The 106,607-nt window shown below is 54.8% G+C and carries 105 protein-coding genes and 2 pseudogenes; 32 read left to right on the top strand and 75 right to left on the bottom strand.

Going from position 1 to position 106,607, the window contains the following annotated elements; translation table 11 throughout:
- The first annotated feature begins 177 nt into the window (after window positions 1–177).
- A complete protein-coding gene (locus JFT66_RS25755) occupies window positions 178–1,446 on the top strand; it encodes a DUF2254 domain-containing protein (protein WP_198860391.1) in 1,269 nt (422 codons plus the stop codon).
- Window positions 1,447–1,475: 29 nt separating this feature from the next.
- Here the strand turns inward: JFT66_RS25755 and JFT66_RS25750 are convergent, their stop codons facing one another.
- Entirely contained in the window at window positions 1,476–2,714 is a 1,239-nt protein-coding gene (locus tag JFT66_RS25750; RefSeq protein ID WP_198860390.1) for a cation:proton antiporter, read from the bottom strand.
- A gap of 262 nt (window positions 2,715–2,976) precedes the next feature.
- On the opposite strand from JFT66_RS25750, the gene JFT66_RS25745 reads away from it, so the two are divergent.
- Together JFT66_RS25745 and JFT66_RS25740 are read left to right on the top strand one after the other, a co-directional pair.
- Window positions 2,977–4,860 (top strand): DUF294 nucleotidyltransferase-like domain-containing protein, encoded by a 1,884-nt coding sequence (locus JFT66_RS25745; protein WP_198860389.1) that lies wholly within the window; start codon window positions 2,977–2,979, stop codon window positions 4,858–4,860.
- Window positions 4,857–5,576, top strand: a complete 720-nt coding sequence (locus JFT66_RS25740; protein ID WP_198860388.1) for a 3'-5' exonuclease — start codon at window positions 4,857–4,859, stop codon at window positions 5,574–5,576. The genes JFT66_RS25745 and JFT66_RS25740 overlap by 4 nt, the downstream gene beginning before the upstream one ends.
- Window positions 5,577–5,601: 25 nt before the next feature.
- Here the strand turns inward: JFT66_RS25740 and JFT66_RS25735 are convergent, their stop codons facing one another.
- The 5 genes from JFT66_RS25735 to JFT66_RS25715 form a co-directional block, all read right to left on the bottom strand.
- Window positions 5,602–6,750 carry a mechanosensitive ion channel family protein gene (locus tag JFT66_RS25735; RefSeq protein WP_198860387.1) on the bottom strand — a complete coding sequence of 383 codons (1,149 nt, stop codon included), beginning with the start codon at window positions 6,748–6,750 and terminating at the stop codon, window positions 5,602–5,604.
- A gap of 90 nt (window positions 6,751–6,840) precedes the next feature.
- On the bottom strand, window positions 6,841–8,508 hold the full coding sequence (locus JFT66_RS25730; protein ID WP_198860386.1) for a BCCT family transporter: 1,668 nt from the start codon (window positions 8,506–8,508) through the stop codon (window positions 6,841–6,843).
- Window positions 8,509–8,775: 267 nt separating this feature from the next.
- A complete protein-coding gene (locus JFT66_RS25725; RefSeq protein WP_332875124.1) occupies window positions 8,776–9,963 on the bottom strand; it encodes a D-alanyl-D-alanine carboxypeptidase family protein in 1,188 nt (395 codons plus the stop codon).
- 85 nt (window positions 9,964–10,048) lie between these two features.
- Window positions 10,049–11,449, bottom strand: coding sequence for a sensor histidine kinase (locus JFT66_RS25720; RefSeq protein WP_198860385.1), 1,401 nt, complete (start codon window positions 11,447–11,449; stop codon window positions 10,049–10,051).
- On the bottom strand, window positions 11,427–12,104 hold the full coding sequence (locus tag JFT66_RS25715) for a response regulator transcription factor (protein ID WP_198860384.1): 678 nt from the start codon (window positions 12,102–12,104) through the stop codon (window positions 11,427–11,429). The genes JFT66_RS25720 and JFT66_RS25715 overlap by 23 nt, the downstream gene beginning before the upstream one ends.
- 157 nt (window positions 12,105–12,261) lie before the next feature.
- Here JFT66_RS25715 and JFT66_RS25710 point away from each other — a divergent pair, with 157 nt between their 5' ends.
- From JFT66_RS25710 to JFT66_RS25695, 4 genes are all read left to right on the top strand, one after another.
- Complete coding sequence (locus tag JFT66_RS25710; RefSeq protein WP_198860383.1) at window positions 12,262–13,050, top strand: substrate-binding domain-containing protein; 789 nt, start codon at window positions 12,262–12,264, stop codon at window positions 13,048–13,050.
- Between the two features lie 1,010 nt (window positions 13,051–14,060).
- Window positions 14,061–15,347, top strand: coding sequence for a ParA family protein (locus tag JFT66_RS25705; protein ID WP_198860382.1), 1,287 nt, complete (start codon window positions 14,061–14,063; stop codon window positions 15,345–15,347).
- 2 nt (window positions 15,348–15,349) lie between these two features.
- Window positions 15,350–16,222 (top strand): SIR2 family protein, encoded by an 873-nt coding sequence (locus JFT66_RS25700; RefSeq protein ID WP_198860381.1) that lies wholly within the window; start codon window positions 15,350–15,352, stop codon window positions 16,220–16,222.
- A gap of 4 nt (window positions 16,223–16,226) precedes the next feature.
- Window positions 16,227–17,366: a DNA methyltransferase gene (locus JFT66_RS25695; RefSeq protein WP_198860380.1), complete on the top strand. Its 1,140-nt coding sequence runs from the start codon at window positions 16,227–16,229 to the stop codon at window positions 17,364–17,366.
- Between the two features lie 109 nt (window positions 17,367–17,475).
- Here the strand turns inward: JFT66_RS25695 and JFT66_RS25690 are convergent, their stop codons facing one another.
- Window positions 17,476–18,438, bottom strand: coding sequence for a tyrosine-type recombinase/integrase (locus JFT66_RS25690; protein ID WP_198860392.1), 963 nt, complete (start codon window positions 18,436–18,438; stop codon window positions 17,476–17,478).
- A 310-nt stretch (window positions 18,439–18,748) separates the two neighbouring features.
- Here JFT66_RS25690 and JFT66_RS25685 point away from each other — a divergent pair, with 310 nt between their 5' ends.
- Complete coding sequence (locus tag JFT66_RS25685; protein WP_060406113.1) at window positions 18,749–19,210, top strand: DUF411 domain-containing protein; 462 nt, start codon at window positions 18,749–18,751, stop codon at window positions 19,208–19,210.
- A gap of 292 nt (window positions 19,211–19,502) precedes the next feature.
- Window positions 19,503–19,829 carry a four-helix bundle copper-binding protein gene (locus JFT66_RS25680; protein WP_058432273.1) on the top strand — a complete coding sequence of 109 codons (327 nt, stop codon included), beginning with the start codon at window positions 19,503–19,505 and terminating at the stop codon, window positions 19,827–19,829.
- A gap of 60 nt (window positions 19,830–19,889) precedes the next feature.
- Here the strand turns inward: JFT66_RS25680 and JFT66_RS25675 are convergent, their stop codons facing one another.
- From JFT66_RS25675 to JFT66_RS25575, 21 genes and pseudogenes are all read right to left on the bottom strand, one after another.
- Window positions 19,890–21,251, bottom strand: a complete 1,362-nt coding sequence (locus JFT66_RS25675; RefSeq protein WP_060406112.1) for a heavy metal sensor histidine kinase — start codon at window positions 21,249–21,251, stop codon at window positions 19,890–19,892.
- Complete coding sequence (locus tag JFT66_RS25670; RefSeq protein ID WP_005782521.1) at window positions 21,248–21,934, bottom strand: heavy metal response regulator transcription factor; 687 nt, start codon at window positions 21,932–21,934, stop codon at window positions 21,248–21,250. Before JFT66_RS25670 ends, JFT66_RS25675 begins: the two co-directional genes overlap by 4 nt.
- Before the next feature lie 55 nt (window positions 21,935–21,989).
- On the bottom strand, window positions 21,990–22,922 hold the full coding sequence (gene copD / locus JFT66_RS25665; protein ID WP_060406111.1) for a copper homeostasis membrane protein CopD: 933 nt from the start codon (window positions 22,920–22,922) through the stop codon (window positions 21,990–21,992).
- A 2-nt stretch (window positions 22,923–22,924) separates the two neighbouring features.
- A complete protein-coding gene (gene copC, locus JFT66_RS25660) occupies window positions 22,925–23,305 on the bottom strand; it encodes a copper resistance system chaperone CopC (protein ID WP_080433820.1) in 381 nt (126 codons plus the stop codon).
- A gap of 62 nt (window positions 23,306–23,367) precedes the next feature.
- On the bottom strand, window positions 23,368–24,354 hold the full coding sequence (locus tag JFT66_RS25655) for a copper resistance protein B (protein WP_080433819.1): 987 nt from the start codon (window positions 24,352–24,354) through the stop codon (window positions 23,368–23,370).
- A 5-nt stretch (window positions 24,355–24,359) separates the two neighbouring features.
- A complete protein-coding gene (locus JFT66_RS25650) occupies window positions 24,360–26,189 on the bottom strand; it encodes a copper resistance system multicopper oxidase (protein WP_198860379.1) in 1,830 nt (609 codons plus the stop codon).
- A 127-nt stretch (window positions 26,190–26,316) separates the two neighbouring features.
- Window positions 26,317–26,508, bottom strand: a complete 192-nt coding sequence (locus tag JFT66_RS25645; RefSeq protein ID WP_060406109.1) for a co-regulatory protein PtrA N-terminal domain-containing protein — start codon at window positions 26,506–26,508, stop codon at window positions 26,317–26,319.
- A 131-nt stretch (window positions 26,509–26,639) separates the two neighbouring features.
- Window positions 26,640–27,602 (bottom strand): tyrosine-type recombinase/integrase, encoded by a 963-nt coding sequence (locus JFT66_RS25640; protein WP_060406108.1) that lies wholly within the window; start codon window positions 27,600–27,602, stop codon window positions 26,640–26,642.
- Window positions 27,603–27,892: 290 nt separating this feature from the next.
- The gene (locus JFT66_RS25635) at window positions 27,893–28,501 is read right to left on the bottom strand and encodes a DsbA family protein (RefSeq protein ID WP_232104071.1); all 609 of its coding nucleotides are present in this window, start codon (window positions 28,499–28,501) and stop codon (window positions 27,893–27,895) included.
- A 53-nt stretch (window positions 28,502–28,554) separates the two neighbouring features.
- Complete coding sequence (locus JFT66_RS25630) at window positions 28,555–28,851, bottom strand: hypothetical protein (protein WP_032877928.1); 297 nt, start codon at window positions 28,849–28,851, stop codon at window positions 28,555–28,557.
- Entirely contained in the window at window positions 28,848–31,811 is a 2,964-nt protein-coding gene (locus JFT66_RS25625) for a conjugative transfer ATPase (protein ID WP_057710724.1), read from the bottom strand. The genes JFT66_RS25630 and JFT66_RS25625 overlap by 4 nt, the downstream gene beginning before the upstream one ends.
- On the bottom strand, window positions 31,811–32,239 hold the full coding sequence (locus tag JFT66_RS25620; protein ID WP_057710725.1) for a TIGR03751 family conjugal transfer lipoprotein: 429 nt from the start codon (window positions 32,237–32,239) through the stop codon (window positions 31,811–31,813). Before JFT66_RS25620 ends, JFT66_RS25625 begins: the two co-directional genes overlap by 1 nt.
- Window positions 32,217–33,707, bottom strand: coding sequence for a TIGR03752 family integrating conjugative element protein (locus JFT66_RS25615; protein ID WP_057710726.1), 1,491 nt, complete (start codon window positions 33,705–33,707; stop codon window positions 32,217–32,219). The genes JFT66_RS25620 and JFT66_RS25615 overlap by 23 nt, the downstream gene beginning before the upstream one ends.
- Complete coding sequence (locus JFT66_RS25610; RefSeq protein ID WP_057710727.1) at window positions 33,697–34,599, bottom strand: TIGR03749 family integrating conjugative element protein; 903 nt, start codon at window positions 34,597–34,599, stop codon at window positions 33,697–33,699. Before JFT66_RS25610 ends, JFT66_RS25615 begins: the two co-directional genes overlap by 11 nt.
- A complete protein-coding gene (locus JFT66_RS25605) occupies window positions 34,599–35,252 on the bottom strand; it encodes a PFL_4703 family integrating conjugative element protein (protein WP_057710728.1) in 654 nt (217 codons plus the stop codon). The genes JFT66_RS25610 and JFT66_RS25605 overlap by 1 nt, the downstream gene beginning before the upstream one ends.
- Window positions 35,249–35,629, bottom strand: a complete 381-nt coding sequence (locus tag JFT66_RS25600; RefSeq protein ID WP_008437403.1) for a TIGR03750 family conjugal transfer protein — start codon at window positions 35,627–35,629, stop codon at window positions 35,249–35,251. The genes JFT66_RS25605 and JFT66_RS25600 overlap by 4 nt, the downstream gene beginning before the upstream one ends.
- Before the next feature lie 13 nt (window positions 35,630–35,642).
- Window positions 35,643–35,981 (bottom strand): TIGR03745 family integrating conjugative element membrane protein, encoded by a 339-nt coding sequence (locus tag JFT66_RS25595; RefSeq protein WP_008437401.1) that lies wholly within the window; start codon window positions 35,979–35,981, stop codon window positions 35,643–35,645.
- A gap of 18 nt (window positions 35,982–35,999) precedes the next feature.
- The gene (locus tag JFT66_RS25590; protein WP_032877922.1) at window positions 36,000–36,239 is read right to left on the bottom strand and encodes a TIGR03758 family integrating conjugative element protein; all 240 of its coding nucleotides are present in this window, start codon (window positions 36,237–36,239) and stop codon (window positions 36,000–36,002) included.
- The gene (locus tag JFT66_RS25585) at window positions 36,236–36,544 is read right to left on the bottom strand and encodes an integrative conjugative element protein, RAQPRD family (RefSeq protein WP_153839004.1); all 309 of its coding nucleotides are present in this window, start codon (window positions 36,542–36,544) and stop codon (window positions 36,236–36,238) included. Before JFT66_RS25585 ends, JFT66_RS25590 begins: the two co-directional genes overlap by 4 nt.
- Window positions 36,545–36,701: 157 nt before the next feature.
- Complete coding sequence (locus JFT66_RS25580; RefSeq protein ID WP_057710729.1) at window positions 36,702–37,013, bottom strand: hypothetical protein; 312 nt, start codon at window positions 37,011–37,013, stop codon at window positions 36,702–36,704.
- 75 nt (window positions 37,014–37,088) lie between these two features.
- Window positions 37,089–37,967 (bottom strand): annotated as a pseudogene (locus JFT66_RS25575) (3'-5' exonuclease); the annotation flags it as partial.
- Between the two features lie 925 nt (window positions 37,968–38,892).
- Here JFT66_RS25575 and JFT66_RS25570 point away from each other — a divergent pair.
- From JFT66_RS25570 to JFT66_RS25495, 16 genes are all read left to right on the top strand, one after another.
- Window positions 38,893–39,891, top strand: a complete 999-nt coding sequence (locus JFT66_RS25570; protein WP_057710730.1) for an ATP-grasp domain-containing protein — start codon at window positions 38,893–38,895, stop codon at window positions 39,889–39,891.
- Between the two features lie 78 nt (window positions 39,892–39,969).
- On the top strand, window positions 39,970–41,109 hold the full coding sequence (locus JFT66_RS25565; RefSeq protein ID WP_057710731.1) for a trypsin-like peptidase domain-containing protein: 1,140 nt from the start codon (window positions 39,970–39,972) through the stop codon (window positions 41,107–41,109).
- Window positions 41,110–41,182: 73 nt separating this feature from the next.
- A complete protein-coding gene (locus JFT66_RS25560; protein ID WP_057710732.1) occupies window positions 41,183–42,310 on the top strand; it encodes a phosphoribosyltransferase domain-containing protein in 1,128 nt (375 codons plus the stop codon).
- On the top strand, window positions 42,300–43,058 hold the full coding sequence (locus tag JFT66_RS25555) for a hypothetical protein (protein ID WP_057710733.1): 759 nt from the start codon (window positions 42,300–42,302) through the stop codon (window positions 43,056–43,058). The genes JFT66_RS25560 and JFT66_RS25555 overlap by 11 nt, the downstream gene beginning before the upstream one ends.
- Complete coding sequence (locus JFT66_RS25550; protein WP_057710734.1) at window positions 43,051–44,145, top strand: cysteine protease StiP domain-containing protein; 1,095 nt, start codon at window positions 43,051–43,053, stop codon at window positions 44,143–44,145. Before JFT66_RS25555 ends, JFT66_RS25550 begins: the two co-directional genes overlap by 8 nt.
- A complete protein-coding gene (locus JFT66_RS25545; RefSeq protein ID WP_057710735.1) occupies window positions 44,145–45,095 on the top strand; it encodes an HpcH/HpaI aldolase/citrate lyase family protein in 951 nt (316 codons plus the stop codon). Before JFT66_RS25550 ends, JFT66_RS25545 begins: the two co-directional genes overlap by 1 nt.
- On the top strand, window positions 45,092–45,850 hold the full coding sequence (locus JFT66_RS25540) for an HAD family hydrolase (protein ID WP_057710736.1): 759 nt from the start codon (window positions 45,092–45,094) through the stop codon (window positions 45,848–45,850). The genes JFT66_RS25545 and JFT66_RS25540 overlap by 4 nt, the downstream gene beginning before the upstream one ends.
- A gap of 2 nt (window positions 45,851–45,852) precedes the next feature.
- Entirely contained in the window at window positions 45,853–46,440 is a 588-nt protein-coding gene (locus tag JFT66_RS25535; protein ID WP_057710737.1) for a TerD family protein, read from the top strand.
- Complete coding sequence (locus tag JFT66_RS25530) at window positions 46,440–47,609, top strand: TerD family protein (protein ID WP_057710738.1); 1,170 nt, start codon at window positions 46,440–46,442, stop codon at window positions 47,607–47,609. The genes JFT66_RS25535 and JFT66_RS25530 overlap by 1 nt, the downstream gene beginning before the upstream one ends.
- Window positions 47,610–47,654: 45 nt before the next feature.
- Window positions 47,655–48,104 carry a tellurite resistance TerB family protein gene (locus JFT66_RS25525; RefSeq protein ID WP_057710739.1) on the top strand — a complete coding sequence of 150 codons (450 nt, stop codon included), beginning with the start codon at window positions 47,655–47,657 and terminating at the stop codon, window positions 48,102–48,104.
- Between the two features lie 44 nt (window positions 48,105–48,148).
- A complete protein-coding gene (locus tag JFT66_RS25520; protein ID WP_057710783.1) occupies window positions 48,149–49,150 on the top strand; it encodes a TerC/Alx family metal homeostasis membrane protein in 1,002 nt (333 codons plus the stop codon).
- Between the two features lie 27 nt (window positions 49,151–49,177).
- The gene (locus tag JFT66_RS25515) at window positions 49,178–49,753 is read left to right on the top strand and encodes a TerD family protein (RefSeq protein WP_046071045.1); all 576 of its coding nucleotides are present in this window, start codon (window positions 49,178–49,180) and stop codon (window positions 49,751–49,753) included.
- A gap of 82 nt (window positions 49,754–49,835) precedes the next feature.
- Window positions 49,836–50,414 carry a TerD family protein gene (locus tag JFT66_RS25510; protein ID WP_046071046.1) on the top strand — a complete coding sequence of 193 codons (579 nt, stop codon included), beginning with the start codon at window positions 49,836–49,838 and terminating at the stop codon, window positions 50,412–50,414.
- 164 nt (window positions 50,415–50,578) lie between these two features.
- On the top strand, window positions 50,579–51,580 hold the full coding sequence (locus tag JFT66_RS25505; RefSeq protein WP_057710740.1) for a hypothetical protein: 1,002 nt from the start codon (window positions 50,579–50,581) through the stop codon (window positions 51,578–51,580).
- 83 nt (window positions 51,581–51,663) lie between these two features.
- Entirely contained in the window at window positions 51,664–52,638 is a 975-nt protein-coding gene (locus tag JFT66_RS25500; RefSeq protein WP_057710741.1) for a lysozyme inhibitor LprI family protein, read from the top strand.
- A gap of 137 nt (window positions 52,639–52,775) precedes the next feature.
- The gene (locus JFT66_RS25495; RefSeq protein WP_082628817.1) at window positions 52,776–53,969 is read left to right on the top strand and encodes a DUF4236 domain-containing protein; all 1,194 of its coding nucleotides are present in this window, start codon (window positions 52,776–52,778) and stop codon (window positions 53,967–53,969) included.
- 51 nt (window positions 53,970–54,020) lie between these two features.
- On the opposite strand, the gene JFT66_RS25490 is transcribed toward JFT66_RS25495, so the two are convergent.
- Together JFT66_RS25490 and JFT66_RS25485 are read right to left on the bottom strand one after the other, a co-directional pair.
- Entirely contained in the window at window positions 54,021–55,265 is a 1,245-nt protein-coding gene (locus JFT66_RS25490) for a VWA domain-containing protein (RefSeq protein ID WP_057710742.1), read from the bottom strand.
- A 329-nt stretch (window positions 55,266–55,594) separates the two neighbouring features.
- Entirely contained in the window at window positions 55,595–56,848 is a 1,254-nt protein-coding gene (locus tag JFT66_RS25485; protein ID WP_057710743.1) for a TerD family protein, read from the bottom strand.
- Window positions 56,849–57,266: 418 nt separating this feature from the next.
- Here JFT66_RS25485 and JFT66_RS25480 point away from each other — a divergent pair, with 418 nt between their 5' ends.
- From JFT66_RS25480 to JFT66_RS25455, 6 genes are all read left to right on the top strand, one after another.
- On the top strand, window positions 57,267–58,526 hold the full coding sequence (locus JFT66_RS25480) for a hypothetical protein (protein ID WP_057710744.1): 1,260 nt from the start codon (window positions 57,267–57,269) through the stop codon (window positions 58,524–58,526).
- A gap of 22 nt (window positions 58,527–58,548) precedes the next feature.
- The gene (locus JFT66_RS25475; RefSeq protein WP_046071053.1) at window positions 58,549–59,406 is read left to right on the top strand and encodes an SH3 domain-containing protein; all 858 of its coding nucleotides are present in this window, start codon (window positions 58,549–58,551) and stop codon (window positions 59,404–59,406) included.
- A gap of 9 nt (window positions 59,407–59,415) precedes the next feature.
- Window positions 59,416–61,380, top strand: coding sequence for a hypothetical protein (locus JFT66_RS25470; RefSeq protein WP_057710745.1), 1,965 nt, complete (start codon window positions 59,416–59,418; stop codon window positions 61,378–61,380).
- Between the two features lie 11 nt (window positions 61,381–61,391).
- A complete protein-coding gene (locus JFT66_RS25465; RefSeq protein ID WP_057710746.1) occupies window positions 61,392–62,603 on the top strand; it encodes a hypothetical protein in 1,212 nt (403 codons plus the stop codon).
- Window positions 62,604–62,686: 83 nt separating this feature from the next.
- A complete protein-coding gene (locus JFT66_RS25460) occupies window positions 62,687–63,163 on the top strand; it encodes a hypothetical protein (protein WP_229999811.1) in 477 nt (158 codons plus the stop codon).
- Window positions 63,164–63,247: 84 nt separating this feature from the next.
- Window positions 63,248–63,673, top strand: a complete 426-nt coding sequence (locus tag JFT66_RS25455; protein WP_057710748.1) for a hypothetical protein — start codon at window positions 63,248–63,250, stop codon at window positions 63,671–63,673.
- A 128-nt stretch (window positions 63,674–63,801) separates the two neighbouring features.
- Here JFT66_RS25455 and JFT66_RS25450 read toward each other — a convergent pair whose 3' ends face one another.
- Window positions 63,802–64,344, bottom strand: coding sequence for a DUF1523 family protein (locus tag JFT66_RS25450; RefSeq protein ID WP_057710749.1), 543 nt, complete (start codon window positions 64,342–64,344; stop codon window positions 63,802–63,804).
- A gap of 199 nt (window positions 64,345–64,543) precedes the next feature.
- Window positions 64,544–65,713 carry a hypothetical protein gene (locus JFT66_RS25445; RefSeq protein WP_169878783.1) on the bottom strand — a complete coding sequence of 390 codons (1,170 nt, stop codon included), beginning with the start codon at window positions 65,711–65,713 and terminating at the stop codon, window positions 64,544–64,546.
- A 378-nt stretch (window positions 65,714–66,091) separates the two neighbouring features.
- Between JFT66_RS25445 and JFT66_RS25440 the strand changes: the two genes are divergently transcribed.
- Window positions 66,092–66,400 (top strand): antitoxin Xre/MbcA/ParS toxin-binding domain-containing protein, encoded by a 309-nt coding sequence (locus JFT66_RS25440; protein ID WP_229999808.1) that lies wholly within the window; start codon window positions 66,092–66,094, stop codon window positions 66,398–66,400.
- 705 nt (window positions 66,401–67,105) lie between these two features.
- On the opposite strand, the gene JFT66_RS25435 is transcribed toward JFT66_RS25440, so the two are convergent.
- From JFT66_RS25435 to JFT66_RS29930, 43 genes and pseudogenes are all read right to left on the bottom strand, one after another.
- Window positions 67,106–67,861, bottom strand: a complete 756-nt coding sequence (locus JFT66_RS25435; protein WP_057710750.1) for a TIGR03747 family integrating conjugative element membrane protein — start codon at window positions 67,859–67,861, stop codon at window positions 67,106–67,108.
- Between the two features lie 18 nt (window positions 67,862–67,879).
- Entirely contained in the window at window positions 67,880–70,096 is a 2,217-nt protein-coding gene (traD, locus tag JFT66_RS25430; RefSeq protein WP_057710751.1) for a type IV conjugative transfer system coupling protein TraD, read from the bottom strand.
- A gap of 3 nt (window positions 70,097–70,099) precedes the next feature.
- On the bottom strand, window positions 70,100–70,510 hold the full coding sequence (locus JFT66_RS25425; protein ID WP_057710752.1) for an HNH endonuclease: 411 nt from the start codon (window positions 70,508–70,510) through the stop codon (window positions 70,100–70,102).
- Complete coding sequence (locus tag JFT66_RS25420; protein ID WP_124376261.1) at window positions 70,470–70,754, bottom strand: hypothetical protein; 285 nt, start codon at window positions 70,752–70,754, stop codon at window positions 70,470–70,472. Before JFT66_RS25420 ends, JFT66_RS25425 begins: the two co-directional genes overlap by 41 nt.
- Before the next feature lie 7 nt (window positions 70,755–70,761).
- Window positions 70,762–71,265 carry an integrating conjugative element protein gene (locus JFT66_RS25415; RefSeq protein ID WP_057710753.1) on the bottom strand — a complete coding sequence of 168 codons (504 nt, stop codon included), beginning with the start codon at window positions 71,263–71,265 and terminating at the stop codon, window positions 70,762–70,764.
- Complete coding sequence (locus JFT66_RS25410) at window positions 71,262–71,819, bottom strand: lytic transglycosylase (protein ID WP_032877907.1); 558 nt, start codon at window positions 71,817–71,819, stop codon at window positions 71,262–71,264. The genes JFT66_RS25415 and JFT66_RS25410 overlap by 4 nt, the downstream gene beginning before the upstream one ends.
- The gene (locus JFT66_RS25405) at window positions 71,804–72,556 is read right to left on the bottom strand and encodes a TIGR03759 family integrating conjugative element protein (protein WP_082628823.1); all 753 of its coding nucleotides are present in this window, start codon (window positions 72,554–72,556) and stop codon (window positions 71,804–71,806) included. The genes JFT66_RS25410 and JFT66_RS25405 overlap by 16 nt, the downstream gene beginning before the upstream one ends.
- Before the next feature lie 40 nt (window positions 72,557–72,596).
- Window positions 72,597–73,313 (bottom strand): hypothetical protein, encoded by a 717-nt coding sequence (locus tag JFT66_RS25400; RefSeq protein WP_057710756.1) that lies wholly within the window; start codon window positions 73,311–73,313, stop codon window positions 72,597–72,599.
- A gap of 456 nt (window positions 73,314–73,769) precedes the next feature.
- Complete coding sequence (locus tag JFT66_RS25395; protein ID WP_057710757.1) at window positions 73,770–74,597, bottom strand: Fic family protein; 828 nt, start codon at window positions 74,595–74,597, stop codon at window positions 73,770–73,772.
- Between the two features lie 4 nt (window positions 74,598–74,601).
- Window positions 74,602–75,114 (bottom strand): hypothetical protein, encoded by a 513-nt coding sequence (locus tag JFT66_RS25390; RefSeq protein ID WP_057710758.1) that lies wholly within the window; start codon window positions 75,112–75,114, stop codon window positions 74,602–74,604.
- Between the two features lie 19 nt (window positions 75,115–75,133).
- A complete protein-coding gene (locus tag JFT66_RS25385; protein ID WP_082628818.1) occupies window positions 75,134–75,919 on the bottom strand; it encodes a pesticin C-terminus-like muramidase in 786 nt (261 codons plus the stop codon).
- A gap of 11 nt (window positions 75,920–75,930) precedes the next feature.
- On the bottom strand, window positions 75,931–76,347 hold the full coding sequence (locus JFT66_RS30320) for a cysteine peptidase family C39 domain-containing protein (protein ID WP_354003908.1): 417 nt from the start codon (window positions 76,345–76,347) through the stop codon (window positions 75,931–75,933).
- Between the two features lie 234 nt (window positions 76,348–76,581).
- On the bottom strand, window positions 76,582–78,822 hold the full coding sequence (locus JFT66_RS25375; protein ID WP_057710759.1) for a DEAD/DEAH box helicase: 2,241 nt from the start codon (window positions 78,820–78,822) through the stop codon (window positions 76,582–76,584).
- A 104-nt stretch (window positions 78,823–78,926) separates the two neighbouring features.
- A complete protein-coding gene (locus tag JFT66_RS25370) occupies window positions 78,927–80,393 on the bottom strand; it encodes a DUF6094 domain-containing protein (RefSeq protein ID WP_032877898.1) in 1,467 nt (488 codons plus the stop codon).
- Between the two features lie 15 nt (window positions 80,394–80,408).
- A complete protein-coding gene (locus tag JFT66_RS25365) occupies window positions 80,409–81,014 on the bottom strand; it encodes a hypothetical protein (RefSeq protein WP_057710760.1) in 606 nt (201 codons plus the stop codon).
- Window positions 81,015–81,086: 72 nt separating this feature from the next.
- Entirely contained in the window at window positions 81,087–81,368 is a 282-nt protein-coding gene (locus tag JFT66_RS25360; protein WP_032877894.1) for a hypothetical protein, read from the bottom strand.
- A gap of 84 nt (window positions 81,369–81,452) precedes the next feature.
- Window positions 81,453–82,058, bottom strand: a complete 606-nt coding sequence (locus JFT66_RS25355; RefSeq protein WP_032877891.1) for a DUF3275 family protein — start codon at window positions 82,056–82,058, stop codon at window positions 81,453–81,455.
- A gap of 77 nt (window positions 82,059–82,135) precedes the next feature.
- Window positions 82,136–82,471 (bottom strand): hypothetical protein, encoded by a 336-nt coding sequence (locus JFT66_RS25350; RefSeq protein ID WP_032877890.1) that lies wholly within the window; start codon window positions 82,469–82,471, stop codon window positions 82,136–82,138.
- Between the two features lie 286 nt (window positions 82,472–82,757).
- Entirely contained in the window at window positions 82,758–83,075 is a 318-nt protein-coding gene (locus tag JFT66_RS25345) for a hypothetical protein (protein ID WP_032877888.1), read from the bottom strand.
- 96 nt (window positions 83,076–83,171) lie between these two features.
- Window positions 83,172–83,675, bottom strand: coding sequence for an STY4534 family ICE replication protein (locus tag JFT66_RS25340; RefSeq protein ID WP_008437365.1), 504 nt, complete (start codon window positions 83,673–83,675; stop codon window positions 83,172–83,174).
- A 95-nt stretch (window positions 83,676–83,770) separates the two neighbouring features.
- Entirely contained in the window at window positions 83,771–84,022 is a 252-nt protein-coding gene (locus JFT66_RS25335) for a hypothetical protein (RefSeq protein ID WP_008437363.1), read from the bottom strand.
- Between the two features lie 304 nt (window positions 84,023–84,326).
- The gene (locus JFT66_RS25330) at window positions 84,327–84,626 is read right to left on the bottom strand and encodes a hypothetical protein (RefSeq protein WP_073451708.1); all 300 of its coding nucleotides are present in this window, start codon (window positions 84,624–84,626) and stop codon (window positions 84,327–84,329) included.
- 931 nt (window positions 84,627–85,557) lie between these two features.
- Window positions 85,558–85,998 carry a type IV pilus biogenesis protein PilM gene (pilM, locus tag JFT66_RS25325; protein ID WP_019818097.1) on the bottom strand — a complete coding sequence of 147 codons (441 nt, stop codon included), beginning with the start codon at window positions 85,996–85,998 and terminating at the stop codon, window positions 85,558–85,560.
- Window positions 85,999–86,055: 57 nt separating this feature from the next.
- A complete protein-coding gene (locus JFT66_RS25320) occupies window positions 86,056–86,493 on the bottom strand; it encodes a hypothetical protein (protein WP_124356003.1) in 438 nt (145 codons plus the stop codon).
- Window positions 86,426–87,742 carry a shufflon system plasmid conjugative transfer pilus tip adhesin PilV gene (pilV, locus tag JFT66_RS25315; protein ID WP_019818096.1) on the bottom strand — a complete coding sequence of 439 codons (1,317 nt, stop codon included), beginning with the start codon at window positions 87,740–87,742 and terminating at the stop codon, window positions 86,426–86,428. Before pilV ends, JFT66_RS25320 begins: the two co-directional genes overlap by 68 nt.
- On the bottom strand, window positions 87,732–88,673 hold the full coding sequence (locus JFT66_RS25310) for an ATPase, T2SS/T4P/T4SS family (protein WP_008437359.1): 942 nt from the start codon (window positions 88,671–88,673) through the stop codon (window positions 87,732–87,734). Before JFT66_RS25310 ends, pilV begins: the two co-directional genes overlap by 11 nt.
- Before the next feature lie 10 nt (window positions 88,674–88,683).
- The gene (locus JFT66_RS25305; protein WP_019818095.1) at window positions 88,684–89,199 is read right to left on the bottom strand and encodes a type 4 pilus major pilin; all 516 of its coding nucleotides are present in this window, start codon (window positions 89,197–89,199) and stop codon (window positions 88,684–88,686) included.
- Window positions 89,200–89,224: 25 nt separating this feature from the next.
- Complete coding sequence (locus JFT66_RS25300) at window positions 89,225–90,364, bottom strand: type II secretion system F family protein (RefSeq protein WP_019818094.1); 1,140 nt, start codon at window positions 90,362–90,364, stop codon at window positions 89,225–89,227.
- Window positions 90,354–91,913, bottom strand: coding sequence for a GspE/PulE family protein (locus JFT66_RS25295; protein ID WP_019818093.1), 1,560 nt, complete (start codon window positions 91,911–91,913; stop codon window positions 90,354–90,356). Before JFT66_RS25295 ends, JFT66_RS25300 begins: the two co-directional genes overlap by 11 nt.
- 12 nt (window positions 91,914–91,925) lie before the next feature.
- Window positions 91,926–92,498 carry a type IV pilus biogenesis protein PilP gene (gene pilP / locus JFT66_RS25290; RefSeq protein WP_008437355.1) on the bottom strand — a complete coding sequence of 191 codons (573 nt, stop codon included), beginning with the start codon at window positions 92,496–92,498 and terminating at the stop codon, window positions 91,926–91,928.
- The gene (pilO2, locus tag JFT66_RS25285; RefSeq protein ID WP_198860378.1) at window positions 92,488–93,819 is read right to left on the bottom strand and encodes a type 4b pilus protein PilO2; all 1,332 of its coding nucleotides are present in this window, start codon (window positions 93,817–93,819) and stop codon (window positions 92,488–92,490) included. The genes pilP and pilO2 overlap by 11 nt, the downstream gene beginning before the upstream one ends.
- 3 nt (window positions 93,820–93,822) lie before the next feature.
- Window positions 93,823–95,640: a PilN family type IVB pilus formation outer membrane protein gene (gene pilN / locus JFT66_RS25280; RefSeq protein ID WP_057710767.1), complete on the bottom strand. Its 1,818-nt coding sequence runs from the start codon at window positions 95,638–95,640 to the stop codon at window positions 93,823–93,825.
- Window positions 95,640–96,797, bottom strand: coding sequence for a PFGI-1 class ICE element type IV pilus protein PilL2 (gene pilL2, locus JFT66_RS25275; RefSeq protein WP_057710768.1), 1,158 nt, complete (start codon window positions 96,795–96,797; stop codon window positions 95,640–95,642). The genes pilN and pilL2 overlap by 1 nt, the downstream gene beginning before the upstream one ends.
- Before the next feature lie 127 nt (window positions 96,798–96,924).
- Window positions 96,925–97,443, bottom strand: a complete 519-nt coding sequence (locus JFT66_RS25270) for a hypothetical protein (protein ID WP_197882846.1) — start codon at window positions 97,441–97,443, stop codon at window positions 96,925–96,927.
- Window positions 97,444–97,611: 168 nt separating this feature from the next.
- Window positions 97,612–99,567, bottom strand: coding sequence for a DEAD/DEAH box helicase (locus tag JFT66_RS25265; protein ID WP_197882857.1), 1,956 nt, complete (start codon window positions 99,565–99,567; stop codon window positions 97,612–97,614).
- Window positions 99,564–101,444: a hypothetical protein gene (locus JFT66_RS25260; protein ID WP_162524918.1), complete on the bottom strand. Its 1,881-nt coding sequence runs from the start codon at window positions 101,442–101,444 to the stop codon at window positions 99,564–99,566. Before JFT66_RS25260 ends, JFT66_RS25265 begins: the two co-directional genes overlap by 4 nt.
- 110 nt (window positions 101,445–101,554) lie before the next feature.
- The gene (topA, locus tag JFT66_RS25255; RefSeq protein ID WP_162524917.1) at window positions 101,555–103,459 is read right to left on the bottom strand and encodes a type I DNA topoisomerase; all 1,905 of its coding nucleotides are present in this window, start codon (window positions 103,457–103,459) and stop codon (window positions 101,555–101,557) included.
- A 99-nt stretch (window positions 103,460–103,558) separates the two neighbouring features.
- Complete coding sequence (locus tag JFT66_RS25250; RefSeq protein WP_153838938.1) at window positions 103,559–103,756, bottom strand: CrpP family ICE-associated protein; 198 nt, start codon at window positions 103,754–103,756, stop codon at window positions 103,559–103,561.
- Window positions 103,757–103,934: 178 nt separating this feature from the next.
- Window positions 103,935–104,357: a hypothetical protein gene (locus JFT66_RS25245; RefSeq protein ID WP_153838937.1), complete on the bottom strand. Its 423-nt coding sequence runs from the start codon at window positions 104,355–104,357 to the stop codon at window positions 103,935–103,937.
- Between the two features lie 110 nt (window positions 104,358–104,467).
- Window positions 104,468–104,932, bottom strand: a complete 465-nt coding sequence (locus JFT66_RS25240; RefSeq protein WP_153838936.1) for a single-stranded DNA-binding protein — start codon at window positions 104,930–104,932, stop codon at window positions 104,468–104,470.
- Between the two features lie 15 nt (window positions 104,933–104,947).
- Window positions 104,948–105,487: a DUF3158 family protein gene (locus JFT66_RS25235; RefSeq protein ID WP_153838935.1), complete on the bottom strand. Its 540-nt coding sequence runs from the start codon at window positions 105,485–105,487 to the stop codon at window positions 104,948–104,950.
- A 4-nt stretch (window positions 105,488–105,491) separates the two neighbouring features.
- A complete protein-coding gene (locus JFT66_RS25230; RefSeq protein WP_153838934.1) occupies window positions 105,492–106,217 on the bottom strand; it encodes a PFL_4669 family integrating conjugative element protein in 726 nt (241 codons plus the stop codon).
- Window positions 106,210–106,607: pseudogene (locus JFT66_RS29930) on the bottom strand (hypothetical protein); the annotation flags it as partial. The pseudogene JFT66_RS29930 and the gene JFT66_RS25230, both read right to left, overlap by 8 nt.

Here is a 106,607-nt window from a genome sequence, read left to right as displayed (position 1 = left end):
GGGGTCCGGGTGGCGAAAACGTAAGAAATACTCGTCGAATTGATTGTTTTTTGATCATTTGGCGAGTTTAAAAGTTGCGCTAGGTGGTATGCCGGGGAAATACATGGCTACTTCAGACCATCCTTAGTTGGTGCAGATATCATCCAACTTACCCTCACGTAACAGCGGAGTTTCGCAATGGTTGCTCGGTGGCAATGGCTATTGATTCGCACGACCAGACGTCTGTGGTTCAGAGCGGGACTGTTTTCCCTATTGGGCGTTGTCACGGCGTTGCTGGCTGTCGTTCTCAGAGACCACATTCCTATAGACCTGCCTGGCAAGATAGGCGCCGATGCCGTCGACAAGATTCTGGGCATCATCGCGTCCAGCATGCTGGCCGTGACGACGTTTTCTCTAAGTACCATGGTCACGGCCTATGGAGCAGCCAGCACGGGCACCACCCCGCGCGCCACAACACTGGTCATGGAGGACTCGACCACTCAGAACGCGCTGTCGACCTTTATTGGCTCCTTTCTGTTTAGCCTGGTCGGCATCATCGCTCTAAGCACGGGTGCGTATGGCGCTCAGGGCCGGGTTATCTTGTTCGCGGTCACACTCGCCGTGGTGGTACTGATCGTCTACACCTTGCTGCGATGGATCGACCATCTGTCCAGGCTTGGCCGGGTAGGTGAGACGATCGACCGAGTCGAGGCCGCCACCATCAGTGCGCTCACGGAACGCCGCCAACTGCCTTACCTAGGCGGATGCGCCTACCCGGAGCCTCCGGGTCAGGTGCTGCCACTGCTCCCGATCCGCAGTCGAGAGGTGGGCTACGTGCAGCACATCGACGTGCCTGCGCTGGACGCTTTCGCACAGAAACATGCTGCGCTTATTTATCTTGAGATACTGCCGGGCAGCTTCATAAACGAGGGCGAGCTGCTGGCACAGGTAATGAGAACGAGCACAGAACCGCTGGATGAACCTCACGTGAGGCAAATCCTGTCCGCTATCTCCCTTGGCGTTCGTAGAACCTTCGAGCATGACCCTCGCTTTGGTTTGTCCGTATTGTCGGAGATCGCATCAAGGGCGCTTTCGCCCGCCGTAAATGACCCGGGCACGGCAATCGATGTCATTGGCAGGGGAATTCGCGCGTTCAATGCACAGGCCAGGTCTGGGACGCTGGAAAAGCCTGAAGCACAGTGCAGTTGCGTGCATGTGCGCGGGCTTTCAATAGAGGATATGTTCGATGATTTCTTCTCACCGATTGCGCGTGACGGCTCAGCGCTCATTGAGGTGAACGTTCGTCTCGTCAAAGCGCTCGCAAGCCTGGCGCACGCCAGTCCGGTGTTATATGCCGCCGTGTGCGCACGTCACATCGGGGTCATCCTGGAACGGGCGGAGGCGGCGATGACGCTTGATAGTGACAAGGCGCGGTTGCGCGCGTGCATTGCCGCTGCGCTCCCGTGATATCCGCCCTCGGCCCTGGTGACCCGCGCTCATTTCCTGCACGGGATCACGCGCTTCACCAATGTTCCAATACTCATGCCCTGAACCAGGATGGAGAACACCACGACCATGTAGGTCAGCGATACGACCACGTCCCGGGCAGGACCCGGAGGAAGCGACAGCGCCAGCGCTACTGATATACCTCCCCTTAATCCGCCCCAGGTCATCACGCTCCAGGCGCCGGCAGGCAGCTTAAAGCGTCTGCCCAGCGCTGCGACGGGAGCACCAACCGTCAGCAGCCTGGCGAGCAATGTCAGCACGATAACGGCCAGACCTGTGACAGCAAGCGAGCTTGAGAAGTGAATCAGCACCACTTCCAGGCCAATGAGCACAAAAAGAACCGCATTGAGTATTTCGTCAATCAACTGCCAGAACATGTCAATGTTTCTCTCGGTTTCTTCCGACATTGCATAGGAGCGGCCTTGATTACCGACAATCAGGCCCATTACCACCATCGCCAGCGGACCTGAGACGTGCAGATGAGTCGCGAGGGCGTAGCCGCCAAGGACTGCGGCCAGGGTGATGAGCACCTCTTCCTGATAGCTGTCGATGCTTTTGAGCATTCGGTAGGTGATGTAGCCCAGCACTGCACCGACCAGTGCGCCGCCGCCGGCCTCCTCGACCAGCAGTTGTGAGGCGCCAAGTACCGAGGGCGCGTCACCACTGACAATCATCGCCAGGATGAGCGAAAACAGAACGACGCTGACGCCGTCGTTGAACAGCGATTCGCCCGAGATCACCAGCTCGACGCTTGCGGGTGCACCTGCTGACTTCAAAATGCCCATTACCGCGATGGGGTCCGTTGGAGAGATGAGCGCACCGAATACCAGGCAGTATGAAAGGGGCAGAGCCAGGTCAGTAAGGGAGAGCAGCGCCCACAGCGCAAAACCAATGAACAGTGTCGAAACCGTCGTTCCAACGACCGCCAGTGATGCAACTTGCCATCGGTAGGCACGCAGCTGTGATAAGTCTACGTGTAGTGCGCCAGCGAACAGCAGCAGCGATAACATGCCTTGCATCAACAGCTCTGAAAAGTCGATGGACTCCACCAGTGAGGTTTCGAATGTATGCAACGCTTCAAAGCCCAGTCCACTGAGCGCCATGTTCACGAGCGAAAGCGCCAGCGCAATGCTCATTACGCCAATGGCGGGCGGCAAACCCACATACCGTCTGTTGAGAAACGCTAGCACCGCGGTGATGCTGAGAAATACTGCGACCGTGTCCAGCATCGTTTACAAGCTCCATGTATGAAGAGGATAAGGGCGTTGCGGTGAAGTGCGACGCATCCGATATGAGGGGCAAGCTGCGCAGCAAAGGTTCAACGTTAACATGGGCAAATCACATCCCACGCTAGGTTAGGCATTTCAGTTCCCTTGAGTGTCAGACTTGTCGCTCGCAAAAAGATCTGATCCCTTGGCAATGATGTTATGCAGCTTCAGCATCTTTGATGAGGCAAAGCTCTAGCCTTGGTCCCGCTCGATATGAGGTTTCATGCAAGTTGAATTAGAAGAGATCAGCAACCATCTTTGCCGCTTCGCCCCCTTCGACGCCCTGCCAAGGGAAGTGATCGACACCATTGCGCGGCGGACTGAAGTCAGCTACTTCAAAGCCGGCAGCGAGATTCTTGAGGCCGGGGCGACCATTCAGGACCTGCACTACGTTCGCAGCGGTGCGGTTGAGATCTACCGCCGCAACGGCGAGTTGTATAACCGGCTGGTCGAGGGCGACATTTTCGGCCAGGCGGGGCTGCTGCGAAGTAACAAAGTGCGCTTTCCAGCGAGAGCGCTCGAAGACAGCCTCATCTATTTCATTCCGGCAGATGTATTCGCCGAACTGTGCGGGCATCACGATGCGTTCGCGGATTTTGTCGAGGCCGAGGGCCACTCCAGGCTCAAGTCGGCTGTGGAGGCCCAGGGGCGTGCCAGCGAATTGATTCAACTTCGATGTCGCGCGTTGCTGTCGAGATCACTGGTTTGGGTCGCCTCTGACGCCTGTGTGAGGGATGCTGCCAGAATCATGGCTGAGCAAAGCGTGGCGTGTGTGGTGGTGATGACGACGCCTGCCGAGCAGGAAACCCCAGAAATCTGCGGCATTGTGACTGACCGGGACCTGCGTACGCGGGTCGTGGCAGCCGGGCTCGACGGCGAGCAAACTTCCGTCAGCGACATCATGACAAAGGACCCTGTGTCGATCGATGCTGACGAGTCGGTTTTCGAGGCCATGCTGGTGATGCTGCGGCGTAACATTCACCACTTGCCTGTGCTGAGGGATGGCCGGCCGGCGGGGCTGATCAATCTGTCGGACATCATCCGCTACGAGTCTCATAGCAGCTTGTATCTGGTCAGCAGGATATCCAACCAGACCTCCGTACAAGGCCTGCAATCTCTGCTGACGGACCTGAGAGGTACCTACATTCGTATGGTCCGCGATGGCGCTACGGCTCACATGATCGGCAGCGCGATCTCTGGAATCGGCAGGGCATTTACCCAGCGCCTGCTTGAACTGGCCGAAAAGAAATACGGCCCGCCGCCAGTGCCTTACTGTTTTATGGTGCTGGGTTCGATGGCTCGAGACGAGCAACTGCTGGTGACGGATCAGGACAATGCGCTCGTCCTGGACGATAGCTACGACGCGACCCTGCACGACGCCTATTTTCGCAGCCTGGCGACCTTCGTCAGCGATGGGCTGGCCGCATGCGGCTACACCTATTGCAAGGGCGGCATCATGGCGACCAATGAGCAATGGCGCCAACCCCTCAGTGTGTGGCGAAATTACTTTCGGCAGTGGATGGAAAAACCGAGCCCCTCGGCCCTATTGCACAGTTGCATCTTTTTTGATTTAGACGGGGTTTACGGGAAGCTCGACCTTATTCACGAACTCAAGTTACTGTGCGCCGGCAAATCCTTGTCCAGCCCTGGATTTCTGAGCGCACTGGCAAGGATTGCGCTCAACCGTACCCCGCCTTTGGGTTTCTTTCGCACGTTTGTCGTCGAAACGGACGGCGAGCAAAAACGCATCATCAACCTCAAAGGTCGGGGAACAGCGCCGCTGACCGATCTTATCCGTATCCACGCACTGGCCTGCGGCAGCCTGGCGCAGAACTCCTTTGATCGCCTGGACGCTATTGCTGCTGCCGGCGTGATGCAACCCGATGCCGTGAAACACTTGAGGTATGCCCTTGAGTTCCTGTCCATGGTACGCATCCGGCATCAGGCAGATGCGTTGGAGCACGGCATGACGCCTGACAACTACATCGAGCCCGAGCGTTTCACTCACAGTGAACGGCACAATCTCAAAGAAGCGTTCCAAGTGCTTAGCAACGGTCAGAACTTCCTGCGCTTTCGGTATCCGCCCAAGGGACGATTGCCAAAATGACAATAGCCCACCCCAGCGCTGATGCCGTTCTGGACTGGCCGGCCAGGTTCGACGAGTTGTCACAGCAAGCGAGCCATCCCGCGCTGCAGCGCTTTTATCGGGCGGGTGTGGTGGCTGCACACACGCCTGTAGAAGACGTGCATTTTCTGGCACTGGACGTGGAAACCACAGGCCTTGATGCGCAATCACACAGCATTATCAGCATCGGTATGCTGCCGTTTACCCTCCGGCGTATTCAGTGCCAGCATGCGCACTACCAGGTCATACAGCCCGTTTCAGAACTGAGCGGAAAATCCGTCACGTTCCACCACATCACCCACGCAGAAGTTGCCAACGCGCCAACATTCGGGGCGGTCTACGAGACGCTTCTGAACGCGATGACCGGGAAGGTGATAGTCGTCCATTACCGCAACATCGAACGTGCATTCCTCAATCAGGCATTTCTGGAATATCTGGGCGAAGGGCTACAATTCCCGGTTATCGACACGATGCAACTTGAGGCCCGACTGCACAGACAGAAGCCCGGCTGGCTGGGGCGGCTGTTGCGCCGTCCTCAACTGTCCATCCGCCTGGCCGACAGCCGGGCCCGGTACAACCTGCCGATGTACCACGCCCACCATGCCCTCACCGATGCACTGGCGGCGGCCGAACTATTGCAGGCTCAGGTCGCGACGCACCACGGCCCCTCAACGCCTCTCGGATCGCTTTGGAGCTAAGCGGCGCAGCGGACGTCTTGATCGGTCAATGGTCAGTCCTGTCAGGACGGTTAGCAGTCTGCTCACGAGCCCCGGTCGCGTAACTGTCCAGCGTCTCCCTGGCCGGGACGCTTTCGATGAACACCGTGCGGGAAGGGTGGGCAAAGGTCACGCCCAATTCGGCAAAGGCGTCGACAATGGCCAGGTTAATGGCTTGTTGGACGTCCATGTACACGTTGTAGCTAGGGTCGAGCACGATGTAGACCGTTTCAAATTCCAGAGCACTGCTACCGAAGTTGCGGAAATGGCAGCGGTCAAAGCGTGCGAGTTTTTGCTGCCGGATAATGCCTTCGATACGTTGCGGGACCTCGCGAATCTGTTGAGCTGAACAGCCGTAGGTCAGCGCCAGCTCGAACACAATTCGGCGCTCCTGCAGACGCTTGTAGTTCTGAATCGTGCTCCCGATCATCTCGGCATTCGCCATGACAATCTGCTCACCTCCCAGGCTGCGGATGCGCGTGGTCTTCAGGCCGACATGCTCGACGGTTCCTGAGAGCGAGCCGACTACAATGAAATCACCCACCTCGAACGGCTTGTCGACTGCGATGGACAACGAGGCGAAGACGTCAGCCAGGATGTTCTGCACCGCCAGTGCAACCGCGATACCTCCCACACCCAGGCTGGCAACAAAGGCGGTGATGTTAACGCCGACGTTGGACAGCATCGCCAACACGACAACCACCCATAGGAAAACCTTGGCGCCCCACAAACTCAAGGTTGCCAGCGCGCTTCCCTGATAGGTATCTGCAGTGCTGTGCCTGCGAAAGTAGCGGGCAAGTGCCAGTGCCAGGGCTCGATTGACCCACAACCCGACTTGCAAAGCCGCGACCACGAACCAGAGGCTGCTGACACGCCCCAGCCAGCGCTCGGGTAAATCCAGAACCCCGACTCCGATGAGGATCGAGGCCAGCAACAGCAACGTATTACTGGTGCCCGACAACACCTCGACAGCGATGCGACTCAGGTGCGCGTTCGGCTGGGCCGACTGCTGCCTGAGTCGTCTCAGGAAGAAGCCGATTACCGTCCTTGCCAGCACAAAGCTGACGACGATCAACGACCCCGCAAAAATCCAGTTGGCTAATGAGATGCCCAGAAATGTGTAATTGACGAAAAAGCTGACTACGTCTTGAAACATGCGGTCCTCTGTCTGATGCACGAGCGCACCCTGGATGGGATGCGCTTGTGCGGTTGAGCGTGGGGGGAAGGGAAGGAATCAACGGCGTCGCTATCGAGGTTCGGACATGAGTCCTTTCACCAGAGAGATACAACCAATCATCAGCACGATGGCGAACGGCAACCCGGTTGACACCGCCATAGCCTGCAGCGCGACCAGACCGCCACCCAAGAGCAGTGCGATCGCGATGACGCCTTCGATCACGGCCCAAAAGACACGCTGAGGGACAGGCGCGTCGACCTTGCCGCCCGCAGTGATGGTGTCAATTACCAACGACCCGGAGTCCGACGAAGTGATGAAGAACACGATGACCAGCACGATGCCCAGAAACGACGTGATCTCTTTGAGTGGCAGGCCTTCGAGCATCGCAAAGAGCTTCAATTCCAGAACAGCGTCCTTGACGCCAACGAGCCCCTGCACGGTGGCCTGGTCGATGGCCGTACCACCGAAGGTGGTCATCCACAGCACCGATACCACTGAAGGGACGAGCAGTACCGAAATCAGAAACTCCCTGACCGTACGGCCGCGACTGACACGGGCGATGAACATGCCGACAAATGGCGACCAGCTGATCCACCAGGCCCAGTAAAACGCAGTCCAGCCTTGCGTGAACTCGGTGTCGGTGCGTCCGAAGGGATTGGACAACGCAGGCAGATACTCCACGTATGTCACCAGGTTTTTGAAGAAACCGGTGAAGATCGCCAGTGTGGGCCCGACCACGATGATGAACACCAACAGCAGCAAAGCCAGGCCCATGTTGATCTGTGAGAGCATTTTCACACCCTTGTCCAGACCGGAAAGCACTGACCAGAGCGCAACCAGCGTGATCCCTACGATCAACATGACCTTGCTGAGGTTCGTGGACTGAATGCCAAACAGGTATTCGAGGCCGGCGGCGGCTTGCTCTGCGCCAATCCCAAGGGAAGTTGCCAGGCCGAACAGGGTCGCGAAAACGGCGAGAATATCGACGATATGTCCCGGCCAACCCCACACGCGTTCCCCGAGCAGTGGGTAAAAAACCGATCTGATCGAGAGTGGCAAGCCCTTGTTATACGAGAACAAGGCCAGCGACAGCGCGACGATTGCGTAGATGGCCCATGGGTGCAGACCCCAGTGGAAAATCGTGGCGGCCATTGCCAGATCTGCCGATGCTTTGGCATCGCCTGCGGCTCCGCCCAATGGCGCCCAGTCCGTGCGGGCTCCGCTGGCATCAACCGTGACACCCCCCATAGACGCTGCGAAATGGGACATTGGCTCGGCAACCCCGTAGAACATCAGGCCGATACCCATGCCGGCAGCGAAGAGCATCGAAAACCAGCCGACATAGCTGTGATCCGGTTTGGCGTCTCTTCCCCCCAGTCTGACCTTGCCCAAAGGCGAAACGATGAGGACCAGGCACAGCACTACAAAGATATTGGCGATGCTCATAAAGAGCCACGCAAGATGCCCGGTCAACCAATTACGAATGGCACTGAATAGAGGCTCCACTTCGTTCTGCAATGCCAGCGTCAAGACGACGAAAAGCAGGATTGCAGTGGCAGAAATGATGAACACTTTGCCGTGGATATCGAGGGAGAAAGAGAACTCGCCCTTGATGTTGTCTTGCCCGATAACATAATCGGTATCAATAAGGTTGGCAGCTCCGCTAGGGGCTGGGATGCCGTCATCACTGGCGGAATGACCTTTAATGGTCGGATCATCCACAGGTTCTTTACCCATGAGGGGCTCCTTGTTCGAAAACGCTGATGCGTGATGGTCGTTTGTCACCTTGTAAAGTGGCATAACCGGAGGGGTGAACTTCCATCGTAACAAAAGGCAACTGCCGGTGCCTGGAACGCCTGACCATTACCTTCAGCCAATTCCTCTCTGAGAGAAACAGTGAGGTCACACTGTCAAAAACTACGCTCCGCATGTACCCAGATCGTAACTATTCAAAGCCTCAGTTAGGGTGAGGCCTGCCGGCCCATTGAGGGGTGGGGCTGCGAGTTATTTGTAGGTAAAGTTGTCACTCCCAAGCATGTTCAGAAAGAATAGATGCAGTGCGTCCCAAGCACGTTTCCACCACCCTCCCGCCGGGGCTTCTTCCAACGAGATAAGAGGCCTTGTGGTCAGTTTCTCTTCGCCGTCGTAAATGTCCAGACTGCCCACGATTGTACCCATCGCGAGAGGGGCGACGAGCGGATGGTCGATTTTGACGCGAACATCGACTTTACGACTCCGATCCTTTGGCAGGGTCAGGGATATATCATCCAGCGACCCTACTGGCAGCGTACGACTTATGCCTTTCCAGAGAATAGGCTCCGAGAGGACTTGACCGGCCTTCACATACGTTTGGGTGTCAAAGAAGCGAAAACCGTAGCTCAACAACTTCTCAGCGTCATTGGCGCGATTTTTCATAGAGGTGGAGCCAAACACCGCGGTGATCAATCGATGACCGTCACGCATGGCAGAGGTGACCATGCAGTAACCCGCTGCCTCCGTGTGGCCTGTCTTCAGACCGTCCACGGATTCGTCCCGCCACAGCAGCAAATTTCGATTGGGTTGGCGTATGCCATTCCAGGTGAAATGTTTCTGCTTATAGAGCGAATAGTAGGCCGACTCATCGTTGATGATCGCGCGTGCAAGCTTCGCCATGTCCAGCGCTGAAGAATAATGTTCTGGCGCAGGAAGACCGGTAGGGTTCATGAAGTGCGTGTCGCGGAGTCCTAGCCGATTCGCGGTGACGTTCATCAACCCGGCGAAGCTGTTTTGATCGCCGGCAATGTGCTCGGCGAGTGCGACGCTGGCATCATTGCCCGAGTCGATGACAATCCCGCGCAACAGGTCATGAATGGCAACCTTACTTTGCGGATCGAGGAACATTCGCGACCCCTCGGTGTGCCAAGCGTTTTCACTGATGGTGACTTCATCATCGGATCGCAATCGGCCGCCCTGTATCTCATTGGTCGCGACGTACACAGTCATCAACTTGGTCAGGCTGGCAGGGGGCAGGTGTTCATTTTCATCATGGCTAGTGAGCACGTCCCCAGTAGCAGCATCCATAAGCACCCAAGACTTTGCGTGCAGTTGCGGGGCCGAAGGCGTCATAGGGCCTGCTGGAACAGGAGCGGCAGACGCTGCCGGCAAATGAGTCAACACGAGAGTCAGGACGAAACGTAGGGTCAGGTATTTCACGTACGAAAAGCCTTGGTTAGACGCGAGGTGCGACAACCTAGACCAGCGAAAAAACAGCGACCAATTAAGCAGGGTTAAGAAAAATTTAAGAAGCGTCGTGCCGTCCATCGTGCACAGGACAGTCGAGCGCTACTCGCGTGCCACGACCATCGATGCCTGCCTCAATTCTTAGCCCAAACCCATGGAGGCGGGCAATCGCAGCCACCAGCGACAACCCCAGACCGTTACCGGGTTGCTGCCGGGTCTGGTCGCTGCGGTAAAGACGTCGGGTCACGCTGTTGAGTTCGTTGCAGGGGATGCCTGGCCCGTTGTCCTCCACCTCGATGCTCAGGCTGCGCTCCTTCCGCACGCAGCGGAGAAAGATGCTTCCTCCCGGTTGATTGAACTTGATTGCATTGTCCATCAGGTTCACCAGCGCCTCGAACAGCAGAGAGGTGTCGCCCTTCAGCGACGGATAGTCACCAAGTGTCTGCAGGATCAGTTGCTGAGATTTTTCATGAGCAAGCGGCTCATAAAACTCGTGAGCTTGCCTTAGCAGATGTTCAGGCTGGAATGCTTCAAAGCCCGAGCGCCGTCGGGTGTCCTCCAGTTCAGAAATTCTGAGCAGGCCTTGAAAGCGCGACATGATGGATTCGCTTTCCTCAAGTGCTAAGTTGAGCGTATCGACATGGGCCTCTTGCAGCGGCAGCTTTTGTAACTGATAAAGGCGGGCCCGTAACCTGGTCAGCGGAGTTCGCAGGTCATGTGCGATACCGTCACAAACACTTTTGACCTCCAGCATCAGTTGTTCGATGTGCTCGAGCATAGTGTTGACCGCGTTGGCCAGCATATCGAGCTCATCACGGCGGGCTGAAAGCGGCAGCCGCTCACGCAAGTTGCCCGAAACGATCCGCTCCGTGCTGCGTTGCAACCGTTCTACTCGCCTGATAGGGCGCCTTCGCAGCAGACGCCAGCCGATTAGCCCTGGAACCAGCGTCAGCGACAACCCCCAGAAAACCGCCTGACCGATGATGCCCGCCACGGCGGAGATCGAGCCTCCGTCTCTTGCAAGGATCAGGATCCTGCCATCAGCGCGATCAAGCCGCAGCGCGTAGCTACTACGCGTTTCCTCATTGGGTAACGCGATGCTTAAACCGCGCTCCAGATAATGGACTCGCCCATCGTCAGGAAGATTGGCGCGCAGCTTGAGCAAGTCTCCTGTCAAGTGCTCGCCATTAGCTTGGAACAACCCGTAAGCATCAATACCTGGGGTGGAATACACCTCACTCCCGGCAAGCTCGGCCACCAACGCTTCATCATCAACCTTTTGATAATAATGAGCGCGCTGCATGAGTGTTCGCTCGGCCACAGAGCCCAGATAGCGGGTAATTTGCCAGTACAATACGCCGGTGAAGACGGCGCCCCAGGCTACGAAAAACAGTGAATAAAGGCCGATCAAACGGCTCCCGCTGGACCGCCAGCGTTCAGTCCTTGTCGACGAGAACATAGCCTGACCCACGAATAGTCTGGATTACGGGCGCGCCGGGGCCTTCTATTTTTTTGCGCAAGCGAGTGAGGTGGACGTCGATGATGTTCGTGCCGGGGTCGAAGTGATAGCCCCAGACTTCTTGAAACAGCATAGTGCGCGTGACTAATTGCCCGGCGTGGCGCATCAGGTAGGTCAGGAGTTTGAATTCGGTGGGAAGCAGCCCGATTGCCTCACCTTCGAGAGTGACGGCCTGCGCAATAAGGTTCATCTCCAGGCCTCCGAAGCGTAGGCAATGTTCCGCCTCGTCGGGTGTTGAGTCACGTAGCAGCACCTCGAGGCGCGCAATCATTTCGATCATTGAGAATGGTTTGGTCAGATAGTCATCGCCACCCGAGCGCAGGCCCCGAACGCGTTCGTCCACGTCCGAAAGGGCGCTGATCATCAGCACTGGGGTCTTAATAGACAACTGACGTAGCGTGCTGACGATCGTCAATCCGTCAAAATCGGGCAGCATGCGATCCAGGGTAATAACGTCATGGCCTCCTGCGATGGCCAAAGCGAGACCGTCGCGTCCATTGTCCGCCCACTGACCCTGAAATCCATGGGCGTCAAGCTCGGTGAGGATGGCCTGTGCGGTGACTTCGTCGTCCTCGATGACTAACGCACGATTCATTCTGAACTCCAGACTTGTGGGCATACATTCTAACGGCAGGCGCAAGATGAGCCGGTACGTCTGTCCGTTAAAGTAAATTTTTCTTAACGCGGGTTAACACGGGGTAAGTCAGACGGTGCTTTAGCGTGGGGGTTTTCCAGACGAGGAATTGACTGCCATGCACCCGCGCTTCAGACCACTTTTGCTGATCTGCATTTTTTTGAGCTCCGGCCTGAGCCATGCAGCTGATAAGCCCGCAGATGGTCCAGTGACGCTGAGATTGCTATCCGCCAGCGGCTTCATCGGTGCGGCTGCCGCCATCGCTCGCGACTACGAAAAAGGCGGTGCAATCCATTTTGAGATCATCAAAGCGCCGACCGCTGGTGCGCCGCTGGCAGATGCTTTTCAGCAAAAACCCAGCCCTGAAGGTTTCGACCTAGTTGTGACGGACAGGGCTGCGATGGACAGACTAGTTGCGCAACGGCGTGTCGATCCAACCACCTTGGTCGAGCTTGGGCAGTCGTTCATCGCCATGGCGGTAAAGGATGGGGCTCCAAAGCCTAAGATCGACACTGTGAATGCTTTGCGCGATACGTTGATGAAGGCTGAGTCCGTCGGTTACGCAAACAGTCCAACCGGCATGTACCTTTCACATTGGCTGTTCCCGCATATGAAGCTTGACCAGAACTTTGTGTTGAAAAGCGAGGCTATTTCAGCCGAGCCTGTGGGCCACGCCGTCGCTCGCGGCGATGCCCAATTGGGTTTCCAACAGTTGAGTGAGCTCAAAGCTGTACCAGGCATTGATATTGTCGGATTGATACCCGACAGCGTGCAGCAGATGGTCTTGTATTCCGGTGCGGTGATGAATGACAGCAGCCATCCTAAGGAAGCCCAAGCATTGCTCCAGTACATGAAGTCGTCAGAAGGACGCGCAGCTATGCAGATGAGTGGCCTGAAGCCGTTGTAGAGCTTGGGAAGGGACAGCGGTCGGCGACAGGTCGATGAACAGCGCAGCTAAGCGGCGTATTAGGGTAGAAGATAGAGAGTGATTCATACTCTCACCGGCGTTGTCAGATTATTCCCTCTGTATCTGGAAATGAAAGCTCCCAACTCGCTCGAGCAGTACGAACTGCGGTACTGCTCGGCTGCGAATAACGGGGTTTACGTTAAATGGCGATTTTATCCGGCGGGTAACTTCGCTGGACTGCTCTAGCTATCAATCCAGCAGTGTAACCTTCAATTGAGGGTATCGTTCCGAGCGTATAAAAGCAGCCGATGCGCATGTATCGTCGGTTACTCAAAGCTCATGCGGAAGGGAGCGGGATATGGACAGCGAGCAAAGGGTTGAACAATGGAATGCACGTTGGATGATCGTAGCCGGGCGAGCGGTGTGCACTGGATGTCTTGAAAGCCAGGCCCTGGAAGACAGCGAGAGCCCGTTTGCTCACGCCCACGCGTGCAAGACTAACGATGAGAAATCTAATCATCCGTGGATTGCGCTACACGACATCCTAGACTACGCCAGAGGATAAGTAGGCAACTCAACCTTACCACGTCACGTCGCTGAGGCCCGCCGAGCAGTCTCGTGGGTCAGCTATCGACCCAAAGCGGCCTGTCTATGCGCTAAGTGGGGATCGGATCGTTCTCTTCGTAGTGCCGAATTGTAGGCTGTTGCGCGGTGGCTAAGTTTTACCGTGCCACCGAACGTTTCTCCTGCATATACTGACCGAGGCGTGAGTCCGGGGTCCTCAAACAGCCCATATGCACTCAGGTGAGCATGCCGCACCTTTGCGTCAACCCCGGATGCTCTGGCGTCCATTTGGTTTTCACTTGCCCCAGCCTCTTGCTGTGTCTCCAGCGCTTAACAGCCTTCAATCTCCATCGCTTATCGCTTATCGCTTATCGCTTATCGCGCCGTGCGCCGCGTTTTGCTGCCCCCGATTGGGACACTGTCGGAGCGGCCATATGACAGGGAGCATGCTGGCACTGCCCGTGCGTGTGAAGCCGCGCTCGCCGGGCTGCGTGCAAGAGCAGCAGGCGCGCAAGGAAGGCGGCGTGACCGACGAGCAGTCTACCCAGTTGGTGTATGACGTTCGAAACCAGCGGTCGTGCAATGCAAACCTGAGTCGCGTGCCGTATCATGTCAAGATGCCGATACCGCCGAAGCCTGCAGAGAACGTCATGGAATCGAAGACAGCTGAAAAACCTTGGACGCTATGCTTTTTTAACAATAAAGGCGGAGTAGGCAAGACCACGTTAGCATGCAATGTAGCTTCATATTTAGCTCGAACCGAAAACCTCAGAGTTTTGCTGGTCGATGCGGACCCTCAATGCAATGCATCTCAGCTGATCTTAGGTTCCACCGTCGCGGCAGAGATCTATAGCGGGGGATACCTTAACGTCAATGGGCAGCAGATTCCCGTCGATACACTGAAGGATGTGCTATCGCCACTCAACGCTGGTGAGCCAGCGCCTCGTAAAGATTTCAACGTTGTTTCCCATGAGCACAACAGGTTCGGGATTGATTTGTTGCCAGGCCATCCCAAGATTGCTTTGCTTGAGGATAAGCTCAGTACCAATTGGACCTCATTCGTTGGTGGTGATCTGGGCGGCGCTAGGGTCACAAACTGGAACACAGATTTTCTCGGTGCTTTCGACGGAAAGTATGACTTGGTGGTATTCGACATTGGCCCAAGTCTTGGGGCTCTGAATCGAGCGGTCCTTGTTGGTGTTGACTATTTTCTAGCTCCGATGGGATGTGACATCTTCAGTTTGATTGGGATCGAAAACATAGCGGCTTGGTTGCAAGATTGGCACACGTTGTACTTTCAAGGCTTAGAGCTATGCAAACGAAATTTTGCAGACCAAATCTCGAGCTATCCCATCAAGACTGATAAAAGCCAGATGTGTCGTTTTGTTGGCTATACAGTACAGCAATACATCACTAAGACAATCAGGGATGAGCGCCGTGCGACAGCAGCATATGATGAAATTTTAAATTCGATCCCTAAAAATATCAATTCAAGCTTAGGCGACATGATGGCACCAGGTTTGGATGAAGACATGCTCAAGCTTGGCGACGTGCCTCACATGTTCAGCCTAGTTCCCCTGGCGCAAAGTGCTGCCTCCCCGATAGATTTATTAACGTCGAAAGATGGCCTTTCAGGTGGACAGTACAACCAGCAAGGGGCCTACATAAAATTCATTGCCGCCCTATCCGGCTCTCTGATTCGGAACTTGAAGACTGTAAAGGGAGCCGCATAGGTATGATCAATTGGCCAAAAGACCTGATTAACGATATCGCTCGTCGCCGATGCGTATTGTTTTTAGGTGCGGGTGTCTCGAAAAATTCGTGTAACGATAAAGGCGAGCGTCCGATGGACTGGACCGAATTTCTTGCTCATCTGGCAGGTTTGATAACAGACGCGCCAGCTGCCGCGGCAGTGAGAGAATGCATTGCTGCTGGAGACTTACTTACAGCATGTGAAATTGCAAGGAAATCACTAAGACCCGCTAACTTCAACTCTGAGTTACTTCATTGCTTTTCAGAAAAACGATTTCACCCCGGTGAAATCCACAGCGATCTAGTCGGAATTGACTCAAGGGTTGTGCTTACCACCAATGTCGATAAGCTCTACGACACTATCGCTAATACTATTTTGCACGGCGATGTGATTGTTAAGGCCCACTCAGATGTCGACGTGGCGGATGTAATCAGAAGGCAAAATCGTTGCATTATCAAGGTACACGGTACTATCGACACACCAGGCAGTACGATTTTTACTCGAATAGACTACGCAGATGCACGAACAAAACACTCACATTTTTACTCTGTGCTAGAAGCACTTTTCATGACCCACACCTTCCTTTTTCTCGGAGCGTCCATGCGGGACCCCGATATGGCGTTGCTTCTAGAAGACTATTCGCTACGCTACAAGGGATCGCGCCCGCATTATGTCGTCATGCCCGAGGGCAGTATGTCTTCGCAGGTGTTAGAGGTCATGGAACACTCTATGAACTTCCAGACAATTTCTTACGATTCCACCGATAACCACGCACAGCTCGGTCTCGGCATTAAAGAACTGAGAACCCAAGTCGAGGAGGCAAGAATGGGCCTTCTTGAGACGATGGACTGGTAGGCCGATGAATATTCATACCCTGATAGGAGGGCTGGAGTTCACGGATGCTCCCGATCACTGGGCTGCACCATCGGACGCCACATACTCGTCTCTCCATCAGCTGTCACCATACATCGGGAAGCTGAAGCCAAACATCGCTCGGGAACTAATTTCCAGCTACACGCAGCCTGGACAATTAATAGTAGACCCGTTCTGCGGATCTGGTACCGTGCCACTTGAAGCTTTCCTTGCCGGGAGGCATGTGATCGCGAGTGACGCAAACCCTTATGCTTTTGTGCTCACTAAGGCCAAGCTAGGCCCCCCTGCGTCTCTAGCTACTGCACTGAGCCAGCTAGAAAAGGTATACGCGAAATCCATTCACCGATCTGAGGACAGCTTCGATAACGCTCCAGATTGGGTCCGTTCTTTTTTTCACCCGCAAAGCTTCATGGAGCTTTTGAAGTTTGCTGACGAATGCATCGCTGGCCGACATTGGTTTTTGTTAGGCTGTCTGCTTGGTATCCTTCACCATCAGCGGCCCGGATTTCTGTCTTACCCCAGTAGTCACCTAGTGCCATACCTGCGAGACAAAAAATACCCTAAATCAGAGTTTCCGGAAATGTATGAATACCGGGCTTTGATGCCCCGTATGCGCGCGAAGATTACACGCGCGTTCAAGAATACTAGCTCGACATCTACTGAGTCACAGCGCGTCAAGAAATCTAGCATTGAAGGTCTGGTATTGCCCAACAACGTCGACGCGATAATAACAAGCCCTCCGTATATGAATGCGCTTGATTACCGGCGCGACAACCGTCTGAGGCTTTGGATTCTTGATCGCAACACGCAAAATTATTCAACTGAGCCCACGGATAAATCTAAAGGCTTAGAGGCTATGGTCTCTTCATTAGTGATGCACTCACTGAAGTCACTTAAGCTCGGCGGAATTGTAGTACTCATCATCGGAGAGACGGTAATCAGAAAGCGGACCAAAACCCACCCATCGCGTTCGTACATTGATGCACTTTTGTCCACCGGGAAGTTTGAACTTACAAATGCAATCCGAGATAATATCCCGGACATCAGAAGATCTCGAAAAACCGGCGCGGCCACAAAAGCAGAACACATACTTGTTTTTAAACGGATCGCCGGTACCGATCAATAGGCTCTATGACCTTTCAGGAGCGTGCATTGGTTCCCCGATATCAGACGGGCCTATCCAATTTGCGGGATCAATGTTAGCCAAGCCGCGAATTCTTGTGCCGCCTTGCTTTTTAATACTTCACTTTGTAGGTCGGTGAATCCTCCGGCCTGTTCTCTCGTCTATCGTAGATCTTGGTTGTGCTGATATTGGCATGACCCAGCCAGGCCTGAACCTTGGCGATGTCGGCCTCATGCTCCAGGGCGTTGGTTGCTGCGGTGGCTCGGAGACCATGGACGCCCAGGCCGTCGACCTCAATCCCCGCCTTCCTCGCGTAGGCCGACACCACCGTATAGATGCCATTGGCTGTGATGCCGGCACCGGTCAGCTTGCCGCGCAATGGTATGAATAGCGGCACCTTCCTGTCCGCCCAATGATGCCCTGAGCTTTCTAGGTACTGGTGAATACGCCCGGCCGCCACGGGGTGCAACGGCAGGTAACGCACCTTGCCGCCTTTGCCGTGTACCTTCAAATGCTGAATACCACGGCGCTCCTGAATGTCGCTCACCTGCAGCAGCGCCGCTTCTTCACGGCGCAGGCCGTGATAGAGAAGAACAGCCAATATCGCCCGGTCGCGCTGCCCTTTAAGAGTTGCTTCATCCGGCGCCTCGAGCAGCGCTTTCGCCTGGTGATCGCCCAGTGCCGGCGTCTTGCCTTCGTTGCTTTCAATCTTCGGTCGCTTTACCCCGTGCACGGGATTGCCGCCGGCGATCGCGTTGCTCTCCAGGAGGTGATCAAAAAGGCTGGCCAGTGCTGCCAATTTGCGCCGGATCGTCGCTCCGGCCAAACCGCGATGCTCGAGCTGGGCACGCCAAGCCAACACATGGGATCGAGTCACCACGCGGAACTCATCCGCTGAAGCCAATCCGACAAAACCACAGAAGTCCTCCAGGTCATTTTGGTAGGCGCGTCGTGTGCGAGGGTTGTCGAGGTTGGCAAACCACTCGACCGCGGCCGGAACTTGGGCCAGCGTCTGAAATTCGACTGACGTGAGCCTACGCTGGTCATTCTGATGGGATTTCGTTAGTTCCTGCATTTCATTCTCATAAATGGCTCGGCAGCGATCATTGGTCGTGTCCTCAGTCACAAAAGCAACGTCATATGCCGTCATTGCCCCTGAAACCGACAGACGGCAATAATTGGTGATAACGCATTTCTTACACTGATTAAGCAGCGACCGAAGCATGGTGCGTTGAATCAACCCTGTCCAAAAACCATATGGCATGACGTCGGGTACTGATGCATACGCTTGAGCAGTCCAAAATCTCAAGCGCCGATTACTCCATTTTTCTATCTCATTGAGGCAAGGTAAGCTGCAAATCACTCAGTTTATAGGATGGCCGCACATGAAATTCATAAGCCTTACTACCGCTGGACGGCGCACTGTCGCAGCCATGGCGCTGGCGGTCGCGTCAGTGACGCAAGCCGCTCCTGCGCACGTAATCGACGTGTACCGGGACCCCAATTGCGGATGCTGCTCCAAGTGGATTGCTTACCTGCGGGACAATGGCTTCACGGTCAATGACCATCTCGCAGAAGACATGAGCCCGGTGAAGGACAAACTGGGTGTGCCTGATAAATTAATGTCGTGTCATACCGGCGTAATAAATGGCAAGTTCATCGAGGGCCATGTACCGGTGCAACAAATCGCTGAGCTTCAACGCCGGACCGACCTGATCGGCGTGGCCGCACCCGGCATGCCAATGGGCTCACCCGGCATGGAAACTGGCCACAAAAGCGCTTATCAAATCATTGGCCTGAAGAAAACCGGCGAGCAGGAGGTGGTGGCTGACTACCCATCGCAATGACTCTTCTCCACACCCACTGGGCTTGTGCCGACTTTTCGGGACGACAGCGACGGCTGGCTAATGGGAGGGTGAGCGGTCGATAGGCGAAAACTTATTGGTCTGGTAAATGCTTTGCAGCAAGTGATCTCCCTTGAGCTAACAAGCTAATGATAGGTAGCCTTTTCCTTACCTTACAGAAATGTAATAAAACTTGAGAAACTCGTAATGCCTGGATCAGTCGGACTTACTGTGCCTTGAGAAGAAGGCATTGAGTTCAACGTCTAAATCGACCGACAACCCCGGAGATTACTTCATGAACAGTGGTTATGATGATTGCATTTTAGAGTGCCTACGCTGTGCAATGGCTTGTGAAAGCTGTGCTTCAGCCTGCTTGCAAGAGCAGGATGTTCAAATGATGGCGAACTGCATAAAGCTGGACAGGGATTGCGCAGATATGTGCAGGCTCGCGGCGACTTTGATGGCACGCCAAAGTCCTTTGGCCAAAGAGTTCTGCGCCCTGTGCGCAAAGGCCTGTAAAGCCTGCGCAGACGAGTGCGGCAATCACGAGGCCAATCACTGCCAGCATTGCGCTCAGGCTTGCCATGCCTGCGCTCAGGCCTGTGAGGCGATGGCGGCCTAAGCCAGCGTTTGGCTAGGAGGCCCGAGCATAGCCGCCGTGCGAGGCTGTACGATCTTAGCCCTAGCGCACAAACGTTAGGATAAAGGCTGTTCGGCGGCTAGTTGACGTACACGAGATAGTGCCCCCATGTGCTTGCATCAAGGACCGGGCAATCGCCAGCCCCAACCCCGAATTCCCGGCGCCTTCTCGCCGCGCAGGGTCCACCTGGTAGAACCGGTCAAAGATGCGGTCCAGGTGCTGCGGGGCTATTTCGGGACCAGGGTTTTCCACCCAAAGCTCTACCCGCCCTCCGTGGTCGTGGATGCTGACCTTGATAGTCTCCCCTGACGGCGTGTAGCGCAGGGCATTGGACAGCAGGTTTGACACGATACGGTCGACCATCACGCTGTCCGCGAAGATAGAAGCGTTGCCTGATGCTTGCAGCTGAATCCCCTTGTCCTCAGCCAGAAACTCGTAATAGCCGAACAGCTTGCTGATGACCGTTCTCAGGTCCAGTTCAACAGGCTCGGGCACAACTAGTCCGTTATCGGACTTGGCTAGGAACAGCATGCCGTCGATGGTTCCCGAAAGACGGTTGAGCTCTTCCAGGTTGGAGCTCAGATTCTCTTCATACACCTCGGGAGAACGCTTTTTAGCAAGGATCACCTCGGTGTGGGTCCGCAGGTTGCTGATCGGGGTACGAAGCTCATGCGCAATGTCAGCGGAAAAATTCGATAGGCGCACGAAGGAATCGTCCAGGCGACCAAGCATGGAATTGAACGCGGTGATCAGCTCACGCAACTCGTCCGGTACTGGCTCCAAGGGGATGCGTTCCTTCAGCGAGCCAGCGGACATTGAGGCGGCGGTCTGGATCACCTTGGCCACCGGCCTTAGTCCACTCTTGGCAACCAGCCACCCTAGGGCCGCGCTCAACACGGTACTGGCCACCAGAACGCTCCAAAACCAGCGTTCAAGCATGGCAAAGAAGTGCATATGCGTGGTCACGTCCAGGACAAGCCAGGCGGTCAACGGTGGGCTGGCAGTGGGCAGCGATACTGAGGCGGTCAGAGCCCTGAACATGCGGCCTTCGTTTTCCCACTCCCAGACACCATCGCGCTGGGTGGCCTGCGTGAGCGATGGCGCTGCTGATTGAGGAGGTTCTGCAAAAAAAGGTTTCCCATCGATCTTCAGAAATACAGCGCTGAGGTCAGGATGGGCTCCCAAGAGGGTGTGCCAGCGCGCCTTAACCAGTTCCGGGTTCGCGTCTGATTCCTTGGCGATCTGGTTAATCGCTTCCAGCTTTTCTCCCAGCGTCTGCGCATCCAGGGCGCGGAAGTGGTGACGGCTCAGTTCGTTGAAGGCGACCCCCACGATAATAAGGACGACGGCGACCGCGACCACAAACAGAAGGCTCAAGCGCAAGGTGAGTGAGCCAGGCTTCATCCTTCGTCCTGCGCGTCTAGCATGTAACCCATTCCCCGGCAGGTATGCAGCAGTTTCGCCTCGAAGTCATCGTCAATCTTGGCCCTCAACCGCCGTATGGCCACCTCGATGACATTTGTGTCGCTGTCAAAATTCATGTCCCAGACCTGGGAGGCTATCAGCGATTTGGACAGCACCTCACCTTGCCGGCGCATCAGTAACTCCAGCAGTGCGAACTCTTTGGCCGTAAGGTCGATTCGCTTGCCGCCCCGAGTCGCCCGACGCTTGAGCAAATCCACCTGAAGGTCTCCGATTTGCAGGCTCGTTTGAACCGGCAGGCTGCTGCTGCCGCGCCGTAACAACGTTCGCACCCGTGCCAGCAGTTCTGAAAAGGCAAACGGCTTGACCAGATAATCATCGGCGCCCAGCTCCAGGCCCTTGACCCGGTCGTCTACCCCGTCGCGTGCGGTCAGAAACAGCACCGGTACGGACTGGCCAGCGGTGCGAAGGCGTCTGATGACTTCCCAGCCATCTAGGCCCGGCATCATCACGTCAAGAATCAACAGGTCATAGGCTTCATTGAGCGCTTGGTCAACGGCATCCGTGCCGGTGACCACGCGGTCCACATTGAAGCCGGCCTCCCGCAAGCCTTGCTGCAAATAGATCCCGGTTTTCGGTTCGTCTTCGGCGACCAGCAGTTTCATATTCAACCCTCCACGGCACCGGGCCAGTGTGACGGCAAAACAGGGCCAGGCACACTCACATCCCCGCTTCCATCTCAGGGGACAGCGTGCCAAGCCAGGCAATCAAGCCCAGCACCAGGACGGCGGCGCCCAGCTCCAGGGCCATGCTGTAGCGGATCGAGCGGGCCGCTCGCGTGTACTCGCCCCGGTGGACCGCCCGTTCAAACGCCGGGCTCAGGATAAAGCGGTTAGCCGAGGCCAATCCGACCATCAGGCCAAACAGTGCCAACTTGCCCAGCAGCAACACCCCGTAGGTGCTTTTCACCACGCCACTGACCTGGGGGCCAACGATGAACAGATAGTTCACCACGCCCGTGAGGACGATCAGCGCCACGATCACCGCGCCGGCCCGTTCGAAACCGCTGAGCGTGCGCGACAGCACCTGGACTGACTGTAGGGTTTCGACCTTGTTGGGCCGCAGCATCAGTGCAAAAGCCACCAGCGCGCCGAACCAGCCGCCCGAGGACCACAGATGAAGGATGTCCGCGCTGAAGTGCCAAAAGCGCCGGGAGCCTTCGTCCATGGCCCCGTGACCTGTCCACGCCAAAGTAGCCAGGGCCACGCTCCCCAGCAGCGAAACCATCAGCAGGCTTGCCATAGGCGCCCGGAGGTTGAAGGCGATGGCCACAGCAGCCCCCACCAGTGCGGCCATGCGGATGAGCCAGGCAGTGCCAAGCTCCGTCTGCGTCACCATCATCTCGACGTGAGGCACAGCCTCTAGCCATTCAGAAGCACCGCTCATGGCTTTGGCCATGAGCACAATGGAGACAACCGACAACAGTAGGCCGATCAAAGCGGTCGCGCTCAGCAGGGGCCTGAAAGGCAATACGGCGCCCGAGCGGCGTTCTGCGCCGCGTAGGCTGTAAAGGCCAAAGAGGGCCAGCCCGAACAGCATCATCAAATCGGTATACAGCGCGAAACGAACTGCGATGCTGAGCGGATCTTCCATGTTTACTTGACCTTAAACGTCACGCTACCGGTAATCGGGTGGGTATCGGAAGACACTGCCCGCCAATCGACCTTGTAGGTGCCCGCCGTCAGAGGTGCGGCCGGGGTGATAACCATGGTTTTGGGGTCACCGCCGCCTGACACCGCTGTTTTGACTGCCATCGGTGAGTGTTCCATGCCTGGCATCGCCGTCATTACCAGCTTCGCGCCGGAAAATTGGGTAACCAGGTTTTCGGAGAAATGCAGCTCGATCTTACCAGGGGCCGCGCCTTCACTGCCTTCAGCCGGAGTCGAAGACACCAGCTTGGGGTGGGCTTGGGCCAATGCGCTGACCAGCATCCCAGCGGCAAAGAGCGTGACGAAACGTGTGCGGTTCAACAACATGCGAACTCCTTACAGCCCAAAAAGGCCGTTCGTGGGGGATCAGATTTTCAGACTAGAACGGCTCAGAACCACATGCGCACACCCAGGACTAAGCGGGCCTCGCTGCGGTCCTCGCCTTCCTCGCGGGCAAAGTCGGCTGTATTGCCGTAGGAGCGGTTCCAGGTGACACCAATGTACGGGGCAAACTCCCGATAGATTTCGTAACGCAAACGCACCCCCACTTCGGTTTCAGACAGGCCAGAGCCGATACCGCGCTGAGGATCGCTCTGACCGTAGAAATTAACCTCCGCCGTGGGCTGCAAAATCAGCCGGTTAGTCAGCAAAATGTCGTAGTCGCCTTCCAGCCTTAACCCAGTTTGGCCGCCTTCACCCAGAAACGCAGTCGCTTCGGCTTCGAAGTTGTACAAGGCCAAGCCCTGAAGGCCAAATGCAGCCCAGGTTTGCGGCGAGCCTGGTTTGAAGTCTTGCCGGACGCCGCCGACCAGATCCCACCAAGGACTGATCGCATGGCCCCACAGCGCTTGGAGCTCGGCCGATTCGGTCTTGCCGTTGGTACGTTCGCCCTCGGAGCGAATCCAGAGCCGGTCGATGTCACCACCCACCCAGCCGTTAACGTCCCAATTAAGAACGCTGCCGTTGTCGGCGTCCTGCCATTCGAGTTGATCGAACAGCAGGAAGTAATTAGCCGCTTCGTCATGGACAGTGTGGCCTTTGGCACTTTGGTAGACCGCTGCCCGATTGGCATCGGTGACAGGCGCAATAGGCGTGCGGCTTTGGGTAGGTGCCGCAGGTTTGCTGGGGGCCATGGTCGTCATGTCCGAGTCCATGCCCTGCATCTGGCTATGGTCCATACCCTGCATTTTGGAATGATCCATGCCCTGCATCTGGCTGTGGTCCATACCCTGCATTTTGGAGTGATCCATGCCTTGCATCTGAGAATGGTCCATGCCCGGCATAGCGGCCTCTGCCGCAAACACGCCCACTGGGAGCATTCCCAGGCCGGTGACCGCGAGCAGTGAACAAACGTGGAGTCGATTCAAAACAGTCATTGGCTTCACTCCTCTACCCGAACTTCGCGGAACATACCCATCTCCATGTGGTAGAGCAGGTGACAGTGATAGGCCCAGCGCCCCAGAGCATCGGCGGTGACACGGTAGCTGCGCTTGGAGCCTGGCGGCATATCGATGGTGTGCTTGCGCACCCTGAAGTTTCCGTCCTCGTCCTCCAGGTCGCTCCACATCCCATGCAGATGGATCGGGTGAGTCATCATCGTGTCGTTCACCAGCACGATTCTCACCCGCTCGCCATATTTGAGTACCAGAGGTTGAGCGTCCGCGAATTTGATGCCATCAAACGACCAGGCAAATTTTTCCATGTGCCCCGTCAGGTGCAGCTCAATGGTCCGGCTCGGCTCACGCCCGTCAGGGTCTTCGAAAGTGCTTTTAAGGTCGGCATAGGTGAGCACCTTGCGCCCGTTATTACGCAGGCCCAGGCCAGGATCGTTCAGCTTGGCGGTGGGGCTCATGGCCTGCATGTCCACCAGCGGGTTGTTTTTCTCGCTGGCAGGGTGGCTCTGCATCACCATGCCGCCCATCGAACCATGGTCCATGCCCGACATAGCGCCGTGGTCCATACCCTGCATGGTCGACATTTTGCTGTGGTCCATGGCGGCCATAGAATTGCCCCCCATGCTGCTCATGGTCTGCATGCCGTCGTCGGCACCCGAATCCATGCTGCCCATGCTGCCCATGCTGCCATGGTCCATACCACCCATACCCATATCGTCCATCGTGACCAGCGGACGAGGATCAAGGGGGGGGACGTGGGCTACCAAGCCTTCCCGCACGGCCAGGGTGCCGCGGGCGTAGCCCGTGCGATCCATGGATTGAGCAAAGACCGTGTACGCCTCGGCAGTGGGCTCAACGATCACATCGAAGGTTTCTGCCACGGCGATGCGTAATTCATCAACCTCAACCGGGTTCACATACTGGCCATCCGACGCTACCACGGTCATTTTCAGGCCTGGAATACGGATGTCGAAGTACGTCATAGCCGAGCCGTTGATGAACCGAAGGCGCAGCTTTTCGCCAGGACGGAACAAGCCGGTCCAGTTCATATTGGGGGCCTGACCATTGAGCAGGTACGTGTAGGTGGCCCCGCTCACGTCCGCAAGGTCCGTGGGGTTCATCTTCATCTCGGCCCACATCTTGCGATCCGCGACGGTTGCGGCCCAGCCCTTATCAGCCACATCGTTGACGAAGTCACCGACTGTGCGCTTGTGGAAGTTGTAGTAATCGGACTGCTTTTTGAGGGTACGCATCAGCGAGACGGGATCTTCATCCGTCCAGTCGGTCAGCATCACCACATGTTCACGGTCGTACTTGAAAGGCTCGGGCTCTTTCGCCTCGATGACGAGCGGGCCATACACCCCCGCCTGCTCCTGAAACCCGGAATGGCTGTGGTACCAGTACGTCCCATTCTGTTGGACCTTGAACTGGTAGACGTACACGCCACCCGGCTCGATGCCCGCGAAGCTCAGTCCTGGAACGCCGTCCATGTCCGGCGGTAGGATAATGCCGTGCCAGTGTATGGAGGTTGCAGCGTCGAGTCGGTTGCGTACCCGGAGCGTGACCGTGTCACCCTCTTTCCAGCGCAGCAAGGGACCCGGCAGCCCGCCGTTGATCGCCATCGCAGTGCGACGTTTGCCGGTGATGTTTACCGGCATCTCGCCAATAGACAGGTCGTACTCCGTACCGCTCAACACGCTGAGCGTCGGCGAGCCGGACGCCGCCCAACTGGGCGAACGCCACAAGCCTAGCCCACCTAGCACGCCGGCAGCCGCGAGGCCTTTGACGAAAGTACGTCGAGAAGTTCTTGATTCCATACGCGCGGGTCCAGGTAGGCAAGGACGGCAACTAAGCCGTGTGCTGGGTTTAAGGAACTGGAGTGGACGATGTCACAGCATCGTAAGCGGCGCGATTACATTTTTGTAAGCTTGAAACCCGGGCTGGTTAGCAACATGCCTCAGAGCTTTCAGCTTTTTTAGTATCTGCAGAAGCCAGTTGCGCCTCAGCTTTTTTGTTTAGGGTTGTTTGTTGCGCATCCATCATTCGAGCGAACACACGGTCGCCACCACCTTCAGCAAAGGCGACCGAGGAAATACTGAATGCGAGGGTAAGGAGTACGGCTTTGGAAAGGTTCATAACGAGTTACCTTGTATTGGGAAGGCGGCACATGCCGCTGGGCCCAAGGTAACGAGTAGAGGCTTTCAGTTGGCTGAGTTGAGGGTTACAAAAAAGTCAGGTTCAGCATTAACCAAGCCGCCAAATGGTGGTTAATACTTCACCTTATAGGTCGGTGAATCCTCCGGCCGGTTTTCCCGCCGGTCGTAGATTTTGGTCGTACTGATATTGGCATGTCCGAGCCATGCCTGGACCTTGGCAATGTCGGCTTCATGCTCCAGAGCATTGGTGGCTGCGGTTGCTCGAAGTCCATGGACGCCCAGGCCGTCGACCTCAATCCCGGATTTCTTCGCGTAGGCCGCCACCACGGTATAGATGCCATTGGCCGTGATCCCAGCACCGGTCAACTTACCCCGCAATGGGATGAACAGCGGCACCTTCCTGTCCGCCCAATGATGCCCTGAGCTTTCCAGGTACTGATGAATCCGTCCAGCCGCCACCGGGTGCAACGGCAGGTACCGCACCTTGCCGCCCTTGCCGTGCACCTTTAGATGCTGAATGCCGCGGCGGTCCTGGATGTCGCTCACCTGCAGCAACGCCGCTTCTTCCCGGCGCAGTCCGTGGTAGAGAAGAACAGCCAATATCGCCCGGTCGCGCAGCCCTTTGAGCGTCGTTTCGTCCGGAGCTTCAAGTAGCGCTTTGGCCTGGTGATCGCCTAGGGCCGGTGTCTTGCCTTCGTTGCTTTCTATCTTCGGTCGTTTCACCCCATGCACGGGATTGCCGCCGGCGATTGCATTGCTCTCCAAGAGGTGATCAAACAGGCTGGCCAGTGCTGCCAATTTGCGCCGGATGGTCGCGCCGGCCAGGCCCCGTTGTTCCAGTTGGGCACGCCAGGCGAGGACGTGCGCGCGGGTGACCACGCGAAACTCATCCGCCGAAGCCAACCCGACAAACCCACAGAAGTCTTCCAGGTCATTTTGGTAGGCACGTCGTGTCCGAGGGTTGTCCAGGTTGGCAAACCACTCGACCGCGGCCGGAACTTGGGCCAGTGTCTGAAATTCGACCGACGTGAGCCGACGCTGATCGTTCTGATGGGCTTTCGTCAGTTCCTGCATATTGTTCTCATTCTTGGCTTGCTCGCGATCATCAGCCACCGATTCAGTCACGAAAGCAACGGTAAAGGCGCTCGCAGACCCCAAATCCGACAAGCGGCGATAATTGGTGATAACCTATTTTATCACGACTTATCGGACCATCGAGCGGCGCGGCATAAACCTGTCAAAAGGTGACTGACAGCGATCATTTGGTCGCGAAAGAGGTGGAAGTTTTGACATCGTGGAAAAGGCCCGCACGTGCGGGCCGTCGAGTATCGAGAGGGAGCGAGGCTCGACTGATGCAGTGTAGTTCAGCGCGGCGTCATCGATTCAGAGCGCCGCTGCACATTTTTTTGAGCTAGCCAATCAATGGCTGATAACAACAACACCCCATCAGCTGGTCCCTCAAGCTTTACGGAGCTGCCCGTCGTGTTGTCTGTAATTATGACAGTAGGAGTGGCCGTAACCCCGGCTTTGACGGCCTCCTCGGCCTGCTGGCCGACACGCTGGGCGATCACTTTGTCGGTGGCTGCACAGGACAACAGGGCCTGGTTAGTAACACCAACAACTTTCAGATGCCCATCGAAACCCTCACCGTTGCTACGGGTCCGGTCAAAGATCTGGTCAATGGCTTGCCAGAAGGCAGGTGCGCCACCAAGCGCCCCCGCACATTCAGCGAGCTTGGCTTCGTGTAATGCGGTGGGACCGTGCACATCCAGTGGCAGATGATGCCACTGCAGGTTTACATCCTTCTGCTGCTGTATCCAGGTTTTCAACGCAGGTGTGTACGTCTTGCAGTAGGGGCACTCCAGATCCGCGAACTCAGTCACAGTCCAGCGTGCTTTGGAAGGACCAAACAACCACGGGCCTGTGTTGTGCGGGGATGGTATCTCACTTCGAGTGAGGGCTAAGCAGGCCATCGATGTGCCTGCCAAAACGCACCCCAGCATCAACCAATATTTGCGAAGGCCTATCATGCCCGAGCCTCTGCTGGCTTCGATGAAAGCAGCGCTTGTTTACGAAGGGCCTCAAGAAGAGCGTTCTCAGCATTCTCGGGTTGTGGGTGCTGTCGCAGCCAATTGGCTAACACCGCGTGAAGTTGGGACTCGATGTCACGACGATCCACCGCACGAACCAAGACCTGTTGCAGTTGCTCTATCAAAACGGGGGCACACACCTCAAGGGTTTGAAGGGCGTCTTCACCCGGTTGTTCAAGCAGCTGGGTCAGACTTTCTATCAGGTTCTGGGTCAGGGAATTCAATGCTCTCATGCTTGGCGCTCCAAGGCCGTGACTTGCTCGGGGAAAGTAATGATGTGAGGTTCGATACCGCGATAGCGGTCAAGCGTTGCAGCAACTTCAATGGCGGCATCGAGCTCGCTGCAGCCTTTGGCTTGCATGATGTCGAAGCGTTGCTTTTTCTCTTCCGGCTCGGTCATGGCCAGGGCCAGATACAAACTCGGTGGTACCGCCCGGAATAACATTTCCATGCTTTTGGACAACACGACGCCCTCGGTGAATTTGCCGCTTTCTTTACGCGCTGACAGCATCATCGACTTCTGTGCAGGAGTCAGTTCACGAAACCGCGCGATCTTCTCCACCTCATCAGGCGGCATGTTTAAGCACATCCACCATTCGATCATGTTGAGCAGGGCTGAGGCCTCTGGCGGCACGTCGTCAACGTTCTGGGTGGCCATCCAGAACCAGGCGCCGAGCTTTCGCCACATTTTGGTAATCTTGACGGAGTAGGGGGATAGGAGTGGGACCTTCAACTGGATGTGGCCTTCGTCGGTGAAGCAGATCAGCGGACGGCCTTTAAACTGGTCACGCTCGGCAATGTTGTTGACCGTGTTGAGCAGGGAAATATAAGCGATGGCCATCTGTGCGCTATAGCCTTCTCGCGCATAGGTGGCAAGGTCGACAATGGTAATGTCCGCTTCTGGCCATGGGGTGCCAGGACGGTTGAACATGTCGCCTTCGGTGCCCATACAGAACATGGACAAGGCTTCCGCCATCTCCAAGAATCGTGAGCTTCGGGCGTCTGGAATACCGGGCTCTAGTCCCATTTCTCGCAGCGCTTCACGGATATCTTCCGGCAGAACGATACGTTGTTCCGTCACGCATTTTTTCGCTGCATTCAGGATGCATTGGCGGATGGCGCTACGGTCGGCACGAGTAAGACGGGCATCCTCTTTTTCTTCACCACCGGTGATCATCAGCCTGGCCGCAATTTCCATCTCGCCCAGGATGTCGCGTTGTTCATCCTCGGTCTGGCTAGTCAGATGTTCGTCCGACGCCTCAAGATCATCAGCTTGGATAATCTTCACGTTTTGGCTGGGCTCGATGAGCTTCACGGCATCAGCGAATGGCGCGAGGCTGACACCCGATCCAGGGGCAAGTCGAACCCGGTTTACTGTCAAACCCAACTTTTTGGCGAAATCACCGAGTAAGCCGAAGCTGTTGCCAGCCTCCACAATGAACAGACGTGGCCGATAGATGGCAATGATTTGGCTGAGGATGTTTGTCGCGCTGGCCGATTTACCTGAACCCGTAGGCCCGAAAATGAACAAATGCGCATTCATCTGTCGGTCCAGCTTGTTCAGTGGGTCGAAGGTTATCGGCGCTCCCCCACGGTTAAACAGGGTAATACCCGGGTGCCCGGTACCGGTCGACCTACCCCAGACGGGGGCCAGGTTCGCAATGTGTTGGGCGAACATCAGTTGTGCGTACCACTCCAGTGCTTTGCGCGCATTGGGGTCGAAGTTGCCGGGTAGCCATCTAAGATAGGAGTTCAGCGGTGCCACTTCATCCCGAGGTTCCACCGGCTCCATGCCCGCACCCAGCAATGCGCTGCTGAGTTGCAAACTGCGTTCGTGCAGTTGGGCATCGTCTTTACCCCGCAGGTAAAACGCTACGCTACCTCGGTACAGCTTGTGCTTGCGCCCGAGCAACTGACGGGCGGTGGCGACGTCTTCGCGTGTCAGGATCGAGGCCTGAGTGTCTCCAACTGCCTTGCGTGAAAGCTGTTCCAGATGCCCTTCGAGAATGTCCTGCGGGGTGATCACGAGAGTGATACAGAGAATGGTGTCCTCTGGCATTTTGTCGAACAGCGCGTTGAGCGCATCACCACCCTTTCGGGTTTCACCGGTTAAGTGCCCGGTCTTGGGAGCATCCCTCAAGCGGTCAAGCATCACCACCTGATGAGGAAGGCCGTCGAAATACCACAGACCTTTCTCGATATCTGACAGTGGTTCGCGATAAAACAGGTTTTGCGAGAAGTCAGTGCCGCTGGCGAGCGGCAGCTCGCCCTCTGCAGCACCAGGTATTTGCTTGCATACCAATTCGTAGAAGCGGCGAATATCTGCATCGGCAGGGCCAAGATGATCGGGACGTGGATTGAACCAATGAATCAGCCAATGGCGAATGGCGTGGCCATCCATGCGATGGGTTTTAATGCCGGCGTTCGCCAAGCCGCCCACCAAGCGATCACAAATGATTTTCAGGTAAGGACCTGGCGCCTGGCCTCGCACATCCGCTTGCGCGCCTTGGGTACGGCGGTAGACAACAACACGGACGCGGCGCTGCTGGCCCCTCCAGGGCAGTTGGCTGACCTTGGTGTCTTCAAACAGCCCGCCTGGTTTGGAGATGGATTCCAGGTGTTGCTTCATCAGCTTCAAATAAAGCTCGGTGAATGCACTGCCTTGTGCGCGTGGTTGAACGTAGTCATGCAGTTGCTGAAGGTAATCGTCCCAGCTGGTTTCGTCCTGGGCATAGAGCTGAACCACCCAGGGTGAGGTTTCAAGCTCGTCGAAGGAGTCCTGAAGGGCGTTTTCCAGGGCGTCGCGGGCCTTGCGTAACCATTCGGGATCCCGACCTTCGGTACCAATCGGTGTCAGCTCAAAAAAGGCAGCGCGTGACACGCCGTCTTCCAATAGCATGGCTTTTTCTGCAGGCAGGTAATCCACCCAGGGCAGTAGGTCTACGAAGGAGGGGTTGACGTCGTATAGACGGTCAGCATCAGCGGTTGTGGCTGGCTTTTTCTTTGGGTTACGCCAATCGCTCGGCGATGGAATACCCATGGCAGCAAGGCGTTCGTAGTAACGCTCTGTCGCAGCCTCAAACGTCTCGGTGGCTGGTCCCTGCACATCGTCAGATAACGGCGAACCTGGTGTTACGCCAGGTTCCACACGCTCTGTCGCCCGTCGCGTTTTGAATCGTTCAAAAAAACCCATCAATATGCCTCCGTGCGTTCGCCAGGCATGGCGTATTGCACCCGCTGATACAGCGGAAACACCGTGGTGTAGCCTGGGATCGGTGCCGGGTCTGAACCCGCTAAATGAGGAAAGACGTACATCACCAGGTCGGGATTGGGTAGGCGTTTAAATTGGCTGTAGATCTCGTTTTGTGCGGTACGTGTGAACATGGTGCTGTCTGTTTCCCTCGTCTCCAGAGGCCGACGAAGATCTTGGCGTGCATCGAGCAATTGGCGGCTGCTCGAGCTGCTTGAGCCGCTGGAACCTTGATCCCAAACGTCCATCATTGTGCGGTCCCCATGGGGGAGCAATTCGTCTTTGTTGGTGGAACAGGCCGAGGCGAGTAGGGCGATGGCCAGGTATGCACCTAGTTTTAAGCCATGATTAGTCAAGCGCAGTCGAAACATGACGGGCTCCTGAGCGATAGTTGACCTTGCGGCCATTGAGTTCGTAATCGATGGTCAGTTGCTGGTCCAGGTGCACAGCTATCTTTGCCCCGGGTTGTACATACACCGCTGCGAAGGCTTGCCCGTAGAGTTTGTTGACCCAGCTGGAGACGTCATTGACGCCCTGGCCAATGATTTTGCCCATGGCTTCACTGCCCGAGCCGCCGACAGAACCGATGGTCCCGGACTGAGGGTTTATAAAAGAGCCGCTGTTTCCATCTGACTTGATGAGGGAGGCAGCACCTGCGCCGGCGGCGGTAATCAGTACCTGCGAGCCAATGTATTGCGAGGCGTTGCTTTTGCGGTCGCCACTGATACAAGGAATGCCATAGGCATCGCTTATCCAGCCCAGGCCACCCTGAATGGTGGTTTGGTTGCCATTGTTCTGGTTGTTACTATTTTGACTGCTATTCGTTTCTTCTTGAGGTTGTGGCAGCGTGCGCACAGTGCCGTCATTGAAGACGAACGTCAGGCTTTTTATCTGACCGCGTACGCAAGACAGGGTCCAATCGCCGGAAGCCGTTCCGCTGGCCACCGCGCCGGCGACGTCGGGCAAGTCGATGCCGTTGGCCGTGAGATTGTCCGGCCCAATCAATACCTTGAACGGGTAGGGGTCGTTGACAGTGCCGTCAATGGGCACCCGGCCGATCAGCGCGGACATAGCCACCGAACCCATCAATGTCGAGTTCTGCGGCAAGGTATAGACCTTACGCACCTGTTTGCGGGCCTCCTGTGGCGAGATTTCATTCGCAACACTTTGAGCGCCCGTGCGCAGTGCATTTTGTCCTCGGTCCACGGACTCGCCAAAAGAGGTCGGGAAGTTGAAGCCGCTTGCCGTTTGATTTGACCCGGCAGCGATGGGCTTGCCGTTGACATCGACCGGCGTTGCGTCCTGCGGCTCTATCCAAACAACGTCCGCGCCGGGTCCGCCTTTGAAGCCTTGACCGTCACCTGGCTGAACGCCGAAGCCGATCGGCAAATCAGATCCAGACTCATTGCCACTGCCCGATTTGCTGCTCAGGGTATTGTACTGCTGCTGCAGTGTGTCCAAGAGGGTTTGGCTCTGTTGTTGCGCCTCCTGCTTCATCGTTTGCTGAACGTTCTGCAGTTTGTTATCGACGTTGAGGTCGATGTTCTGCAGGCGTTTTTGCAGCTCGATGTTCTGTTGCTTTAGCTCGTCATTGTTCTTCAAAGCATTGGAGACTTGGTCCTTGAGTTGTCTGCTTTCCACGACAATGGTGCGCAATGTGTCGCTGGGTGTATCTCCGTCAACCCCAAGCTTTTTAGCCTCCTTGGTACTAAGTACAACCTTTTCCGGCGCATGAACCTGTTGATCGGCACTTTCGCGATTGAATAATTTGACCACTACGTATATCGCCAGGATCGCGAACGGTATGACCAGGTATTTAACAAGTGGATTACTCTTCACGACGGCCTCCCTTCGGATCGATCTGGCTGATGGCGGCCGGCAATAACGATTCGGCTAGACCATGGCCGCGGGTCACTAGGTAGACCGTCGAGGTGTCGCTAGAATCACCTTTGGCGCCAAGGTAGGGATGCTGAAAAGTCGCGGTGACAAAGTCACCCATCAGGTCACGCGGATCCAATGTGAGGTTTTGGGCGCTTGTGTTACGTAGCTTCACCGCCGTGACCCAATACTCGTCTAACCGCCACGACCCCAACGCAGAGGCTTCGACCGGCAATGTCGGCATTAGGGTGGTGAGGTCCAAACCGCGCTTCAGATTGATCTGAGCAATCCCCTCCACGGGCTCAACGGTGCGTAGGGGCGCGTAAAGCATCTGTGCGGCATAGCGCGTCATGACCACCGGAAGTGGGGTCTCACGACGCGGTTTCGGCGCGTCCTCATCCTCTTCGGCTTGAGCGCTGGCTTGGGCCGTGGAAGAAGTTGCATGGTTGCTTGTAGGTTTGGCGTTGACTTGGCCGTAACGCGGGGCGGGACTGTCCCCGGCTACAATTTTAGCCGGCTCGGATGCGACCTGATTCGGTTTCCCTACCGTTGCGATGATATCCACGAGCATGATCTCACCGGAGTTCATGTTCTGCAGCTGTAAGCGAGTCGGTTCAATCGGCTCTTTCGCCAACAGGTAGAGGGCACCACCGGTGCTCTGCACGCGCAGTTTGTCGACGAGGTTACGAGGCAGACCCACCCGTACGTTTTGGTCCACAAAGACAATACGCTCCTGACCCACGATCAAGGGCAGTGCTATAGGGATACGATCCCAGCGCAGGATTTCGACGGCGTTGGCCAACCCGCAGAAGTGAAGGGCTAAGAGCCCGATGATCAGTAGGCGGCGTGTCATCATTTGCCTCCTGCTCTGGTCGTTTCTGCGGAGACTTCGATGCGTTGTGGATTACTGCTATAACAGTCCCAGGCCAGGCCGAATGGGTTTTTTTCGGGATCGACGTCAGATCGGATAATTCGTAATGGATAGCGAGCAAATGCCCGCTTTACGCGCTCCCCGCCGTAGTGCTCGTCAGCGGTGATATCCAGGTTGACGGTCCAGTCATTGATGCTGTGCTGCTCAATATGTTGCTCAGACTTATCGTCGATGCCTCTGCCTGGAATTTCAAATACACCCCGTTCACGTTTGCGCAGTTCCCCGCTATTGCGGCGTAGCTCGAAATCTTTCTGCAAGTAGGCTTTGCAGCTGGGAGTCAGGTAGCTTTCCAAGCGGGTAATGTTGTCCTCGTAGTCGGTTTCACCGTCAACGGGCCAACGGTTCATCTGCTGAAAAATGTACAGACCGAAGGCGTATACCGACTCCGGTGGAATATCCCACCACCTACGGGTGCTACCTGAACGTAGATCTGGAGGTACATGAACAGTTAGGTCACGCGGTGCGCTCTGCCAGCCATAAGCCATGTACAGACCCAGTGCAATGAGAAAGCCAATGACCATGCGCAGGCTGTTGATGTGGGCCAGTTGGGCGTCTACTTTTTTACGGTAAGTCATTGAACCTCCGTTCGATGACAGGTCCACGCACCTGTACGAGTAATCAGCAGGGCTTTATTCCAGGTCGGAAAAAACCGCGCGATGTTCAATTGCATCTGGCGGTATAGCCATGTATCAGGTCGGCCGCGTTTCCACCGACGCAAGAAACGACTGGCAAGAAACAGCCCTAGGACAGCACAGAGCATGGCGGCGCCGATGATAAGTGCCCAAATCTGGGTCAATATCGCGGCCGGAATACCGATAACCAGCCCTGCGCCGGTACTTAACGCCAAGGTGGCCCACATTTCGTCAGCGGTAAGGCCGCCCATAATGACTGGCTGGTTGTTCAATCGCACAGGGAGGAAAATCAGGGTCCCATCGTCTGAGAGTTCTGTCATGGCCACGGCTCTTTTAAAGAATATTTGAAGCCTTGGTGACCAGAAAAATGGCGACACCGAGGATGGCGACGCCAACGGCGGCTGTCGCCCCCAGATCTCCCCATTTTTTCTTGCCAAGTTGAATTTCGTGGTAGGTGCCGAAGGCATGCCAAGCAACGCCACTGAAAATGACGGCGCAGATGATGAGGCCAAGCAAAGTAAAACCGTCAAAGGCGTAGTTCTGCATGGTTTGCATCAGGTTAGAGCCTTCCCCCCGGGTAGGAGGCTGAGACTGCGGAAGAGCCGCCATGGCCAGTTGGGGGAGAGCAAGCAACCCGATCAGCATGCGGCCCGGTTTTAAGAATGAAGTCATGGTGTATCTCCCATAGGGTCAACTAAGAACAAATGTGGTGAGGATCATGCAAAGCAGTAGGATGCGGACGACCGAGGTCGAGGCAATCGTTCGATCAAGGTTGCCAGTGGCCCATCCTCGGTAGCAGCTCCAGATAGCCCAGGCGCCCCACATAAAGATGATGGCTACAGCGACGCCGACAAAAAACAGGTAGCTCGTCGAGGCAGGGAATCCTCCCGCCGCTTGAAACGCAGCAGCCTGAGCGCCGCTCATGCTCATGGCTTGGGTCCTTCGGTCGTGTATTGGCCTGACAGCTCAACAGGATCACGAGGCTGGGCTCGGGTTGGGGTTAAATAGCCCTCCAACCCATGACGAATTCGAGCGATATCACCTGCTAGACGCTGGTAATCGAAGAAGTAACGCTTGCCAGGTTCGTCGGCCACTTGAGCGCTACGACGTGCGGTGTCCTCAAGGGCATTTAACTGGCGGATCATCACGTCCAGGTTGGCCTGTTCGGAGGCTGAAGCAGCGGTCGCATGAGAGACAGGCAGGCCGCATCCAAAAAGTGCGATGAGGCCTGGCAAGGCAAGTCGGCAAGTGAGTGCAGTGAGACGCGGGTACTGGATCACGGCTGGGCTCTAGTCATTCCTGATGCCGTCAGCTTGCCGTGATCAAGCTATGGTCGCCGCAAGAAAACCATATTCAGGACTGTAAGGATTTCTTCTGAAGGTACCGACACCATCAATCACAGTGGATAGGGCGTTTGAAGAACAGCAGATAGCCGGTGGGCAAGGCGAATCCGTAAGCCCAGCCTTGGGCGTTTTGATTGCCAACCTTGACTTCTCCTTTGACCACGGGCTGGACGCTGACCAGCTCCCAGCCTTCGCTGCCTAATTGAGCAAGGCGGTTTTGACGTTCAGAATCTTCCAGAAAACCCTGGGTGTCGGGTTCAGTGGTGGGCTCTTCGGACTTGAACATGAAGAGCTTTTTGGTTTTGACAACGTACTGAAAGGGAGAGAATTCAGTGTAGTATTCAAATTTCTGACGGCCCATGGCGACGTCCTCAATGTGCAGAGCTACCAGGGTTTCAATAATGAGCGCGTGCCAGCAATCTGAAATAGTTTGCTGCTAAGCGCGTGATTTCTGAGGTTGGAGAGCAGAGGTCCGAGCATCGACATAGCGCTGCATGATAGAAAGCACCATCGAGTTCAACGCTAGAATCTTCATCCCTCGCGTCACCGCCACGTACAGCAAATTCAACTCGTCATCTTTACGACCTTGATCGATATCGGGTGAAAGCGGATCAGCGCTAAAGTCGTCATACAGGCTGACAAAGTCCCACTCCAGCCCCTTGGCTTTGTGCCCAGTCGTGAGTGTCACGGTGGCGTCTAGCTCGTTATCTACCGAGCGGGAACGTAAGGTTTGGATCCGCTGGGGCAGGTCCGGATAGGCTGTAATAATCTTGATCGATCGCAACATCTCCGTATCCTGGCTTACCTCGGCTATTTCCACGTACTGTGAAAAGTCCCGGTAATCTCGCAACAGTCTGCGGTTCTGCACGTCCTGGTTACGGTTGCGGCTGAATAGGTATAAATCTTCTAGGTCGCGTAACGAGTAGCTGTCGATACCGCCGACCCAGAAAATCTTGGGGTTTCTTGCGACCAGCTGCAGGGCGTTCTCGATGACGCCGATCACGGTACGATGGATAAACGTGCGATGCGGTAGCTCTTCAGGCAGAGCCCGTTTAACCAGGGTGTTGCAACCTAACCCCTGCAGCTTTCGTGTCTCACCCTTGTAAAAAAGAATGATGTTGGCCACATGCGCGACGGCAGGGCCGAAGCGAAAGCTTTGGGTCAGGTAGTGACGTTCAGCGTCGGCCATCCGGTCGCTGTTGAGCGCATCTTCTGCGCCGCGGAAGCGATAGATCTGCTGGTGGGGATCGCCGACTGCCACCTTGCGGACACGTTGTATTTTTACTATGTCGGCAATAACTTGGTTCACGTCGCGTCTAACCGACGGTGCAACGATCCAGTATGTGAACGAGCCCCATGAAAGACAGGACACCGTTTCCCCTTTACGTGTTGCCGCTGACCGAAAACTGACCCCGGCAGCAAGGCTTGCTTGGATCAGTCGTACTAGCTCGTCATGCAAATTGGGGAGTGTTACGTGCTGGTTGTACGAAACCTTGCTTGGAAAACGACGCATTCGATCCCGCGCTCTCAATTGATGTCGGATAAACGTTGAAATTCGAGAAGTAGGAAATGATCCTCTTGCTCGAACGGTAATTCCGGGTAAGCGCCATTTCTCTTATCGGGATTCCAACCTCGGCACGAAAATCAGCCACCGGAACTGCGTAGCTACCGAGGGAGCCGCAGATAGTTTGGTTTGGATCGCCGACGATGAAGGTCTTCGTTCGCCCCGCTCCGGCACGCAAAATAGTGGTAAGAAGGCCATACTGAATTGCTTCGTGTCCTGACACTCGTTTACCAGGACATATGAGAAAACCGGAGCGAGAGCTTCAGTTGCCCTGCAGCTTCATACGCTGAAATAGAATGTCTGTGGACGATTTACTTGATGTCGCTGCAAAATTGTTAGAAAAATGTCGCGATCGGTGCGCATTCTTAACTGGACTCGACTCGAAAATGACGATGCTGTTTGTTTTTCTCCGGCTAATCCCGCCTAGTTTTGCCTCACCACCACCGTCCCGAATTATTTTACGAGCGCAGGAACCACATGCAAGTGGTCCAGTTTAAAACCTGAAAACCGATTGTGGATGGGAGCTTGTCTCGTGATGACGCTATCCTGGAACAACGCGCTGCATTGCCTTGACGCTACGGCCGGACTCGTTATGTTCCGGTTGAACTTATCGGATGCTGTCTGTCCCCTTCATCGGGTTTGACTGTCAGTGCACATCTACAAGTGAGGTTAAAACATGATTTGGTTTCTCGAAGGGCAGTCTAGCCAGCGCGACATTATTCAAGGTGCGCGTGATGCGCTGCCACCTGAAGTGAAAATTTTCGCCTCGCATCGCGACGATCGCCCTGAAATCACGGCCGGTGCAGATATGAGTTTCATTGAGCCTCGTGGTTCTGAAGATCGGATCTCGTGGGTGATTTCAACTGCGCGAACCTATGGCATTAAAGTAATCCTGGCAGGTCGATTGGGGGGGGTATTTGAGCAGGCTCGGGCTCGATTCGAGGAAGCTGGCCTGGTGCTGGTAACCGGTGGGACATCGATGCGTACCTTCGACCTCGTTGATGACAAGAGCAGGTTTACTGCTGAGGCAGAGCGTGCTGGCTTGGCTTGCGTGCCGGCGATTACTGCTACGAATACTGAGGAAATGTTTGCTGCTTACCAAACTCTTTTGGCATCGGGTGAGGTGTGCGTAAAACCTTCAATCGGCATCTATGGTCAAGGCTTTTGGCGTTTCAAAGAGGGAACTGATTCCTTTCGCTGCTTCGCTGATCCCGATGCACGGGTTGCGAATTTCGCAACATACATGCGTGCTTACAGCGAAATCGCATCGCCGCCAGCGATGCTTGTAATGCCTTACATGCCCGGGAGCGAGTGTTCGGTCGATATGGTCTGCGAAGCTGGCCGAGCGATCGCGTTCGTGGCCCGGAGGAAGACCGGCGTCCATCAGATTTTTGAAAACGCTGGTGCAGCGGTTGAGCTTGCACTCAAAGCGGCCGAGCATTTCCAGTGTGACGGCATTGTGAATGTTCAGACAAAGGATGATGCGCAGTGTATACCCCACTTGTTGGAAATTAACCCGCGCTACTCTGGTGGCGTTGGTTATACCCGGGAGGCTGGCGTCAATTTGGCGGGTATATTTGCTACGCGCCGCCTGAATCTCCCTGAGCCAGCTACCGTTTGGCGGCCAGACGTACGTGTGAAAGGGGTCACCGTTGCAGCTGTAGTGCCAAAATGACATCCTGAGGCATTGAGAAACCTGAAGTTTGGTACCATTGCAGCGCGGTGATTTTAGCACTTAAGGAGTAATCAAGGAATGATGGTGCTCGCGCCAGGCGCAAACACTGCGGTATCAAGTGCACGGAGTGAATGGACTCTGGAATGCGGGAACTCCTCGGCTTTCGGGGAGTACGCTGCGATTGCCATACTGCCGGTAAATGACAAACGCCAACCCACTGGTGAGGCTGCCCTATTTCAGACGTCACAGTCTTGGATGGAGTGGAGCGGCGACCAAGCAAAGGTTGGTTGTAAATTGAACTTGTCAGCCCTCCCGTCCGGTAGCGATCGGCTACTTCTCATCGCATACTCTTTTTCTGCAGCAGGACCGGTAAGCGATCTTCGTTCGTTGCACCTACTTGTTGACGAACAGATTGAATATAGGTTGGACCTTCGCGATAACGGTGAAGCGGCGATCATTATCGGCGAATTCTACATCCGCAATCAGCAATGGAAGTTTCGCGCACTGGCTGAGGGTTCGGCTTATGGTTTAGCCGCTCTAGGCCGCCGCATCGGGATCGATATTAATGACGCTCATCCAAAAGGGCGCAGTAGCTCTGCGGAGGCTGACCGCGCACGTACGGGCGCAACCGGCACTGGTTTCGCTGTTTCCCAGCACCATGTGCTCACCTGTGCTCATGTAATCGAGGGCATGAGTGACATATTCATTTCCTCCTTTGAAGGTCGTTATCGTGCAGAGCCGGTCGTCGTTGATCAGCGTAATGACATCGCTCTCCTCAGAGTGATGGAGTCCCCTGTCCTCAGATCTGTCTCTTTTAAGGACGGCTCCGGCTGCGACTTGGGCGAATCTGTAGTCGCGCTGGGTTTCCCTATGTCGGGTTTCGCCGGCGGTGGTGTCCACGTGACCCAGGGCGGCGTGTCGGCGTTGTTTGGCCTGCATAACGATTCTAGCCTTCTACAATTTACTGCGGCTATTCAACCTGGCTCTAGCGGATCTCCTTTATTTGATTCGACAGGCGCTGTTATCGGTTTGGTAACTTCTACAATGCCTGATGCTCAAAATATGAACTTTGCCGTTAAAGCGTCTTTGCTCCTCTCCTTTCTGGATGCGTGCCGCGTTGATGCAGTTCAAGCATCCAGCAGCAGGACGTTCACAACTGCTGAATTAGCACGTTCGGCCCAAGCATCTATGTGGCGCGTCGAAGCCAAGAATTTTTAGCCCCTATTTTGACTTGAAAGCTGCGGAAGAGACGTTAGGTTATCGACCTCACGCTACCCTAGGAATTTGTTTCATGGAATGTAACGCAGTTAAACAAGCTCTAAGCGCACAACTGATGCGCGGGCGTCTCGATGTCACTGTCGATGCCACACATATCGACCCGGACTCCTTGTTCGGTTTTGCCGAGCGCCGTAATCCAAAGCGTGCGTTTCTTTTCGTGTCCAAAGTACTTGGTCGCCACATACCTGTGCGGCCTTCGATCATGAATTCAAGCTTCAATAGCCTCGCAGCACAAATTCCTGACGATCTGCCTGGGCCCGTACTCGTTATCGGCATGGCTGAAACAGCAGTTGGCCTGGGTGCTGGTGTGCATCGCGCATACAGCGCGACGCGGCCGGACACGGTTTATATGGTCAGCACACGCCACCCTACTGGCAATGACCTGTTCACCCGTTTTGAAGAAGAACATAGCCACGCCAGTGCGCACCTCATTCATTTGCCGATCGATGCCGACGTTCGGGAAATGATGTTGAAGGCCCGTTCGCTAGTGCTGGTCGACGACGAAGCCTCGACGGGCAAAACCTTCATCAATCTTCACCGTGCGCTGGTCGATGCCGGCCTGACTTGGGTCGAGCGCGTGGTGACGTGCGTACTGACGGATTGGTCCGGCGATGCGGTGCGCAAAACCATCGGTGACTCTGCGCATCAGGTTTCGCTGTTGCAGGGGTCGTATACCTTCCACGAGGACGCTGATGCGCCGCTGCCGGAAATGCCGGCCGTGGGCAGCATCGAGCCCGGAGAGTGGCCGTTGTCGGCGGAAAGCGATTGGGGGCGCCATGGTATTCGCTGTGTAGAAGACACTTTGGCTCTCGATCTGAAAGTCAAAGCGGGTGAGCGCGTACTCGTGGTTGGTACCAGCGAATTCGTCTGGCGTCCGTTTTTGCTCGCCGAGCGCTTGGAGCGTGCTGGTGCTGATGTGCATTTCAGTTCGACTAGTCGCTCACCAATCGCACTGGGCCATGCCATCGGTCACGCGTTGTCGTTCGCGGACAACTACGGTCTCGGTATCCCCAACTTCCTCTACAATGTCAGACCAGGGCAATTTGATCGTGTCCTTATTTGCTCGGAAACACCTGAGCAGGCTGTGTCCGTCGCGCTGATTGAATCCCTGAGCGCGGAGGTGATTGTCGATGGTCAATAATCGCCCCCTCGCCCTGGTCGATCTCGACGACACCCTGTTCCAGACTGCTCGCAAAATGCCAGAAGGTTCTCAGCGGATTACTGCGACTCTCGATATCGAGGGTCAGCCCAATGGCTACATGAGTACGGTCCAACACTCCCTCGCCCAGTGGCTCCTGTCTACGACTGACGTGGTCCCAGTTACAGCGCGCAGCGTTGAAGCATTTAGTCGTGTGCAACTGCCTTTTATGCACGGTGCCGTCTGCTCCCATGGCGGCGTGATCCTTGGTGCTGATGGAAAGCTTGACGAGGAATGGCAAGCACGCATGAGCGATGTTCTTGCTGACTATCAGGCTCGCTTGCCAGGCCTCAGTGAAGCAACCCTCGCCATTGGCAAGGAACTGGGCATTTCCTTGCGCGGATGGGTTGTCGAGGAAGAAGGCCTGCGCCACTACGTAGTGACCAAGCACAACGAATCCAATGATGAAGTCCTGCAGACGGTTCTCGCTGAAGTACAGGCCCGCGGTTTATTGGAAGGCATGCACATCCACGGAAATTCCAACAACCTCGCGTTCTTGCCGCTGGGCCTGTCGAAGGTAGTGGCTGTTCAAGAATTGTTGCGCCGTGATCGTGAGGCCAATGGTGAGCGTCCGGTGCTGGGCTTTGGGGACAGCATCACTGACCTCGGTTTCATGCAGGAGTGCCATATGTGGGCGACCCCAGCGCGTAGCCAATTGGCCAAGCTCGTTGGAGGGAAGGTCCATGACTAAGGCCATTGCGGGTCTGGTTACCGTGGGGAGCGGCAGCTATGCAGCAGATGATGTTCAGTTCCTGCTGCAGGCCGTTCAGATGGAGACCACTGATGTCTTGGAGAAGGAGCGTCTGATTCAGTCGAAGCAGAAGCACTACTCCGAAATGATCAGCCTTGAGAGTGCGCCGACTGACGTGCACAAAGCCCTCTACGAGCGCGCACTCGAACAAAACGGTACCCGCATGGCCATGGACGTTCAGTCCCTGGCGCTGGCGCTGAGCGAGGCATGCACGGGCCCGTCTATTGTGCTTGTGTCGTTCGTTCGTGCTGGCTTGCCGCTCGGCGTGTTATTGCGACGGGCCCTGCTAGATATGGGTCGAGATGCGCACCACTACGGAATCAGCATTGTCCGAGATCGAGGGATCGACAAAGTTGCCCTCGAGGCCATCATTCAGGGACATGGTTCCGAGAACGTCGTCTTCGTCGATGGCTGGACAGGGAAGGGCGCAATCTCTGGCGAGATTCAGCGCAGCCTCAATGGCGACTCGCGCTTCCCTGAGGAACCCCGGCTTGTAGTGCTGGCAGATCCCTGCGGCCGGGCGTGGTTGTCCGCGTCGGCTGAAGACTGGGTTATCCCCTCCGGCATCCTTGGTGCGACGGTGTCTGGTCTGGTTTCGCGCTCCATATGGCCCGCAGATGGGGGCCTGCATGGTTGTGTGGTTTATGACCATCTGCGTGCGCACGATGTCACCCGCGAGTTCATCGAGCAGATCGAGGAGAAGCGAAAGGCGCTGGGGACGGTTCCTCAAGCCTCTCCATGGACCGATACCCAGCGCTTTGAACTGCAGGGTGCAGCTTCGCACGTAGTCAAATCGCTGGCCTCCCAGTTAGGCATTACCAATCACAATCGAGTTAAGCCTGGTATTGCCGAAGCAACCCGCGCGGTACTGCGTCGTGTACCGGATCACGTCTTGGTCCGCAGCCGTAGCGACAGTGATGTTCAGTTGCTCATGCACCTGACTGAGGGCGCTGGGGTCGCTGTGGAAGAGGTGGGGGCTGCATTGGGCCCTTACCGGGCGGTAACTATCATTCGGAGTGTGAGCTGATGAAAGTCCTTTCTCCTTATGCCCTGGGGGCAACGCTCTACATGCCGGCCACACGTCCGGATCTTCTGGATGTGGTTTTCCGCACAAAACTGCCAGAACTGCGTTCTTTGGTCGTGTGCCTTGAGGATGCGGTCGCGGAGATTGACGTCGACACGGCTTTGAGAAATCTGCATGGCCTGCTGACCGCAATCAACGAGCGCGGTGGGCGTCCGTCCGATGGTCCACTGCTGTTTGTTCGTCCCCGAGACTCGGTGATGGCTGCAGTGCTGAATGATTGGTCGTTGATGGCCCACGTTGATGGGTTCGTTGTGCCGAAATTGACCCTGCGCAACCTCGGGGAATGGGAACAGGCCGTTACAAACCCGGCGCTGTACCTTATGCCGACGCTGGAAACCACAGAGGTGTTCAACCCTGGTGCAATGGTCGAGTTGGGCCAGGCGCTGAAGGCGAACCTAAATCAGCGGATTATCGCCCTACGTATCGGTGGGAACGACCTGATGGGAAGTCTTGGACTTCGTCGGAATCCTGCAACAACGCTCTATAGCACCCCAATGGGCTACGTGATCCCAATGTTGGCAGGCGTCATGGGGTCCCAAGGTTTCGCACTGACGGCACCAGTGTTCGAGCAACTCGCGACACCGCATTTGCTGATGGAGGAGCTTGAACTCGACATCGCCCATGGCTTGGTAGGGAAGACGGCGATTCATCCATCGCAGATCAGCATGATCCAAGACACGTTGCGCGTAAGCCTCGAAGACCTCAACTGCGCGAAGATGATTGTCAGTGACGCTGCTCCGGCAGTGTTCAAGCACAACGATGCCATGTGCGAACCTGCGACCCATTACAAGTGGGCGGTCAACATCCTTGAACGAGCGAAGTGGCACGGGGTTCGGCAACCAGATGTAGGACCCATTGAGGCCCCTATCCGTTTGGCAGAGGCCGCGGGATGACAATGGAATATGACGATGCTGGCGGGCAAAGGCGTCATGTGCTGTCGGTTTTTGACTTCGACGGCACGCTGACCCGGCACGATAGCTTCGTTCCATTCCTGAAGTTTGCCTTTGGAACCCGGGAATTCAATCGACGTATTTTGCGGCTTGCCCTGCCAAGCGTTCGATACCTGGCTCGGCGTTTGAATCGTGATGAGTTGAAAGCACAGCTGATCAGCACGTTTCTTACAGGCGTAGAAACGAAATGGGTGCAGGAGCAGGCCGTGAAACTCTGCGGGTTATTTTGGGAACAGCTCATGCGCCCTTCAGGTTTAAAATCTGTCGCCGCCGAAGTAGAGGCGGGAGCAGTAGTTACTCTCTGCTCCGCGTCCCCAGCGTTGGTTCTCCAGCCGTTTGCGGATCGACTTGGCATCAGGTTGATCGGCACCGAGCTTGAGGTAGTAGACGGTCTGTTGACCGGGCGCATGACTGGCAACAACTGCAGATGCGAGAACAAAGTACTCAGGCTTGAGGCTGTGTACGGGCCACTGGACCTGTTCCGGGTTAAAGCATGGGGTGATACCCGCGGCGATTTCGAGTTGTTGGCTGCGGCCCAAGAAGCACACTGGCGACACTTTCATCCCGCATGGCGTCGTCTAGGCCTGCGGGCAAATAGAAGCGGGAATTCGGGTGTGCGCAATGTCGCGCAAGCCAACCTGCAAGTGACGATCAACCCTGATCGACACGCGAACACTGATGACCAACAAGGAGCGTAACCATGGCACTTACCCTGCAAAAACAGCAATCCATCTCCCTGGCTAAAACGGCCGGCAGTTCGCTGACCAGCATCAGCCTTGGTTTGGGTTGGGACCCAGTCAAGGCGGGCGGTTTCCTCGGCAAGATGTTTGGTGGCGGTGCCGAGATCGACCTCGACGCTTCCTGCATTTTGCTGAACAGCGATTATCAAAAAATCGACCTGGTGTGGTTTCGCCAACTGAAGTCTCAGGACGGTTCGATCAAACATTCCGGTGACAATCGTACCGGCGAAGGCGATGGTGATGACGAGACCATTAATGTCGACCTGCAGCGCTTGCCTGCCTCCGTCAAGTATCTGATTTTTACGGTAAACTCATTTACGGGACAGACTTTTGAGAAAGTCGAAAAGGCCTACTGCCGTATTGTGAATGGCAGCAACAACAATGAGCTTGCACGCTTCAACCTATCGGACAAAGGTGGGCACACCGGAATCGTCATGGCGAGCCTGACCCGCGAGAATGGCGACTGGGAATTCAAGGCAATCGGTACGACCACGAATGGCCGAACTGCCGACGACCTGATCACTCTGGCCGTTCAGGCGCTGCGCTAATGGCGAATCTCGTACCTGGTGGTAATGCGGCTGTTGCCAGCGGCCAGCTTCGCGTTGATATCAATTACTCGCCAATCCCGGGGGCCGACATTGACGTCTCGGCCTTCGCACTGGGCGCCTCGGCCAAAGTCCGAGGCGATGGCGACATGTGTTTCTATGGCCAGCCTCAAATTCTGGGTGGCGCCGTTCAACTGACCGAGTCCTCGGCCGGGCGCGCAGTGTTTTCCCTCGATACGAGTCGTCTTGAGTCTTCAGTTGAGAAAGTGGCCCTTACCGCCACTATCTACGAAAACAAGGCAAGCTTTGAACGTGTGTCACAACTTTCGGTTGTGGTGACAGGTGGAATCGAAGCTCAAATCCCTACTGGCGGCATGAAGGAAACAGCACTCATCCTCGGCGAATTTTATCGCCGAAATGGTGACTGGAAATTCCGCTGTGTGGCCCAGGGCTTCAATGGTGGACTTGAGCCGTTGGCCAAGCACTTCGGTGTAGATGTCGCCGCACCAGCGCCGGCCCCTGCCCCAGTGGTACAAACGCCGCCGCCTGCTCCGGCCGCGCCCCCTAAATCTACGATTAGTCTGAACAAGGTCACCCTCGATAAAACACGATCGTCTATCAGTCTTGAAAAGACGGCAGCCGGTTTCGGCGAAATCAAGGTGAACTTGAACTGGAACAAAGGCAGCTCGGGCGGGTTCTTCAAGCGAAGCCAATCCGTCGACCTGGACGTTGGTTGCCTGTACGAACTGCAGGACGGCGAGAAAGGAGTTGTTCAAGCCCTCGGTAAATCGTTCGGTAGTCTTACACGTGAGCCTTTCATTCAGTTGATGGGTGACGACCGTACTGGCTCTGTCGCTGGTGGTGAGTGGATGCACATCAACGGGACCAAGTGGAGTGAAATCCGCCGGATCTTGGTCTTCGCCTTTATCTACGAGGGTGCTCCGAACTGGAGAGAAACCGATGGTGTTGTGACCATTCTCATCCCAGGCCAACCTGAAATTGAGGTGCGTCTCAATGAAGAGGGTGGTCGTGACGCAATGTGTGCCATTGCGATGCTTGAAAATGTGAACGGCGCCGTTAAGGTCTCTCGGCGTGTGGACTTCCATCGAGGTCACGCAGTAATGGACAAAGCTTACGGCTGGGGCATGAACTGGCGCGCAGGCTCCAAATAGAAAATCTGGCGGGGTCTGTCGACCCGGCCCTTGGGGGAACACAACATGTTTGCATGGCTTAAACAAAACGCTGTTGCAGCGCGTGAAGCACTGTCTACTGAAGTTTCAAAGTTCAAGAACCAGAAATTTCTTGATGCGATGACTGCGAATTGCGCGCTCATCTCGGCTGCGTCAGGTGGTATCTCTTCTGAAGAAAAACAGAAGATGACCGGTTTCATTCAAAACTCGCCTGAGTTGAATGTGTTCGACATGGGCGACGTAATCAAGGCGTTCAACGCACACTGCGAAAAGTTCGAGTTCGACTTTCAGATTGGCCAGGCCGAAGCACTGAAGGTGATCGGCAAGATCAAGAACGATGCTGGCGCTGCCCGGCTCTTGGTTCGAGTCGGCTGCGCCATTGGTGCGTCTGACGGCGATTTCGATGACAAAGAAAAAGCGGCGTGCCGCTTGGTCTGCCTTGAGCTGGGCCTTAACCCAGCTGACTTTGAACTTTAAGGAGCGGTACTTTGGACACTCACATCGGTTTCCCTCCGCTGACCATGGCGGTATTCGTGGGGATCGCGCTCGGCGCGCTTCTCCTCGACATGGTCACTCACCGCGGTGACAAGCCAATTTCCCTGGCTAAGGCTTCGATTTGGTCGATCTTCTGGATCGCTATCTCGTTGGCGTTCGCCGGCTTCTTATACGTACAGCACGGCCCGGAGGTCGCCAGCCTGTTTGTAACTGGCTACGCCCTCGAAAAAGTTCTCAGCGTCGACAACCTGTTTGTGTTCATGGCGATTTTCGCATGGTTCAAAGTGCCGGATGGCATGCGTCACCGCGTGCTGTACTGGGGCATCATTGGCGCGATCGTGTTCCGCGGCATCTTCGTTGCCATTGGTACCGGTCTGCTGGCTTTCGGTCCATGGGTCGAAATCGTGTTCGCCGTGATCGTTGCGTGGACCGCAGTTATGATGCTGCGCGCCGGCGGCGATGATGAAGAGGAAGAGGACTACTCCAAGCACATGGCTTACCGCTTCGCACAGAAGTTGTTCCCTGTGTGGCCGAAACTTCACGGCCATAATTTCTTCGTCAGCCGTAAGCAGCTAGAGGTGGAACTCCAGAAGCCTGAGAACAAAGGCATGACCCTGGCAGCAAAAGGAACAGTTTTTGCGACCCCGCTGTTCCTCTGCCTTGTAGTGGCCGAAGTTTCTGACGTGTTGTTCGCGTTCGACTCTGTGCCAGCGGTGATCGCCGTTAGCCGTGAGCCCCTGATCGTCTACTCTGCCATGCTGTTTGCGATCCTGGGACTGCGTACCATGTACTTCGTGCTCGAAGCGCTGAAACGCTACCTGGTTCACCTTGAAAAATCTGTAGTCGCCCTGCTGTTCTTCATCGCCATTAAACTCGGCCTGAACGCTACCGACCACATGTTTCACCATGGCTACACAATCGATGCAAACACCAGCCTGCTAATCGTTATGGTTGTACTGGCGATTGGTGTAGTTGCAAGCCTTGTCTTTCCAGGCAAGGAAGAAGCTCAAACTGAAACCGCTGAGTAATAGCCCATACCACAAGGAGTAATACCCATGGCGTTGACCCTACAGAAAGGTGGCAATCTTTCGTTGACCAAAACCGACCCGAGCCTGACCAAAATTTTGGTAGGCCTGGGCTGGGACCCGCGTGCTACTGATGGTGCTGAGTTCGACCTGGACGCCAGTGCGCTACTGCTGGGCGCAAATGGCAAAGTACGCGGGGAAGCCGACTTCATTTTCTACAACCAGCTGAAAAGCGTTGACGGTTCGGTTGAGCACACTGGCGACAACCGCACTGGTGCGGGCGACGGCGACGACGAAGTAATCAAGGTAGACCTGAGCCGCATCCCGGCCGACGTGGACAAAGTGGTCTTCATCGTTACCATCCACGATGCAGAAGTACGCAAGCAAAGCTTCGGTCAGGTCGGCGGCTCCTTCATTCGCATCGTTAACGATACGACCAATGCGGAAGTCGTTCGTTACGACCTGGCAGAAGACGCATCGACTGAAACTGCGATGGTGTTCGCTGAGTTGTACCGCAACGGCGGCGAGTGGAAATTCCGGGCTGTTGGTCAGGGTTATGCCGGCGGCCTGAAAGCTCTGGCCAATAACTATGGCATGAATTTTTAACGTCTAAGCCGTTAATCTAATTATCTTTTTTTACCTGGCCTTGATCTAAAGGCCTGGTCTACCTTACTTAAAGGAATCGAAAATGGCCGTATCTCTGCAGAAAGGCGGGAACGTTAGTTTGTCTAAAGAGGCCCCAGGCCTGACCGAAGTCACTGTAGGTCTGGGTTGGGACGCACGAGTTACCGATGGTTCGAAATTCGACCTCGACGCGTCGATCTTCATCCTGGGTGAAAGCGGCCAAGTCCTCGACGACGCCAGCTTCATTTTCTACAACAACAAGAAATCGGTTGATGGTTCTGTTGAACACATGGGCGACAACCAGTCCGGCGAAGGCGAAGGTGATGACGAGCAAGCCACCGTCAAGTTGAACGGTCTGGCTGCCGCTGTGAAGAAGCTGGTTTTCGCAGTGACCATTCACGACGCTGAAGCGCGCAAGCAGAGCTTCGGCCAGGTTGCCAATGCATACATCCGTGTAGTGAACAAGGCTGACGGCAAAGAACTGGCGCGCTACGACCTGAGCGAAGACGCTTCGACTGAAACCGCCATGATCTTCGGCGAGCTGTACCGTAATGGCGACGAGTTCAAGTTCAAGGCGATTGGCCAAGGTTTTGCTGGTGGCCTGGCGCCTCTGGCTAAATCGATGGGCGTGAACATCGGCTAACGCGCAAGGGGTGAGAAAGCCCCCGCGAAACGGGGGCTTTTTCTTGCCTACTGAAAGTCCACGGAGTTGGTCCTGTAGGCGGTTTTGACGAATTCATCACTAGGAGCGACTGCTGGCGATCGCCACGGCAGTCTACCGGTTCTCGGGTTTAAAAGGATATTTGGATGAGCATGTTTCGTGGGGTTGTAGCTGCGGGTGTTTTGGTGTCTATGTCAGGCTGCGGAGCCTACAACGACTTCCAGGCAAACAATGCAGTTCAAGAATACAGGCAGGCATGCCTTGGAAATTATACGAACGAGTGTGAAAGCAAACTGGTCGACACGAACATTGTCATGCTCGAGCTCGCACGAAGCAACATCGAGCGGGAGAAGGACTCGATCGTGCAAGTCGTCGGCAAAGATGGATTTGATCGTTTCTCAAAAACTGCCAATGAGCTAATTGACCACTTGGTCGATCAACAGGAAAACAAGCGTCCAGGTTTTTTTGCACGATGGTTCCTGGGTGAAGGTCAACCGTTCGGCAACACACGCAACCAACTTTTTGACATTGCGGACATGCAAGAATTACGCGCTGCAGTGCTTCAAAACATCAGCGCCGGTGTCCACGCGAGCAAAGCATCTGCTAAGCCTAATGAACCAATGACTGAGACTGAGGCAATCTTGTTAGGCAAGGTACCTCAGGCACCGATTCAGGCTCAGGTCACCCAGACTGCCCGGCCGGCGGAACCAGCAGCACAGGCCGTCGAATCGACTGTTCAGGCATTAGTGCCATCCAACCTTGCTGCATCTGCAGATCGGATGATCGCGAGTGAAATCGCCCAGGATGGCGGGGATGAATACAAGGAGGGCCGTCAGGTTATTTTTGCTGACCTGAATAACGACGGCATCAAGGATGCCGTGTTGCTTTACACGATCGAAGGTCAAGGTGGCGGTAATGGCTACTTCCAAACCCTTGCCGCGTTCATTGGCAACTCGGCAGGTTGGGACTTCCGTGGAAAAGCTGTAGTCGGCAATGGTGTCCAGGACATTCAGGTAGTTGATCCCCAAACCGTCAGACTGACGGTTCTCTCCGTCGGTCCGGATGATGCGGATTGCTGCCCGAGTGTTCAGAGCACCGAAAACTACAAGTGGGACGGCACGACCTTTCTTCAAGCCCCAACGTCGTAAGTAAGAGCCAGGCTTCAGGCACCTAGCCGTGTGCATACGAGCGCGGTTAGGCAGGGCTCTGACGAAACGCTGGAGTAAACAAAATGAAGGAAAAATCGAATATGTCGCGATTCAACATCGGCTCTGGCCTTTTCGTCATGTTGCTCACCCTGGTATCAGCCCACTCCAATGCCACCAGCTTTGATTGCACCAAAGCTGCAAGCTTTGCTGAGAAATCGATTTGCACAGATTCTGCACTCAGTCGTCTGGATGAGCAGATGAACTCCGAATATGTCCGCGCTTTAGACGCAGCGCCGAACAAGGCCCAGGTCCGTCAAGATCAACGAGACTGGTTGCGTCTGCGCGACAACTGCAAGACCGCCAGTTGCTTAACCGCTTCGATGACTGATCGGCTCAGTGTTCTATTACGCACCAAGGTGGATCAGCCATCTAAAGCGCCAACCTCCGTTGCCGCTACCCGGGTTGATCAATCTGAAACGAATGTGATTTCAAAGGCCGCTACTTCTCCAATGGTCCCCGCCGTGGTGAAGCCGGCAGCCCCGCGAAATGCCACGGATGATCATCAAGCGATCCTGAACTTGAAGATTGGCCTGTTCGTGATGGCAATGTTGCTGCTGGTCTGCATTTACCTGCACCGTCGGGGGACCATTACGATCTATCAGGACTACACCGACGCGCTTTGGACAACCTTGACTCCGATCTTGGGGATTGGGGCGTATTTCGCCGCGAGCGCCTGGCTGGAGGTACCACGCAACTACTCCATCATTGCTGCCTGTGTCCTTGGTGGTCTTATGTCATTGCAGGTGCTTATCCAAACGTACAGAAGCAACAGCATCTGGTTTTTCCTTTTATCCCTCTTCGCAAAGGTCACTCTGCTGACTTTCTACCTCCTGATGATGGCCCTCCTGCTGTGCGGCGGTGCGCGAACCAAAAGTGAGGCCCGGCGGCGGCGCGGCTGGGCAGTGCTTGCCACGACTGTATTCGTATTCCTCTCAGGCTGGATGTGTCGGCATCGGCAATTCAGTTCGATCGACGATTACATAGCCGGACGGGCATAAGTGACATATCGGAGGTTGCGCTATTGCCACATGCGCGGCCACCGATGTAAATGGACGTCGGGCCAGTCTAAGGGGCCCGACCGAAGCCGGCATTTTCAAACAACAAAGAATCCAGGAAGAAGGATCAAGGAGTAGTCATGGGATTTCGTTTCAGCAAGCGAATCACGATTGTGCCTGGCGTACGCCTTAACATTAGCGGCAAAGGGGTAAGTACTTCGATAGGGCCTCGTGGTCTGAGTATGACGATGGGTCGCAATGGCACCTATCTCAATGCGGGCTTACCCGGTACTGGTCTTTCATATCGTGAAAGGATCGACCGGCCCAGTAGATCGAGTAGCTCCCAACCAGGACCTGCCGGAAGCGAATACTCTGGCCAGGTAAAGGTGAAAGTAAACGACGATGGCACGTTGTTGATTACGGATATAGATGACATCGAGTTGCCGACTGCTGTCATCAAACGCGTCAAATCCGAGATGGCCGATTCCATTCAGGACTTGCTGACTCAAGCAGCTGATAAGGTCAATCAGGATCTCGAATCCTGCCTTGGTGTGCACCTACTGACGCCGCGGCCGGGGGCCATGCCGTTGATCCCAGCTCCATTCGCCATTGAAGAACCCACGAGGCCCACTCAGCAGACGCCAGGTTTGATGGATCGAATGCTGCTGCGCATCGCTAAGATTGAGCGTGAGGCTGAGTCGGCGGAAGAGCAGTATCGACAAGACCTCGCGAACTGGCAGGCCACGCGTGACGCGCATGAACTTGAACGCACCGAAATCGAGAAAGCATTCCGGCTGGCGGCAAAGGGCTTCAGTGCTCAGATGGAACGTGCCCTGGACTATGTGTTGAGCGGCATTGCCTGGCCAAAAGAAACCCAGGTGGACTATGAGTTCTCACAAGACGTTACCGGCGTCGCGCTCGATGTTGATTTACCTGATGAGGGCGATATCCCGCAGCGCAGCGCTGAAGCCCGTGGCAACGGCAAACTAACCTTCAAAAATCGTTCGGATGCCCAGGTACGTAGAGACTTTGTCGCGCTGTGCTATGGATCTCTGTTTCGAGTTGTAGGGGAGGTGTTCGCTCTACTGCCGGCGATCCAGAAGATTCTAGTGTCGGGTTATATCCAGCGTGACAACCCCGCTACCGGGACAGTGGAGGATCAATACGTGCTCTCGGTCTTGGTAACGCGAGATCAGTGGGATGCGATTGATTTCAATCGTCTGGATGCGATCGATCCTGCAGCGACCCTGAACGCGTGTGGCGCAGTGGTAAAGCTGGACCGCTCTGCGCGTTTTGTTGAGGTGACGCCGATGGATATGTCGGTCTTGAACTGAAGACAACCGCGGCGGCTAGAGCCGCCGCGGTGTGGGGAGGGCAGGAGAGGGTTAGCGAATGATTCCTTCGCGCTTTGCCTCCAAGATCCACATCGGAAACTCCTGCATCAGCCGTTCGTACAACTGCTCTTCCGTCATGTCGTGCAGGTCATCCAGGGCAAAGAATCCGCAGTTGTCCACGACTCTCCCGGGCATGGTGTCCAGTTTTTCCAGAATGCCGTAATTCCGGCCTGCTAAACCAATGTATTGCCAGAAGATTCCCAGCTTCGCTGCATCCACCATAAGTTGCGTGATCTTGCGGTTTTCAGACACGCCACCGTCGCTGATGAAAACCACAAACATTGGGGTTTTGTCTTTGGAAGCTTGGAAGGACTCGATCACTTTTTGGATCGCCTTCGGCTCATCATTGTAGCGCCGACCGACGTCCCACTTTTTCCAGCCGCTGTTGTCGGATTCGACAAAGTTCTGGTAGTTGTTCAGTGTCACAGGTGAGAGTCGCAATGGCCGTTCGGCAAATGTCCAGCACTCAAGTTCGGCGTCTGTATCTAGGGCGACGGCGATTGGCACAAGTCGATTGAGTACTTCCTGCACCCGGCCGGTTTTGTATTGATTTCTCATTGAGTCGGTGACGTCGAGCACGAGCAAAACGCGAGCTTTCATTCCAACCAGGCAGGCTTTCTCGAGGCTAACCTGTGCCTTCTTGGCCAGACTGACCAGTTCCGGCGCGACAGCAGCTACACGCTTCTCCAGAGAGATTGTGGAGGGAGATGGGGCCGGTGCAGCCTCTTCAGTAACTTCGCCGCCAAAATACCTCACGAGAGCGTCCAAGCCCTCGGCAAACCCCTGAAGGTTTGAGGCCAACCGCCACTCCCGATTCTTACGGTAAAGCTCAACGATCATTACCGCTTTCTCGGTTGTGAATGTGAGCCCTGAGAATGCGCAGGTCGCTCCTATCTCACCAGATGGGCTGATTACTTTGAAGTTGCCATTCTGGATGTCATTCATCGCCCCGGCACCGTCGATGGAGGCTGTAAAGACCAAGCGATCGATAGAGGCGGGCAGGGTGGCTAGATTAATTTCAAACTGGCCACCGGGGGCGAGAACCAAACTGCCGCAAGGCGTGAAAGGCTGATTGAAGAAGACCATGTAGCGATCATCAGAAAGCTTGCCATGTTCGTCGACACCGAAACATACGAAATCGATTGCGCTGGGGCTCTCAATGTTGACCGAGAGAGTGAATGAGAGACCGGGAAGAATATTTGCCAGAGGCATACGCTGGCCTTGGGTGATCTGCATGCATGGTTCCTTGTGACGATTAGAGCGCCTAATTATGAAACGGCCAAGGTGATACAGCCATTTTCACAGGAGTGGCTGGTATATCCGTAGGCTTAAACTTAACGGCGCTCGATGTTTCTGCAAGTCTTATACGGCCAATGAGGTCGCAGCGGGAAATTCCTATGGGAAGAACTGTTCATTCTCTCGAGGACACGGGGCAATTCATCATGGGTTGACGAGGCCGATGATGCTTGCATACAACCAAAATAGAAATCCCGCGGCGGCCGTGTGCCGTCGCGGGATTACTTGTCAAGCATGAATCTGCTGAAAGCGCCTGCTAGCACGAAAGCTTAGACATACTGTTTTTTGCCGCTCCTTTCGATTGGGTGGCCTTTAAATACGTGTGGGCCGTCCATGGTCAGCTCAATTTTGTCTCCCTTTCGAGTCAGCCACGGGGTGGCTTCGCTGCCGGCTTTGGAGGTAACTCCGGACGGGCTAAGCAGGACAAAGTCCTGGGAAATTTCGATCTGCCCGATCACATAGGTATACACCATTGAGCTAAAAAACCCGGATTTGAACTCGAATGCGCATTCCACGACCTGGTCGCCATACTCCATCCGCATCTTAGGTTTCAGCGATGCCACCGAAACCGCACCGTTATCTACTGCTGAATAAACGCTGCAGACCAGCGCTACCTTGCCGCCCATGAGCTGCGAGATTGCTGGGTTAATTTCGACGGTTTCAATACCAGGAGCTGAGGTGCTGGCGCTGACCACGTCACCGGTATGGAAAACGAAGGGATCGACGTCAAAAGCCCCACGCTTGTCAGGTGCCTGGATGATGGACATTCGCCCATCAGGGCGAAGGATGCCGATTCGCAGATCGAGGTCGTCGTTGTCAGATCCGTCGCCGTTATCAACCCACGTAGCGCTGACGCGAATTACCTTTGGAGCTGACGGCCCTTTTTCGAGTGACACCTTGTGGCTGCTGCCAGGCTTGTCCAGTTTTACCACGGTCTTAGCGATGTTGACGGGCTTCGGAGGCGGCGCAGGTGTTACCGCCTGCCCGGAGGATGCATCGTCTTCAACTTCGATGCCATAAAACCCGCAAAGTCCGGCAAGACCTGAGGCGAAACCTTGCCATACAGATCGCGCTTTGAGCTGGCCGTTCCGGACGTACAACTCAAGCACGATGATGCCCGTCTCTTGTGAGAAGGGCTCAGGTGCCAGTTCCAGGGTTTGGTCCCCGGCAATGACGATAGCGCGTAGGTCTTTGACTGCTTCGAAGCCGCCGGCGCTGCCGTCTTGCGTCAAAGTAATAGCGATCTTCGTTATGTTGGCAGGCAGTCGAGACGAGTCGAAGCTGATGCTGTGACTCACCGTGTCGCCACGAGCGACCGGGGGCGCGAATGTCGCCGCGCCTGAAGAGTGCTCGGGTGCATTGAAGAAAACCATGCCGCTGTCATCCACTACCTTGCCAGTGTCGGTGACCAAAAACGCAGTAAGGTTCACGTCTAGGTTGTTACCTGCCGCATGGGTAACTTCCACCCAACCTTGGGAGGAAAAGATCGTTGTGTTCTCGCCGGGTTTGAGTGACTGATTCAATTCATGCCGCCTATTCCATGGGTTTTCGTAACGCATTGTTCATGCGCTGCGCTTTTGTTGTTTGAGCGCGAAGGCCGGCCAATGGGGAAACATCCCTCATTGGTGCTGATCGCATTGATGCAGTTTAACGGCTTGGCCGCCGGCGACCGCCGAGACATCCATTCTCCATTTACACACCGTCTGAAACCCAAGTTTGGAACGTACGAGAGGGAATGTTGTGCGCGACATTGAAAGTCCTCTCAGTCCCGTTAAGTTCTGTTCGTAGGAAACAAAAACATCTGCCCGGCGTTCTGCACCGGAATTCGACAAGGCATTTTAAGTGGTGCGGTCTCCTCCTAGATGGCAATATGCTACATCTATTTGCGCTCCCCCTCATCATCCAGGGTCTGGCGTTTAATTTCTGACAAGGACCCGTTGGATGCTAATCGCACTTGTGGTTTTGAACGCCCTTTATTTGATCTGCAGTCTGCTGTTCAACGCCGAGCTGCTCAACATGGCTGGCGCTGATATCCCCCTCCGAAAACTCGAAGTCCTTGAGACCTATAGCCAGATCCTGGCGGCGACGAGTATGTGCTTGCTGGTATGGCGAATCTGTTATCGACGATACCAAGGCAAGGGGAGGGTGCTGTGGGTTTGGCTCGGAGCATCGGCACTTGTCGTTACGCCGTTAACGTGGTGGTTTCAGGGTGCGGCACCGGATTGGATCGCAGAGCAGTTCCCCGGCTCGCTACGGGTCAGTAGCCTCTACGCATACGTCACCAAAAAGGGATTGCTCTATGACTCCCTGACTATTCCGCAGATCCCCTATAAGGCTTACAAGGATCAGGGAGAGGGGAAGGCTTTTATAGCAAACCTCGGCGTTCTGATGAGTGTTCAAGGCTCTTACGTCGAGCGCATCGACAGGAACTTCCAAGGCTTTTCAGCTGCTGTTTTTCGTGGCTACACCGTCCGTAATGGAGACGCGTTATACGAGCGCTTGCAAGAAACTGTCGTGCCCTCAGTCAGTGACATCAGCAGGGCGTATGCACAGCTTGAAGGTTTTCGTGCGGGAGGCATCTCGGGGAGTGAGTGGCGACCGATCAAATGGCCGAATGCAGGGGAAGATCTGGGATACCAGCCGACCATTGACGAGTACGCCCGGTCAATCAATCCCGGTGTGCGGACACGAGATGCTCTGGCCAACACCACCGAGGTTCGCCACATGGCGAAGACCAAACTCGGTCCTCTCTATGTGAAGGGCATGAACCTTCTGGCTACGCGAGAGCAGTACCAGGCTTATCTGCCTGGCATTGCCGACAACATGGCCTATGACGTCGCTCACACCGACATCCACGGGGCTGAAGGTTTGAACGTCCTCAAGAATATGTGGTTTATCCCCTTCTCCCTTCTTAGTGGGTTGTTCTTCGGCGGCATCAGTCTTGTGGTCTTGATCATCTCGGGTGTTGAGGCGCTTCGAAGCCTCCCCGGGCGAATTCGCTTCGTTCGACCGGTCGCCGTGATTTCGATCGTTATGCTGCCTCTCGTTGTTGGCAACGCAATTGTCGATAGCCCCGGTTATAGAGATGCGTTCAGGAGCTTGGGCAAACAGCCAGTTGTGCTTGCCACCGTTTTCCATTGGGCCATGTCCTCAGAAGCAATGCTTTACAACATTACAAGGCCTCTGCTGAAAGCAGAGTGACCTACACAAAGGGAGAGTCACCGTGCGTAAAAAGTTTCTCGTTTCAGTACTGGCATTGACCATCGCAGCATCAACCTCTGGCTGCGCTGAGTTGGGTATCAACAAGCAACAGGCTGGCACCGCAGTGGGTGTCGTTGCTGGCGCTGTCATCGGGCAGTTCATCGGGAAAGGCAACGGACGGATCGTGGCAACCCTGGTCGGCGGTGCACTGGGCGGTTACATCGGTAACAAAATCGGTGCAAAACTGGATGAGCAGGATCAGCAGGCCCTAGCACAACGCACGCAAGATGCATTGAACGCGTCGCCGAGCGGGTCCAGTCTGCCCGTGTCCTGGACATCGGCCCATTCTGGCGCGTCGGCGGAGATCGTTCAGGGCAAAGAGTTCACCCAAACCAAAACGGTTGAAGTGAAACGTGCTCCGAAGATCGTCGCCGTCCCTTCGATGAAGCTCATCAATGAACAGTACGTCACCAAAAGTAGTTCGAATGTGCGCGCCGCGCCTGAAAAAGGCGCAGACAAAGTGGGTGGTTTGAAACCTGGCACCGAGTTTACTGCCGTTGGTTCGACAGGCGACTGGATTCTTGTCGGCCGCAAGGGTGTAACTGTCGGCTACGTCCACAAAGATTTGGTTGAACCAAAATCAGTAGCCGTTGCGAAGCGTGTGAAGTCCGCGGCCAACCTGGACGAGATGAACGTCGCTGCCGACAAGGAAACAAGGGCCTTCGATCTCGATTCGATCCCGACGTTGCCAACTCAGCAGGTCGCTGCTGAAACGTCTTGCCGGCCGGTGACCGTGAGCCTCAAAGCGGCCGACGGAAACACTGTGCAGGAGAAGAACACCTTCTGCAAACAAGCCAACGGCACCTGGGAACTCATCTAAGGAATCTTCATGAAAAACCGCGCACTCGCTCTCGTTGTAGTGGGTGCTTGCGGCATCGCGCCGCAAGCCTGGGCTCACCAGCTCGCCTACTCGAAGACAGAACAGATCCAGGTGAACGTTGATGGTGAGGCGACATCCTGGTGCAAACCAGAAGTGGCCATCACCATGCAGCGCCCAACTTGGGATGACCAGAAGCCGCTGAACACGCTTCTATCGAAGCTCCCGTATATTCTCGGCCAGGAATGCCCGACGGCCCAGGTCACCTGGAAAGCAGTCGACGCAAAGGGGGCGGTTTACGCCACCGGCGCGGGCAATGCGAGCAATCTGGGCCTGGCCACGCTGACTTCACCGACTGCCGCTACGGCCGCTGCCGCGCCCGCTGTTTCGGTAGCCCCCGTGGCTTCTCCTCCTACTCCACCAGCAGCTGTGGCGGCTGCATCTGTACTACCAGCCGCCGCTGCGCCTACTGAGCCTGCCGGTGCAGCGCCTGTGGTTGCTGCACCGGCCCCAGCGCCTGTAACGGCACCTGTGATACCACAACCAGCACCAGAGGCTTCACCCGTGCCAGTGCAACCGGTGCCGGTGGCTAAAGTACCTGTGACGGTTGCCCCTGTAGCTGCAGTGGCCACAGTATCTGTGGAGGCAACTCCAGCCGCCGCCCCTAAGCCTGCCGCTCCAGCTGAAGCGCCGGCCGCTGTTGCTGCCGTTCCTACTGGTGACTTCGGTCGCTCATTGGTGCTGGCCAACCAGAACCTGATGGGGATTACCGACGGAAGCGGATGCAAATGGGTTATCAGTAAGTCGGTAACTGATGGGTCCGATCCAAGTCTGTCCTTTGCGTCGACACCCGCCATGCCTTGCACTGCATCAGGCTATGCCGAGGGGTCCTATGACAAGTTGCGTTGGGCGGTACCGAACACCTATCGCGGTGATACCTGGTCAAAAACAACCGTGCACCCAAGCGGTCTGATGTTCAACCAGGCACTGGTCCAAGCGGTGAAAGGCAAGGCGCTTTCTTTCCTGAATAGCCGGGCAGACCAAGCACTCTTTCAGGTGGGTGAACTGCCTGCGCGTAACATGAAGGTGTATTTGGCCTTTGAGCGCCCCAACTACCGTGTTCTGTCGCCGTTCTCCAGTGATCCGTATTATGTAGTGATCACTGCAGATGAGGCATTTGCGCTTGATGCGGTTGAGTTGAAGCGCGCTGTGGTTGAGGTCTACCAACTGGTGAAGGCAACGTCGCCAACGACCGTCGGCCTGTCGAACCTCTTCTTCGCCAAGAACTTCGAAGCCCTTTACCCCGAGGGATACGCGTCGGAAACCAAAGACAGCATTCTCAAAACGCGTATGGGCGAGAACCGTGGTGAGTTTTACTTCGATGCTCGCCAAGGCAATAACTTCGCCCTGCGTCGCGAGGAGATCCGCCTGAGAGAAGTACGTCGTCTGCAGCAGCAAATGGCTGAGCTGCACACACGCGTCTTGGCGCGTTACGAACAACTCAAATCCGGGATGAAGGAATTCGAAGGTCGGGAGGCTGAAGCGCTGGCGCAGATGGCCGGCATCAAAGTCACCTTCCCATCGCCGATCGCAATGCAGGACCCGAACTCTTCAAAGTCCGCTGTGCCGATGATGATTCACGTCACTGGAAAGAGCGGCGACTACTACGAGGTCGATTTCCCACGTAAGGGGCGTGTACAGACTGATGCTGAACTGGAGAGCCAGTGGTACGTGCTGCCGGCGGCAAACATGACACCCTTCCTGCCGCTCGAAGACGGTCGCGCCGTTCCTACGTATCGCGTGTATACCGCTGGCGCGGCTGAGGTCTGCAAGCAAGACCACTGTGCTGACAGAGTGTCATTTGGTGCCGTACTGGCCAAGGAATTTCCTGGCGCCGGGATCGACTTCAACTGGACGCCTGCAGTCTCTCAGCAGCACGTGATTGATTGGCAGCAAGCATCCGCTCAAATTCAGTAAGGCAACCGACTATGAAAACGATGAACAAGAAGCACATCCTCATCGCCGCTGCGGTCGCCGGTATTGCGATTCTTGCAGCTGGTGTGGGGTTATCGAGCTCCGGCAAGAAGCAAGCGCTGCGTCAGTACGATGAGATGAAGGAACAGTACTTCCTAGAAAACGTCCTGAGCGAGGGAGATATTTCCTATTCCTTCTGGTCGGGAAACGTCACCGTTGAAACACCAGAAATCCGCCTGGTTGCAGCAGAGACCAACGGCGCAGATAAATTCCTCAAAGGGATTATGGGGCTGCTCGGTGGAATGGACTCCGGGGCAAAAGAGTCTGCCCTGGTCGAATGGTCACGGTATCTGCTTTCGACCAGTACTGGTGGCGGCCGTGCCGGTGGCGTTTACTTGAAGGCCGACGCCCTCAAGGTTAGCCGCGAAGGTGATAACAAGAAGGGCGAGATTCATGTCCAATTGTTGGGCATGGACATGAGTTCTCCTTACCTGTCGCACAAAGGCACGGATGTGGTCCTGCCCTCGGAAGTAGCGGATGAGATCCAGCCGCGCGCGGAGATGGATCAGTACGGAGGCGTGGTCAAGTCGCCCTACTCGTGGGGTAGCAATATCGTCCAACGTCTGCCGTTCACTGGTGCATTTATCATCGGCGCTACAGGGCAGTTCGGCACCAAAGTTGACTTGGACTTCAAGCTCACGCGCTCCAGCGACGGCGAAGGCTCGGTCGAGTTTGTAGTGGTGCATCGTAATGACGGCAGTGAAGTTGGCCGGATTGTACGCGAGGCTAAATTTGCGTCCATCCCAGAGCTTGACGATGTCCAGGTGCAACTCAAGAGCGCGCTAAGTGGCTTCATCATGGGGGCTTACAGTACGTCCATGGGCCAGGCCGTAATTGCGGAAGCCGCAGGTGACTTTGCTCGTAAGACCAAGGTGTACAGCTACTCGCTGACCTACAAAGGCTTCGACCAGTTAAAGGAGTCGTTCGACGAATTCAAGGCCGCTACCAAGCGTGAGGAGTTCACCGGCTTTTGCAATGAAACAGGCCTATCAGGTTATCAGAGTGACTTTGGAGTCAAGGGCAAGGATCACAGCGATTCGGAGTGCGCGATCGCTCAAAAGCTGGCTACCGATGCCAAGTTTGAAGAGTCCTACATTTTCAAGGAGGACAAGTCGTTATTTTCTGGCCTTTTCGTGAGCAAAAGCTTCACGCTTGAGACGAACTGATCATCAAGTTTCCTAGAACCTGGAGTACGGTCCGCCGTACTCCACGGTCACTAAAAAAATCTCAAGACAAAGGTAAGAATTTCATGACGAGTGTTTCCAAATGGGCAATCATGGCGTTCTGCTCGATGCTGCTGGCTGGTTGCGGTTCAAGCCAGGACAAAGCTGAAGAATTGGTCAAGTTGATGGGCATGGACGTCCAATACAAGATGGTAGTGCAAGTCGCAACGTCGGGTTATGCATCCAAATATCGCGAAGTCGCGCCAGAAAAAATCAAGGCCGTGATCGAGGACAACATTTCCCAGGACCTCTTGAAAGATACCTTGGTCCAGGTATATGCGAATCACTTTGATGCCGACGAGCTCGAACTGATGATCGAGGCCAACAAGCATCCTGATCAGGCGATGAAAATTATTATGAGCTCTAAGGACGGCATGAAGCTGGCAAAAAAATCCATGGACGTCCAGGTGGATCTGCAGCGTGATATGGCCAAGGCGTTCGAGGATCGCGATGAGGACATTGTCGACGAACTGGACGACCTCCGAAAGGATGCCCGCGGCTGATCCTTCATTTGCTCCGAACCACGGTAATCGACGCGGCTACTACGAACAGTTCGAGGTAGCGTTTGGCAATTCATGGAGGGTGGGATGAGGTTTATTTTGGTAATGCTGCTGGTGCTCAGCGGCTTCGCTCACGCCGGTTGCGGCAGCATCAACAACGACGATCAACGCGCCTACTGCTATGTCAAAGAGGGGAATGGGAGCTGCGCGAGCATTAAGGACGACGATCTGCGCGCTACCTGCTATGTGGAGGCCGGCAATGGCAGTTGTGCGAGTATCCGTGATGATGACAAACGCAAATACTGCTACGTGAAAGAGGGCAACGGAAGCTGTGCAAGCATCAACAATGACGACTTACGTAACGCCTGCTACGTCGAAACAGGCAACGGGAGTTGCGCGAGTATCCGTGACGACGATCAGCGATACTTGTGCTACGCCAAGACTGGCAATGGCAGCTGCGGGAGCATCAAAAACGATGACTTACGACGTCAGTGTGAAATGGTAAAGCGCTGACTGGCTTGCTTTAGCCAGGCCGGATAAAGGAATCTCACCTACAAAAAATGCCAGTCAGGTAACTGACTGGCATTTTTCATTCTGCGGCTAACGATCTTCCAAGCTGAAAAGGCGAGTGGTTCAACCGCTCAACCCAGTACTTCGCCCCTGGACTTGCGCTTGAATCGCCGGCGCAGGAAAAACACCACAAACAAAATAAGCAGCGTTCCTACGGTGAGGAAAATCGTGTTGAACCAAGGAAACGGCTCTTCGCGACTGTTCGTGGCTTCGATGTCTGTTATGTTTGGGAACACGGACAAGATTTGAATGCGCCAGCCGTAATAACGAATGAGAGCCAGCTGCTGGGCATCTCGTGAGTAACCCTGGGCCTTTGCCTGAATGTCGGCCGAGTCAAACTTGAAGTACCACGGAAAACTCCACCCGGTATCTTCATTGCGATAGACCATTACGTTTTTCGATGTTGGGTGTTCAGTGTTAATGAAATACACATCCCGGGTAGGGCCGTCTGCTGGGTTTTCAGCATTGATGACGCCGTCATCGTCCACACGTTTTACCTCAACGCCGGTGATGGCCACCACGTCGTACTGCGGTAAAACATAAAACAGACCCAGTCCCGCACCAGTGATTACGAGCAAGATTGCGCAGATAACCACCCCTTTAATCCACTTCATTTATGTGCTCCATTTTGATCGTCGAATTCTGCCCCAATTAGATCTTGGGTTTTCACCTTTGACCGCTGGGGTGCTACTAAACTTGGTTAGCAAATGTGTAGGTGCTGCAGTGATAGTAACGACGACTCAAAAAAAGCCCAGGAAATCTCCCAGGCTACTTGTTTTCTGAAGAACGCGATCGCGTTCCGATCACCCTGGCTTATGCAGGTGCTGTGTCAAATTCCAGGCATTCGGAAAGTGAGGTGAACTCAGGTCGCCGGCAGACCCAGGCAGTAAAAGCGGTGTAAGCCACCGTTAAGCCTGTGATCAGAGCCATTGTTTGCTTCTTCTCTCGACTGTTTCTCGCAGCAGCACGCACTTGAGATTCACCTTTGCGTCGAGCACTGTTCGAAAAGAGAGACGCGATCAGCATTCCAATCACCGCATAGAACACGGTGATGAGAGTGAGCTTGGCAACAATAACTAGGGTGATACTCAGAGCTCCCTGGTTTGTCCGGAAGGTCGCGAATACGGCGTATGCAATGGCCAAGATAATCCCGGTACCCAACGCTATCCCTGAGACCAAGCCAGGCATTTCAAGCCAACGAAGGATCAGAGCCGAAACGGCACCGATCGCGGGCAGCGCATTCGTGATCGCAGCATCGGTGTAGTCGGTGTAGATCGTGGCAGCCTCTGTGTGGTGTCTCCAGATCGCCAGGCAGGTGATCATAGAACCTATCAAGAGCGTGTATTTCCATGTCGGGCCTGCCCAGAAGGCCTGCCACATGCGTAACACTGCTGGTTTCTCAGCTACAGACTCAGCAGGGCGCACTTGCTGTGCCGAAACCACATAGGCTGGGCTCTGAGAGGAGAGCGCCGGTTGCACACTTTGAGACGGTGTCTGAGCCACCTGATGCTGCTGAGCAGATTGCTGTCTTTGTTGACGGGATTGTTCCTGAGCGATCCGGTACTGCTCATCTCTTTGGGAGCTGGCAAGTTCCTCTGCCTGGCGCTGAGCTTCATACTCATCTTTGCGCAGCTTCTCTTCTGCAGCGTATGCCTTACTTTTTTCAACGCGTGAGTAATTATCCAGAAAGGTGACACGAGCTCCCATGGTTTGATCGAGACACTTCTGGGTGGTGCACTGATCTCGTACGGACAGCCACTCGCGTTGTGACTGGCGCAGATCATCCGGGTGCTCTGTTTCAGCGAGGACTTTTTGATAGGCTCGATCGAGAATACTGTCGACGCCACTCAGATAGCCGTCTTTACAGATGCTGGACTCCGCGAAATTTGCAGCCTTTGAACAATCAAAGCTCGCTGCCATTGAGCTACTAGTAACCAATGCCAGCGTAAGTGCGAGAGCGTTGCGAATTATCATCCGGTTCATCCCTAATTCCGTTATTCAGTGCCCGTAGCAGGGCATAGTGGTATCGGCCGGGCATGTGAATACGTGAGGAGAACATGCATGCTCGTGTGGACGCGTCAGTTAAAGTCTTGAGCAGCAGCATTTCCTTCCCGGGGAATTTTTGTTGTCAGATGCCGACGTTGACAGGGCTGTACTACCAGCCCATCTTTCCTAGAAGAACGTCACCCGTTGTGGAACATAGCCGGTCAAGAGGCTACCTATGTTGGCTGAATTGCTGCCCAAACCGGTGTACCGTCACTACCGACGTCATCTTGGATTTCACTGCAAATTGCCGTTGGGGCATCAGAGCAAGAGATCCACGAGATTATCGCGGCAGGATTCGCAGCCGAGGGATTCAAATTGCTTAGCGAATCTGGCGTGTACGACGCAGTCGCCCTTGAAAAGATTATGCCGGTTGGGACCCTTAACGCCCGATTGGCTCGCCGACAGCGCTTAAATCTGGACGAGAGTGATCGGTTGTTCCGACTTGCACATGTGACAGCAATGGCAGAGGCGCTGTTCGGAGACGTCAAAAAAGCCCAGCGCTGGCTGAGCAAGCCTAAGCAACGTTTTGCCAAGGAACAGCCCCTCGCACTGTTATCCACTACCCAGGGCACTCGGATTGTCGAGAAACTGCTGATTCAGGTTGCCGAGGGGATGGTCTTATAACGAGTGCACTGATCTTTGGTGGCAAGTCGATGAGCCACGCTACATCGATTTTACAGAAACCAACTCTACAAGGCGGTAATTCTTCCTGGCCGCTTTGATCGCCTCCTGTTCTGCGAGACGCGTACTGAGCGTATCCGCCTCATGGACCATTGTGTGCTTCCTACCCTCAAACTCATTACCGATCCGCAGCGTGACCCTTAACACGGGGGTGAACGCTTTCACCGATCTTCTTTTTCTCCGCAGCCTTCACTGGCTGGATGTTCGAGTTATCCGAAAGATTGTCATGTTCATGTAAGGCATGAGTCTGCGCAAGTGGCAGCACCGCCAAACAGTGCTCGGCGAATCTCTGCTTCAGTGAGGTCGTGATCTTTGTATATAGCCTTGGCGTAGGTTTGAACTTGCCGCTAGTGCTTGGCTCGGCCGCAAATTGTCGTAATTCTCATCGGCTTCGGCACTGCCTTTTCAAAGGCACGTTTGCATTTACCCAAATATAACTGTCAATGTTTGGAAGCGTTAAGAATCTGAGGTCGGATGCCTCTGTCAATCTTCCACTTTTCGCGTTCCTGATGCGTCAATATCAGGCGCAAACATTGACTGTCAATGAGCAGTTCACTTACTCAGTGGGAAAGCCCAATCTTGCTGGCCTACTGCTGTGTCAATGGTTAGAGACGTAGCTGATACGTGTGTCCACTGCATGGGCAGCTCCTAAAGGTATTTTTTGAAGCTTGAGACGGTGATGTAGACGGACACACCCAACAGCACCGCGCAGGGCAACAGAATCAAAAGGGGACTGATGCTGATGGGGATGGCCAAGTAGACCGTCCAGGGCACGATGGTCAGCGGAATGATCGTCCCCCGGGCTTTGTGATACAGGTAACTTGACTCGCGGCCGGAGCCGAATTTTCGTAGATCACGCCGCACCAGGCCATCGACCAAGCCAGTGAACGCCGCCAGGGCGAACAGTGGAATCGTCAACGTCAGAATGACCATTCGCACACAGAAGGTCAGGACTGTGTATAACGCGGCTAAGCCATAGTCCTGGAATTTGATCATCGCCCGACCGAGTTCGTAGCGAAGGTTCAAGGTTCCCGTTTGTTGTGGTGATGTTAAGCGAGCGTACTGTGTCAGTGCATTTATGTTGTCCTGCATGCCGGTTTTCACCATCAGCCAGTCATAGACCGTTTGTGCCAGCCAGGTTGCCGTACGCCCCGGTTCCTTGATGACAACGCTGTGCAGCAGATCCTGGGACAGCCAGCCCAGTTCATGTTGGAACATCTGCTGAGCATGTTTCCAGCCGGCATCCGGCCAGAACGTGTACATGCAAAGCCATTCAACGACGATGGCGCCGAGCAAGGAGCCGAACATCACCCCCAAGAAATGAAAAGGGGTAGAGAACAGCATGCCCAGGAAGTTTTTTTGACCTTCCTGTTGTTGCTGGGCTTTTTCCGCGATATCGGCCATGGCTCTGTTCCTTCAAGCCTATGCGGCTTTTCCGTTATTGGCCATCTGGCGGAAGTCGTCTACCAAGTCATCAGGAAGCGACTCACTTAATGCGTCATATCCCGGTGCTTGCCACCAGTCGCTGCTGGTTCCGGATCCTTTACGCATGCCCTCAACCAAGGCCTGAAGATCCTTGGGCATCACTTCATCGGTATCGCTTGCCGGCAACGGCATACGAATCTTCCACAAATTCCCGCCCTCTATCAGGGCAAAGCATTGCCCCTTGGGTAGGGCAATCACATGCGCCGGTTCGATCATCGGTACGCTGACACTTTGGATCTGATCGTGAGTGTTAGAGGTGAAAGCGGTGTTGCCGTTAATAGCGTCGTTTGCACTGCTCGCTGGTGTACTGGTAAACACCTGGACCTTTGGCAACTGGTTGGTCAGCAGCTCGGCGGTTGCAGTCTCACGTACACGTAACATGAACAGGTTGTTGAAGTTACCGATGACTTGGCCAGCTTTAGCCCGGTTACCGATTTTTGCCTCAATATCGCTCATGGTTTGGGTGTAGGCCGTGACCTGCATGCCGGCACCACCGCCTTTGTTGATCATCGGTATGAATTCATCGCCCATCAGTTCGTTGAATTCGTCCGCATGTACGTTAATTGCTACCTTGCCGCCGGTGGCCCCGGGCAAGCCATCATCGATGCCAAACTTATAGATGTGACCCGCAACTGACACCAGATCGCTGAACATCGAGTTGCCCACCGCTGCAGCTACCTCTGTATCAGATAAAGCGTCCAGGCCGACATAGACCACTGCCCGTTTGCGGATGATCTGCATCCAGTCAAAGATTGGACGTGGGTCCTCAAGATCCAAGTAGTCGGGAGATAGCAGCTCTGCAATCCGGCCTGTGGTCAGTTTTTCCAGCAATGGCAGAAGGCTGGCCACGATCTTGTCGAAATAGGTTTTGTCATAGCGTACGGCTGATCGCAGACCCTCCATCACTGGGTCGGAGATGCGTTGCTGAGTGAGGTACATGTCCAGGGCCACCACGCGTAGCGGTCGATCCTTCATGGCGAAGCTGAGGTTCTTACGATCGATCTTTCCTTCCAGCTCAACGATGGTTTGCCAGGCTTTGGGATCATTTTCAGCAAAGTACTTCTGCGCATACTCGATGAACAGCGCGTCAATGTTTGTCACATGCTTGAGGATCTGTTCATAGTCCGGTCGACGTCCAAGTGCCACGAGGGCGCGCGCGATGATGTTGACGAAACGCCAGGCGAATTCACGGAATGCCGCGGAATTGCCTTCCCCCGAAAGTTGGCCGGCAATGCGGGTGGCAACCTCCGAGATCCGACCAAACCGGCCGACGGCGTTGTAGCGAGCGGAGTGATCGGGCCAGCCCAGGTGGAACACGTAGAATTCCTCCAGTCGGTTTGCGCGCTTGCATTCGATGTACATGCGCTTCAGGAGGTCTGCGTCGCCTTTAGGATCGAAGACAATCACCACTTCGCGGTCCAGGTCCAGTTCTACATTGCGCTGGCTTCGATGAACGGGTTGCACGCGTCGCCCCATATGAACGCGGCGCCGGGGGCTACGGCGGGTACGCCTGATGTCTTGGGTGATAAACAACTCTGCCAGGCGGGTTTTCCCAACACGAGTAGTCCCCAATACAAGGGAGTGTCCAACCCGCTCACCCAGTGGCAGGCTGACATCCGCTTCGTTCGGCTCTATACCGTGTAAGCGCGGTAGCCCCCCGACTGGAGGAAGTGGACGCGCCGGGTTAAATGGCACATCCCACGAGGTAGCCTTTGACAGCAATTTGAGTGGAAAGGGCGCGAACTCCAAACGCTCCTCAATTCTGCGAGCAAAGGTATAGATAGACGTGGGCTCGACATACTCGGCGTATTTTGGGAGGTAAGTCTCCATCAACCGCTGAGTATGTTTTTGGGTCCAGCGAAAGCCTTTACCGATGAATAGCCGCTCATTGCTGACCGGCATGTCTTTGCTGGTCATGGTGTAGTGGGGTAGGCGCCGAATATTGCGTCGGTAACGCAGCACCACCAATGCCTGTTTCAGGCGGACGAACCCCAGACCCAGAAAGCCTGTGCCGGCAACCATCCCGAATAAGGGCGTCAGAGCAACCGCCCAGGGCGCTAAAATACAAAGCAACGCCGCAGCGACACATACGCAAACTGTGTACAGCTCGACGGCAGGGCGTAGTAACGATTCAATGGTATAGGAGGTGGCCATGGATCATTTCCTATGAGTGATAGGGAACAGTGGCCCCACTGTTTCGTAATGGAAAACGACTGGCTTGCCTGTCTCAACGATCAGCCCATAGGACTTGGCCAGGCGGTATATGGGGTGGTAACTGTTGAGGGAGTTGACGTGATCAGCAATGCGCTTTCGCCAGACCTCCAATGGCATCGCTGCCTTGCTCAAGTTACACGGCACGCACGCGGGCATCATGTTGCTGATGGTGTGGTTCTCCGGCAGCCCCAAAATGATGGCGCCGGTGTACTTGCCGTTCACCCTTTCAGGTTCTCGCCATACTGCTTCCTTGTGGTCCGCATGCCACCGGTCTCCCAACAGCACACCGCAGTATGCGCAATGGCCCGCGAATTTAGCGTGAAGCTCGCAGCGTTGCTTCTTGGTCAGCTTCATGGGGCCGGGATCCTCCTTTGATGCGTGATGATGAATTGGCCAACTCTTGCCTCGCTTGCTCAACTGCCTCGGGCAGGCGTTCTTTCAGCCGCTGACATAGCTCCACCTCGTCACCAGGTACGCGGGCGATGACGGTGCCGCCATAGAGCTTGGCGACATAGGTGACCTGTTCAAAAAGCAGTTGGCCTGCTCGTGGGTCATCTGGTTGCTTGATGACCAAGGTGATGTGCGTAAGAGAGGCCATACCCTGGTTACTGCTGGATCGTTGTGGCAGTGATCAACAGCGGGTAATGCTGGACTCCCAGGCGCTGTGCCAGATCATTTGATGGTGCCGGGACCAACTGTAGATTTCCTGCCCATCGTTGGATTTCGGCAAATCGCTCGGCGCTGGCCACGTTAACCACAAGGCCGACTGCCTGCAGTTGCTGTAACTGATCGCGGCGCTGTGATAACCACTTTCTGGAGTTTTCATCGTCGCCTACAAGAAACAATGGTTGCAGGCCAGGTGCATTGATTACCCGGCCCTGGACCTGCCCGGGTGTCAGTTGGTCAGAGCGCACTGGAAACGAGCCTTGCCCACGCACACCAATATTGTCTGACTGTGCGGACTGCTCGGTAGGTTCTGGAGCCAAGTCCTGGTAGTAGGGCAGAGCGGAAACACCCCCTCGGTCTTCAACAACAATCAGCGAGGTGGCATGCACCGCTATGGGGGAGGCCAAACACAGCAAAACAGGCAGATGCAGCAATCTATTCATGGATTATTCGCCATCAGGTTGATACCGGTGACCCGGCTGAGGTGTTTGGCAAAAGCTCGTCGGTAGCGGGCAGCGGGTTCACCTCCGGCAGGGCGGTGGTACCGGCCAGCAGCGGTGATCCAATCGCCTCCTTTAGCTTTTTGCTCAGCCAGGATCTGGGCCGTAACCGAGAGGTTTTTGTACGGATCCAGCCCTTCGCAGGGATAGCTATAACGGTGGCCGTTTGCACCGATGTTGGTTTGTCCAAGACCGACGTCGACCCTACTTGGGCCTGCGGTCTGAAGGGCGATCATCAACGCTCTGCAAGCATCGCTGCGTGTCGCAAAGCGATATCCGGCGCCGGCGACATTCAACGTCCAGGGCCAGGGGACGATCTGGCCGCGAAGTCGGGTGCCACTCTCTTGCAGTGCAACGGAGTACAGCACCTCGGACGGAACGCCGGCAGGCAGGGCAATCAACTGATAGGCCGGTGGCGGAACCTCGGCACCGTTAGCAAATGCCGCGGTGAGCAGTAGCCCCCCCGTTAAAGCCGCGCGAATTACAGACGCTGCCATTGTCCATTCACCTCGCGTACCACGGCCGGCAGCTCACCGCCGAGTCCAAGGCCAAGCCATCGACCGGCATCGTGATTCAGTGTGATCTGTCGGCTTCTCACGCTGGCCGGTTCGACTCCGGCCAAGATGGCCCAGCGGCGAATTATTTCGTCATCACCTTGACTACCAACGAAGTACAGATCAAAGGCCTGTTTCTGGTTTTGTAAGTCTTTGACGCGGTCAATACATGCGTTGCAACTGTCTTGAACAAAAACGGCTAGTCGTCCAGTGCCTTTCACAGCAGTTACCGCTCCCGAGCCTGGAGCAGATGCAGGGTTGGACGATAGTTGAATGACTTTTTCATTGGGGTAAAGACGTGCGAAGGCTTGGTCATAGGCCCTTTGGTACGCCAGTTCCTTATCGATACGCTGTCGCTCGGCTCGCACCTGCAGCTCTGCATAGCGTCGGCGCTCCTCCTCCGACTTCGCTTCGATGCCAAGTGCTGTCAGAGGATCCAGGCCTGGCGAATAGATTCCGCGAGGACCTTCCATCACAGTTTGAAAGCGGGACCATTCTTGGGGGGTTAATCCCCACTCGCGGGCGAGTTCTGTCTGACTGGCTCCTTGAGAAGAGTTGTGAACTTCACTGTTCTGAGTGTTCGAGATCGACGTTGATTGCCCCGAAGCCGCATGACAGCCGTATGCAAACGCGAAGGTGGCCAAGCCTGCAATGAAACCCAAAATGTTCCTGGGCTTCATTGTTTTCGAGGAAGTGGTAGGGGAGTGCATAAAGGAGGTCCTATTGCGCGACGGTTACGGTTTGAGGTGTTCCGGCCACGTCAAAGCGTGCGGATCTTCCGTCCAGCGCGTTGAGTCGCCAGGCGGTGCCCGCCACAGCGTCACCAGGTCGGATAAGGTAAATTTGATTCAACTGCGTGCTGCCAGGCGGTGCTACGGACAAAAAGCGTTCTCCGCCGCGATACTCGATACCGACAACGGTAAAAGGGGGTGTTTGCGGTGTGACAATGGTGGTAGCGGGCGGTGTTGGCCGCTTTGGTTGGCGGGCAACGGGCTTAGGCTTGGGCTTGAGGGGAACAGCAGTGGCTTGTTTGATTCGTGACTGACTGAGTTCTTGAAGACGGCTATCGAGTGTTTCGACGCTGGCTTTGAGGACTACCAATTCACCAGTAGACGCAGCATTTTGAGAGATTTCCTGCGCTGACTCCGTCGCTTGCTTTGCATACGCTTGTGCGGCATCAATTCGATTCGACAAAGCCTGCTGCCCGGCTCGGAAGTCCTCATTGGTCACCAGGTGGTTGCCGGCTACCGTGTCCAGTCGCTCATCGACTTTGCCCAGCCGCGTCAACAACGCATCGAGCGACTCTTTGTTTGCAGTCGCAGCTAAGCTGGTGCTGAGTTGGGAGAGTTGATGATGCTCATAACCCAGCATGCCTGCCAGTATTGCAAGGCAGAGGCTGAGTATCGCTGTGGTTCGAGTAGGGCGTGGTAGGTTCATGGGCGTCCTCGCGCAAAAGCCAAGACACCCTCTCAAACCGCTCTGTTACGTGCATTAGGAAATAGGTTTTACAGGCCGATTGATTTAAGTCCTGCGGAGAGGTGCCCCCACAGGCAAGCCAACGAAAGAGCTTCACGGTACATTCAGGGTCGACGATCGCCGAGGTCGGAGAGAAGCTGCGCATCACTGCTGATGGAGTATTTACCATTGCAAGTGACTGATTGAGCGGAACGCGGTCAAACGAACCTAGTCAATCTGGGTCTCAGCTCGACGTGCCACTTGGCATCGCAGAGCGAGTACCGCTCAAAACTTCGACAGTGACAGGGGCGGCGGTGCTTGAGGCTACAAAGCATGTTATTAGTTAGCCATGATCTGTGTCGTGATGTTCTGCCGTCAGATGTATTGTTCCCAAAATAAAGCAGCCCACTGTGTCGCTCAATTCAACGTTGAATAGGACTACCACAAGAAATTTGAGTCTGACTCCAGTCTCTTCTTCATTATTATAATTACTCGACAGCAGTAAACGATCAGAGTCGACCATCGACCAAATAAAATGGACTCTCGCATTGCGAGGTCAAATCCATGACTCGAAAGCCCCATGAACTCTTTCATCGGTATGTAGAATCTGTTTGCTTCGTCTATATGAATCTGAATAAGTCCATTGAAAACTATTCGCCCAGTGCGACCGTTTCCATCACGAAAGGGATGGATGCAGTTAAATGCTCCAATGAACACCGGCGCCAGGAAGCAGCTCGGAAGGTTATTGGCGTACCCAAATTTCAGGAACGAGTGCAGCTTGATTAGTTCGGATTTCACATGGCGCCAATCCAAAAACTGCCAGTAATCTCCGAGGTGGTCTGGTTTGGTAATTACATTTAGTTCTGATCTGAGCTTCACTGATTCTTTGTTAGCGTCAGTCGCTATGCTTTCAAGCAATTCAATGAAGGTCGAGGATTTAAGGTGAGGGATTCTCTTTATGTCTGCCAGGTAACTTTCAAAAATTGGTAATTCAAGAGTCGTGCGTTCTCCAGTTACAGAAGGCGACCCATATTTAACGAGCATGAATTCTGATAGAGGTCTTTCTAATGACGCTAGAGCTCCCCTAAATCTTACAGTTTTGTTATCCGAAGTTAATTGCTGTGCGATTGCCTCGTTGAGGAAAACTGGTTCGAATCTGACTAGGTCGGAGAGAGCCTCACTAGCTTCATCAATAAGCGTGTTGGTGTAGGTTGAGATCCCCCCTATGGGGGGGTATTTTGGCGATGAGAAAATGCGCTTGTGCATGATTTTACTGTATTACTCGATATTCTATATTGCTCTCTGGAGCTTTATTTTCTCCCCAGTCTAGGAGGGTTTTTATCGCGGAAAAATCTGGGTTTTTCTTAGTTATAAAAACAGTTAATGTGGAAACTTTGTTGCAGCCGGAAGGTCTTTCGATTGTACGCAAGTCTGAGCATTTTTTGCTTATTAACGCGGCGCCGACGATTTTTTCACTTTCGTAAATGATGGCGGATTTTTCAGTACATGATCGGAAACGACAGCCGGATTTCATTACTGCGTTTTTTATACCTTCAGGGGTTCTCAGAATGATGTTGGAGTCCGGGTCGGGGTTGGACAGTCCCATGATGATCTGATCCACTACCGGCGAAGAATTTACTATGTAGGTACCCTTCATATCCCCAAGGTAATTTTGAAGCTTTTCCTTGTCCTGTTCGGCGCCTTCAGTGCTGTTTGCAGCAGTACAGTAAAGAAGCAATAGTGAGTAGGCTAAACAAAATGTATTACGAGTAAAAAAGTGCATGCTTGTTCCTGCCCTAGCTTTAGCATGGATCTGCATCGGATGGCATGCGGTGTGTGTTAATGTCATTCTGAAGAAGCGTTGCTTCTCGCGCTCTTCGCTCATGGTACGCGTCACCGAAGTTGTTTAAGTTATTAAGTGCCGCTTGCCAGTTACCTGTCGTAATTTGCACCCAGAAGTTTGGGGTGGCTACAGCTAGATTGGTGCCATATTGATAGGCTAAGTCAACTATTGCTGTTTGAGTTCCAGAGGGGAGTTGATCAAAGTTCGCAAAAGTAGCTGCATTGTCAAAGTTTGTAGCCACTTGTGACATTACATTACTTAAGACGGAGCTGTCCATCAAATCAGCGTTAGCTTGGGATACAGTAAGCGGATTAGCTGACAAAAAATTGTTAGCCTCTTGACCGGTTCTCCCTGTATAGGGAAGCAATTGAGATATCAAGTCAACTGGCCAGCCAAAATTGGCCATGCTTTGCTCGGTGCGACCACCCAAGTCAATGCCAGTAGCAACTGTTACGCCACTGCTCGCGCCTCCTGGCCAGTAACCGTTCAGACGCTGTTGGCCTTCACTAGTCGAAATAAATGCATGGTCTACATTTCGAGATGGGTTTACACACAATGGATTTGGCTCGTGTTCTGGCTCGCCATTTCCTCCATCAGGATCTGTCGGGCTTGGGCCATCCGGGAAATCTCCAGGATCTGGTTCAGGTGCAATTACAGTAATGTCGGGAAGCGTAATGTCCGGGTATGTATCAGTGCTTTGGCCGCCACAAATTATATACTGCTCAGAAGCTTTTAGTTTGCGCATATAAGTCCCTTTTAAGAGTGTCGGTTTGATTGTTGTCTAGTCTTGTTCGATAAAATCTCTATTGCAATATTTCCGAACAATCTGTCGAGAGCGGTTTTTGATATGCGTAAATACCCTCTTCTCGGATCCTTGATTAAAGAAAATTGTTCGTTGGTTTCCACTAATATTGCATAGTGGTTTTTGCCAAATAGAATAATTGAGGGGAGTGTTAAGTTTTTTAGCTCGTGTTCATGTAACCACCAGCTTCTGACTCTTAGTCCATAGAGACGAAAAGTCGATGATAAATCCCTTATGCTGACTTTTTTTATGCCGTCGGTAATTTTTTTAGGGATAATAGGCAGGTGGAGAGTAGGCTCAAAACTATGGGAGCATAAGATCATTTGTATGCATGCCCAAGCGCACCCATTAGAGGTGGTTTGACGAATCATTGGTGTTTTAGGCATGTCATAACCTCCATGTTTAGTAGTAAGTAAGCATAAAATTGTTACAATTTTAATTCTGCTTCCTTGATTGCAACTGCACACACCACGAATCGGTTAACCAACTGGCTGGGATTGTTGGCGGTTTAAACGTTTCACAGACGTGCACTGACTGTCTGGTTTGCACCTGCTAATTCTTCCCATCTGACCGAAAAAAAAGGCCACCCGAAGGTGGCCGTCAAACTATGAAGCAATGAGCTGCCTTGCAAGTGTCATTTCAACTGAGTCACCATCTTGGTTCAGCGAGTCGAGACCAGAGTCTGGCACATCTCCCGACGTGCTTTGAGCCACGGCGATTTTCTTGGCCATCAACTGCAGGCAAGTAATCTGAGAGCTGTCGGCATAGCCAAAAAAAACCACCCGCACCGGCTGCTTTTGCCCAATCCGCCATGACCGTCGAGCTGCCTGTTGCAAGGTGTATACGTTGTACCCCGTCTGCAGGAACGCAATGGTCGGAAAATCGAGCAAATCCAACCCGGTCTTGACCAGCTCCGGGTTAGTGATCAGTACGTCGACACCTCTGTCTACCTGCTCGAGGATCCAATCCTCGCGCCTGGCGGTATCCACTGACGCCCTCAGGACCGCTACTTTTAAACCAGATTGCTCCAGCAGTCGTTTCAGGCGAGAGGTGGTGTCTCGCGTGCCGCTGTACACGGTATAGGCCAGAACCTTCCGGCCTTTGGCTTTTTCCGTGAGGCAGAGGTCGAGCAGTGCTTTCTCCTTCGGCATTATTTGCTCATCTGCAAAGATCGAGGGGACGAACGCCAAGGTATCTTTGCTACGAGGGTGCTTAACGATCTCCGGTCGAAAGCAGCAGTCAGGCCAAGCCAGCAGCACGTTGAGTACTACCCCTAGCAAGGTAGTGTCTCGACGGGCCAATGCTTGGCGAAGTTCCTGCGTCAGTTTTCCTGCCAATTGCTGATAGGCCGACGCTTGTTCTGCAGACATGCTGATATCGACAAATTCCTCCTGGTACGCCGGCAACACGTTGCCACCGATATCTCTAAGTTTCAGAAACACGGTGAACGGCAACACAAAGCGGTGAATGCCTTTAGGGCCGAAGCCTGGGGCTTTCACCGTTCGCACCGAGAGTTTTTTTCCCTTGGCTGTTTTGTGTGACACGTTGTCCCGCTCGGTGTAAATGTCCTTCAATACGCCGTGGTCGCGCATGAATGACATCGCGGCCGGAGCCATACTTCCGCGCGCGTTTGGTTTGTAACCGTCCTCGATCATTCGCCGGGTAAGTATTCGGAACAGGAGGTAGAACAGATCATCTGCATAGCCACCCATGAGGGTGCCTGTCAGCAGCACGGTTTTACGTGCTTTCGCTGCCAATACACCCATAGCTTGACCCTGGGCCGAGCCACTGTTTTTGTATTCATGTCCTTCATCCACCACCAACAGGTCGAAATATCCGTTTGGTAGGTAGCGTTTGATGAACTCGGTGGGTTGGTAACCGCCCTCGCCAAAGCCAAACTCAATGTTGGCCATGGCGCGCTCCATGCGTTTGGCTTGGCGGTCGCTGAAGATGAAATTGCCCTGAGCGTCCATCAGATTGATGAATTCGCTGACGTTGTCGATCAGCATCGAGGCGAGGAAGTCCTCCCCGAAGTCATTCAGCAATCTGTCCGCACGTACTGGACCGATAGTCGGAATCCGACACATCGATTTTAGTATGGTCGCACGACGAGTTCCGTTGTCGGCTTTGCCCGGGCGCATCAGCGTCCAGAGTTGTCCTTGGCAATAAGGGCAGCTCCGACGGCGTTCCTCTCGGTGAAACTCTTCGACAGTCACACGGTTGCCTTCTAAGTCCTCCAGAAGGCGTCCGCAGTCGGGGCATCCTGCGAAGTTGTATCCGCCGCTGGCGCGACGTGGCCAACATACCGTACGCCAGTGATACCCCATGCGCATTCGCACGCGTCCGAGAATGAAGAACTCTTTACGGCCATCGTAAGGATCCCCCAGTTGGTCACGTAGCTTGATCAGCTTAACCAGCGTATCGGGTCCATTGAGAACCCACACGCGTGCGTCTGGGATGGTTTCGAGTATCTCCCGTCGCCATTTGTAGACCAGGTGTGGAGGCGAAATCACCAAAGTGCGGCGGTAGCCCGCACTGTGCATGACAGCGGCTACAGCGATGGCCATCATGGTTTTCCCAGTGCCCATTTCTGCATTGATAACGGCTGCCTGCTCGTTGCGGTCTAGCAATAAAGCTGCAACGGCCTGCACTACATCAGCTTGAGCAGGGAACGGCTGGCGTTTGAGTTCGCTCATAACCCGTTGATGGGCTTCGTTGATGCTGCCGGAATAAACCGGTGGGTTAGAGCGATTGAGGGAGTCCAATAATTCATCACCGAATTCGTCGATGAACTCAGTCAGGCCGATGGCCAAGGGGGATACAGAGACTTGGGATAGGTCGTTCATGAGTGTTTCTCCAATAGGAACGAAACAGGGTATGCACGACACCCCGACGGGTATGGTGAATACCCTGCGGGTTGGTTAACGGATGGCCAGGTTGGCGTGGTGGGTCAGTAGTCCGATGGCAGCAACACGGTTGTTGCACTGCGGTCAGCTTCGGTGATGATCCAGAGCCGGGTCTCATCGCCGGCGCATATGTCATAACAGGAGAACAATCGATCCCCGTAGGTCAAAGCCCGTTGGTTACTGCTCCAGTCTTCTTTGGGCAGTTCCCCCCAGTCACCGGAGAAATGCCGTCGCAAGTAAGTGCTTGGATCGAGATGTCCATGCTCAATCAGGTGGTGCACTGACTGGGTCAGCACTAAGCGGCCAGGTTCAAATGTCACTCTTGGTGGTGGGGTAAGTGTTGGCTGTGTCACCGCCTCATCAGGCTCATGCGGCGTATCGGCCGTATCCGCCGATGAACTGATGGTGATCACGCGGCCTTGGTTGGCAGAGCCTGGCGTCATGTCCCATGCCCGAATGATGGGCACGAAACGATCAGTCAGGATCCTTACCTCGGACACGTTGCCGTCCTGGTCTTCGGTGAACTCGGTCTTGCGGACCTTATCTTTGTAGGTATCGCCTTTGAGTACCAATACTCGGCCGGTTTTGGATTTCACTACGCCGGAAATCGCACCGGCAGCCAATGCCAACGCCAAGTGCCAGCGCGACAGCTCCCTCACGGGAGGTCGTGGCTGAGCGCCGCTTTGACCAAAGTGCAGTGTGAAGTCAGGCCACATGCCACGAAGTCTTTTGATTTCTTCGCTGAGCTGTTCAGGTTCAAGGCTGATACGGTAGAAGTGTTCCAGCTCGTTGGATGCCGGGAGAACCCTGTAGGGCTCCCATGGCCAACTGGTTGGTAACGCTTCCGCGCTCAGTGTGCCGGCACCGATCGCCTGAAGGCGTGCGCGTACGTTTTTGACCTCTTGCGGTCGAGCGAGGTCCTGCCGGCGGATTCGTATACCGAAGATCACTACCTGTTTAAAAGTTGGATCAGCGGCTTTGTAGATCCGCAGTTCAGTAAAGTGATTGCATAGCCAACCACACAGCTCATCGTCCAGCACGTAGTGCGGAACAATCAGCACCAAGACTCCCCCGTACTGCAGCAGTGGTAGCGTCCGTTGATAGAACATCTTCTCCAGGCGCCGACGGCCGTTACCTTGGTACTGAGATGCACCTGCATGGTCAGCGACCAGGTCACCGTAGGGCGGGTTGAGCCAGAGCAAGCCGAAGGCCTGGCGGCTGATCATGGTGTCCATCAAGTCGCTGTGCAGCACGCAATCCAGCAGTGTCTTGCTGTGTTTGGCACGCTCCTGGTCATACTCGACTGCGTAGGTCTCAACGCGGTCACGCCCGAGTGCATGAGCAGCTTCAGCTAAGGCAACGCCTTCGCCTGCACAGGGATCGAAGATCCGCATCTTCCCGCTTGGGGATGGTGCCAACGCTTGTAGGGTGAGTTCCAGCGTCGTTTCGTCAGTGGGGTAGTAGCCATTGCGAGCGAAGTTGCGCGCCAATCGTGGGAACATCAAAGCCATGGTGAGGCTCCTGGATCAATGCTCAAACTGAGCGTGGGTTGAGAGCTGCCCCTGGCGAATGAGCTCGCCTAGGGCTGTTTCGAGAACGTCGAGTTGCAACGTCAAACGCCATGCCGCAACAGCACCGGACGTTCCAGGTAACAGCTGCAGCATGTCGTGTTGGGTGAGCAACCCCATTACCTGCTCCTGCCAATGAGGCAGTAGCGGTAATGGACAGGTGTCCTGTATCAACGGCCAAAGCCGTTGATGAGGTGACTGCCCGTTCTCAAGAAGGGCGTAGGCGAAGTGGTTGGCCCGATCCGGCTGTACGCAGCGTCGGTCAAACAACCAGAGGTGAATCAAGCTGCCGAATAACGTACCGCGCATTTGTCGCGTGGTGCGCTTCTCCAACAGATCGATGTTGGGGAAAACAGGAAGACTTCGGCCATCTACAACGATGTGAAACTGGCTTAGACCATCTTCTGTCGTGCCGAGGGTCAGCCTGGCCAGGAACTCCTGCAGCGCCGTGTCTCGACCCCATGCAGAAAGGAACACCAGGTTGCGTTGTTCGTCACACGCGCAAGCGTCGACGAAAAGATCATTGCACTCCTCGATTGGGAAGAGCGGGGTAGGGCTGGGCATGGGAACCTCCACAATGGAGGGGGAACCCGCCCGGAGGGGCGGTGAGCCCCTCGGGGGTGTTAGCAGTAAGTGTTATTGCTTGGGAAACAGCAGGTTGTCCGATTTGAACGTTTTATCGTTCGGGTCAAACGAGACCGTCTCGTCTTGAAATAGAGGGCTGTGCCCAGTGAGAAAAATTTGCCCTAGGTATTTGTGGCGAAGGGCAACGGCGGCATCGGCTTGTTCTGCCGTCATTTCGAGCTCCTCTACGAAGAAGTCCCAAAGCTCCTCATTCGTCGACACCTCGTTATTGGCGAGCTGATCTTCGATGTTTTCAAGGATTTCTTGGGTCAGGTTATTGAAGATTGGATTCATGTGCTGCTCCTGCTAAGTCGAGGAGCGCCCAGGAGGGGGCCCCTCATGGGTTGTGCCGATTGGCTTGGCGTATCGCGGGCTTCGTCAGGTATTGGAGATATTCCATACCTGCAGTTTGAAGTTGTGTACATAGCCGAGCTCAGAGAGCCGACTGCACTGTTGGCGTAGTTGCTGACGATCAACAGTTGTGTCCAGCCTGACTGTATCGCTTAGAGGCCAGATTGTGCCGAACAACTCGGCATCTGCCTCGAGGTCGTTGGTTCCGCCGGTCGGGGTCATCCCAAACGGGGCATCCTCTTTTGATACCTGTTTATTGGAGGCCGGTACTGCGGGCGGACTATTCCGCTGCACTGGCTTGGAGAGGTTGGAGGAAGACTCTTCATCCATAGGGTCAGGCTCGTTTGGCGAGAGCCTGGCGGCGTCTTCTGGTGTCAGATTGTCGACGTCGTCGAGGCTCATGCTTTCCAGCTTTGCACGGATCTCAACGACCAGGCGGCCTGCTGTGGAGTAATACGAAGGACGGATCTCCGTTATCAGAAAGTCGCCTCGGTATTTGCCTTCATCGTACTGATCGAGGAGTGCGTCTTTGATCACGAACTCACCGATAGAGGTCGAGAGCCGTCCGACGTTGAATTCGCCATTACGGCCGCTGATGGTACGGATGGCCAGTTGGCCGGGGATGTTGATCATGGGCAGCTCCACACTGCTACGAATGAAAAAAGCCCGACAGATGTCGGGCTTTGGGTAGTGCTGTGAATGTCGAAGGATTACGGGCAAGAAGTATGAGTTTCATCCTTGAGTGAGATGTACAGATAGAAAACGCCTGGCGGTGATTCTATGCGGTCAAGTTTTAGGTCCAGCCAGACCCGATCAGTGCTATTGCCGGCAGGCAATAAACGATAGAGGCCGAAATGGATCTGTGTGCTGTCAGGTTGCAAATGCAGTTCTCGGTAGGCCTCCAGGACAACTTCGCCCAGTCGCTCACTGACAACACTTGCATCCTGTGGGTTTTCAATATGCACCGCTTCCTGCCAGGCCCGAGGTGTTAAAACGACCGGGAGCTTGAGCAGGTCAGACGACACGAGGTTAGTGGTGGTTTGCATGTTTATCTCCAGGTGCGAAAACCACCTGGCCCGTTCGGGAGATGGTTCCCGGCGGGGTATTGTTTGCTGTGTGATTTATGCTGTCTTTCGAAGGCTTGCTAGAATCGATTGGTACTTAGTCACCTTCTCGGCCGATAACTCTGCCCAGAATGTGTCGCCCATCCTTTCCGCTTCTGCCCCTTGAGAAAGCCAGAGGTTGATTGATTTCTGCGCCTTCTCCATTTCCGCTGCGCAAGTAGCAGTTGAAGGGACTGATGCAGAGTTTGCAGAGTGTGTTAATAGCGAGTTAGTAGTATTCGGGATGAATATGTTCATCTTCCAGTTCCCAGCGAGCTCTTCGATATTCCTTGAGAAGTCCGTACTCCGATAACAGTGGGCTGTTTTTGGGAGTGAATTCATCTCGATGGTCCATCTTTGCCAATGAGATAACGCCATCCAGAACTTCTAACCAAAGGTCAGAAGTAAGGGTGTAGCGCGGGTCGTCATCGGGATCGAGCGCCGGGTTGCTCGGAAGTAGTTTATCCAGCTCGCTGTAAACACTAGCTTGAGCAGCTAAAAGACCAATTTCGGTCAGCAGCGGCAGTCGTTGAGGATTCATCATCATGGTTTATCTCCAGGGTTCGGAAATCACCAATCCCGAAGGGAGGCGTTCCCTTCGGTACGAATATTGAAAGGCGCCCAGGGGGCGCCATGATTTCAATCATGCAGATTGACGTTGTTCAGGTTCTGGTTGTCCTTGGGCGTCATCCGAATCATCTCCAGCAGCACCATCCTGGGCAGGAAGGGGCTCAGCAGAGTCTTTCGGTTTGGCTTCATAGACAGTTACCCCATCCACCTTGATCCAGCCGATAAACAACAGGCGTCCCTTGAGGCTTGCTCCAGGTTGACCTTTTTTATCGCCTTTTTCGTAGGTAAATGCGTCGGTCCAGATATCACCGATTCGGAAGCTCACAAGGACCTTCTTTCCGGCTTCAACGGCTGCTTGGCTGCGACGAATCAGCTTTTCAGCTTCAGCGCCGACCACGTTGCAGTCGATATAGGAATACTCGGCATCATCCATCGAGCCGCGCAGAGCCGCAACGGTAACTGCCATGAATGGCTTACCTTTGCCGCGAGGTTTCACTTCACGGATACGGTTGAGATAACCGATACCAGTGGTGTGAAGGTCGAAGAATTTTGCTTCGTTGGATTGATTAGTGCTCATGGTGATTCTCCAGTTTCGAAATAACAGAAAGCGGAGAAACACTTCGCCCTAGGGGGAAAGTATTCCCCGCGAGGGTGGGTGGAGCTTAAGGTTGTTTAATGCATCAGCTTCATTGCAGCAATCATTACACCGACAGCTGCAGACAACATGACGCCCATGCGAATGGTGAGCTTGACTTCAAGCTGTGAAATCTCAGATTTGAACTCTGCAGCAAGAGCAGTTAAATCTGCCTTGGTAGCCAAACGTGAAAGCATGTCGGTCTCCAAAGCTTCAATAACAGCATTTGCCTTCTGTTCCGGGACGTTAATCGAAATCAACGCCTGGTAGAGAGCCAGTTCAGTTTTCATCAGACCTCCAAAAGTGAGAGGCCTGCCCTGACGGGGTAGGCCCGTCATGGGTGGGAAAGGTGCTTCCATCGACTAAGTCGACTGATCGCGCTACCGGAAGCTATGGCGATCTTGGGAGTGGATCAATGCAGAAAACCGCATCGTAGTCTTGCGGATCCAGACTACTTGGGCATGTTGCTGACGACGTCAGCGATACATGTGCAGATCATGGAAATACGATTGTCGCTTGTCAAGCCCCTACCGTGAAAACTCTGAGGAAACCTTCCCTTTGGGAAGGCTCCCTACAGAGGCGAAGGACGCAGACTTAGCAAGTTGCTGGCACCAACGAGCGTGCAGCTGGCTTCTTACGCGGTTTCCGAGCTGGCTTTTCGACCACTCGAGTGTTAGCCGCGTACCAAAGGTTCAGGTCGACACCTTTACGAGTTATTGCCGGTACATGATCCATCTCACGTACGAGACGCTCAGGTACGCAGGGCGGTGGAAGCAACGGAGCTGCTTTGGTATGGATAGCTGTGGGCGCAGCGCTGGTTTTCTTTACCGCACGCAGAAACTGTCGCGTGATGGTGCCAAGCGCGAAACCGAAGCCATAAGCAAGTTTGGACATGGTGATTCTCCTGCAGGTTGAATGCGGAGAACCCACTGACCCCGTTGGGGAAGTGATTCCCCGCGAGGTGAGTTGCATAAGGTGCTTCCATCGACGATTGTCGACCGACCGCGCTACCAGAAGCTCAGCGGTCTTGGGCGGATCTGACACGAACATCGTGTCGCAGTCTTCAAGATCCTGACTGCCTGGGCATGATGCTGACGACGTCAGCAAAGCACGTCCATATCATCGAAGGGGGGATGGTGATGTGTCAAGCGGAGAGGGATATTTCGCGGAGGGCAAAGAAGGTTCAGGTCGACAGGAGAAGCTACCGAGAGTAGCTGGGTCAACAGTCACTCTCGGATGTAGTAAGTAGCGTCTTTCAGAAAAAAATACCACCTGTGCGGGATGAAGGCGTTGTTGATCCCTGGGCTGTGATCTGAACGTCTTACTTCCAACACCTGGCCGATTATCGTGGCTGAGGCCAGCTAGCATAAGGCACGCATCCGCGCACAAAGGGAGCCCTGCGTTTCGCCGGCGGGCCACCGGCAAGGAAAAGCAGCTACCAATAGGTAGCCTGATCATCCTTTGCAAGATGATCAGGCTACCTATTGTGTGAGCTTTAAAAAGTGTGGGCCACAACACCAGTGTGGCCCTTAGACTACGGTGCTTCGAACCTCAACAGAGCCCTATGTGCCTTTGAACTCGCAATTCACGAGTTAGACGGCTGCGTGTCTGGCTTGAACAGGGAGACACAGGGAGAGCTCTGAACCAGGTCCGCACGCCCTTCCCGGAGCTATGCGTGCTTTGGGGTTGGTGATGAGGCAAGCCGCATCACCGGGCGCTACTGATGACCGCCAGTAGCCAACGGGGTGGAAACGTTGTTGTGATCATTATGTTGATAGGCCGGAGCTTATGCAACCCGGCGCCTTTCAAAGTCGGTCGACTCAGACTAATTGACTGCGACGACCGCACCTTCGGGAACAGGGGACGGAATTGCTATACCGGTCGCCCCAGTTATCTGTGAAATCAGCATTCCTGAACGCTTTAAACCAACGGTAGTTGTCTTTGTCAGGTCTACCAGCACAGAAGGCAAGCCTGACGGTGCAACCCCATCAAAATAAGTATAGGCCGTTCCTGATGAGATGTAAGAACCTACGCCCACAGGTTTCACAAACCACCCAGGTAGGTTGAGCGCAGAATCGCTCGGTACTCCGCTGAAGCCCGGGTTGGCCTGGGCATATTCGGTAGCGGCAGATCGGTACACCAGAAAGCCGCGACCCAGTGAGTCGAGGGTAGCGTAGTCGGATGTACGTTGGTCCTGATGTTGGTTCTCCATGAAAATGCTGGAGGCAATGAGCACAATCATCAAAACGAGCCATTGCATTGTCATGATATGAGCTCCATCCACAAAATGGTGGTTGTTACCACCTACGCGTCAATAACAAAACTATTTCGTGAGGATAATCAATGTTAAGCAAATTCCTACTAGGCCAAGCGCAATGACAGTCCACTTTGCGGCTCGCTTGATGCTCATTGGTTTGCGTTGTGGATTGATTAATTCCATAGTGGCGATCTTTTTTACTAAATAACGACCAGAGGCCGTTGGTTGTAACTTGTAAGTGAACTCGCCGACCTCGAATGCCTCTTTTTCTTCTAGTGCGCGACGCCATAGCACAGTTGAGCATATCCTGCTTCGGGTGCTTAGCCAGGTCTGTAATTCTCCAGCACTATACTCAACGTTATTCTCAAGCGTCTGCACTGCAATAATCCCCATAAACATACTATAAAACGTTTTTGAAATTTTATAAATGGATGCTTTATTTGAAGCAGCTCCAATAGAAAAGACCTGGCCAGGAAAGTCGAGATGTGGAGAGAAACCATCCACTTGCATTTCTGAAGATGTACCCAGTCTCACTATCCCCGATGCCAAAAGCGCCAGTTAAAGAGCATGACTTCCATGTAGTGTCGCCAAGGGAGCAGGTCACACTTCCTCTGGCAGGCGCCTGGCAGGTGCCCTGGATCAGCTGGAATTCCCACCCACCTGGTCTTTTCCATAAGCCTTGTTCGCAGGACAACGTTATTCCCGCGGCGCTTTTTGCAAGAAGGGTTCGGTCACTGCACTGTTGCCCCTCGGTAGCTATGCCTCCCAGGGACAAATATTCATTTGTCTGAATGCGATCATAGGCCGTTATCTTGCCCGTCGAGGTTATCTTTCCACCCCATAGTTCACCTCCGGTTGAAAAGTTTTTGTCGTTATAAACTTGGACCCAGTTGGGGCTATTTTGATAAATCCCGCCTCCCCATTTTTCGCTGTACCAGCCTGTGTCACCACGTGTTCTGAACCAACCACCTGTGCTGGTATCACCGGTAATGGTTGCAGTAGCGGCATTAACATTGGCTGTGGCGATAACGTTTCGAGCTGTAATGTCGGCGTTAGCTGTTATGTTGCCTGACGCTGTGATACTTCCTGCGTTGTTAATATTGTGGTTGCCCATCGTGATATCAGTATTCATCGTGTTGAATTCTGGATGATTGGGCACTGCGTTTCGATATAGATAGTCATTAGCCAACGCTCCATCCATAAGAAAAAGTGCGCTAGCTGTATGTCCTGGGCCAGGAGCTATAGCATAGTTACTTAGTGCTACCTGCCATCCACCCCGCACGCCCTGGACGATGTTCGGATTGGCAGAAGAGATGAACCCACCAGGTCCTCCGAGATTTTCAGCGATGGTTCGAATACCCATTTCAGGAATCGTCTGCCCACCTGTAGTAACCACAATCACTTCCAGTTGATTGGCGTTGGGTTTCCGGGCGAGGCCGACAATGGTCTGCCCAAAGGCGTTAGTGGGGCTATAACCTGCAGGAAGGTAGTTGGTGTTGACGAGCATCGGAACGGTTATTTGCACCGGTACGGTTGCTGCCGCGTTGGCCAGCACCACGCTGTAGTTATCCTTCAGATATTTGGCCAATGCCTCTGAAATGGTTCTCTGTTGATCAGCCGCAATTCGATAGTCCTGAGAATCCATCTGCTTGATTTGCCATGCGATCGCCAAAGTGACGACAACGGAGAAAACGGCCAATCCGATCGCCATGTCCAAGCTCAAGAACCCCCGCTGCTTGATCCTACTGGTCATTCCAGAGACTCCTTGATGATTGGTGAGCGATGTCGTGATCGAGCATCGTGATCTTTCCTGCATGGACTTTCTCTCGGATGCCCGGTCCGTCATCGCCTGTGAAAAGCAGGCTCTGCAGGGTTAATCGACGACTTCCTTCGTTGCCACTTGATAAGGACTGGTGAAGAACAGCCACCAACCCCTTGGAGAGCAGCTCTCGGGCGTTATTGAGTAACGGCTGAGCCAGGGCTGATATACGTTCAATGCCTTGAGTAACGCTGCCGGCATGACCTGTGCTGATAATGAGATGGCCATTGATCGAGGCTTGAATTACTTGTGCTGCTGTCGAGCTGTCGCGAATTTCTCCCACGAACAGGAAATCGGCTCTTGTGCGCAGCGCTAGGATCAAAGCTTCCTCGTATCCCCCCATCCGGCGAGAGACCGGAACTTGAATGCAGCGCCCACTCCCATGCCTGCCATTCAAAAATGGTTCTGGAGGATCCTCTACAGCCACACAAATGCCTCCCCAGGCCTCGAGACGTGCTTTCACCAGTGATGCAGCACTTGAGGTTTTCCCTGTGCCCATTTCCCCACAAATAAATATCAGGCCGCGTACCGTGTCGCTCATCAGCGCGTCCTGCAGATAGTCGGGCAGACCCAGCATGTCCAATGGACGGATCTGGACTGAGGATTTGCTTACGACAAACACAGGCTTGCCATTCAAATCCAGCAACTGGGTTACACGAAGGACGACGCCATCTTCAATTAGGGCGAACTCTGGATCCTGGGTTGCCTTGTGCTTTTCCTCGCACTGCGCCCGTAAGCGCTCAAGGTCTGCCCGCCATTCGGCGGGCGCTTCAACCCTTCGTGCCTGCCCAGGGAGACCTTTGGCGTCGGCAAATCCATCGCCGAGGTACAGGTCGACGAATTCAGCATCAGAGATCACGCTCACACTGAGTTCCTTAGTACGAAGTCCAAGCGATGGTATTGGCGTCCGAGGAGCAGCTGGTCGCAGCTGCCACCGCAGTGATTTCGCCGGCAATTGCAGTGCCGCCATTGATCGCCGTCGTTGTCTGTTTGTCCTTGGCCATGTTCGAGGCAAGGGTGATGCAGGCATTTTTCGGAAGGTTGGATTCTGTGATGGTGAAGGTCATGCCGTTGCTCATTACGGTCACTGCGCCGTTCCAGCGGTTGGACAGGGCATTACCGTTGATGCTCATGCCGCCAGTTGCCTCGAGGTTGATCAAAGAAGGCGCCAAGTTGGTGCCTGCCGTGGCGTAGCCCGTGGTGCTTTTCAGTCGTTTGGTATTGCTCAGCAACGTGCCGAGATTGCTCTGTTCAATGGTGACGTCCGAGCTGCCGAACGTTCTGTAGCCCATGAACACGATGAAACCAAGTGCCACCGCGATCAGCATCAACCAGAACATCCCGTCCAGGGAGAGAAATCCGCGTTGGTTGTTTTGAGTGTTTGTTGGCATTTCCAGTACCTCATTTAGGTTTGATTTAAAGCGTTGCAGTCACATTGCCGGCCAACTGGAAGATCCCGACCACTACCAGAATCATCATGACCCCCATGGCCATGGAGGACATGCCGATAAGAGATTTGGCGATGGCTTCGACGCGCTGAAGCGTTTGCTCCAGCCACCGGTTGGAAAACCGTTCCATCGACTCAGCGAAGCCTTTGCGGGTGGCGAGCACTTCCAGAAAATGCATCGCCATGGGGTCTGGGAATTGATGACCCGCAAGCTTCAATGCGGTACCGAAGTTTTTGCCGGCGCTCACTCCGTAATGAATGGCGCTCAGGCGCTCTTTCAACCATGGAGAGGCATTGCGTTGAAGAGAGGTCAGCGCATCTAGTTGGTTGATGCCGGAGCGCAGCATCACAGCCATGTTGAGCAGAAAGATCGATCCGTGGAGCGCCTTGTAGACTGACCAAGGCGGGAGCCTCTCTGCTCGGACTCGCAGGACCTGGAGCAGCTTGTTCAACTGCAGCTTCCACGAAGGGCTGGCGGCCGTAATCTGAAGGCCGCAAAACACGGGTAGAGTGATGATCGATATGAGGATAAAGACGATTACAGCTATCAGCGTCACTAGCCCGTAGTGGGTCACGAAATTCGATAGGGCATAGAGGAAGGCCGGCACGCCGGTCCACGCCTCGGGGTTGGAGCGTCGTGTCATGGAGGGCACCATCCACACTGCAATCACATACAGCAACGCCGCCATGACGCTCCACACCATGGAGGGGAAAACGGTGGCGGACGCTACGAGTTTGCTGATCCGCTGACGTACTTCGATGATCCTCACGCAGTCCCGAAATGCCTGCACCAGGTTGCCGGTGTCTTCCCCGGAAGCGATCAAAGAGTTCTCGTCATAGGGAACCCAGCCTTCGCAGGAAATGCTCAGCGATTTCCCACCTTTTACCGATTGCGCGATATCCCTGCAGGCAAGGGACACTGGATGGAGCTTCTGCCCGTTATCGCTGAATGCTCTGGCCACCGTGTGCAGTGCGTCTTCAAGCGACACACCATCCTCAAGGATGCCCATCAGGCTCTCGTAGAACTGGATTCTTTCGTTTTTGCCAAACTGCTTGGCATAGAAGGTCTCTGCCCAACGATTCAGCATCGCTCTGACGTCACTCAGCATGAGCGAGCTCCAGGATTTGCCGGTCAAAGTCCAACGGCCCCACCGTCATTTCGGCGTGGCGGGGGTCTACTAATCCTTGTTTCAGTTTGATGATCGTGTGTGCGGTCTTGGTAATACCGCCCATTTCCTTGACCCAGTGGCGACGTGCCGCACTTGCACCCTGCCCATTGAAAACGCGCATGAATTCAAGGTCGGTGAGCAAAGTTTCCGCAACCACCGTGCGACCGGTGATGCCCAAGCCTTTGCAATGCGGGCATCCCGGTCCTTTGAGGTAGGTCTCATCAATCGCTTCCAAATCGCGCAAGTGCTGCACCAGCGCACTGTTGAGCTGCCCGAGATGCTCGCGTGCGGGGACGCGGCAGTGGGAACACAGCACGGGCAAGAGGGATTGATTGACCACGCTTGTCATCAGTGCAGGATCAGTAACCAGGTGTCGGTCTACACCCATGTCGATCAGTCGTTGAAGAGCTGCTACAGCGTTGTTGGTGTGCAGTGTCGTCAGCACCAGGTGACCAGTCATACCGCCGCGGAAAGCCGCTTGTGCTGATGCAAGGTCCCGGATCTCCCCATACATGAGAATGTCAGGGTCGAGTCGCATGGAATTGGTGATCCCGTCATTCCAGGTTTCACCGGCGCCCAGCGGTGACTGATTGGCGAGAAGTGGATATTCAGGTGGATCTTCCATCGTCAGAATGTGTTTTGTTCCACCGCACTCTTCGTGCAAGAGGTTCAGGTTTACCTGCAGCGACTTCGATTTGCCGGAACCGGTGGGTCCAGTGATCAGGTTCACCCCATAAGGCAAGCTGCGGATGCGGCTGAATGCATCAATTTGCTGCGTCAGGAAACCGAGATCACTAAGCGTCATTTTGGTTTTGTCGTCATACAGCAGACGCAAAACCATCAGAGGGCCATCTACGAGCGGCCGAGTGGCGACTCGGGCACCGAACAAACCGAGTTGGTCGACATAGGCGCGTTTTACCCTGGCGTCCTGGCTCACCTGCGGCTGGTAGTGGTCTTTCGCGACATCGCACATGCTGTTGTAGAGGGACGAGCAGAGCTCCATGCCCACCTGGCTCTGGTGCTGTTCTGCCTCCCACAAGAGCCCGTGGATGCGAAAGAAGATTCGAGTGATATCGTGACCTACGACAAAGTGGACGTCGCTGGCATTGCGCCGGTGGGCTTCTCCTAAAAGCTGCACCACCTGGGCCTGGCGCTTCGTCTCAGTCGCCGATAGTGCTTTACCATTTGCATCATCATTGGCGCGGTAGAGTGCCTTGATTGTGCTCATCGAGCAGACCTTGACCTCAAAGTGGTGATTTTCGTGTTCCAGCTGGTCCTCGAATGCCATGACATAGGCATCCGTTTGGTGTTGGGCTGACACATACAAAATCCCATCGCTGGTCAACGCACATAGTTGACGCAGCTCGGGTTTCAGCTCAAACGGTCCACCAGGGGCCGTCAGCAGTATTTGGTGCGACGTCAGTAGGACTGCAGCAGACTCATCACTGTCAGGCTCTATGACATCTGGTTTTTCAGTCAGGATCGTCATCGAACTTCTCAATCAACGTTGGCCAGGGATCAGCCCAGGCGGCATAGGTGCTGATGGGGTAATGCTGGGGGCTGAATTGTTAACGTTGCTCAAGCTGGCCGGGGGCGTACTGGAAAAGCCGAGGGGGTAGCGCTTACCGCCACGCTCGAGGGTCACGTTTTCGACGGAGAGGATGGCCATGCGATAGCCACCGGGTAACTCCCGAGATGAGGCATCTGCGTCTACTTCAAATCCGCTGCTGTAGAGCAGAGTCGCACGCAGCCGTTTTGCTGAGCCGAATACCGCTTTCACGACAGGCAAGTCAGACTGTGTATCACTGCTGTGCGCCGAGGCTGCAGCCGGCTGTGTGAGGTTTCCTTGAGAAAAAAACACAGTTGACGGCTGCGTCGTCGCACTTTGGTCTTCGCCCTTGATCGATCTTTCGGCCTTGGCCTTCTCGGCTTTGGCATTCAACAAGATCGTCTGGCTTTGAATCTGGGCCAGCTCGCCGACGTTCACCCCAGATAGGGTGTTCTCATCTGCCCAGCTCGATGGTGCCCCTAACGCAAGGATGGAGCACAAAAAGCACAGCGCTTTATTTCGCATATAGGTCACCTATTACTGACCAGACAAGGTGGCCGGTCTCATATTTGGTTGTGATTTCGCGCAGCCGTAAGCCCTGACTGGGTGCGCCGGATAATGAGTCCAGCGGCGTAATGCCAGTGGCATAGCTCAGCTCGAATTGCTTCCATTGAGGCGGTGGGGGCGGCGGTGGCGCAGGTTGGCCCGGTATCGCTGGTTGAATGGGCACAACGACCGGCACTTCTTTCAGCACTGGGGTTTGAGTGAAGCTGTGCAGCCAAGACGACAGGTTCGCCAACATCACGATGGCGTCTTTTAGAGGCTCATCACCGGCTGCGGGTAGAGAGATGTCGAATTTCAACGTGGCCGAGTTGCCCTCGTCAAAGAAGGCCGGCCGATCAGAAAAGTGGCCCTGCGTCGCCTGTATCAGTTTGTCGGCCGTGCTATTGCCCGAGCGCTTATAGGAGGACAAAACCTGTGCGCCGTCGCAGACGGCACTCGTGAACTGCCATCCCTGAATGGACAGAGGCAACTGATAAATGACGTTGCTGCAACCCTCCAGGAAATCTGCAACAGATGGACGTTTGGCCCAAGGGTGTTCAAGCGCTTGGGGCGTCTGTTCCATACCGGATTCTTTTTGCAGTCTGGCCAACTCTGCCAGGCGTTGCTGTTCAGCCTGGAAAGCCGCCTCTTTGGCTATCTGGTCCTGATGGTTCTGCCATTGAGCCCATCCGATGATGCCGGCAGCGATCAGCACGCCAAGAACCGCCAGTTGCACCAGTTCTGCTTTGGATAGCCCAAAGACGAGTGGCCGAAGCCGATACTCGCGTTTCAGGTGCGAGGGCTTTAGTAGCTCTTCCACGTCCAGTGGTTGACCACCCATTTCGAACTCTGGGGGTAGGTACTCATGGTCGAAGTTGATGCCACGACTACGCTGTTGTACGACTCGTCGGCGCACCTCGGCACCTGTGCCGATCATGTCGCAGCCAGAGATCACCCCACCTTGATACACCGCGACGAGGGCGTACTGGTCAATGTCGCTTTCAGTTTTCCAGGCCGCGATCCATGAGTCCCCCAGCTGTCCAGCCAGGGTGGCCGCGAGCGAGTACATCCCTTTGGTGACCTCCTCGCTTCGCGCTACAAAACCTGCCTGAATAATGGCTGGTGTTCTTCGAATGGCGACAATGTCGAGGTGGTGCTCACGACCGTACTGGCGCGCTTCCTTCATGTGACCGGTGACACTGCCCAGCGGATGCCAGCGCAGACCGGTGACAAATGATTTTCCTCGATACTGGAGTACCTGGACCCGAGCAGAGCGTGCATTTTTTGAGGTTTCCGCAACCATGGCTTACCCCTTGGAACCTGTGCAATGCAGCAGTGGGGTAGGGCAAGAGCCCCAAGGCTCGTTGGCAGCAGGTGAAATCACCGCGCTGGGGCTGCCTGTGTCGCTATCAACAACAGGAGTAATCAGCACTACGAGCACGCTGTGCCCTGTGGTGCGGACACGGCTGCCGCCCAAACCGAAGAACCCTGGATCCCCCACGCCCGACTTGGTTGCGTTTTCGCTGTTCTCCTCAAAGCCAGTCAGTACGAGGGTTTGACCGCTGCGCAATTTGACCTTGGGCGACAGGTTCTTGGTGTCGTAGTCCGCTGTCTGGACACTGGAGCCGTTGCTCGTAAAAGTGGTAAACGTCGGTTTGCTGCTCATGCTCAGGGTGATCATCAGCAGCATGTTGTCCTGGTCGATGATTCGAGGAAGCAACATCATGTTGAAGCCGCTGGTGATGGTAGCGGGGGTGAGCGAAGTAGACGATCCAACGGAAGCCGTGGTGGTTGTCGAGCTTGATGCGACATAGCTCTTTACGTTGCCGATCTGGATTGGTGCCGGCTGCAGATTCAGCGTGGTGACCGACGGCGAGCGAACGTTTGAGATACGGCCCTGTTCTGAGAGTGCTTTTATGATTAAGTTGGAGCCAGCCCAGGGAGACTTCGACGTGTCCAAAATACTCAGGGAGCCCGAAACCGCACCCGTGCTTATGCCGGTGGTGGCATTTTTCAGGGAGAAGCCCCATTTGTTGCTCAGGGACGTATAGACAGCTGTCCAGTCCAGGCCAGTCTGGTCTGTGTCAGTGAGAGTTACCTCGAAGACTTTGACATTGAACAAAACCTGACGAGTGATACTGCTGTTGATCGAATTCAGGTATTTGGCAACGCTAGAAAGTACTTCTGGTCGATCACTTACCGTCAGGGTGCCAGTGGATCGGGAGAGGAACATTCGGCCTTGGGGCTGCTGGCTCAGCATCGCCTTGACGTTTTTTTCAATGTCTCCGATCAGGGACGTCTTGATGGTGACGGTGGTGCTCTGGTTGCTGCCTGATTCACCCGATGCACCTGTCGACGAAGATCCGCCACCACCGCCACCACCGGAACTGCTCCCGCTGCCTGTGGCGGTCAGCAAGCCCGACTTCACAGTGCTTTCAATGACCTGGTCATCTCCAAATGCCCAGACGTCGAACGTCTTGGTGTCGAAGTAAGTGACATGCACGCTGCGATCATCGGAGGAATAATTCCACGCTAAACCCAACTGGGAGGTCGCTTGATTCAACAACCCTGACAGCTTGCCGCTGTACTTAATGGGGAATGTGTTGGGCGCAGTCAGCCCAACCGAATTCATTGAGCGGGCGCTGCTCGGAACATTGCCGATGACGCCGGCGGGCATGAAGTTGGCCAGGTTGTCGGCAGAGCCCAAACCAGGTGGAACTGCAGGTCCTGAGTTGCCCTGGGTCGAACTGGAAAGGACACTTGGGTCGATTGCATCAGGGGCTACGATGACCGGAACACCACATTCGCTAGTGATGTACTGCGCAATCTCCGCGATCCCAACGTTATACGAAGGGCGATAGGTGATATCGCAATCCATGCTCAGCGGTAAACCACGCTTGGCGACCAGCGGTTTTTTGGATACCCATGGTTTGTCGCTGAACACCACCGTAGCGCGCGCGGACTCTTGTTGCTGATTTCTCAGAAATCGGCTGTATTGGGAGGCTGTCGCAGCGTCATTTTCAGCTCGGCCGGCTGATTCATTCACGCGCTGCAGCGAACAGGAACTCACCAGCGAGACCATGAGTGACAAGGCTGTGCCTTTGATCCAGAGACGAGCGTTCATCATTTGTTCCTCTCTGTAATAAAAATCAGCCGCTGTGATGAGCTACTGTCGACCACATCGACCAGAAAGGACCGTGGAGCGGTGTCGTACAGCGGGAAAATCGACCCGATGGCTTCTTGGAAACTGCCCTCAAATCGAAGCGGAGCGTCAATTGAGTAATCCAAATCATCGACCTGCCACATCAGTTTCCAGCCCGCTTTTTCAGCCCAGCCTTCGACGGTTTGACGAAGAGTTGAGCCAGTTGAAGCCGTCCATATCAGGGCCAGCGGCTTCGGCGCTGCTATGTCCGTCGCAACCGGCTTTGGCGCTGCAGAAGCTGCAGACGCCGCGGTGATCAGTTTCGGAGTTGAAGCGACCTTCGCATTGGCATTGCTGGACGTGGTCGAGTCCGGACTCGGAGTCGGCAAGGTAGACGTTTGTTTGGTAGAGCCGTCCTTGGTATTTACCGTAGGAGGGGCCACGGTTTTGGCTGGTGCAGCATTCGCCGCAGGTGTGGCGACAGATGCAGTTGTTGTGAAAGGCGCTGTTTGCGGAACGGCGGCGACTACTACTTGGCTGCCCGCATCGTTGTTATTGCTCTTTGCTGCGACAGGCTGTGCAGCTGTAGATGTGTTGAGCTGAGCAATCTGAGTTGATGAAGGACGTGGAGAGTCCGGGAGCTGGTAGCCGGGGCGCAGGACGTAGCACACCTGACGGTTGACCTCGTCGACCTTCACTTGCCAGGCCGGACCTGCGAGCACTTGCAGGGTGTTACGCAGAGTCATAGGGCCAAGTTTATATTGGGCTGCTGGCAGTGGTCGGGTGTAGAGGATGTTGACGTGGCCAGTGTCTGCCGAGCAAAGCGTATAGCCGGAACGGTCCACCACGTACTGCATCGCCTCACGCACATTTGGGTGCATGTTGGCTGGAATGCTGATGTCGATAATCTGAGCCATCAGGTCACGTTGGCCAGAATCTGGCAGCGTGCTGACGAGGGTGTAGCGCCCATAGCGCACTACCGGTTCTTTTTCAGGAACGGCGCCGCCGGGATAGAGGTCTGGCGTCAACATGTCCGGATTGCGACTGCTGTCGAAAGCGGGCTTGGGTGTCTGCGCCGTTTGGGTCGTGCAACTGGCGATTAACGCAAGAAGCGAGAGCGTTGTGACGTGCCTGATCATGTGCCGAGAGGCCCCCTGTAATGATAGGGGGAACGGTGACAGGCTGGTACCAGCTGCGCAGTAGGAAATAGAAAACTGCGTCTTGAGGTATTTAAGTAATCGTTACTTCCGCTGGATCAGTTATCTCTCAGGCCAAAGAAAACGAACGTTGGGCCTTAGCGAGTTGACGGTTTTTTTCAAGAAGTGCCCACATGCTTACGCAAAATGCGAAAGCCCCCGCGAGGTCCATTCCGAACTGATCGAATTGGAAAAAGCCGCGTATTTCCATTTGGCTGGCTTCCCATTGGAGTGAGACCATAACGTATGCACACGCAATGATTGCTGTGAAATGCGTAATGTAGGTGGGGCGCATTCTAGACATCAACCATCTGCGGAATTTAACTAGTGCCAAAACCCGAAAGCGTGTCTTTATGAAGCGAGTTTTGGTTACGGGCATTAGGAGGAGCACCAGCGCAACAGCTATTGCAGGAGCTGCGAATCCTGCGAGGAGGTGTTCAATCAAACTCGCATTACCAAACCCAATGATCTTAAATTTTTCCCTTATAGGGAGATCTGTTGCATAACGACTTAGGCAAGAAAGTTCTGCTCCTTGAAGAGCGATAGCTAACAATATATATAACTTTATGGGGAAAATTTTTCTTTGCATTAACTCACCGATAAAAAAGGAGGCGCCGAATCATTCTAACCCTGTAAATTGTGAAGACGTTATGGTTAAGAAAGCATTAACAAAAGCTTTTTTGGTGTGAGTCTGGAACAGCCGTTACCTTTTCGAATTGGCTGAGGCAAGCGTCAGAGGTCGTACAATCACGTCGTTTCACAAGCTCGCTGACAACTCAGATCTTGCGCTGGCGATAGCATCAGGTTCAATGAGGTCACTTGCCAACTGACGCTTATCCCGCAGCATTTGCCAGAGCATCTGGTCGATGGTGTTCTCAACAAGTGGGATTTTCACCACGACCATGCGCAATTGCCCATTCCGATAGGCCCTATCCTCTGCCTGGTCCTGCAGTCCTGGCGTCCAGGGCAGGCCCAGGAACATGACATAGTTGGCCGCAGTGAGGTTGTTGCCGGTGCCGGCAGCGGAGGTAGTGGCGGCAAAGACGCGGGTTTCTGGATCACTCTGGAATTGATCGATCGCTTTCTGCCGTTTGCCTACAGAGTCACTGCCGACAACCGTGACGCATCCGTACTCAGCTTGCTTGCACCGAGTGCGAAGTGTTCCTACTGTATCCTTGAACTCACAGAACAAGATAACTTTGTCCTCCGCGTCCAGTTCGCACAACAGATCCATGACAACCCGAACCTTCACCTGCTCGAGTAACTGACGCAGTGATCCCAACCTGGCGAGGCTAGGTCGATCTTCAAGGCGAATCTGATCGTACTGCTTGCGCTCTTCAGCAGTGAGCTCGACGGGTAACGTTTGGCGCTGTTTGCCTTTGAGCCCGGGTAAAACATCCTTGCGCCGACGAAGCATCCAATCGCCGATTGCGTCCCGCAGATTGATGCGAAAATCCTGACTGCCGGCGAACTGTTCGCAGAATTCTTTCAAGGGCAGTTTCCCAACGGGGTGGCCGGATAGCCGAAGCAGCGTGTGCAGCTCAGATTCTCGATTGAGGACTGGCGTACCCGTCAGCAGGTAGCGGTTGGGTATCTTGGCGGCAATGTCGAAGCCGTGACGTGTCCACGCGGCGGTCGGCTCTTTCAGGCGGTGTGCCTCGTCGATGATCATCACGTCAAAGTGTCCTGCATGCAGAACAAAGTCGCCCAGGCGTTCGTAGTTGGTGATAATCCATTGCGAAGAGGGATCAAAGGCTTGTTGGCCGATTGTGGCCTCGGGATACACCATCTGGATTTCGCGTTGCCAGTTGATGATCAACGTCGACAGGGTGATTACCAAGATGGGCCTATCAGCTGCTCGGATTGCAGCGGCAATGATTGCCTGGCGAGTTTTGCCCAGCCCCATGTCATCCGCAAGCAAGGCGCTTGTGCGCTGTAGCAAGTGCCGGATGCCTGCCGGTTGATGGTCCAGTAAAGAATAACCAGCCAATGCCTGGTTAATCTGTTCGGTGGTGAACCCGGTGCGCTCGATTGAGGGCACCGCGGCTAGATACACATCGGTTGAGGTGCTGTCGTCAGCCGCTTTTGCTACGCGCTCTTGGGGCGGTCCACCAAGACTGATGCGGGTGATTTCATCAGCTGGAACAACGGATCCGTCGGTCAGCAGCTCTTGCACGGTGTCGAGGATCTCGAACTGATCTTCCGACAGTCCAAGCTCCAGGATCAAGTTGCTTCGCACCACTTCCGCACCAGCGTCGATGCGCCAGGACTTGGAATGCCCTAGAAACACGCCGTGCATGCGCCTTGATACGGCGACCGCGCCAGGATGGTAGTCACCTGACAGTAGGATCCCGCCCTGAGCGAGTGGAGCTATCCGAAAGGTCAGCCCCCACGTGAATGCCTGCCGATCTGGGTCGTTTTGTGCGGCTGTGATTTTATGTGAAAACGTCTCCCAACTTTCATTGAAACGGTCCTCGGACAACTCCATCAAACGGTGGAAGAGCACATCCAGGTCATCCAGCAGCTTGCCTTTCGGTAATCGCCAATAGCGATGTTGAGGATGCTCGGCACGCCGAATATAGAAACCATTACGTTCGAGAAACAGCCGGTTCGCACCCTCAACGTATTGCATTAAGACCCCGAAGTCATAGCCGTCAAAAATGACTTTTTCGACCAAGTCCTGCCGGCGGTTCATCAGACGTGGACGACTCATGTCCTGCTCAGGCGTTGGTTGATCCATTCCGCACAGGCCTGGGCATGCAGTTTTTTCCGGTTTCGATTTGTATAGCGCGACATGGATAGTGTTTGGTCGGGCCATTCCAGGTTAATGGCGAGTTCACCCAATTTGATCTTTGCCCAAAACCATTGATAGGCCCGGTCAACCCTGGAGCCCGACTTCGGTGTGCGATTGCGGTGCCCTCTCAGTTGTATTGTCACCAGGTGTTTGGGAGTCAATTTTGGTGACGTTTCGCCCCAGGCACTTTGATCCATTTGAATTTCTGCAGAGGCCAACGATTTCCCGTTTTCGCGAACCGAAATAAGACGGCAGATGCCCCGATAAGCGCTGTAGTCGTAACCATCAATGCAATGGCCCAGCGCTCGATGTTCCGCATCAAGATCGGCGGGGCACTTCAGTTCGATAATTTGCAGCCCATTTGGACTCACGATGGTTGTGCCAGTTGAATAAAGCAGCGGCTTCCAGGGCGTTAAAGAATCTGTTTTTGTTTGTGGATCTACTGCATCTAAAGCCTCACGTATGTCTATCAACGCGCGGTGAAAGCCATTCACCAAGCTGGCGATCTGGTGATAGGAAGCAGTAGCAATGAAGCTTTTGAGTTTCTGCAGTGCTTCACCAGCAGTTGGTCCGTCGCTCTCATCAACGTTGTTAAAGAGCTCGTTCAGGTCTCGAAAGTCGTCGGCGATTTTGGACCAATTGTCGTCCGACCAATCAGTTGGACACCCTGACAGCAGCCTGTTCCAGTCCTGCGTTTGATCCAGCAGTTGATACGGGATTTTATCCAGCAGGGCGAAGAGAGTGATCCAGTGCGCTTTTTTAAGAGGACGGCGATTGCCCAGTGAGGCTCCCAGCAGCAGTCGATGCCAGGGTCCTTGTGGCCCCTCACGGCTGAGACGGGTCAATGCACTGCCGGTATCGAATACCCGCTGTTGACCCAGGTAGCGCACTGCAGTGCGCGGCGCCTGTAGCAGCCAAGCCAGTGTGTCGGAAAGGGGGAGGCCCGCGTCGGCTATGCGACCTATCAGGCACTCTTCAGCGGAAATCAAATAACGGTCCTCGCTCCAGTATGGGCGCCACCCCTGAAGTTCATCCCATGGGCAGTTCATGTATACCTGCTGCTGCCCATCCCACGGCCACGGCCATTGATCTACTAGTACCAGAAGTGGAATCAGTACAGGCTGGGCTTTTAGGGCCTGGAGGCGGCGTTTTCGGTCACCTTGAGCCAGCCAGTTATAGAGCTTGGGTGAGGGACATTGCGCTGAACGAATGGCGAATAAAAGCTCTTGGTCCAGACACTGGCAAAACTGCTTCAGCGTGCTGCCAATCTGCTTTAGGTAAAATCGGGTGCGGGGATTGAAGTACCGATTGTTGCTCGCTGTCCAATCGAAGCCGCGGCGATTAAAGCTTCCGAGATCATCAATCGATAGGGCTTTCGCCCTCTCTCCAGCCGATTTGCAGAAGGAGGTCAGTAGGACGTCTGCATACCAGCGTTTTTCAAACCTGAGCAGTAGCTGCTGGGCCACAATTGCGGTGGGTTTTCTCTTATGCACGCGGTCCTTGCTGAAGATTTTGCAGGCCTTAACCTGATGACCATCGAAGTATTGGAGGTGATCGCCGATTCTGGCCAGGACCGGCCGTGTTTGATCATCTGTAGAGGGCAGGGCTACGCACCAGCAACGAGTATGGACAGTGGAACTCAGATAGGTCTCGATGAAGGAGGTCAGCTGGGAGGTCGGTAGGTTAAATTGTAAAGCCCAGGTCTGGGCGACTTCAATTTGCCGGTCTGAGAACTTCTCCAGCTTCGGCGCTAAGATGCGCAGCCCCACCACCGATTGTCTCTTCTGTACGCTCACCCATGACCTCCTCTGCAATTTCGCAGAGGACTGTCAGGTATAGGAATGGTGGGCTTCCAGGGTTAATGAGTAACGGCGTTGTCGGTGATTTATATCGGCAATGGCAGAAGTCACAGCCCTCTGGGTTTACTGAGATCGGGTTTGCCATTCAAGTTTGGGAAACTCACCTTGCATCCATTCGATTTAAAGCCTGTACAACCCCAAAAGTCATAGCCACCGTCTCCTTTTTTCTGTCGCCTTGCGAGGGGCTGATTGCACTTGGGACAGTTGAAAGCGCCACCTGCTGTGGCTGGGCGTGGAGCGGACGCCATCGGCACACTCGGCATTCCACGTTGCTGAGACAGTTCCTCTTCCAAGCGCCTATGCAGACGTGCAACGACAGCTCCGTAGGTGTCTTGGCCCTGGGCGATTTTGTCCAAATCGCGCTCCAGCTCCCTCGTAAAATCGAGCTCCACGAAACTGAAGAACCCTTCCAGCTTCGCGATTGTTTCCTCCCCCAGCGGCGCCGGTACCAGCTTGCGGCTTTTTTCCTCGATCATTCCTTTGCTGGTGATGTTCTTCAAGATCGAGGCGAACGTACTGGGACGGCCAATACCGCGGCGCTCCATTTCCTTGATTAGACTGGCCTTGGTGTAGCGGGATGGCGGCTGGGTTTTCTTCTTCAGCAGTTCTCCGTTGTGCACAGAGAGGATCTGTTTTGGTGAGAGTGCAGGAACTGGGTTGCTCGCTGCTGCATCTTCCTCATCGTCTGTGTCATCGCCCTTGAGCAGTTTCCGCCACCCAGGATGAAAAAGGGTTTCACCAGTTGCATTGAATCGCAGAGCCTTACCATTTGGGCCAACCGCGAGCAGTTTCACAGCACGCACGTCGAATACTGCCGCTTCGATCTGGCTGGCCAGCGCCCGGACCCAAATCAACTTGTACAGGGCGAGCTCCTCGTCGTTCTCACCAGCTTTTGTATCAGCCCAATGCGTCGGGGTAATAGCGGGATGGCCTTCCTGCGCGCCTTCTGCGGCCTTGAATGTACGTCGCTCGTCGACGGTCTTCAACCCGATAGATCTAGCTACGGTTCTAATATCCTCCATGGCCTCGTCTGGCACGTTGGGATTATCCGTCCTGTGGTAGGTGATCACGCCTTGTTCATACAGTCGCTGGGCGACTTGCATGGTTTTGTCCGGGTCCCATTTCAAGGCGTTGCTGGCCGCTTGCTGTAGGGTGGAAGAGATGAAGGGCGCGGGTGGGTGGCGCTCGGCCTTGCGGTCTTCACAGGACTCGACGACGACATTACGTGTGCCGGCGACGAGTTGGGCCAGGTTGGCATCTTGAACGTAAGGGAAGTCTTTGCTCGCGAAATCCGGTACCGGTTGCCAATCTGCAAACCAGGTGGTGGCCTGATTCATATCCACAAAGTTCAGACGCACACCGAAGTGGTTGACTACCTGAAAGTTGCGGATCTCGCGCTCGCGTAAAACCACCAGGTATACGGCAGGCGATTGCACGCGGCCGGCAGAGGTGGGCTTGCCCATCAGTCGGCGTAGCTCCTGAGTCACCAGGTAACCCACCAAGCGATCAAGTACACGCCGGCATTCTTGTGACGCGACTCTGTTCAAATCGATTTGGCGAGGATTGGCTAGAGCCTCTGCGACACGCTTCAGGGTGATTTCATTGAAGGTGATGCGTTTGTAGGTTTTGACTGCCAGTACCTGCTGGATGTGCCAGCTGATGCTTTCACCTTCGCGATCCGGGTCGGTTGCGAGGTAGATTTCATCGGCCTGTTTAGCTGCGGCCTTGATGGTCCGCACGGCCTTGGCGCTCTTATCCAGGATCTCGTACACCGGTGTGTAATTTTTGCGGACGCCTGTGGTGATCATGCTGTCATCCTGCCCTCTGGCCGGCAAGTCACGTATGTGCCCACCACTGGCGACAACCAACCAGTCTTCGCCTGGGCGCAGCTTCTTCATCATTGGCTGAAGCTTTTTCAGCTTCCCAGGTGCCTCGATGATCAATAGCTTCACGGTGTGCCCCTTCTCAATTATGCAGAGAGGGACTGTCACGTCATGGCAGGTAGGGCTTCAATGGGAAATGGTCAATGCACAACGGGAGGCTTTTAGCGGCTAGAGGTTCAGCGTCAGCTGCTGTTCCTGGGCAAAGCCCTTTAGCCACGATGCGCGCATCGCAGGATGGTGGTAAGGGCAGTCATACACCCGTAGCCCTTTTCGGGCGGCGTCAGCACCGGCTGTTTGAACGGCAGTATGAGGGTTATTGAATTGCCGCCTATCTGCTGGTTTCAAAGAAGTTCGAGATTGCGCCATTGGCTATCGGTCCCCGAAGAACAGATCTATCAGACTGTAACATCACGAATAGGGCATTTTTTGCCTCAAAAACGGAAGTTTTAAACTTCTATGCTTGAGATAGCCGAATGGAAGTATGACTCAACCTAAAAGTTAACGAATGGCGCGATTTTCTGCCAACCAATTGGCGGGCTTTATGTCAATTCGTAGCGGGCTCGTCCGTCCAGTTCGCAGCTCTGATCCACGCGATGAAGTCCTGAGTGGATTGTCCGCTTTGAACACGTAGTTGTTCCAGCTTACCGTACAAGTGTTCAGTCATTTCGTCGTCGTCAAAGTCGACGTAGTATTCAGTGTCTAAGCGGAATTCATCTAGCAAGGTGTTGAGAAATCGGCGGGCTTGCCAAGTATCAAGGTCGGTTTCTCCACGGCCCCCCATCAGATATTCTCCAGTTCGCCACCCAACTGGAGCCCATGATGCTCGGTTTAGGTCCAAGGTGAGCCCGTAGTAGTCCGGAGCATTCACCTCGCTTTCATCAAAGTAAGCCCAGTAAACGCGGCCTAAAGCTGGGTGCTCTGCGCCAATGACAACGTACCCTGTTGGGTCCCTCAAAACTTCATCCATCGGCACGTCCTAATTGATAGTGGTTCCCTAATGAGGTTGGGGGAAACGATGAGCTGTTTCCCCCAACACCGACAGCTTCACGGATGGGCCGAAAAATTAAGCCCCTGTTTTCAGAATTGCGGTGGATCGGTATCTGGATACTCATCCGGGCCTGGAGCTGGCTGCGGCCGCGATTCGGGTTTGTTGGACTGTTGCGAATTCTGGTTTTGCGAAGGCGCCAGGTTCACCATGGTCACGCGGTGTGGCAGCATGCCGACTCGGCTGGCCTGAATTTTCAAAGCTTCGAATTCGCCATCGTCGTTCTTCCAACGGTCCATAACGGCGCGACCTGAAACCAGCACTCGCATACCTTTCTGAAACAGTTGCGAATAATGCTCGGCGTCCTTGTGCCACCACTCCACATTCGCCCAAAAACCGCCACGATCTTCGTAGCCGCCTTTGCCATCCGGAATCGAATTGTCAAAGTAAACATTGGCTCGCATGAGTCGACGTGGGTCTTTATTGCCGTTGGGGAATTCTTTGAATTCCGGTGCAGAACCGATATTGCCTTCCCAGCCTTGTACGGGCGTGCCCATGGTTATTCTCCGAGGTTATTGGTATTGCGTTGGGTTGTTGAGCTGCTGCAGGCGAGCGGTATACACGGCCTCTGCCTGGCCCATTTTTTCTGCGCACTCGGCGGCCTGTTTGGTGATCGAGTGCAGCAAACTCATTTGCATGTTCAAGGTGATGCGCTGCAGCTCCATCACGTAAAGATCCTGCAGCATGGATTCCGGTGTTCTTGGCGAGCCCATCATTTCTGCCCAAACCCCTACGCCCATCCTCCGATCTGTCACCAGCTGCCACCTCAAAAACTGGGTACCGGCTTGGGTGTTTTGCTCAGTCAACCGCACTGGAACAAGGGTGAATGGATACCGGCGGGCCTGGCTCAGCACTTCCTGGGCAAGAGCTTTTAAGTCCGATTCTTGAGCTCGGCAAAGATCGGCAAATTGGGTCAGCTCCCCCTTACCTTTAAAAGGCTTTAAAAGGCCCTTTAGTGAGGCAGCCTGTTGCAGTCGCTGAAAGGCTTCCTGTTGCAGTGGCCGGAAAGCGGTCTGTTGCAGCGACCCATCATTTGAGGGAATCTGGCCCATGCTCTTAACCCTCAGCGGAGTCATCGAGATGATCATCCGTCTCGGTTTGCTGCTGACCGCGGATGATCGGTGGCGCGAAATTCGAACGGCGGGTGCCTTCCAGGATGTCCTGTGGCAGCTCACCGTACCGCTCGTACATTTTGCGGGCTGCTTCAGCCTTGGCATTGTTTGCAGCGAAGTCGTCGCGGGCAGCGCCTGAGTACTTATATATCTGGGCCAGACCAAACAGTCTCCGCAGTACCGCTGCGCCTTCATCGATCCAGGTTTCCATATCGTGCCGCCCGACAAGACCAACGTGCTGGGCCAGCAGAATGCGTCTGACAATTTCGTCATAGTTCGTCAGCAGGTACACCGCCTGAAATCCCAGAGGGTTGGAGATATACAGCGGGAGGCTGACAGGCTGGATCGACAGGTTTTCGCTAATGCTGATGGCCGGAGGAAGGGAGGCCATGGCTGTGTCCAGTCGATCTTCGATGGTCTTTAACGCTTCCTTGGAATCGTTGATCTTTTCTTCGAGGAGGATCATCCACCAGTCAGAGTAGGGATCATCCTGTTGGGCGCCACGAGACATCCGATTGACGACAGTGCAGAACCCTGACAGACCGATGATGCCGGCTTTGAGGTCATTTTTAGGGCGCCCCATCCATATACGAGCGGCATGGTGAGTGTGAAGGGTGAGCTTCACATCGCTGCGCAGTGAACCGATGTTGAGCCGGAAGTTATCAGCCATGGTGCAGTGTTTCCTTGGGAAGAGGATTGACGTACCCATGCTGCAATTTGGCTATAGGAGACGCAGCATTAAATGCGTAGCCCGATGGAAGGGGATTTGTTGAGGCTTCTATATATAGGAAGAGCTGTAACTCGCCAGTGAGCTGAAGACCTCCACTGATGCCGGATCCTGTAGGGGTGTTGCGGGCCGCAACACTTACATGACTCCCACCACCGATATCGTATCCTGGCAAGGTGGTGCGGGCCGCACCACTTGCGTGTCGGCCACCACCGATGCCGGATTCTGCGAAGGTGGTGCGGGCCGCACCACTTACATGGCTGCCACCATCGATGCCGGACCCTGCTGAGGTGGTGCGGGCCGCACCACTTACATGGCTGCCACCATCGATGC

This window comes from Pseudomonas sp. MF6755, from assembly GCF_016405635.1.
In the GTDB taxonomy this organism is placed as follows: domain Bacteria; phylum Pseudomonadota; class Gammaproteobacteria; order Pseudomonadales; family Pseudomonadaceae; genus Aquipseudomonas; species Aquipseudomonas haemolytica.
Note: the sequence above shows the minus strand (reverse complement) of the source record. Positions and strands in the feature narration are given on the sequence as shown.

Bases quoted from the DNA above. Each gene is read 5' to 3' on its own strand.
- JFT66_RS25755 (WP_198860391.1), top strand. From the start codon at position 178: ATGGTTGCTCGGTGGCAATGGCTATTGATTCGCACGACCAGACGTCTG.
- JFT66_RS25750 (WP_198860390.1), bottom strand. From the start codon at position 2,714: ATGCTGGACACGGTCGCAGTATTTCTCAGCATCACCGCGGTGCTAGCG.
- JFT66_RS25745 (WP_198860389.1), top strand. From the start codon at position 2,977: ATGCAAGTTGAATTAGAAGAGATCAGCAACCATCTTTGCCGCTTCGCC.
- JFT66_RS25740 (WP_198860388.1), top strand. From the start codon at position 4,857: ATGACAATAGCCCACCCCAGCGCTGATGCCGTTCTGGACTGGCCGGCC.
- JFT66_RS25735 (WP_198860387.1), bottom strand. From the start codon at position 6,750: ATGTTTCAAGACGTAGTCAGCTTTTTCGTCAATTACACATTTCTGGGC.
- JFT66_RS25730 (WP_198860386.1), bottom strand. From the start codon at position 8,508: ATGGGTAAAGAACCTGTGGATGATCCGACCATTAAAGGTCATTCCGCC.
- JFT66_RS25720 (WP_198860385.1), bottom strand. From the start codon at position 11,449: ATGTTCTCGTCGACAAGGACTGAACGCTGGCGGTCCAGCGGGAGCCGT.
- JFT66_RS25715 (WP_198860384.1), bottom strand. From the start codon at position 12,104: ATGAATCGTGCGTTAGTCATCGAGGACGACGAAGTCACCGCACAGGCC.
- JFT66_RS25710 (WP_198860383.1), top strand. From the start codon at position 12,262: ATGCACCCGCGCTTCAGACCACTTTTGCTGATCTGCATTTTTTTGAGC.
- JFT66_RS25705 (WP_198860382.1), top strand. From the start codon at position 14,061: ATGCTGGCACTGCCCGTGCGTGTGAAGCCGCGCTCGCCGGGCTGCGTG.
- JFT66_RS25700 (WP_198860381.1), top strand. From the start codon at position 15,350: ATGATCAATTGGCCAAAAGACCTGATTAACGATATCGCTCGTCGCCGA.
- JFT66_RS25695 (WP_198860380.1), top strand. From the start codon at position 16,227: ATGAATATTCATACCCTGATAGGAGGGCTGGAGTTCACGGATGCTCCC.
- JFT66_RS25690 (WP_198860392.1), bottom strand. From the start codon at position 18,438: ATGCAGGAACTAACGAAATCCCATCAGAATGACCAGCGTAGGCTCACG.
- JFT66_RS25685 (WP_060406113.1), top strand. From the start codon at position 18,749: ATGAAATTCATAAGCCTTACTACCGCTGGACGGCGCACTGTCGCAGCC.
- JFT66_RS25680 (WP_058432273.1), top strand. From the start codon at position 19,503: ATGAACAGTGGTTATGATGATTGCATTTTAGAGTGCCTACGCTGTGCA.
- JFT66_RS25675 (WP_060406112.1), bottom strand. From the start codon at position 21,251: ATGAAGCCTGGCTCACTCACCTTGCGCTTGAGCCTTCTGTTTGTGGTC.
- JFT66_RS25670 (WP_005782521.1), bottom strand. From the start codon at position 21,934: ATGAAACTGCTGGTCGCCGAAGACGAACCGAAAACCGGGATCTATTTG.
- copD (WP_060406111.1), bottom strand. From the start codon at position 22,922: ATGGAAGATCCGCTCAGCATCGCAGTTCGTTTCGCGCTGTATACCGAT.
- copC (WP_080433820.1), bottom strand. From the start codon at position 23,305: ATGTTGTTGAACCGCACACGTTTCGTCACGCTCTTTGCCGCTGGGATG.
- JFT66_RS25655 (WP_080433819.1), bottom strand. From the start codon at position 24,354: ATGACTGTTTTGAATCGACTCCACGTTTGTTCACTGCTCGCGGTCACC.
- JFT66_RS25650 (WP_198860379.1), bottom strand. From the start codon at position 26,189: ATGGAATCAAGAACTTCTCGACGTACTTTCGTCAAAGGCCTCGCGGCT.
- JFT66_RS25645 (WP_060406109.1), bottom strand. From the start codon at position 26,508: ATGAACCTTTCCAAAGCCGTACTCCTTACCCTCGCATTCAGTATTTCC.
- JFT66_RS25640 (WP_060406108.1), bottom strand. From the start codon at position 27,602: ATGCAGGAACTGACGAAAGCCCATCAGAACGATCAGCGTCGGCTCACG.
- JFT66_RS25635 (WP_232104071.1), bottom strand. From the start codon at position 28,501: ATGGCCTGCTTAGCCCTCACTCGAAGTGAGATACCATCCCCGCACAAC.
- JFT66_RS25630 (WP_032877928.1), bottom strand. From the start codon at position 28,851: ATGAGAGCATTGAATTCCCTGACCCAGAACCTGATAGAAAGTCTGACC.
- JFT66_RS25625 (WP_057710724.1), bottom strand. From the start codon at position 31,811: ATGGGTTTTTTTGAACGATTCAAAACGCGACGGGCGACAGAGCGTGTG.
- JFT66_RS25620 (WP_057710725.1), bottom strand. From the start codon at position 32,239: ATGTTTCGACTGCGCTTGACTAATCATGGCTTAAAACTAGGTGCATAC.
- JFT66_RS25610 (WP_057710727.1), bottom strand. From the start codon at position 34,599: ATGACACGCCGCCTACTGATCATCGGGCTCTTAGCCCTTCACTTCTGC.
- JFT66_RS25605 (WP_057710728.1), bottom strand. From the start codon at position 35,252: ATGACTTACCGTAAAAAAGTAGACGCCCAACTGGCCCACATCAACAGC.
- JFT66_RS25600 (WP_008437403.1), bottom strand. From the start codon at position 35,629: ATGACAGAACTCTCAGACGATGGGACCCTGATTTTCCTCCCTGTGCGA.
- JFT66_RS25595 (WP_008437401.1), bottom strand. From the start codon at position 35,981: ATGACTTCATTCTTAAAACCGGGCCGCATGCTGATCGGGTTGCTTGCT.
- JFT66_RS25590 (WP_032877922.1), bottom strand. From the start codon at position 36,239: ATGAGCATGAGCGGCGCTCAGGCTGCTGCGTTTCAAGCGGCGGGAGGA.
- JFT66_RS25580 (WP_057710729.1), bottom strand. From the start codon at position 37,013: ATGGGCCGTCAGAAATTTGAATACTACACTGAATTCTCTCCCTTTCAG.
- JFT66_RS25570 (WP_057710730.1), top strand. From the start codon at position 38,893: ATGATTTGGTTTCTCGAAGGGCAGTCTAGCCAGCGCGACATTATTCAA.
- JFT66_RS25565 (WP_057710731.1), top strand. From the start codon at position 39,970: ATGATGGTGCTCGCGCCAGGCGCAAACACTGCGGTATCAAGTGCACGG.
- JFT66_RS25560 (WP_057710732.1), top strand. From the start codon at position 41,183: ATGGAATGTAACGCAGTTAAACAAGCTCTAAGCGCACAACTGATGCGC.
- JFT66_RS25555 (WP_057710733.1), top strand. From the start codon at position 42,300: ATGGTCAATAATCGCCCCCTCGCCCTGGTCGATCTCGACGACACCCTG.
- JFT66_RS25550 (WP_057710734.1), top strand. From the start codon at position 43,051: ATGACTAAGGCCATTGCGGGTCTGGTTACCGTGGGGAGCGGCAGCTAT.
- JFT66_RS25545 (WP_057710735.1), top strand. From the start codon at position 44,145: ATGAAAGTCCTTTCTCCTTATGCCCTGGGGGCAACGCTCTACATGCCG.
- JFT66_RS25540 (WP_057710736.1), top strand. From the start codon at position 45,092: ATGACAATGGAATATGACGATGCTGGCGGGCAAAGGCGTCATGTGCTG.
- JFT66_RS25535 (WP_057710737.1), top strand. From the start codon at position 45,853: ATGGCACTTACCCTGCAAAAACAGCAATCCATCTCCCTGGCTAAAACG.
- JFT66_RS25530 (WP_057710738.1), top strand. From the start codon at position 46,440: ATGGCGAATCTCGTACCTGGTGGTAATGCGGCTGTTGCCAGCGGCCAG.
- JFT66_RS25525 (WP_057710739.1), top strand. From the start codon at position 47,655: ATGTTTGCATGGCTTAAACAAAACGCTGTTGCAGCGCGTGAAGCACTG.
- JFT66_RS25520 (WP_057710783.1), top strand. From the start codon at position 48,149: ATGGCGGTATTCGTGGGGATCGCGCTCGGCGCGCTTCTCCTCGACATG.
- JFT66_RS25515 (WP_046071045.1), top strand. From the start codon at position 49,178: ATGGCGTTGACCCTACAGAAAGGTGGCAATCTTTCGTTGACCAAAACC.
- JFT66_RS25510 (WP_046071046.1), top strand. From the start codon at position 49,836: ATGGCCGTATCTCTGCAGAAAGGCGGGAACGTTAGTTTGTCTAAAGAG.
- JFT66_RS25505 (WP_057710740.1), top strand. From the start codon at position 50,579: ATGAGCATGTTTCGTGGGGTTGTAGCTGCGGGTGTTTTGGTGTCTATG.
- JFT66_RS25500 (WP_057710741.1), top strand. From the start codon at position 51,664: ATGAAGGAAAAATCGAATATGTCGCGATTCAACATCGGCTCTGGCCTT.
- JFT66_RS25495 (WP_082628817.1), top strand. From the start codon at position 52,776: ATGGGATTTCGTTTCAGCAAGCGAATCACGATTGTGCCTGGCGTACGC.
- JFT66_RS25490 (WP_057710742.1), bottom strand. From the start codon at position 55,265: ATGCAGATCACCCAAGGCCAGCGTATGCCTCTGGCAAATATTCTTCCC.
- JFT66_RS25480 (WP_057710744.1), top strand. From the start codon at position 57,267: ATGCTAATCGCACTTGTGGTTTTGAACGCCCTTTATTTGATCTGCAGT.
- JFT66_RS25470 (WP_057710745.1), top strand. From the start codon at position 59,416: ATGAAAAACCGCGCACTCGCTCTCGTTGTAGTGGGTGCTTGCGGCATC.
- JFT66_RS25465 (WP_057710746.1), top strand. From the start codon at position 61,392: ATGAAAACGATGAACAAGAAGCACATCCTCATCGCCGCTGCGGTCGCC.
- JFT66_RS25460 (WP_229999811.1), top strand. From the start codon at position 62,687: ATGACGAGTGTTTCCAAATGGGCAATCATGGCGTTCTGCTCGATGCTG.
- JFT66_RS25455 (WP_057710748.1), top strand. From the start codon at position 63,248: ATGAGGTTTATTTTGGTAATGCTGCTGGTGCTCAGCGGCTTCGCTCAC.
- JFT66_RS25450 (WP_057710749.1), bottom strand. From the start codon at position 64,344: ATGAAGTGGATTAAAGGGGTGGTTATCTGCGCAATCTTGCTCGTAATC.
- JFT66_RS25445 (WP_169878783.1), bottom strand. From the start codon at position 65,713: ATGAACCGGATGATAATTCGCAACGCTCTCGCACTTACGCTGGCATTG.
- JFT66_RS25435 (WP_057710750.1), bottom strand. From the start codon at position 67,861: ATGGCCGATATCGCGGAAAAAGCCCAGCAACAACAGGAAGGTCAAAAA.
- traD (WP_057710751.1), bottom strand. From the start codon at position 70,096: ATGGCCACCTCCTATACCATTGAATCGTTACTACGCCCTGCCGTCGAG.
- JFT66_RS25425 (WP_057710752.1), bottom strand. From the start codon at position 70,510: ATGAAGCTGACCAAGAAGCAACGCTGCGAGCTTCACGCTAAATTCGCG.
- JFT66_RS25420 (WP_124376261.1), bottom strand. From the start codon at position 70,754: ATGGCCTCTCTTACGCACATCACCTTGGTCATCAAGCAACCAGATGAC.
- JFT66_RS25415 (WP_057710753.1), bottom strand. From the start codon at position 71,265: ATGAATAGATTGCTGCATCTGCCTGTTTTGCTGTGTTTGGCCTCCCCC.
- JFT66_RS25410 (WP_032877907.1), bottom strand. From the start codon at position 71,819: ATGGCAGCGTCTGTAATTCGCGCGGCTTTAACGGGGGGGCTACTGCTC.
- JFT66_RS25405 (WP_082628823.1), bottom strand. From the start codon at position 72,556: ATGAAGCCCAGGAACATTTTGGGTTTCATTGCAGGCTTGGCCACCTTC.
- JFT66_RS25400 (WP_057710756.1), bottom strand. From the start codon at position 73,313: ATGAACCTACCACGCCCTACTCGAACCACAGCGATACTCAGCCTCTGC.
- JFT66_RS25395 (WP_057710757.1), bottom strand. From the start codon at position 74,597: ATGCACAAGCGCATTTTCTCATCGCCAAAATACCCCCCCATAGGGGGG.
- JFT66_RS25390 (WP_057710758.1), bottom strand. From the start codon at position 75,114: ATGCACTTTTTTACTCGTAATACATTTTGTTTAGCCTACTCACTATTG.
- JFT66_RS25385 (WP_082628818.1), bottom strand. From the start codon at position 75,919: ATGCGCAAACTAAAAGCTTCTGAGCAGTATATAATTTGTGGCGGCCAA.
- JFT66_RS30320 (WP_354003908.1), bottom strand. From the start codon at position 76,347: ATGATTCGTCAAACCACCTCTAATGGGTGCGCTTGGGCATGCATACAA.
- JFT66_RS25375 (WP_057710759.1), bottom strand. From the start codon at position 78,822: ATGAACGACCTATCCCAAGTCTCTGTATCCCCCTTGGCCATCGGCCTG.
- JFT66_RS25370 (WP_032877898.1), bottom strand. From the start codon at position 80,393: ATGGCTTTGATGTTCCCACGATTGGCGCGCAACTTCGCTCGCAATGGC.
- JFT66_RS25365 (WP_057710760.1), bottom strand. From the start codon at position 81,014: ATGCCCAGCCCTACCCCGCTCTTCCCAATCGAGGAGTGCAATGATCTT.
- JFT66_RS25360 (WP_032877894.1), bottom strand. From the start codon at position 81,368: ATGAATCCAATCTTCAATAACCTGACCCAAGAAATCCTTGAAAACATC.
- JFT66_RS25355 (WP_032877891.1), bottom strand. From the start codon at position 82,058: ATGATCAACATCCCCGGCCAACTGGCCATCCGTACCATCAGCGGCCGT.
- JFT66_RS25350 (WP_032877890.1), bottom strand. From the start codon at position 82,471: ATGCAAACCACCACTAACCTCGTGTCGTCTGACCTGCTCAAGCTCCCG.
- JFT66_RS25345 (WP_032877888.1), bottom strand. From the start codon at position 83,075: ATGATGATGAATCCTCAACGACTGCCGCTGCTGACCGAAATTGGTCTT.
- JFT66_RS25340 (WP_008437365.1), bottom strand. From the start codon at position 83,675: ATGAGCACTAATCAATCCAACGAAGCAAAATTCTTCGACCTTCACACC.
- JFT66_RS25335 (WP_008437363.1), bottom strand. From the start codon at position 84,022: ATGAAAACTGAACTGGCTCTCTACCAGGCGTTGATTTCGATTAACGTC.
- JFT66_RS25330 (WP_073451708.1), bottom strand. From the start codon at position 84,626: ATGTCCAAACTTGCTTATGGCTTCGGTTTCGCGCTTGGCACCATCACG.
- pilM (WP_019818097.1), bottom strand. From the start codon at position 85,998: ATGACAATGCAATGGCTCGTTTTGATGATTGTGCTCATTGCCTCCAGC.
- pilV (WP_019818096.1), bottom strand. From the start codon at position 87,742: ATGACCAGTAGGATCAAGCAGCGGGGGTTCTTGAGCTTGGACATGGCG.
- JFT66_RS25305 (WP_019818095.1), bottom strand. From the start codon at position 89,199: ATGCCAACAAACACTCAAAACAACCAACGCGGATTTCTCTCCCTGGAC.
- JFT66_RS25300 (WP_019818094.1), bottom strand. From the start codon at position 90,364: ATGCTGAGTGACGTCAGAGCGATGCTGAATCGTTGGGCAGAGACCTTC.
- JFT66_RS25295 (WP_019818093.1), bottom strand. From the start codon at position 91,913: ATGACGATCCTGACTGAAAAACCAGATGTCATAGAGCCTGACAGTGAT.
- pilP (WP_008437355.1), bottom strand. From the start codon at position 92,498: ATGCGAAATAAAGCGCTGTGCTTTTTGTGCTCCATCCTTGCGTTAGGG.
- pilO2 (WP_198860378.1), bottom strand. From the start codon at position 93,819: ATGGTTGCGGAAACCTCAAAAAATGCACGCTCTGCTCGGGTCCAGGTA.
- pilN (WP_057710767.1), bottom strand. From the start codon at position 95,640: ATGAACGCTCGTCTCTGGATCAAAGGCACAGCCTTGTCACTCATGGTC.
- pilL2 (WP_057710768.1), bottom strand. From the start codon at position 96,797: ATGATCAGGCACGTCACAACGCTCTCGCTTCTTGCGTTAATCGCCAGT.
- JFT66_RS25270 (WP_197882846.1), bottom strand. From the start codon at position 97,443: ATGCAAAGAAAAATTTTCCCCATAAAGTTATATATATTGTTAGCTATC.
- JFT66_RS25265 (WP_197882857.1), bottom strand. From the start codon at position 99,567: ATGAGTCGTCCACGTCTGATGAACCGCCGGCAGGACTTGGTCGAAAAA.
- JFT66_RS25250 (WP_153838938.1), bottom strand. From the start codon at position 103,756: ATGGCGCAATCTCGAACTTCTTTGAAACCAGCAGATAGGCGGCAATTC.
- JFT66_RS25245 (WP_153838937.1), bottom strand. From the start codon at position 104,357: ATGGATGAAGTTTTGAGGGACCCAACAGGGTACGTTGTCATTGGCGCA.
- JFT66_RS25240 (WP_153838936.1), bottom strand. From the start codon at position 104,932: ATGGGCACGCCCGTACAAGGCTGGGAAGGCAATATCGGTTCTGCACCG.
- JFT66_RS25235 (WP_153838935.1), bottom strand. From the start codon at position 105,487: ATGGGCCAGATTCCCTCAAATGATGGGTCGCTGCAACAGACCGCTTTC.
- JFT66_RS25230 (WP_153838934.1), bottom strand. From the start codon at position 106,217: ATGGCTGATAACTTCCGGCTCAACATCGGTTCACTGCGCAGCGATGTG.